The following is a 115,343-nucleotide window of genomic DNA, read 5'->3' as shown; positions in this document are numbered from 1 at the left end:
GTCACCTCCCTGGCCGCGGACACGGCGTACACCTTCGCGGTGTACGCCAAGGACGCGGCCGGCAACCGTTCCCCCCGGTCGGCCACGGTCACCGTCACGACCGAGAAGGGCACCGGCACCCCCGGCGCCGGCTGCTCCGTCCGCTACCGCGTCGCCGGCGAATGGCCCGGAGGCTTCCAGGGCGAGATCACCCTCCGCAACACCGGCACCGCCGCCGTCAACGGCTGGACCCTGGGCTTCGCCTTCCCGGCCGGCCAGACCGTCACCAACATGTGGGGCGGCACCCCTGCCCAGAGCGGCTCCGCCGTGACGGTCGCCGCCGCGCCCTACACCTCGGTGATCCCGGTCGACGGCGCCGTCACCATCGGGTTCACCGGCAGCAGGCTCGCCACCAACCCCGCACCGACGGCGTTCACCCTCAACGGCGTCACCTGCGCCGCCGCTTGACCCGACCCGACCCGCGCCGGTCCCCGCCCGGTCACTCGCCGGTCGGGGACCGGTGCCACGGCGTGCCCCGCCGGCGTCAGGGCCGGCGGGCGCCCGGGGGCCGCCCGGCCGGCTTCGGCGTCATCGCGTGCAGCGCCCACTCCAGCGGCCCCCGCCGCAGCGGCGTCGAGCGGAAGACGAACGCCCAGACGGCGCACGCCACCAGCGACACCCCGCAGAAGGCGCCCAGCGCGGGCCAGCCGTGATGGGGGTGCAGCTCGGCGCGCGCGAGGACGTGGACCGCGTACACCGACAGGCCCATCGTGCCGACGACGGCCAGCGGGCGCAGCAGGGCCTCCATGACGCGGCCCCGGCACACCGCGACCGCCAGGCCGAGCAGCAGCAGGCTCGCGCCGATGTTGGCGACCGTCTCGAACGGGGTCTGGCTGTACGGCCCGTCGACCAGCAGCCACGCCCACGACGTGCTGGGGATCGCCCCCGCCTGCCGGTTCAGGACGGCCTGCACCGGGTCGGGGGCGGTCACCGCGTACGCGTGGCCGCGCACGATCGCCCGCAGCAGCGCCTCGCGCCCGCCGCCCGGTCCGAGGGCCAGCGCCGACAGACCGTGCCCGGCGAGGGTGAGCAGCGCCCCCCACCCGAGGAGCCGGCGCGCCGCCCCGGTGCGGCGCAGGTCGGCCAGCCGCCCCAGGGCCATGCCGACGACGACGTACGGGAAGTAGGTCAGCCACGGGTACGCGCCCGAGAGCAGCAGCGTGTCCAGCGCGTCGGTGAACCCCGGCCAGCTGGTGACCGCCTCGAATCCGGGGTAGCGTCCGCGGCCGGTGACTCGGTAGCCGAAGTACGGGCCCAGCACGTACGACAGCACGGGTCCCGCGACCACCGACACCGCCGCGACCGCGGTCAGGGCGCGGGTGCCCAGCCGGGCGAGGGGTTCGGCGGCCAGGAAGTACAGCGCGAAGAACGTGAGGATCACGGCGATCCCCGACCGCAGTTCGGTCAGCGCGAGCCCGAGCGCCGCGAGCACCGCGCACCGCACGAGCGTGGCGCGCCACGCTCCGGCCGGCTGCGGACGGGGCCGGGTGCCGCCGCGGGAGAGCGTCAGCGAAAGTCCCGCGATCAGCGTGAAGATGGCGGGCGCGCGCCCGTCGAACGCCACGAGCAGGTGGCCCGCGCCCGCCGGCTCGGCGGGCGGGCCGATGTGGGCGGCGAACATGGCGAACACGGCGACCGCACGGGCCACGTCCACGCTCACCAGCCGCTGCCGCTGCCGCTGCCGCTCTGTCTGCGGCTCTGGCGGCCGGCTCCGCGGTGCGCTCCCCTCGGCGGGCGCCGGCCCGGGCGTGGTCGTCGCCCCGGTCGCCGCCGCCGTCGAGCCGCTCGCCGCCGCGCCGGCCGCCGTCGAACCGGCCGCGCCGGAGGCCGCCCCCGCGCCGGAGGCCGCCCCCGCGGCGGGGGGCGCCCCCGTGCGAGAGGGCGCCCCCGTCGATGTCTGCGCCGCCGTGGATATGTCGGTCACCGTGCTGCTCCGCCCCCGCGTTCTTCGTCCCCTTGTCGGTTCATTTGTATACGCATGGGCGGGCGTGCCTCCGGCCGGGGTGCGCGGCCGTACCTCACCAGGCCCTCAGCCGGCCGTGCCCTCCAGCCCGTGCCCCAGCCCCGGCGCGAGCGGCAGTTCCACCAGTCCGGTGCCCGGCGTCCCGGCGAACGCCGCCGGAGCCAGCGGCTCCTCCTCCACCAGCAGCGGCCCCACGAGGTCCGGCGGGACCGTGGCGTGGGGGAGCGCCGCCGACAGGTGGGCGGCGGCCAGCGTCGCCACACCCAGCTCCGGCATGGTGCCGATCTTCACCGCGAGCCCGGCCGTCTGGGCCAGCGCCGCGATCTGGCGCGCCCGGTACAGCCCGCCCACCTTCAGGATCTTGATGTTCAGCACATCGGCCGCGCCCCGCCGCACCACCTCCAGCGCGTCGTGCGCCGACTGCACCGACTCGTCCGCCATCACCCGCACCGCGCCCCGGGCCCGCAGCGCCGCCATGCCCTCCAGGTCCCAGCGGGGCAGCGGCTGCTCCACCAGGTCCAGTCCGGCGTCCGCCAGCCGGCCCACCGCGCGGGCCGCGTCGCCGGGGGCGTACCCCTCGTTGGCGTCCAGCGACAGCTCCACCGACTCGGGAACGGCCTTGCGCACGGCGGCCACCAGCTCCACGTCGAGCGCCGGGTCCTCCCCGCCCTTCAGCTTGACGTGCCGGAAGCCGGCCGCCGCGTACCGGGCCGCCTCCTCCGCCATCTCGTCGAGCGTGCCCAGCCCGACCACCCAGGTCGTCGGCACCTCGGCGGTCACCCGCCCGCCGCCCAGCAGCAGGTGGGCCGGCCACCCGGCGTCGCGCGCCGCCAGGTCGTGCAGCGCGAGGTCGAGTGCCGCCTTGGCCAGGTGCTGGCCCCGGATGGCGGCGTCCATCGCGGCATGGGCGCCCGCCAGGTCGCGCGGGTCGCGGCCGACGAGCGCGGGCGCGACGTGCTCGGTCACCGCCGCGCCGAGCCCCGCGAGGGTCTCGCCGGTGTACGCGGTCATCGGCGACGCCTCGCCGAAACCCGACGCCCCGTCGGCCGTCCGCACCTCCACGACGAGGCTCACGAGGTCGGGGCTGGTGCCGCTGCTGATGACGAACGGGCGGCGGTAGCGGGCACGGACGACACGGGTGTGGAACGAGGCGATTCTCACGCGCGAGCTCCTTGGTCTCCGCCGTGCGGCGCTTCCACCGCGGCGGCTGCGATGTCGGGATGGGGGCCCGGGCCGCGAGCGGTGGGGCCAGGGCTAGAGCAGGACCCGGTAGACGATCGGGGGGCGGCCGGTCCGCCCCTCCTCGCGGCTCCCGGTCGGTACGGCGACGCCCGCCCGCTCCAGGCGCTTGAGGATGCGGCGGGCCGTGCGCTGCTGGACGGACAGGTGCTCGGCGACACGGTGGGCGGTCACGCCCGTGTCGCCGTCGGCCGCGGCCAGTTCCCGCAGCCGGTCCAGGGTGTTCGGGTGCAGGCCGACCCGGCGGGCCAGCAGTGCCGGGTTCTCCGGCCACGGAGCGGGCGCGGACTCGCCCCCGGCGCCCGCCTCCGCGGGGGAGTCCGGCGCGATGACGATGTCCACGTCGTCCACCAGCGACACCACCCCGGCCGCCGGGCCGACCGAGCGCGCCCGGCCGACCGCCCGCCGGGCCAGCGCCTCCGCCTCCGCCGCCGTACGCCCCAGGCCGAAGCCCACGTGCGCGGAACCGTGCCGGGACGCCAGGGCGTCGAGGAACGGGATACGGGTGAACCGCTCCGTCGCCGTCTCCAGCACCCCGCGGGTGGTCACCACCAGCCGGCGCCCGTCCGGCAGCTCGGCGAGGCTGCCGCCGAGCACCCGTATGTCCTCCGGCAGCCGCGCGTCCACGCCCGTGCCCGGCGGCAGGTCGACGATGCCCAGTGCCACCTGGGCGTCACCGCTGTGCCGCCCGGCCGTGTCGAGCACCAGCGCCTGGAGGGTGGCCAGTATCGAGTGCCGGGACGGTGCCAGGCGTACCGCGTGGGTGTGCTGCTCCAGCACGTGGAACGCCGAGCCGAGACAGGTGATGGCCACCCTGGTCTTCTTCGTGTCCCGCGCGTCCAGGTGGAAGTCGACGATGTCCGCGGACGTCAGCCCCGGCCGGTACGGCAGCACCCGCACCCGGTCCGTGGGCAGCTTGGCCTCCGCCATCGTCTCCAGCACCTCCTCGCGGCGCAGCGTGTCGATCGACACCCGCGACACGTCGTGCCCGAGCCGCAGCAGCTCGACCAGCGCCCGCAGCAGCGTGGCGCCGTTGTACGGCACGTACATCGCCGGCCGGTCGAGCGCGCCCGCCGCGTCAGCCAGCGCGTGCGGTACGACGCCGGTGAACAGCAGTGCGTCCGCCCGGGACCGCGCCCCCGCCACCACCTGGGTCGTCTCGTCCTCGTGACGGTACGGCAGCGGCAGCAGCCGGGCGGATCCCGCGCGGTCGGCGACCGCGACCACCTTGTGGACCAGGTCCTCGGGACCTATCACGCCGACCGTGAGCGGCATGGTCCGGTCTCCGTTCTGCCGGGTGGACTCGCGGGTGCGACTTGCTCGGTGACGCCTGATTGACGGCCGCCGACAGGGGTTCTACTTTCGGCCCAGGCCGTAAATCGTGTGCTGCCGAGAGGATAATCCCCCGATGCCGCAACGGGAAATGCCGCTGCCCACAGTTCTGGACCCCCGGGGAAGGACGTTCGGCGAGGAGGAACGCGCGGCGGTGCTCCGGGTCCTCGACTCGGCCGTCCTGTGCGGGGCGTTCGGCCGGGAGGCCCGGGAGCTGGAGTGCGAGATGGCCCGGCTGTACGGGCGTGCCGAGGCCGTCTCCTCCAGCTCGGGAACCGCCGCCCTGCACCTCGCCGTCGCCGCCGCCGGAGTCGGCCCCGGCGACGAGGTCGTCACCACGCCGATCTCCGACTTCGGCACCGTCGCCCCGGTCCTCGCCCAGGGCGCACGGGTCGTCTTCGCCGACGTACGGGAGGACGACGGGAACCTCGACCCGGACGCCGTCGAGGCGGCGATCACCCCGCGCACCAGAGCCGTCATCGCCGTCCACCTCTTCGGCGGCGCCGCCGACACCGTACGGCTGCGCGAGATCTGCGACCGGCACGGGGTGCTGCTCATCGAGGACTGCGCGCAGGCGTGGCTCGGGGAGGACGGCGAGGGGCGGCTGCTCGGCACCATCGGCGACATCGCCTGCTTCAGCCTCCAGCAGTACAAGCACATCACGGCCGGCGACGGCGGGCTGAGCATCACCGACGACCCCGCGCTCGCCACCCGGATGCGGCTGTTCATGGACAAGGGCTGGGACCGCGCCGAGGGCCGCATCCACCGCACCATGGGCCTGAACTACCGGATGACCGAGCTGGTCGCGGCGGTCGCCCGCGTCCAGCTCACGCGGGTCGCCGGAGTCGTCGCCCGCCGCCGCGCGAGCGCCCGGCTCCTCGCCGACGCCGTCGCCGCCCTGCCCGGGGTGACGGTGCCCCGGCCGTACCCGGGACACGCCTGGTGGGTGGTCCCCCTGCTGGTCGACGACAACACCCGCTGGGCGGCGGCACTGGAGGGGCTCGGCGTCCCGGCCCTGCCCGGCTACCTGGAGCGGCCGCTGTACGCCAATCCGGCACTGTCCGGGTACCCGCCGGGCCTGTGTCCTCGCGCCGAGCGGCTCATCGACCGTACGTTGCTGGTTCTGCCGTGGAACGAGGCCTACCGCGAGGACGACGTCGAACGGATCGCGCAGGCGCTGGGGAAGGTCGCCGCATCATGACCGTGTCACCGCAACCGACGTACGAGTGGCTCAGGCCCAGCCCCGAGGAGCACATCGGCTGGGACGTCGACGTCCTGTACGGGCCGTGGCCCCGGCACCCCCGGGACACCGGCCTCGACGAGGTCCGCGCCCACCTGCGTTCCTCCCCGGTCGCGGGCGCCCTCGCGCTCTCCACCCGCGGCCCGCTCTTCGACGACGGGGCGGGCAACGCCGAGACGCTGCGCGACCTCGCCGGCTGCCCCGAACTCCTGCCCGTCGGCACCGTCGACGTCCGCGACGCCCTGACCGCCGAGGACCGGCTCGACGAACTGACCGCCGCCGGCGTCCGCTTCCTGAGGCTGTTCACCCTCGAACAGGCGGCCGAGCCCGGCTTCCCCGGCTACCGGCGCGTGGCCGGGCTGGCGATCGACCGCGGCATGGTGCTCCTCCACGACGGCGACCCCCGCCGCTTCGGACCGCCCCTCATGGACCGCGGCGCCGACGTGATCTTCCTCGACCTGCACGCCTACCTGCTCGCCGACTTTCTCCTGATGGCCCGCGACGAGCCCGGCTTCCGGGCCACCACCCGCATGCTGTCGGGACCCGACTCCATCGAACGGGTCATCGACGCCGTCGGTCCGCGCCACCTGGTCTTCGGCTCCCGCACGCCCTTCATGGACATCTCGCCGCAGACGCTGAAGCTGCGGTACGCCGACATCTCGCCCGACGACCGCGCCGCCATCGCCACCAAGAACGTCGAGGAGCTGCTCGCCTGATGCCGATCATCGATGTGCACGCCCATGTGGGCCGCTGGCAGTTCCACCTGACGACCGGCGACGCGGACACCAACCTCGCCCAGATGGACCGCTACGGCATCGACTTCCAGATCGTCTCGGCGTCCGAGGCCGTGGTGTACGACGCGGTCGCCGGGAACGCCGCGCTCCGGGAGGCCCTGGAGACCCGGCCCCGGCTGTTCGGGTACGCCGTCGTCAACCCCAACCGCGCGGAGGAGAGCGCCGCCGACCTCCGCCGCTGCCTGGACACCGGCCGGTTCGTGGGCGCCAAGATCCACACCCACTACCCCGGGCGGATGCCCGGCACCCGCGAGATGGCCGAGGCGTTCGACGTCGTCGCCGAGGCCGGCGTACCGCTCCTGCTGCACACCTGGGGGCGGGAGGTCACTCTCCTGCCGGAGCTGGTGGACGCCCGGCCCGGGCTGCGCGTGATCATGGGCCACGCGGGCGGCGACGCCTGGCGCGAGGCGGCGCACGCCGCGGCCGCCTGCGACCGCCTCTACCTGGAGCACTGCCGCACGGCCACCGACGCGGGACGGATCGCGTACGCCCGCGCGGCCGGCGTCCCCGTCGAACGGATGCTCTTCGGCACCGACGCGACACTGATCGACCCCTGCGTGTCCCTGGGCGTGGTCCGGGACGCGCGGTTCACGGAGGAAGAGCTGGAGCGAGTGCTGTGGCGCAACGCGGCGGAGCTGTTCGGCCTGAAGGTCGGCACGGCGCTGCCACCGGTCGTGTGAGGCGATCCGAACCACCGGAAACAGGAGAGGGACGCATGGAACGCAGGCGACTGCTCAACGCCGGAGCCGGGGCCACCCTGGCGGCAGTGGCGGGACAGACCATCACCCCCAGCGCGGCACACGCCGCCACGACACCAACGGCCGGCCCCGCACCGGCGGCCGGAACCGCTCCGGCGGACGGCGCGAGCACGGCCGGGCACCGCTGCTCCGGGCCCGCGGTCACCACGTACGGCATCGCGTCCCTGACGGCGGCGATCGTCGGCACCACGGTCCTGGGCGACCACGCGTACGTCGTCGCCCGCGGCCAGAACCCCACCCTCGTCGGCGAGATCGACCTGACGACCAGAAAGCTGACCAGAACCTTCCGGCTCGACCGCGGTGACGGCGGCTGGGCGGCCACCGTCTCCGGCGGCCAGGTGTACATCGGCACCTACCCCTTCCCCGACATCCACCGCATCGACCCCACCACCGGCACCGTCACCCGCATCGGCACCGTCGGCCCGGCCGGCGGCTTCGTCTGGTGCCTCACCACCGCCCCCGACGGCACCGTCTACGCCGGCACCAGCCCGCGCGGCGAGGTCTGGGAGTACAAGCCCGATACCGGCAGGCTCCGCAATCTCGGCCTCGCGATGCCCGGCGAACAGTACGTCCGGGCCATCGCCGCCGACGACGCCTACGTGTACGCCGGCACCCTGCCGCGCGGCTACATCGTCGCCTACGACCGGGCGACCGGCGTCAAACGGAACATCACCCCGACCCCGTACGGCGGCGCTTCCGCCCTCCTCGCGCGCGGTGGCCGGGTCTACGGCTCCTTCGGCAGGTCCATCGTCGACCTCGCCCCGGACGGCAGCGACGCCCACGTCATCCCCATCCCCGCCCCCGAGCGCATCGCCGACGCGCTGACGGTCACCGACGACGGCACCCTCTACTGCGTCGGCCGTCCCACCGGCACCGTCTACCGGCGCGACGGCGACACCCTCGTCAAGGTCGCCGCCCCCGCCACCGGCGACGAGCACCGCGCCCTCGTCCCCCTCCCGGACGGGAGGATGCTGGGCGCGGTGGGCAGCGGCCGGCTGTGGTGGCTCGACCTGGCCACCGGGAAGTCGGAGGTCGTCGAGCTGATCGACATCGGCCTGTCCGGCCCGGACCCCGTCCAGTCCATCGCCTACGAGTCCGGCGGCACCGTCCACGTCGGCGGGCACTACTCCCTGACGACCCACCGGCCCGCGCACGGCACCTCCGCGCGCATCAGGATCCCCGGCGAACCCAAGACGCTCCGGGCGATCGGCGGCAAGGTGTACGCGGCGATGTACCCGAGCACCGAGTTCCTGGAGATCGACCCCCGCCGCGGCAAGGTCCGTTCGATGGGCTTCATCGAGAACGACCAGCAACGACCCACGGACATGGCGTACGTCCCCGAGCAGGACCTCCTGCTGGTGACGAGCGCGCCGCCGGCCGGCGGCCTCAAGGGCGCCCTCACCTTCGTGGAGCGCTCACGCGGCAGGCTCACCGTCCACAAGGACCCCATCACCGACCAGAGCGTGATGTCCGTCGCCCTCGACGACCGGATCGGCCACCGGACCGCCTACCTCGCCGGCGACACCTGGGGCGGCGGCAGCGTCACCCCGACCCGGCCCAACGCCACCGTCGTCGCCTACGACGTGCGCCGCCGCACCGTTCTGTGGGAGGTCACGCCCGTCGAGGGCAACGCCAGCATCCAGCACATCGAGGTGCACAACGGCATCCTGTACGGCGTCTACAAGCGGCAGTCGGGCAACTGGTTCGCCATGGACATCGAGTCCCGGACCGTCCTGAGGACCGGCAAGCTCCCCAGCTACGGCGAGATCAGCGTCCACTTCGGCCAGGTCTACGCCTCCGTCTTCGGCGGCTCCGTCTACCGGCTCGGACCGCTCGAGGCCGGCGACGGCGAGGCCGAGCTCGTCCTCGGCGGGCTGGGCGACGGGTGGTACAACCCGCCGCAGCTGGCCTGGGAGCGGGCCACGTGGTACGCCTGGGGCGTCGCCACCCGCGCCCTCGCCCGGCTCCGGCTCGACCCGCTGTGCCCGTCGGGGACGCCGTCGCGGATCACCGCGCAGTACGAGGCGGTCCTGAAGGGCCTCCTCGCCAACTGACGGCCCCTCATGGTGCCCCCGGCCACCCGGCCGGGGGCACTCGGCCGGCGTTCCGCCGCCCGGTGGCGCGTGCGGGCGGGCGCCGCGCGGGGCCGCCCCGCTAGGCGCTGTCCGGGACCGGTTCCTTCGCGAGCGCCTCCAGGCACTCCTCGACCGCCCGCCGCTCACCCTCCGGCAGCCGCGGGCCGTACGGATCGTGCGCGGCCTCCTCCGGGATCAGGCCCTCCCACACCGCCGCCCACAGCATCCGCTGCACATAGCCCTCGATGGGCGCGAGGAACGTGACCGCCGCGAAACGGTCCAGCCGCGCCGACGCCCGCACGAAACCCTCGTGGTCACCCGCCCGCCAGCACGCCAGCACCGCGCTCGTCAACGCCACCCGGGCCGCCGCGATCCCCACCAGCGCCGTGTCCGCCCCCCACATCAGCGACGGCCCGAACATCCGGTCCTCGCCCGTGACGACCAGCCGGCCGCTCGGCCGGGCGGCCCCGATCGCGTCCTGACAGGCCATCGCCCGGTCCAGCGTCGCCAGCTTGATCCCCACGGCGGACGGCAGCGCCAGCAGCCGCTCCACCAGCCGGGGCGGATACGGATAACCCCCCGCCTCCCCGTGCAGGAAGAAGCCGACCACCGGCAGCCCGCTCACCGCCGCCACCCGCTCGTGCAACTCCACCGCGGCGTCCTCGTCCCCGTCCAACTGCGCCAGCGGGTACACCATCACCGCGTCCGCGCCGCCCTCCGCGGCGGCCACCGCCATCGCCACCGTCGCGTCCACCGCGTCCGCGAGACCCACCGGCCCGGCCGCGCGGGGCACCCCGACCCCCGCCACCACCGGCGCGCCGACGGCCTCCCGCCACACCGCGAGGACCCGGCGCCGGTCCCGCTCCGACAGGTACAACCCCCGCCCTGTGTGGGCCCACACCGCGACCCCGCCGACCGGTTCCGCGGCGATCCGCTCCGCGTACCCCCGCAGCGCCCCGGCGTCCACCGCGCCGGCCGCGTCCATCGGGGTCGCCACCGCCGGGACGACGGTCCCGCGCAACCGCCGTACCAGGTCCTCGCAAGCCGACATGGGTGCGCTCCCGTCTGTCGCGGCCGTCCTCGACACGCTAGCCTTTACGGTCCGGACCGTAAAGGAAGGGCCACCGACGAAAGGGACGGCGCTCTGATGCGACTCGGTCTGTACGTCAACCTCTACGCCGACCGGTCCGACCGGCCGCGCCTCGCCGACGCCGTCGAGCAGGTGCGCCTCGCCGAACAGGCCGGCTTCGCCTGGGCGGTCCTCGGCGAACGGCACCTCCACCGGCCCGGTTACCACGAGGTCCTCACCTCTTTGGCCTACCTCGCCGCCCACACCGAGCGGATCGGGCTCGCCACCGCCGGCCTCATCGCGCCCGTCCACCACCCGGTGATGCTGGCCGAGACGCTCGCCCACATCGACGTCCTGTCGCAAGGCCGTCTCACCGCCGGCTTCGTCCTGGGCTACCGCCCCGAGGAGTTCGCCCTGTACGGCACCCGCCCGCAGGAGCGCGTGTCGCGCTTCGAGGAGTGCCTGGAGCTCGTCACCCGGCTGTGGACCGAGGACGAGGTCACCCACACGGGCAGGCGGTACGCGGTCGAGGGCGCGTTCCTCTCGCCCCGGCCCGTCCAGCGCCCCCGGCCACGCATCTGGAACGGCGGCCGCGTGCCCGCCGCACTGGAGCGCACCGCCTGGACGTGCGACGGCTGGACGACCTCCTTCAACGAGACCGACGACGAACTGCCGAAGAAGATCGCCGCCTACCGCGCCTTCCCCCGTGGCCCGCGCTCCCTGGGGGCCGAGGTCATCGTCTGCCGGGAGGGGTACGCCGCGCCCACCGGCGCCCGGGCCCGCGCCGCACTGGAGGGCCCGCTGCGCGGACTGTACGACGCGTACGGCGACTGGAAGCGCACCTCCGCCGACGCCGCCCGCTACGCCCAGCCGTGGGAGGACATCGCCGCCCGGTCGGTCATCGGCTCGGCCGCCGAATGCGCGGAACGGATCGGCCGGTACGCGGAGATGGGCGCCGACGGGATCGTCCTGCGCGTCCAGCCGCCCGGCATGCCGCAGGCGGACGCGCTGCGCGCGATCGAGGCGTTCGGCGCCTTCACCTCGTAGCGGTATCCGTTCCCGGCAGGACCTCGCCCGCGGACCGAGGCGGAGGATGCCCGGCCCCGGCCGGCGGCGCCGGTACGGGCCGCACTCGTACGGCCCACAGCGCCGCGCCCGCCAGGAGGGCGAGGGCACCCGGCAGCCACGGCAGCGGACCGGCCGGCAGGAGGCCGGCGACCAGGCCGGCCAGGGCACCGGCCGACTGAAGGGCGAGGGACTGCGCGGACAGCGCTGTGGCGCGGGTCGCACTGCCCACCGCCCGGTGCAGCAGGTCGTTCTCGTTCGGACCGGCGGCACCCAGGCCCAGGTAGACGAGCGCGTAACCGCCCGCGGCGAGGACCGCCGGAGGCGTGCCGTCGAAGGCGGCCGTCACGCCGAGCAGCAGCAGACCGGCCCCGCTCACCGCGAGGCTCGCCAGGGCGGCGGGCGCGCTGCCCCCCGTCAGCCGCGCGACGAACGGCGCGCCGTGGCTCCCGGCCGCCGTGCACAGGAAACCCCCGCAGGCCAGCGCGGCGAACAGCACGGCCCCCGACTCCGGCGCACCGGTCAACCGGGCCGACCGGACCGGGGCGAGGAGCTCGATCGTGGCGAGCGCCGCACCGGCCGCCGCCGCCGTGAGCAGCACCCGGCGGACCAGGGACTGCCGCACGCCCAGCCGCAGCCCGGCCAGGATCGTCGCGGGTACGCCGCTCAGCACCGTCCGCGTCGACGCGGGCGGCCGGGGCGGCCGGGGCGGCTCCGGCAGGGCGGTCAGCACGTAGACGACGTAGCCGACGCCGACGGCCGCGCCGAGGAGCCCGGGCACCGAGAGCGGCAGGACGAGCCCGTCGGTGGCGCGGACGAGCCGGTCGCCCAGGCCGGTGCCGGTGCCGGAGCCGTTACCGGTGTCGAGCAGGAGCGGCAGGGCGCCGCCGGCGAGCGTTCCGGCGGCCAGCGCGCCGGCGCAGGCGGTACCGCCCCGGGCCAGGCCGGCGCGCAGGTCGGCGCCGTCGCCGGAGTGCGCCTGGACGGTGTCCACGTACCACGCCTCGGCGGGCCCGCTGGACAGGGCGCGGCCCAGACCCATCAGGAGCATGGCGGCGGTCAGGGCCCACAGGGTGGTGCCGAGCACCAGCAGGATGAGGGCGCAGACGTTCACCAGGCCCGCGGCGGCCAGCACGGCGCGGCGGCCGACGACGTCGGACAGGCCACCGGTGGGCAGCTCCATGACGGACACGGTCACCGAGTACACGGCGTACAGCCCGGCGACGACGGCGAGACCCAGGCCGCGCTCCGTCAGCAGCAGGACCTGGGACGGCAGGTAGAGGCCCACCGGAAGCCAGAAGAGGAAGGTGACGCGGGCGAAGCGCCGGCGAGCGGTGGCCGGGTCCAGGAGCCGTCTCACGACACGTCACCTGTCGGCGCGGACGGCGCGGGTCGTGCGGCCGGCGTGGGAGGCGCGGGCGGGGCGGCCTCCTCGCCGAGAGGGAGACCGGCGAGGAAGAGGACGACCTGCTCGGCCCGCGGGTCTCCGGCGTCGCGGGCGGACAGCTCGCCGATGGTGCGCTCGACCACCTCGAACAGCTCGGCCAGGGACTCGGGTGTCAGCCGGACCAGGAGGTCCGTCACGCCGGACGGCTCCAGCCACTCCGGTGCCACCCGCCCGGCGTCCAGGTTGCGCTGGTGGCGCGCGAGGGACCGTTCGAAGTGGTCCGCCTGCGCGCGGTGGACGGCCGCCAGGAAGGCCCGTGCCGTGTCGCCGGAGCCCGCCACGGCGGCGTTGCTCCACGTCGTGACCTCGTGCACCGCCCTCCAGCGCCGCTCGCGGCCGTCGCGGTGCTCGGCCTCGGCGATGAAGTCGTACTTGGCGAGAACCCGCAGGTGGTAACTGGTTGAGGCGGACGACTCGCCCGTCCTCACGGCCAGTTCGCTGGCGGTGGCCGGGCCGTCCTGCCGCAGCAGCCCCAGCAGGCGGATGCGCAACGGGTGGGTCAGCGCCTTGAAGGCGGCCGTGTCCTTCTGCGTATCGAGAACACGCCGGCCCGCCGCGCCGGGGAGGGCTTCGTCGGTCATGCGGGTGAGAGTAGAGCGGGCGCCCGGCTTCGCCAACAGATTTTTGCAAAATCACTTCGGCGAACGCGGGCGGACGGCGGGGTCCTCGGCCCGGGGCCCCGGCTCACCCGGCCGGGTCGGGACGCCCGCGGACCGCGAGGGCCGCACGGGCGATGTACGCCATCGCCTCGGCGTCCGCCATCAGCATCGGCTGCCGCACCCACACCACGTTCGCCTCCGCGTCCTCCGCCACCGGGCACGGCGTCCGCGCCACCACGTACGGCAGGCGGCTCAGCGAGCGGTAACCGGCGTCCAGCGGCACCCCTTCGGCGGCCATCGCGGCCAGGAACGCCTCCTTGGGGCGTCCGCCGAAGGACCGCGCGTCGTACCGCAGCATCGCCAGGTGCCAGGTGTGCCGCGACGTCCCGGACGGAGCCGGGACGAGCTCCAGCCCCGGTACGCCGTCGAGGGCCTCGGCGAGCGCGGCCGCACCGCGCGCACGCCGGTCGGTCCAGCCGTCGAGGAGTGCGAGCTGCGGGTGCAGCAGCGCCGCCTGGAACTCGGTCATCCGCAGGTTCCAGCCCAGCTCCGGATGGTCGTACCAGCCGCCCTCCGGGCTGCGCCCCACGTTGTGCAGCGACCACACCCGTTCGAACAGGTCCCGGTCGCCGGTCACCACGATGCCGCCCTCCCCGGCGGTCATCGCCTTGCCCGACTGGAAACTGAAGCACGCCACGTCCCCCAGGGAGCCCGCCGGGCGGCCGTCGCGGGCCGCGCCGTGCGCCTGCGCCGCGTCCTCCACGACGGGCAGGCCCAGCGACCGCAGCGCGTCCGTGTCCGCCGGCGCCCCGGCGAGGTGCACCGCGACGACCGCCTTCGTACGCGGCCCGGCAGCCGCGCGCACCGCCACGGGGTCGAGGTGCAGCGTCTCCTCGGTGACGTCGGCGGCCACCGGCGTGGCCCCGGCCAGCACCACCGCCGTCGCGGTGGCCACGAACGTGTACGCCGGGACGACCACCTCGTCACCCGGGCCGACGCCGAGCGCGCGCAGCGCCAGGAACAGCGCCACCGTGCCGTTGACCGTGCACACCCCGTGGGCCGCCCCGACGCGCCGGGCGAACGCGGCGGCGAACTCCTCGGTCGCGGTCCCGGACGTGGCCCCCCAGCGCCCGCTGTCCAGCACCCGCAGCAGCGCCCGGCGCTGCTCACCGGTCGCGGGCGGCGGCCAGGCGGGCCATTGCGGCCGCCCGTTCACACGACGCCCTTGAGCAGCTCGTCCATGGTGCCGTGCAGGACCCGCTCACGGTCCTCCTCCGGCAGGTCCGCGAGCAGCACCCGCCCGAGCCCGGCGCGCAGGTCCAGGAAGACGGCGTCCGACCCGAAAGCCACCCGGTGGGCCCCCACGCCCGCGACCATGCGCGTGAGATGACGTGCCGTCATCCGGGAGCCACACGTCTCCAGCACCAGGTCGGGACAGCGCGCCGCGGCCTCCATGGCGGCGCGCAGCCCCTGCGGGAACAGCCCCGCGTGGCCCATCAGCAGCGGCACGCCGGGGTGGCGGGGGGAGACGGCCGCGAAGTGGCGGGCGTCCGACCAGGCGCCGCCGTGCTGGCTGTGCGCCAGGACGAGCCGCCCGTGCTCGGCGGCGGCCTCGAACGCCGGGGTGTACGCGCGGTCGTCGAGTGCCGTCTCGTGCACCTCCGGGTGCAGCTTCACCCCGATCACGCCGGGCACGTCCAGCAGGTCCCGCAGCCGCTCGGGGCCCTGCGGGTCGTGCGGCTGGTACACGGCCCAGCCCAGCAGCCGGCCGGGGTGCGCCCCGAGGGCCTCGACCAGCAGGGCGTTCCCGGCGCGGGCGTCGGGGCCCACCGCCAGCAGGTGCGACACGCACGCGGTGGCCACGCCGCAGCGGTCCATCATCGCCACCAGGCTCCGCGCCGAGCCGTCCGTGACGGCGAACGCCCCCCACCGGCCGATGTGGCCGTGCGCGTCGATGACGTCCACGGCCGGACGTCCCGCCGTGCTCACGGCCCGCCGCCCATCAGCTCCAGCGCGTTGCCGCCCGCGATGAGCGCCGTGTCGTGGGCCGGCAGGTCCAGGGTGTCCAGCAGGTGGCGCGGACCGGCGTCGTCCGTGACCGGGGCGCCCGTCCCGAACAGCACCCGGTGGGCGCCGTAGTGCTCGGCGACCCACTCCACCTGGCGGTGGCCGCAGAGCGTCGAGGTGTCGACGTACAGCGAGGGGTGGGCGTCGAGCAGCTCGGCGAGCTGCCGCAGCGCGCGGTACCCGGTGCCGGTCAGGACGACGCGCGGGGCGGGCACGGCGGCGGCCAGCCGGTGCACCTCCCCGGTCGTCACCTCGTCAAACGGGAGCAGCACGGCGGTGCCACTCGCCGCCAGTCCGGCGAACAGCTCCCGGGCGTGCGGCCCGGTCACGGCCCAGCCGTGCCGCCGGGGGCACAGCCGCACCAACGGCGCGCCGCCCGCCCACGGTCCGGTGCCGAGCGGTCCGGGGACGAGCACCGGCACGGGCCACAACCGGGGGTCGGCGACCCGCGTCAGCTCGGCGTTGCCGTCGCGCGGGTCGCCGTGCACGGCGTACGAATGACTGACGCAGGCGGCGTCGATGCGCAGCCGGTCCAGCTCCGTGACGAGGCCGGTCTCGTCGCGGCTGGGGACGTCGTCGTGGGGGAGGGGGCCGAGGGTGCGGTTGATGTCGACGACCGCGGTCATGACTTCATGCCGCTGGTGGCGACGGAGTCGGTGAGGTACCGCTGGAGCAGGCCGAAGACGAGCAGGCAGGGGATGACGGTGATGGTGGCGCCGGCCATGATCTGGTTGATCGTCACGTTCTCGCCCTCCAGGGTGGCGAGTCCGACCGTGAGCGTACGCATGGCCTCGGACTGGCCGATGACCAGCGGCCACAGGAAGTCGTTCCAGTGCCAGAGGAAGACGAACACGCCGAGGGTGGCGAGGACCGGTCTGATCAGCGGCAGGACGACGGTCGTGAAGACCCGCCACTCCGACGCCCCGTCGATCTTCGCCGCCTCGAACAGCTCGTCGGGCAGCTGCACGATGAACTGGCGCATCAGGAAGACGGCCTGCGAGTTGGCCAGGGTCGGCACGATCAGACCCCAGTAGGTGTCCACGCCGCCCATCTCGGAGACGAGGATGTAGTACGGGATGAGGGTCGCCTGGAACGGCACCATCAGCGTCGCCAGGAACGACCAGAACAGCACCTCGCGCCCGGGGAAGCGCTTCTTCGCGAAGGCGTATCCGGCCATCGACGCGAACAGCAGGATCAGCAGCACCGACACCAGCGAGTAGACCAGCGAATTGAGCGCCCAGCGCGTGATGTCGGCGCTCTGCAGCACGTCGGTGAAGTTCCGCAGGGTCGCGCGGGTGACGTCGAAGGCGCCCGGCAGGGTCCGGCCTCCGGGCGGCGCGAACGCCACCAGCACCATGACGACGAAGGGGGTGACGGTCACGAACGCGACCAGGACCAGCAGGACCGGCAGCCTCAGCCGCGCCATCAGTCCTCCTCCCTTCCGATGAGCCGCCGCTGGATGAGCGAGAAGACCAGGACGATCAGGAACAGGACCAGGCCGACCGCGCTCGCGTAGCCGAAGTCGAAGAACTTGAAGCCCGAGTCGTAGAGGAAGTACACCAGCGAGTAGCTGGCCCGCACGGGGCCGCCGGCGGTCATGACGTACATCGCGTCGAAGACCTGGAACGCCTGGATGGCCTCGATGACGAGGACGAAGAAGAGGACGGGCCGCAGCAGGGGCAGGGTCACCCAGCGGAAGCGCTGCCAGGCGCTCGCGCCGTCGATGGTGGCCGCCTCGGCGACCTCGCGCGGGATGGACTGGAGCCCGGCGAGGAGGATCAGCATCGAGTAGCCGAAGCCCTTCCAGGCGGTGGCGGCGGCGATGGAGGGCAGCACGAGGGACTCGTCGCCCAGGAAGTCCACCGGGCCGGCGCCGAGGACGCCGAGCGCCGCGTTGAGCAGACCGTCCTCCACTTCGTAGATCCACTTCCAGATGACCGCGGCCAGCACGATGCTGGTGACGTACGGCAGGAAGAACAGGCCCCGGAAGAACCCGCGCAGCCACAGCGTGCGGTGCAGCAGCACCGCCGTGCCGAGGGCGAGCAGCACGGTCATCGGGACGTAGAGCGCGGTGTAGACGGCGGTGACCCCGAGGCTCTCCCAGAACAGGTGGTCGTCGAGGAGCCGGGTGTAGTTGGCCGCTCCGATGAAGGTCCACTCGCCGCTGAGCCGGTAGTCGGTGAGCGACAGGAACGCGGCACCGAGCGTGGGACCGAACCGGAACACCAGGAACAGCACGAGCATCGGCGCGACGAACGCCAGCCCCACCAGCGCCTCGCGCCGCCGGACGGGACGGCGCCCACCACGCCCGCGCGCCCGGCCCGGCGGCCCCGCCGGCGCGGGTCCCCCCGGCGGCCCGCCCGCCGGCGCGGCGGTGTCGCGCTTCGGGTCCGTGACGGCCGCCGAGGACGCGGCCGTCACCGTCCCGGCGGCGGCACCCGGCCCCACCGCGCCGCGCACCGGGGCACCCGGCGGGGTGCCGCCGGTGACCGCGCCGGGGCCCGGGAGCGCGCCCGCCACGGCACCCGGCGCGGACTCGGGCGAGGACCCGGCCATCGCGCCCGCCACGGCGTCCGGCGCGGCGCCCGTGAGGATCCCAGGCGCCGGCCCGGCCGCCGGGGGCGGGCCGTCCGGCGGGGCGGGGCGCCCGGCGGCGCCCTGCCCCGCGGTGGTGTCCGGCTCCGTGGGCTCCGGCTCGTCGGGGAAGGCCTCGCGCGGCTCGACCTTGCTCAACGCTGCCGCGCCAGCAGGTCGTCGCCCTCCTTGGCCGCTGCCTCCAGCGCCTGCTCAGGTGTCTTCTTGCCGGTGAGCGCGGCCTGGATCTCCGGCGTGATGAGCGCCATCAGCTGGCGCGCGGCGGGGTGCGGCTCGCCGGGGAAGGTGTGGGCCAGGGCCGCTTCGTACTCCTTGGCGAAGGCGCTCTCGTGGGGGACCGAGACGTCCGTGCGCGGCGAGAAGAACCCGCCCGCCTTGCCCATGGACGCGATCTGCGCGGGCTCGGTCATATAGGCGATGAACTTCTCCGCTCCCGCCAGGTTCTTCGTCCGGGCGTTGATCCCCAGGCCGCCCGGCATGCCGAAGCAGACCTGCTTCTTGGGCCCGGCGAGGGCGGGGCCGACGATCACATTGCCCTTGCCCCAGGTCTTCTCCGCGAGGGCCGCGTCGGAAGGCGTGTTGGTATAGCCCATCGCCACCTGCTCCTTGCCCAGCGCGTGATCGGTGAACAGATTGGCGTTGGTCAGTGCCGACCGGGGTACGGAGCCGCTCTTGTAGAGGTCGACGAGGAAGGTGAGCGCCTCGACGCCCTCGGGGCTGTTGAACGCGGTCTTCTTGCCGCTGTCGTCGAACACCCGGCCGCCCGCCTGCCACAGCAGCGGGTAGAAGCTCATGTTGAGCGACGCCTCGTTGCTCGCGGAGTAGTCGAGGGTGGCGACGCCGGCCTGCTTGAGCTTCGGCGCGGCCGCCCTCAGGGCGTCCCAGGTGGCGGGCGGCTCTTCTATCCCCGCCTTGTCCAGCAGCTTCTTGTTGTAGAGCGTGCTGGTTACCGTGTGATAGATCGGCGCCGCGTAGACCTTGCCGTCCTGCGTCATGGCGTCGAGGGCGGCGGGGCGGAAGGCGCTCCGGGACTTCTCGATGGCCCGGTCGACGGGCTGGACCGCGCCGTTCGCCTGGAACTGGGGGATCTGGTCGGGCCCGAGCAGCACCACGTCGGGGCCCTTGCCGCTGCCGAAGGCGGTGGCCAGCTTCTGGTCCCGGTTCTCCCAGGGCAGTTGCTCGATGGTGAGGTCGAGACCCTTCTGGGCCGCCTCGAAGCCCTTTTCGATGCTGTCCCAGTACGCGGCGTTGGCCTTCGGATCCATGATCACCGGATACATCCAGACGGTGACCTTGTTCGCCGCCGAGCCGCTGTCGCCGTCGGCGCAGCCGGCCGCGGTGAGCGCGGTGAGGGTGAGGAGGGCGAGAGGAACGGTGGCGCGCTTGAACCCTGTCTTCATGCTGGGCCTCCGGAAGGCCTGTCAAAACCTGGACAGTTTCGGCCTGGGCCGAAAGTAGCTGGGCAGTTTTGCACTGTCAATGCTGCGCGGCCGTGCCGTCCGTGGCCACCCGGCAGGCCACCGTGACGGTCCTGGGGACGTCCCCCCACTCGTTCGGACGACACGTCACCCCGCATACGGGGCAGACGACGGGACGAGGTGTCAGATCCGTCGGCGTGGCCTCGCCACGGCCTGCTGAAACGGCCGAGTCCGGCAGTGGACCGGAGGGCCGGTACAGGTGGCGTCGTGTCGCAGTTGGGCCGAACGGGTGAGGGAGGCGAGGATAGGCGTATGAGTAGGTACGAGAGGTACGACGTCACCGACGAACAGTGGGAGGGCCTGGCGCAGGTCGTCCCGCTGAGGGGGCGCAACGAGTGGCCGTCCCGGGTCGACCACAGCACGATCCCGCAGGACTACGAGGCCGTCGAGCAGCGCCGCATGGTCGTCCTGCGGGTGCAGGTGTTCGCCGACGCGCGTGAGGTCGCCGAGTACCTGATCGCGCAGATCCCGGTGCTGCTGGACCTGACCGCGGCCGACGCGGACGTCGCCAAGAGGATCCTGGACTTCAGTAGCGGTGTCGTCTTCGGGCTCGGCAGCGGCATGCACCGCGTCGACCGGAACGTCTTCCTGCTGGCCCCGGCCGGCACGGAGGTGGAGGGCGTCGCCGCCGCGGCGGTTCCGCATTCCTAGGCGGTTTCCCTCATTCGTAGGAAGGCTGTTCGGGCGGAACGGTTCAGCATGACCCGCCCTCATACGGTCCGAGCATGCACGCAACCAGCCCCGCGCCGCCCTCTGCGGCGCCCTCCACCCCGCCCACCCGTCCCGCCGTCACGGAACTGCGGCTGTCCGCCTTCAGGTCACACCGCGGCGCCGCCTTCCGGCTCGCGCCGGTGACGCTCTTCGCGGGGGCGAGCGGCACCGGAAAATCGAGCGCGTTACAGGCGTACGAAGCTCTCGCCCTCCTCGGCGCGGGCGCCACGCTCGGCAGCGCCTTCCCCGACCCCGTCGGCTGCGTCCCCGCCCGGGCGGAGGCCGACGCGGAGGGGAGGCGCGGCTTCCGCATCGGCTGCACGGTGGACGGCCCGGCCGGGCCGGTGCGCCTCGACCTGGCCGTCCAGGCCGAACCGGAACTGCGGGTCGTCGGTGAACGGCTGACCGGTGGCGACGGGCGGACGCTGCTCACCACGGCGCTGCGCGACCCCGGTCGCGGCACCGTCCAGGCCGAATGGCACACCGCCGGTTCGGTGCCCGTCACCCGTGCCCCGCTCCCCGGGGACCGGCTCGGGACGGCGCTGCTGCCGCTGCGGGTGGCGGGCAAGACCGAGGGGCAGCGTCATGTGCTGGCGGCCGCCGAGCAGGTGGTCGTGGCCCTTCGGTCGGTGTTCCCCTGCGACCCTCAGCCGCAGCGGATGCGGGCTCCCGTGGCGGTGGGCGAGGGACGGCTGCGCCGCGGCTGCGACAACCTGGCGGAGGTCCTCCACCGCACGCGCACCGGCTGCCCGCGCCGGCACGCCCGGCTGGCGGCCGTCGCCCGGGCGGGTTGCGCCGGACCGGTGCGGGACCTGGACGTCGAGGAGCTCGCCGACGGGACGGTCCGGGCGGTGCTGGGCCGCGGCGCGGAGGGCCGGATGCCCGTCGGGCGCCTCGGCGAGGGCGAGCTGCGCTACCTGGCCCTCGCGCTGGTGCTGCTCACCGGGCCGGGCGTGCTGGCCATGGACCCCGTCGCCGAGGTGCCGCCCGCGATGCAGACGCTCACCGTGCTCGCCGACGGGTTCGACCGCGGCCTGGACCGGCGCCAGATCCGCGAACTGGCCGGCCTGGCCGCCCAGATCTGCGCCGACGGTCACATCCGGCTGGTGGGGACGGTCGGCGAGGCGGGCGCCAGGGCCGCGCGCGGGCGCGCCGGAGTGACGGTGGTAGACCTGAACCCGTGACTGAACCGGATGTGCAGGGATTGCAGCGCAGGCTCGCCGAGTTCGCGGCCTCGCGGGAGTGGCAGCCGTACCACACGCCCAAGAACCTGGCCGCGGCGCTGAGCGTGGAGGCGGCCGAACTGCTGGAGATCTTCCAGTGGTTGACGCCCGAGGAGGCGGACCGGGTGATGGACGACCCGGAAACGGCGCACCGGGTGGCGGACGAGGTGGCCGACGTCCTGGCCTACCTGCTCCAGTTCTGCGGTGCGCTCGGCGTCGACCCGCTGGCGGCGCTGTCCGCGAAGATCGACCGGAACGAGGTGCGCTTCCCCGTCGGGCGGCCGCCGGGGAGGGCCGCCAGGACGTCGAAGGAGCCCGATCGTCACTCTACGGAGTGATCGACTTATTCGCACTGAGCTTCCTGTCCACAGATTTCCGAATTCCCCTGGCTTTTGGGTCGGTTCACCTTCACTCTGGGTAGTGAGTATATGGGCGGACAGTCGTACGAACGGGGGCGGCGTCATGGAAGCGGAGCGGCTCATCGCGACCGGTCGGCGCGCCCTGGCGGACAGCCGGGTGGCGCTGGACATCGTGGGGGAGGCATGGCAGGCGCAGATGCTCGCGCAGGCGATCGGCAATCATCTGGCGCTGACCGGCCCGCCCGAGCTGAGGGGCGAGGCACGGGAGCTCAGTGAGACGGGCAGCCGGGGCGGAGCGGGCCCGGTCCTTCCGGCGCGCGCCCTGCGGCTCACGGGGGTGGGGAACGTGCGCGGCGCGTTACTGGGCCTGCGCGCGCTGCTGGGCGAGGTGGGCATCGCCCTCGTCGGCGTCGCCTGCGCCACCGACGAGGAGGGGCTGTACTGGCAGTGCATCGAAGCGATCGACGCGGCGGACGAGGCGGGTGACCGGGTGCGCGTGATGCTCCGCCGCCTCGTCGTACGCGAACACGCCAAACCCCCCGACCCGGCCGACTCCCCGGCGAGCTCGTTCTGACGACGTCGCGACGGGACGCGGAGGGGCGCGACGGGACGCGGCGCTTGTCGGCCCCGGCCCGGAGGCGGACGGCGTGCCACGGCGGACGCTCGCGGGCGGCGTCGGGCGGCGTCGGGCGGTCCGGGGCGGCGTCGGGCGGTCCGGCTCCGCCCGAGCCACGACGTGTACGGGCCGGGATCGGCGGCGGAGACGGCCCGGGCACCGGTTCCCGGCAGGTACACCCGCCCGGGAAGGGAGCGGTCGCCGTCCGCCGGACGGTGCAGGATGGGGGTATGGATTTTCGAATCTTCACCGAGCCCCAGCAAGGGGCCGACTACGACACCCTGCTGGCCGTCGCCAAGGCCACCGAGGACCTCGGCTTCGACGCCTTCTTCCGGTCGGACCACTATCTGCGGATGGGGTCCGCCGACGGACTGCCCGGGCCGACGGACGCCTGGATCACCCTGGCCGGGCTCGCCCGGGAGACCAAGCGCATCCGGCTCGGCACGCTGATGACGGCCGGGACGTTCCGGCTGCCCGGCGTGCTGGCCATTCAGGTGGCCCAGGTCGACCGGATGTCCGGCGGCCGGGTCGAACTCGGGCTGGGCGCGGGCTGGTTCGAGGAGGAGCACAAGGCGTACGGCATCCCCTTCCCCAAGGAGAAGTTCGCCCGCCTGGAGGAGCAGCTGGCGATCGTCACGGGGCTGTGGGCCACGGAGACCGGGAGGACCTTCTCGTACGACGGGACGTACTACCAGCTCACCGACTCGCCCGCGCTGCCCAAGCCCGCCCAGGCGAAGGTGCCCGTCCTGATCGGCGGGCACGGGGCGAAGCGCACGCCCCGGCTGGCCGCGCGGTACGCGGACGAGTTCAACATCCCCTTCGCCTCGCTGGAGGACAGCGAGCGGCAGTTCGGCCGGGTCCGGGCGGCGGCGGAGGAGGCCGGGCGCAAGGCGGACGACCTCGTCTACTCCAACGCGCTGGTCGTCTGCGTGGGCAAGGACGACGCCGAGGTGGCCCGCCGGGCGGCGGCCATCGGACGGGAGGTGGAGGAGCTCAAGGCGAACGGGCTGGCGGGCTCGCCCGACGAGGTCGTCGACAAGATCGGCCGGTACGGGGCGCTCGGGTCGTCGCGGATCTACCTTCAGGTACTGGACCTGGACGACATCGATCACCTGGAGCTGATCTCCTCCCAGGTCATGTCCCAGCTGAACTGAGGCCCCCGGCCCCGGCTCCCGACCGTGCACCGAAAACCGCTGGTCGGGCGGTGGGCGCCGGACGATACTCGGACGTGTGTTCCTGACGATCAGTACGACCGGTAGCCCGCGGCGTCCCGCCACCGACCTCGGTTTCCTGCTGCACAAGCATCCCGACAAGGCGCAGGCGTTCTCCACCTCGCACGGCACGGCACACGTCTTCTACCCAGAGGCGTCCGCCGAGCGCTGCACGGCCGCGCTGCTGCTCGAGGTGGACCCCGTCGCGCTGGTCCGGCGCGGCCGGGGCAAGGGCCGGGGCGGCGCGCCCGACTCGGCGCTCGCGCAGTACGTCAACGACCGGCCGTACGCCGCCTCGTCGCTGCTGTCCGTCGCGATGAGCACGGTCTTCAAGAGCGCGCTGCGCGGCGTGTGCGCGGCCCTGCCCGAGCGGGCGGCCGAGCCGCTGCCGCTGCGGATCGAGGTCCCGGCCCTGCCCGCGCGGGGCGGCGCCGAACTGGTCCGGGCGCTCTTCGGCCCGCTGGGCTGGACGTCGGTCGAGGCGGAGCCGGTCGCGCTGGACGAACGGTTCCCGGGGTGGGGCGACTCGCGCTACGTACGGCTGGTGCTCGAAGGGGAGCTGCGGCTCTCCGACGCCCTGCGGCACCTGTACGTCCTGCTGCCCGTCCTCGACGACGCCAAGCACTACTGGGTGGCGCCCGACGAGGTCGACAAGCTGCTGCGGGCCGGCGAGGGCTGGCTGGCGGACCACCCCGAGCACCAGCTGATCGCCGGCCGCTACCTCTCCCGCCGCTGGAGCCTCACCCGTGAGGCGATGGAGCGCCTGGAGCTGGTCCGGCTCGCCGAGGCCGACGACCTCGACGTCGAGGACGTCGACAACGCGGTCGAGGACGCCGACGACACGGCCGACGGGAGCGCCCCGGTGCCCACCGGGGAAGCGGGACCGCGGAAGCCGGTGCCGCTCGCCGAGCAGCGCCGCGAGGCGATCCTCGCGGCACTCCGCGCGGCGGGGGCGAGCAGGGTGCTCGACCTCGGCTGCGGCCAGGGCCGGCTGGTGCAGGCGCTGCTGGAGGACGCCCGGTTCACCGACATCGTGGGTGTCGACGTCTCCGTACGGGCCCTGACCGTCGCCGCGCGACGGCTGCGGCTGGAGCGCATGGGGGAGCCGCAGGCCGGCCGGGTGAAGCTGACGCAGGGCTCGCTCACGTACACCGACAAGCGGCTCAAGGGCTACGACGCCGCCGTGCTCTGCGAGGTCGTCGAGCACCTCGACCTGCCGCGGCTGCCGGCCCTGGAGTACGCGGTCTTCGGCTCCGCGCGGCCGGCGACCGTGATCGTGACGACGCCCAACGTCGAGTACAACGTCCGCTGGGAGACCCTGCCCGCCGGGCACGCCCGCCACGGCGACCACCGGTTCGAGTGGACGCGCGCGGAGTTCCGCGACTGGGCGCGGCGGATCGGGGAGCGGCACGGGTACGGCGTGGAGTTCGCGCCCGTCGGCCCGGACGACCCGGAGGTCGGACCGCCCACGCAGATGGCCGTATTCACCCTGACGACCACCAAGGAGGAGAAGGCCGCATGACCGGCACCACGACCACGCCGTCCACGACCACCTCTCGCAGGCTGCCGGTCACCGACCTGTCCCTCGTCGTGCTCATCGGCGCCACCGGGTCGGGGAAATCGACCTTCGCCCGCAAGCACTTCAAGCCCACCGAAATCATCTCCTCGGACTTCTGCCGAGGGCTCGTCGCCGATGACGAGAACGACCAGAGCGCCAGCGGTGACGCCTTCGACGTCCTGCACCACATCGCCGGCAAGCGGCTCGCCGCCGGCCGGCTCACCGTCGTGGACGCGACCAACGTGCAGCAGGAGGGCCGCAGGCAGCTGGTGCGGCTGGCCCGGGAGCACGACGTCCTCCCCATCGCGATCGTGCTCGACCTGCCCGAAGAGGTGTGCGCCGCGCGCAACGCCGCCCGGCCCGAGCGCGCGCACCTGCCCCGCCACGTCGTCCAGCGGCACCGCCGCGAGCTGCGGCGCTCGCTGCGCGGCCTGGAACGCGAGGGCTTCCGCAAGGTGCACGTGCTGAAGAGCGTGGCGGAGGTGGAGTCCGCCGAGGTGGTCCTGGAGAAGCGGTTCAACGACCTGCGTCACCTCACCGGCCCCTTCGACATCATCGGTGACATCCACGGATGCAGCTCCGAGCTGGAGACCCTGCTCGCCAAGCTCGGGTACGAGGACGGCGTGCACCCGGAGGGGCGCACCGCGGTGTTCGTCGGCGACCTCGTCGACCGGGGGCCGGACAGCCCCGGCGTCCTGCGCCGCGTCATGGGCATGGTCGCCTCCGGCGACGCGCTGTGCGTACCGGGCAACCACGAGAACAAGCTCGGGCGCTGGCTCAAGGGCCGGCAGGTGCAGCGGACGCACGGCCTCGCGGAGACGATCGCCCAGCTGGAGGGCGAGAGCGAGGAGTTCCGCGAGCGGGTGAGGGAGTTCATCGACGGGCTGGTCAGCCACTACGTCCTCGACGGGGGCAGGCTGGTCGTCTGCCACGCCGGGCTGCCGGAGAAGTACCACGGGCGCACGTCGGGGCGGGTGCGGTCGCACGCGCTGTACGGCGAGACGACCGGCGAGACCGACGAGTTCGGGCTGCCGGTGCGCTACCCGTGGGCGGAGGACTACCGGGGCCGGGCCGCGGTGGTGTACGGCCACACACCCGTGCCCAGCACCTCATGGATCAACAACACCATCTGCCTGGACACCGGAGCGGTGTTCGGCGGGCGGATGACCGCGCTGCGCTGGCCGGAGCGGGAACTCGTCGACGTACCCGCCGAGAAGGTCTGGTACGAGCCGGTCAAGCCGCTCGCCGTCGAGGCGCCCGGCGGGCACCAGGGCCGGCCGCTGGACCTGGCGGACGTACACGGGCGGCGCGTGGTGGAGACCCGGTACGCCGGCAACGTCGGTGTGCGCGAGGAGAACGCGGCCGCCGCGCTGGAGGTCATGAGCCGCTTCGCGGTGGACCCGCGGCTGCTGGCGTACCTGCCGCCGACGATGGCCCCGACGGCGGCCTCCCGGGAGGAGGGTTTCCTCGAGCACCCGGCGGAGGCGTTCGCCCAGTACCGCTCCGACGGTGTGGAGCGGGTCGTGTGCGAGGAGAAGCACATGGGGTCGCGGGCGGTGGCGCTGGTGTGCCGGGACGCGGAGGCGGCGCGGACACGGTTCGGCGCGCGGGGCCCGACGGGCGCGCTGCACACCCGCACCGGGCGGCCGTTCTTCACGGAGTCGATGAGCGGCTCCGCCACGGGCGAGGCCATGACCGAGCAGGTGCTGGACCGGCTGCGCGCGGCCGTCGGCGCCGCCGGTCTGTGGGACGAGCTGGAGACGGACTGGCTGCTGCTGGACGGCGAGCTGATGCCGTGGTCGCTCAAGGCGTCCGGTCTGCTGCGCACCCAGTACGCGGCGGTCGGCGCGGCGTCGGGCGCGGTGTTCCCGGGGGCGGTGGCGGCGCTGGAGGCGGCGGCCGGCCGGGGCGTCGACGTGGCCGGCCTGCTGGGCCGGCAGCGGGAGCGGGCGGCGGACGCGGCGGCGTTCACCGAGGCGTACCGGCGCTACTGCTGGGACACGGAGGGGCTGGACGGCGTGCGGTTCGCGCCGTTCCAGATCCTCGCCGGGCAGGGCCGGTCCCTCGCGGACGTCCCGCACGACGGGCAACTGGCGTGGCTGGACCGGCTGGTGGAGCACGACCCGACCGGGCTGCTCCAGGTCACGCGCCGGCTCGTCGTCGAGACCGAGGACGAGACCTCCGTCCGGGCGGGTGCCGACTGGTGGCTGGAGCTGACCGGCGCCGGCGGCGAGGGCATGGTCGTCAAGCCGCTCCAGGCGCTGGTGCGCGACGGGAAGGGGCGGCTGGTCCAGCCGGGCATCAAGGTGCGCGGCCGGGAGTACCTGCGGATGATCTACGGTCCGGAGTACACCCGCCCGGAGAACCTGGCCCGGCTGCGCGAGCGGCACCTCGGCCACAAGCGGTCGCTCGCCCTGCGCGAGTACGCCCTCGGGCTGGAGGCCCTCGCCCGCCTCGCCGACGGCGAACCCCTGTGGCGCGTCCACGAGGCGGTGTTCGCCGTGCTGGCGCTGGAGTCGGAGCCGGTCGACCCCCGGCTCTGACGCCCCGGCGGCACGCGCCCGGCGCGTCGGGGGAGGCACACCGCCGTACCCGGGCGGCGCCCCCGCACACGCGGGCGCCGCCCGGGCGCCGCTCACGCCGCCGGGGCGGACCGGGGCGCGGCGGGGGCGGGGAAACGGGAACGGGGCGGGGAAACGGGAACGGGGCGGGGCGGGGCACGAGGGATGTCCGGTTGTCCGTGGGTGAAGTGGGGCTCGCGCGGTGAGGATGGAGACATGGGATTCCATGTCGATTCCGAGACCGGGCGGCTCCGCCGCGTCATCCTGCACCGGCCCGATCTGGAGCTGAAGCGGCTGACACCCACCAACAAGGACGCGCTGCTCTTCGACGACGTGCTGTGGGTGCGGCGGGCGCGGCAGGAGCACGACGGCTTCGCCGACGTCCTGCGCGACCGGGGCGTGGAGGTGCACCTCGTCGGAGATCTGCTGCGCGAGGCGCTGGAGGCACCGGCGGCCAGAAAGCTCGTCCTGGACCGGGTCTTCGACGAGAAGGAGTACGGGCCGCTCGCCACCGACCACATAAGGGCCGTCTTCGACGGCATGGACACCGGCTCGCTCGTCGAGGCGCTGATCGGGGGGATGACGAAACGCGACTTCCTGGCCGGTCACTCCGAGCCGACGTCCGTCCGTTTCCACGTGATGGACCTGGACGACTTCCTGCTGCCGCCGCTGCCGAACCACCTCTTCACCCGCGACACGTCGGCCTGGATCTACGACGGCGTGTCCATCAACGCCATGCGCTGGCCCGCCCGGCAGCGCGAGACCGTCCACTTCGAGGCCATCTACAAGCACCACCCCCTCTTCGCCGGCCCCGAGGCAGGTGCCTTCCACCACTGGTCGGAGGGGCAGGACGACTACCCGTCCACCATCGAGGGCGGCGACGTCCTGGTCATCGGCAACGGCGCGGTCCTGATAGGGATGAGCGAACGCACCACGCCCCAGGCCGTGGAGATGCTGGCCCGCGGGCTGTTCGCCGCCGGCTCCGCCCACACCATCGTGGCGCTGGACATGCCGAAGAGCCGGGCGTTCATGCACCTCGACACGGTCATGACGATGGTCGCCCACGACACGTTCACCCAGTACGCCGGGCTCGGCATGCTCCGCTCGTACACCATCGAGCCCGGCGACGGCCACCGCGCGCTCAAGGTCACCGACCACCCTCCCCAGCACATGCACAGCGCCATCGCCGCGGCCCTCGGGCTGCCCGCGATCCGGGTGCTGACCGCGACCCAGGACGTCCACGCCGCGGAACGCGAGCAGTGGGACGACGGGTGCAACGTCCTGGCGGTGGAGCCGGGCGTCGTCGTCGCGTACGAGCGCAACGTCACCACCAACACGCACCTGCGCCGGGAGGGCATCGAGGTGATCGAGATCCCGGGCAGCGAGCTGGGCCGCGGGCGGGGCGGGCCGCGCTGCATGAGCTGTCCGGTGGTGCGCGACGCCGACCCGGGCTAGAACCGTGGTCGGGGCCGTGCGACGCCGACCGGGGCCGGAACCGTGGTCGGGGCCGCGCCCTCGGGACCGACCCCGACCCGTATATAAATGTGGGTGCTCGTATAGACTTCCATGAGTCCCCGTATTCGAACCCAGGAGCGCCCCCATGGCCACCGACCTCACCGGCCGCCACTTCCTCAAGGAGCTGGACTTCACCGCCGAGGAGTTCCGCGGCCTGATCGACCTGGCCGCCGAGCTCAAGGCCGCCAAGCGGGCGGGCTCCGAGGTGCAGCGGCTGCGCGGCCGGAACATCGCGCTCATCTTCGAGAAGTCGTCGACCCGCACGCGCTGCGCGTTCGAGGTGGCCGCGGCCGACCAGGGGGCCTCCACCACCTACCTCGACGCCGCCGGGTCCCACATCGGCAAGAAGGAGTCGGCCAAGGACACCGCCCGGGTCCTCGGCCGGATGTTCGACGCCATCGAGTTCCGCGGGGACGCCCAGGCCACCGTGGAGGAGCTCGCGGACCACGCCGGCGTGCCCGTCTACAACGGCCTCACCGACGACTGGCACCCCACCCAGATGCTCGCCGACGTGCTCACGATGACCGAGCACACCGACAAGCCGCTGGAGGCCGTCGCGTTCGCCTACCTCGGCGACGGCCGCTACAACATGGGCAACTCCTACCTGGTCACCGGCGCGCTGCTCGGGATGGACGTACGGATCGTGGCGCCCAGGGCGTACTGGCCCGCCGACGACGTCGTCGCCCGCGCCCGCGAGCTGGCCGTGGCCAGTGGCGCGCGGGTCACGCTCACCGAGGACATCGCCGAGGGCGTCCGGGGGGCCGACTTCGTCGCCACCGACGTCTGGGTCTCGATGGGGGAGCCGGCGCACGTCTGGGACGAGCGCATCTCCGCCCTGGCCCCGTACGCCGTGACCATGGACGTGCTGCGCGCCACCGGCAACCCGCGTGTGCGGTTCCTGCACTGCCTGCCCGCCTTCCACGACCTGGGCACCGCCGTCGGCCGGGAGATCCACGAGCGCCACGGCCTGACGGAGCTGGAGGTCACCGACGAGGTCTTCGAGTCCGAGCACTCGGTCGTCTTCGACGAGGCCGAGAACCGGATGCACACCATCAAGGCGGTCATGGTGGCCACCCTCGGGTGACCGGGGACGGCAAGGCGGCCAATGGGGGGAATATGCGGTGTGGCGGTTAAAATCGGTGCACATGGTGGGGTTCGGGCTCGCACGCTCGAACCCCGCTTCGTTTGCGCCCGCCCTCTCGGCCCAGAGAAGAGAACCACCCCATGCGTCCCAGCGGACCGCCGCGCATCAAGAGCCCCGCCCAGTTGATCGCCGACTCCGGCGCGGACCTCGAGGGGCACGGCCTCAAGCGCACCATGGGCCTCTTCCAGCTCGTGTGCTTCGGAGTCGGCGCCATCGTCGGCACCGGGATCTTCGTCGGGCTGTCCGACAGTGTGGCCGAGGCCGGCCCGGCGGTCGTCGTCTCCTTCCTCCTCGCCGCGATCACCTGCATCTTCACCGCCTTCTCCTTCGCCGAGCTGGGCAGCGCGATCCCGGTGTCCGGCAGCTCGTACTCGTTCGCGTACGCCACCCTCGGCGAGCGCGTCGCCTTCCTCGTCGGCTGGTGCCTGCTGCTGGAGTACGGGGTCTCCGTCTCCGCCGTGGCGGTGGGCTGGGGCCAGTACCTCAACGAGCTCCTCGACAGCCTCGTCGGATGGCAGCTGCCCGACGCCCTGTCCAGCCCGCCCGGTGACGGCGGCGTGGTGAACATCCCCGCCGTCGTCGTCATCGGGCTCGCCGCGGTCCTCCTCGTACGCGGCATCCGGGAGAGCGCCCGCGCCACCGCCGTCATGGCCGTGGTGAAGATCGCCATCCTGGTCCTCTTCTGCGCGATCGCCTTCCGCGCCCACCAGAGCGACAACCTCACCCCCTTCGCCACCCACGGCGTCGCCGGGATCACCTCGGGCGCCTCGGTGGCCTTCTTCTCGTACATCGGCTTCGACGCGATCACCACGGCCGGCGAGGAGGTCAAGAACCCCCGCAAGAACGTCCCCCTGGCGATCATGATCTGCATCGGGATCGTCACCCTGCTCTACTGCCTCGTCGCGGTCGCCGCCATCGGCGCGCTCTCCGCCGACGAGGTCGCCGACCAGCCGGCCGCGCTGTCGCTGATCGTCGACCGGGTGACCGAGTCCGCGGTGGGCGGCGGCATCATCGCCTTCGGGGCCGTGGTCGCCATCGCGTCCGTCGTCCTCGCGGTGATGTACGGCCAGACCCGCATCCTGATGTCGATGTCCCGGGACGGACTGGTCCCGCACGTCTTCGAGAAGGTCTCGCCGAGGACGGCCACCCCCGTCGCCAACACCTGGATCGTCGCCGTCGTCTTCGCCGTCCCGGCGGCCGTCGTCCCGCTCGACGTGGTGCTGAACCTGACCACCATCGGCACGCTCGCCGTCATGGTCGTGGTCAACATCGCGGTCATCGCGCTGCGCCGCCGCTACCCGGACACCGACAGCGGCTTCCGGGTGCCGCTCTACCCGCTCAGCCCGGTCCTGGGCGTCGCCATGTGTCTGTACCTGATCTGGGGGACCGGCTGGAGGACATGGGTGCAGTTCGCCGTCTTCCTCGTCGTGGGCGCCCTGGTGTACGCGCTGTACGGGCGCCGCAACTCTCGGCTGGCCGCGGCCGGCCCGGTCAAGGGGTCTGCAACCCCGGGAGCGTGAACCAGACCGCCTTGCCCCGGTCGGTCCGCCGGTGACCGCACGTCGCGCTGAGCGTACGGATCAGCAGCAGGCCCCGCCCGTGCTCCTGGTAGGGATCGGGCGGGGTGTCGTGCTCGGGCACCAGGTCGCCGGGCGGCTCGGGGTCCCGGTCGTGGACCTCGACCCGGCAACCGCTCGGCAGGAGGCGGACCACCAGCTCGATCGGGCCCTTGCCGGCGGTGTGCTCCACCGCGTTCGCCACCAGCTCGGCCGTCAGCAGCTCGGCCGTGTCCCGGTACGCCGAGGCGTCCAGATCCGCCAGCGCCGTACGTATCAGGGCGCGGGCGATGGGCACCGCGGCCGTGGTGTGCGGCAGCGCGATGCGCCAGGAGGAGGGGCCGGATGCTTCGGGCAAGGCGGGGATCCGTTCGGTGAAGCCGGTTCCGTTCGGAGCAGGGAAGGGCGGGCGGGGACGGAGCAGCGGGGCGGAGCAGCGGAGCGAAAAGCGCGGCGGGGAAAGGGGCGGCGGGGGGCGGGCGGGAGCGCGCCGGGCGGGCGCGGGGACGCCCGGACGGCGGGGGACCGCCGGGGTGCGGCGGGGGAGTGGCCAGAGGGGTGGGGAGGGTGTGAGGGGAGGGCGAGCGGAGTGAGGAGGGGGGAGGAGAAGTGAGCGATGGGACGAGGGGGACGGCTGAGGTTTGCCTTCCACCTTACGTAGGCCCGCCCGCCGCACCAGAGGCCCCCGCCCACCCACCGGGAGACCTGTGCCACAGCTGGTACGGGACCTTCGTCGATTACGGACAGCTGTTACCCGGTCACCGCTCAGCGTATCGCGCATGCGTGACGGAAGTCACGTACAAGTGATAGCTTCGGGAGGCAGGCATCTGCGCAGGCACCGAGGGAGGCCGCACCTCATGAGCCCGTTCTCCAGCTCCGCGCCCCGCACCGAGCAGTGGCACCATGTGCGGCTCGCCGTGGACGACGACGTCGCCACCGTCACCCTCGCCCGGCCCGCCAAGCTCAACGCCCTCACCTTCGGCGCCTACGCCGACCTGCGCGACCTGCTCGCCGAGCTGTCCCGGGAGCGCGCCGTCCGCGCCCTGGTCCTCGCGGGCGAGGGACGGGGCTTCTGCTCCGGCGGCGACGTCGACGACATCATCGGGGCCACCCTGGCCATGGACACCGCCCAGCTCCTCGACTTCAACCGCATGACCGGCCTGGTCGTCCGGGCGCTGCGGGAAGCCCCCTTCCCGGTGATCGCCGCCGTCCACGGGGTCGCCGCCGGGGCAGGCGCCGTCCTCGCGCTGGCCGCCGACTTCCGGGTGGCCGACCCCACCGCCCGCTTCGCGTTCCTCTTCACCCGGGTCGGGCTCTCCGGCGGCGACATGGGCGCCGCGTACCTCCTGCCCCGCGTCGTCGGCCTCGGGCACGCCACCCGGCTGCTGATGCTCGGCGAACCGGTCCGCGCCCCCGAGGCCGAGCGCATCGGCCTCATCAGCGAGCTGACCGAGGAGGGCGCCGCCGACACCCGCGCCGCGGAGCTGGCCCGTCGGCTCGCCGACGGCCCGGCCCTCGCGTACGCACAGACCAAGGCGCTGCTGACGGCGGAGCTCGACATGCCGCTCGCCGCCTCCGTGGAGCTCGACGCCGCCACCCAGGCCCTGCTGATGAACGGTGAGGACTACGCGGAGTTCCACGCCGCGTTCACCGAGAAGCGGTCGCCCAAGTGGCAGGGGCGGTGAGCCGCCGTGCGCGTGGCCGTCATCGGGGGAGGACCCGGCGGGCTGTACGCCGCCGCCCTGCTCAAACGCCTCGACCCCACCCGTGACATCACCGTCTGGGAGCGCAACGCCCCCGACGACACCTTCGGCTTCGGCGTCGTCCTCTCCGACGAGACCCTCGGCGGCATCGAGCACGCCGACCCGGCCGTGCACGCCGCCCTCCAGCGGGAGTTCGTCCGGTGGGACGACATCGACATCGTCCACCGCGGTCGCGTCCTCACCTCCGGCGGACACGGCTTCGCCGCCCTCGGCCGCCGCCGGCTCCTCGAGATCCTCCACGCCCGCTGCGCCGGCCTGGGCGTGGACCTCCGCTTCCGCGCCGAGGCCCCGCCCGCCGCCGAGCTGGCCACCACCCACGACCTGGTCGTCGCCGCCGACGGCGTCCACAGCCGCACCCGCCAGGCGCACGCGGACGTGTTCGCGCCCCGCCTCACCACCCACCGCTGCCGCTACATCTGGCTCGCCGCCGACTTCGCCTTCGACGCCTTCCGCTTCGAGATCGCCGAAACGGAACACGGACCGATGCAGCTGCACGGCTATCCCTACGCGGCGGACGCCTCCACCGTCATCGTCGAGATGCGCGAGGAGGTCTGGCGCGCGGCGGGCTTCGACGAGCTGGACGAACAGGAGTCCGTCGCCCGCTGCGCCAAGATCTTCTCCGAGCCGCTCCGGGGCAGGCCGCTGGCCTCCAACCACTCGTCGTGGACCGCGTTCCGCACCGTCGTCACCGGCCGCTGGTCGCACGGCAACATCGTGCTCCTCGGCGACGCCGCCCACACCGCGCACTTCTCGATCGGGTCCGGCACCAAACTCGCCGTCGAGGACGCCCTGGCGCTCGCCGCCAGCGTCGGCGAACATCCCCGGCTCGACCGTGCGCTCGCCGCGTACGAGAACGAACGCCGCCCCGTCGTCGAGTCCACCCAGCGCGCCGCGGCCGCCAGCCTGCGCTGGTTCGAGGACCTGGCGGGCTACCTCGACCAGCCGCCCCGCCAGTTCGCGTTCAACCTGCTCACCCGCAGCCGCCGCGTCACCCACGACAACCTGCGGCTGCGCGACGCCCGCTTCACCGACGCCGTCGAACGCGACTTCGGCTGCCCGCCCGGCACCCCGCCGATGTTCACCCCGTTCCGGCTGCGCGGCCTGACCCTGCGCAACCGGGTCGTCGTCTCCCCCATGGACATGTACACGGCCGTGGACGGCGTCCCCGGCGACTTCCACCTCGTCCACCTCGGCGCCCGCGCGCTCGGCGGCGCCGGGCTGGTGATGACCGAGATGGTCTGCGTCAGCCCCGAGGGGCGCATCACCCCCGGCTGCGCCGGGCTGTGGACCCCCGCCCAGGCCGCCGCCTGGCGCCGCGTCACGGACTTCGTCCACCAGCGGTCGCCGGGCACCGCCATCGGCGTCCAGCTCGGGCACTCCGGCCGCAAGGGCTCGACCAAGGTCATGTGGGAGGGCATCGACCAGCCCCTCGACTCCGGCAACTGGCCCGTGGTCGCCGCCTCCCCGATCCCGTACCGCCCCGGCGTCAACCAGGTCCCGCACGAACTGCACCGGGCCGCGCTCACCGACATAAGGGAGCAGTTCGCCGCCGCCGCCCGGCGGGCCGCCCGCGCCGGGTTCGACCTGCTCGAACTGCACTGCGCCCACGGCTACCTGCTGTCCGGGTTCCTCTCGCCGCTCACCAACCGCCGCACCGACGCCTACGGCGGTTCCCTCGCCGGGCGGCTGCGGTTCCCGCTGGAGGTCTTCGACGCGGTGCGCGACGCCTGGCCGGGCGAACGGCCCATGACCGTACGCGTCTCCGCCACCGACTGGGCGCCCGGCGGCACCACCCCCGAGGAGGCCGTCGAGATCGCCCGCGCCTTCGCCGGGCACGGCGCCGACGCGATCGACGTCTCCACCGGCCAGGTCGTCCCCGAGGAACGGCCCGAGTACGGCCGCTCCTACCAGACCCCCTACGCGGACCGGATCCGCAACGCCCTCGGGATCCCCGTGATCGCGGTCGGCGCGATCTCCTCCTGGGACGACGTCAACTCGCTGCTGCTGGCCGGCCGGGCCGACCTGTGCGCGCTGGCCCGCCCCCACCTCTACGACCCGCACTGGACCCTGCACGCCGCCGCCGACCAGGGCTACGAAGGCCCCGGTGCCCCCTGGCCCGCCCCCTACCGCGCGGGCAGCCGCAAGCCCCCGACGGGCCGCACCGACGCGCCGAAACCGCGCCTCACGCCGGCCCCCCGCCCCTGACGAACCGCTCACCGGTGTCCCGCAGCAGCCCGTGGAGGCCGCCGAAGACCGCCGCCGCCCGGCCGCCGGGCCAGCCCGCCGGGAGGAGCGCGGCCGGCAGACCGGGGTCCGCGTAGGGAAGGCGCCGCCAGGAGTCCAGCGCGAGCAGGTAGTCCCGGTACGCCTCCTCGGGTGACGGCTCACCGGCCGACCAGGCGCGCAGCACCGGCTCGTGAAGGTCCAGGAACTCCTCGTACAGCTTGGCGATCGCCGCCAGGTCCCACCACCGGCCCACCGCCTCGGCGGTCGCCGCGAACCCCAGGTGCTCGCCGCGGAAGAGGTCCACGTACGGGTCGAGCTGGAGCCGCTGGAGGGTGTGCCGGGTCTCCTCGTACAGCGCCGCCGGCGCGATCCACACGCCCGGCGCCGCGGTCCCGAAGCCCAGGCGGCCCAGCCGCGAGCGCAGCAGGTGCCGCTTGTGCCGCTCGGCCTCGGGCACCGAGAAGACGGCGAGGACCCAGCCGTCCTCCTCGTGCGGCCCGCCCGCCGCGTAGATCCGCCGGTCGCCGTCGTCCAGCAGCTGCCGGGCGTCCCCCGAAAGGGCGTACCCGGCGGCCCCGTCCGCCGTGCGGCGCGGCTCCAGCAGGCCGCGCCGCTTGAGCCGGGACACCGAGGAGCGCACGGACGGCGCGTCCACGCCCAGCACCGCCAGCAGCCGGATCAGCTCGGCCACCGGCAGCGGGGCGTTGTCGGCCGTCCGCCCGTACGCGCCGTACAGGGAGACGATCAGGGAACGCGGGGTGTGCTGCTCGGCCACGTGATCACTTTACGGGCGTGTCCCCGGGCGTGTCCCGGCCGCGCAGCCGGAACCGTTGCAGCTTCCCGGTGGCCGTGCGCGGGAGCGCCTCCAGGAACACGATCCGGCGCGGGCACTTGTACGGGACGAGACGGTCCTTGACGAAGGCGCGCAGGGCCTCGGCCGTGGAGTCGTCGCGCGGCAGGCCGTCACGGAGCACCGCGTACGCCACGACGATCTGGCCGCGCACCTCGTCCGGATGGCCCACCACGGCCGCCTCCAGCACGTCGGGGTGTGCGAGCAGGGCCTCCTCGACCTGGGGGCCGGCGATGTTGTAACCGGCGGAGATGATCATGTCGTCCGCGCGGGCGACGTAGCGCAGGTAGCCGTCCGGTTCGCGGACGTAGGTGTCGCCCGTGATGTTCCAGCCGTGCCGGACGTACTCGCGCTGGCGCGGATCGGCCAGGTACCGGCAGCCCACCGGGCCGCGTACGGCCAGCAGTCCCGCCTGCCCGTCCGGGACCGGCACGCCGGAATCGTCCACCACGCGCGCGTGCCACCCGGGGACCGGCACTCCCGTGGTGCCGGGGCGGATGGCGCCGTCGGCCGCCGAGACGAAGATGTGCAGCAGCTCGGTGGCGCCGATGCCGTTGATCAGGCGCAGCCCGGTGCGCTCGAACCAGGCACGCCAGGTGGCCGCGGGCAGGTTCTCGCCGGCCGACACACAGCGGCGCAGCGAGGTGATGTCGTGGCCGTCGAGGGCGTCGAGCATCACCCGGTAGGCGGTCGGAGCGGTGAACAGCACGGTCACCCGGTGCTCGGCGACGGCGGGCAGGAGCTGCCCCGGCCCGGCCTGTTCCAGCAGCAGCGCCGACGCGCCCGCCCGCATCGGGAAGATCACCAGCCCGCCCAGTCCGAAGGTGAACCCGAGCGGTGGGCTGCCGGCGAACAGGTCGTCCGGCCCGGGCCGCAGCACGTGCGCGGAGAACGTGTCGGCGACGGCCAGCACGTCGCGGTGGAAGTGCATGCAGCCCTTGGGCCGGCCGGTCGTCCCCGAGGTGAACGCGATGAGCGCGACGTCGTCGGCCGCCGTGCGGACCGCCTCGTAGGGGCCGGTGTGGCGGGCCGCGAGGCGCAGCAGGTCGTCGGGCGCGTCGCCGCCGTACGCGGTGACCCGCAGACCGGGCACCTCCGCCTTCACCAGGTCGTCCACCGCCCGCACGTCGCACAGGGCGTGGCCCGCGCGCGCCATCTCGCACATCACGGCCAGCTCCGGGGCGCGCGCCCCGGCCAGGACGGTGACGGCGACCGCGCCCGCCTTCATCACCGCCAGCCAGCAGGCGGCCAGCCACGGCGTGGTGGGCCCGCGCAGCAGCACCCGGTTGCCGGGGACGACGCCCAGGTCACGGGTGAGCGCGTGGGCGATCCCGTCGACGCGGGTGCGCAGCTCTCCGTACGTCCAGACGTGGCCGGCGCCGTCCCGGAAGACCGGGCGGTGCGCGCCGAAACGTTCCACCGTGCGGTCCAGCAGTTCCGCCCCGCAATTGAGCCGGTCGGGGTAGCGCAGTTCCGGGAGGTCGAAGAGGAGTTCCGGCCACTGCTCGCGTGGCGGCAGATGGTCCCGGGCGAAGGTGTCACGATGCGCCGATGGCGTGAGCTCCATGGTTCGCCCCCTTGTCGTGGTGGGAACGCTCATCGAGCGTATCGTTCATGTGACGACAGTCAACGGCCCGCGATAGATGACTTTTGAGGGGGCGTGAATGCCCGTATTCTCACTCGATCCGGCTCAAACCGCCTGGTGTGCCGAGCTGCGCGCCCTGGGTTCCGAGCGTCTGCGGCCGCTCGCCGAGAAGGGCGAGCCGGGGCACGTCAACCGCCCGCTCGTCGCCGCGCTCGGCGAACTGGGCCTGATCGGCCGCCTCTTCGACGCGGGCGCCCTCGACCTGTGCCTGATGCGCGAAGCGCTCGCCCAGACCTGTACGGAGGCGGAGACGGCCCTCGCCCTCCAGGGCCTCGGCGCCCACCCGGTCGCCGCGTTCGGGACGGCCGGGCAGCGCGCCCGGTGGCTTCCGGAGGTGACGGCGGGCCGCGCGGTCGCCGCCTTCGCGCTCAGCGAGCCGGACGCGGGCTCGGACGCGGCGGCCCTCGCCCTGGAGGCGGTGCCGGAGAGCGACGGCTGGCGGCTGAGCGGCGAGAAGCGCTGGATCTCCAACGCCCCCGAGGCCGACTTCGCCACCGTGTTCGCCCGCACCACCCCCGGCGCCGGGGCGCGGGGCGTCACCGCGTTCCTGGTGCCGGCCGACCGGCCCGGCCTCACCGGCAGTCCCCTGGACATGCTGTCCCCGCACCCCATCGGCAGCCTCCTGTTCGACGGCGTCCCGGTCGGCCCGGCCGATGTGCTCGGGGAGGTGGACCGGGGCTTCCGCGTCGCCATGACGACGCTCAACCTCTTCCGGCCCAGCGTCGGCGCCTTCGCGGTCGGCATGGCCCAGGCGGCTCTGGACGCGACGCTGGCGCACACCGCCCGCCGGGCCGCGTTCGGGGGCGTGCTGAAGGACCTCCAGGCCGTCTCGCACCAGGTCGCCGAGATGGCGACGCGCACGGAGGCCGCCCGCCTCCTGGTGTACGCGGCGGCGGCGGCGTACGACGCGGGCGCCGCCGACGTGCCCAAGCGGGCCGCCATGGCCAAGCTGCTGGCCACCGAGACCGCCCAGTACGTGGTCGACGCCGCCGTCCAGCTCCACGGCGCCCGGGCGCTGCAGCGCGGGCACCTGCTGGAGCACCTCTACCGGGAGGTGCGCGCGCCGCGCATCTACGAGGGCGCGACCGAGGTCCAGCGGACCGTCATCGCGAAGGAGTTGTACGCCCGATGAGTTTGGAGCGCCACAATCCGGCCGAACTGTCCCCGCCCTCCGGCTTCTCCCACGCCGTCACCGCCACCGGCTCCCGCCTCGTCCTCCTCGCCGGGCAGACCGCCCTCGACGGGGACGGGCGGGTGGTGGGGGAGACCCTGCCGGAGCAGTTCGCGACGGCGCTCGGCAACCTGCTGGCCGCCCTCGAGGCGGCGGGCGGCACCCCCGCCGACCTCGCCCGCGTCACGGTGTACGCGACCGACGTCGGGGACTACCGGGCGCACGCCGCCGAACTGGGCCGCGTATGGCGGCGGCTGGCGGGGCGCGACTACCCGGCGATGGCGGTGATCGGCGCCACCCGCCTGTGGGACGAGCAGGCGCTGGTGGAGCTGGACGGGATCGCCGTCCTCGACTGACCGTCAGTGGCGACCGGCACCATGGGGACATGACCGAACGCCGTGCCGACCCCCGCCCTTCCGGCCGCCGTGCCGATCCTGGTCCTCCCGGCCGCCCGGCCGGGATCGCCGCCTACTGGGACGCCGCCGCGGAGTCCTTCGACGACGAGCCCGACCACGGCCTGCGCGCCGACCGGACCCGTGCCGCCTGGGCCCGGCTGCTGCGGTCGTGGTCGCCGGCCGCGCCGGCCGGCGTCCTCGACGTGGGCTGCGGCACCGGATCGCTGTCCCTGCTGCTCGCCGAGGACGGCCACCGGGTGACCGGCGTGGACCTGGCGCCGCGGATGGTCGGGCGGGCGCGCGCCAAGTTCGCCGCCGCCGGCCTCGCGGGCCGGTTCCTGACCGGCGACGCCACGCACCCGCCCACGGGAGAGGAGCGGTTCGACGTCGTGCTCTCCCGTCACCTGGTGTGGACGCTGCCCGACCCGGAGGCGGCGTTGCGCGACTGGGTGGGCCGCCTGCGGCCGGGCGGGCGGCTGGTGCTGGTCGAGGGGCGGTGGCGCCAGGCGGGCGCGGAGGGCGTGCCGTACGTGGCCGGGGCGGAGGCGCTGCCCTGGAGCGGGGGTGTCGGGGCGGACGACCTGGCCGCGGCGGTGCGGCCGCTGGTCGGCGGTCGGGTCCGGGTCGAACCGCTGAGCGGTGAGGCGGAGTTGTGGGGCGGGCCGGTGGACGACGAGCGGTACGCCCTGATCGCCGACGGGTGAGGCGGCCGGGGCGCCGCCGGGCTCCCGGCCGGGGAAGGCGGCGCTCCGGATCCCGCGAGTACTGAAGGGTTGTCAGTGCAATGTCACATTACTATGTTGCACGTCACACGGCAGTGGCATGCACCCATCAACGCGTGACCGCTCGCCGTCCACGCACCGCTGCACGGACCACTCCCCACCTCCCACCGAGGAGCCCAGGTGTCCCAGCGATCCACCGGCCATCCCCTGCGCAGAGCCCTCGCGGCGGCCGTCGTCACCGCGACGGCGCTCGGCGTGACGGGTCAGCTCTCCCCCGCGGCCCGGGCGTACACGCCGCCACCACGCCCGGCCGTCACCACCGCCGCCTCCGCCACGGCCGCCCCGCCCACCACCGGCGACCGGCACGACGAGGTCGAACGCCTCGCCAGGGCGCCCAAGCCGGCCTCGCCCGCGGCCCTCGCCCCCGGCGGGCGGACGACCACCCGCGTCCCGGGGCCGGGGACACCGGCGTCCCCGGCGGTCGCCGCCACCTCCGCCTGCGCCCTCGACGACGTCACCCGTCTCGGGCCGGAGGGGTTCGCCGACTTCCTCGCCGACCCCGCCGTCACCGCCGACGGCTGTCTGCGCGGCCTCATCTGGACCTGGGACGCGCGCCTCGCCCCCGTCATGTCCGACGCGCACGTCCAGGCCGTCTCCCGCCGCATATCCGCCCTGTCCGCCACCCACGACGGCAGGAACGGCAGCCACCTGCTGGAGATGCTCACCTACCTGCACGCGGTGGCGTACCACGACTTCTCCCGCGGCGAGATCGACGTCACCGACCCGCCCACCACCGAGGCGATGCGCCGCGCCGTCCACGCCTTCGGCACGGCACGCCGCTCCTTCGACGTGACGCGGGCCAACGCCGAGTCCCTGCGCGAGGCGCTCTACGCGGGCAGCGCCCCCGGCCTGCGCCACTCGCAGCTCGACCTCATCCGCCGGGTGCTGGCCACCATGGACCGCTACCACACCACCACGTACAAGGACCCGGCGTGGGGCGGGGCCGCCCTGGCCGCGCTCTCCGTCAACTACCTGGGCGTGTACCCGGGCAACAGGGACACCGCATTCCACACGCTCGTCGCCCGCAACGCCCCCTACCGCGACGCCTTCCGGAAGTTCTCCGCGTACACCCACCTCAAGGGCACGCCCAACGAGTGGGTGGTGCGCGACGCGCTGGCCGAGTACGGCCGCTTCGGGCAGATCGCGCCCCTGGCGTCCACGATCGTGCCGGACCTCGGGGCGCTCCTCGCTCCCGTCGCCCGGGACTTCGGACGGGGCAGCGCCCCCTGGGCGCGGCTCGCGTCCTGGCTGGACTTCTACGGGGCCTGCAAGCCCTACGCCGTCTGCAAGGACGACATCGAGCGGGAGATCTTCCCCTACGCGTACCGCTACGACAACGCGGCCATCAAGGTCCGCACCGGCCTCGGCCGCCCCACCGTCGACCAGCTCTACTACGCGAGCAAGCAGGTCAAGGCGCAGTTCCACCGGGTGCTGGGCACCCAGCAGCCGCTCGCGGGCGACAGCAACACCAGCCTGAACATCGTCCTGTACGCCTCACGCGCCGACTACGAGAACTACCACCCGCTGCTGACCGGCATGGGCACCGACAACGGCGGGGTCTACATCGAGCGCGGCGCGACCTTCTACACGTACCAGCGCCGTGTCCCCCAGGACTCCTCGCTCACCCTGGAGGAGCTGTTCCGGCACGAGTACACGCACTACCTCAACGGCCGCTTCGCCGTGCCCGGGTCCTTCGGCGAGGGGCCCTGGTACGAGCGTGACCGCACCACGGCGATGGACGAGGGCACGGCCGAGTTCTTCGACGGGGCCACCCGCGACGACGGTGTCGCCGCCCGCAGGTCGCTGGTCAGGAGCGTGATCGCCGACACCGCGAACAGCCGCCCGCGGATGACGGTGGACGAGCTGCTGCACGCCACCTACGAGGGCGACGGCTTCCGGTTCTACGCCTACGCGGGCACGTTCTTCACCTACCTGTGGGCCGAACGGCCCGCGCTGCTGCGGGAGATGTACCGGCACCTGCGCGCCGACGACCCGGAGGCGTTCGACGCCTGGCGCGACCGGCTGGGGCGCGACGCGGCGGTCCAGCGGGCCTACGACGCCTTTCTGGACGCGCGGATCGCCGAGGTGGACGAGCTGTTCGTACCGGACACCCGGTACACCCCCGTCGACGGGCTGAGGGAGACCACCGCCGAGGCGGTGGGCGCCACCTTCGCCGCAGCCACGGGGGCCGCCCCGGTCTGCGCCGGCAACGGCGACGCGGGCATGCCGCGCTTCGTCTGCACCGGCCGGATCACCGCCCGCCTCGGTGACGCCGCCGACGCGGACCGGGTCTTCCACGACATGGCCGCCACGGTCGACCGGTTCCTGCTCGACCGGGCGGCCCCCGCCTCTCCCAACCTCGCCGACATGAACTGCTCGTTCGGCGAGGTGGAGATTTGGTCCGACCGCCGGGCGGGCACCTCGGACTACGTGTGCGAGGGCCCGCTGCGGCGCTGAACGAGTGCCGACCGCACGGGAGTTGGCCCGGACCCGGTCTGTACAGCGGCAGTAACTTGTGAAATATTACTGCCGTGCCCACGAGACACGTGAGTGATGTCCCGGACGCCGTGATCGTCGGAGCCGGAGTCGTCGGAGCGGCCTGCGCGTACTACGCGAGCCGCGCCGGCCTCACCGTCACCGTCGTCGACCGCGGCTCCGTCGCGGCCGGCACCACCGGTGCCGGGGAAGGCAATCTGCTCGTCTCCGACAAGGAGGCGGGCCCCGAGCTCGACCTCGCGCTGCTGTCCACCCGACTGTGGCGCGAACTCGCCGAAACGCTCCCACCGGAGATCGAGTACGAGCGCAAGGGCGGTCTCGTCGTCGCACCCGACGGGGCCGCCCTCACCGCACTGCGCGACTTCGCCAGGGGACAGGCGGCAGCGGGCGTCGAGACGCACGAGATCCCCGCCGACCGCCTCGGCGACCTGGAACCGCACCTCGCCCCCGGCCTCGCCGGCGGGTTCCTCTACCCCCAGGACGCCCAGGTGCAACCCGCCATGGCCGCCGCCCAGCTCCTGCGCGCCGCGCGAGCGGACGTCAGGCTCGGCCAGGAGGTCACGGGCGTGCTCACCGACCGGCGCGGCGCCGTCCGCGGCGTCCGCACCCCGCGCGGCGACCTCCACGCCCCCGCCGTCGTCAACGCCACCGGAACCTGGGGCGCGGCCCTCGCCGAACTGGCCGGAGTGAAGCTGCCCGTGCGGCCCCGGCGGGGCTTCGTCCTCGTCACCGAACCGCTGCCGCCCGGCCTGGTGCGCCACAAGGTGTACGCCGCGGACTACATCGCCGACGTCGCCAGCGGCTCGGCTGACCTCCAGTCCTCCGCCGTCGTCGAGGGCACCCCCGCCGGGACGGTCCTGATCGGCGCCACCCGCGAGCGCGTCGGCTTCGACCGGACGCTGTCCACCGAGGCGCTGCGGCGGCTCGCGGCACAGGCCACCGCCCTGTTCCCGGTCCTCTCCGGCGTACGGGCGATCCGCGCGTACCACGGCTTCCGCCCCTACCTGCCCGACCACCTCCCGGCCATCGGCGCGGACCCCCGCGTGCCCGGCCTGTACCACGCGTGCGGCCACGAGGGCGCGGGCATCGGCCTCGCCCCGGCGACCGGACTGCTCGTCGCCGCCGCGCTGCGCGGCGAGCGACCGCCGCTGGACACCGGGCCGCTGCGCCCCGACCGCTTCGACGACACGGAAGGAGACGCCTGGTGAGAAGCCGCACCCCTCGCGCGACCCCGGCGCCGTTCACGTTCACCTTCGACGGGCGCCGCGTCACCGCCCTGCCGGGCCAGTCCGTCGCCGCCGCCCTGTGGTGCGCCGGCATCCTCGCCTGGCGCACCACCCGGCACGGCGGCGCGCCGCGCGGCGCGTTCTGCGCCATCGGCACGTGCTTCGACTGCCTCGCCACCGTCAACGGCCGCCCCAACCGGCGCGCCTGCCTCCTGCCCGCCCGCCCCGGCGACACGGTCACCACCCAGCAGGGCACCGGCCATGACCGCTGACCTCGCGGTCGTGGGCGCCGGCCCCGCCGGGCTGGCCGCCGCCGCGACCGCCGCCCGGCTCGGCCTGCGCGTCACGCTGCTGGACGCGGCCGAAAGGCCCGGCGGCCAGATCCACCGCCACCCGGCGGGCGGCCCCGTCCCCCGCGCGGCCCGCCGGCTGACACGGCGGCTGCCCTACGCCCCCGGCGGCCGCGCCGGCACCAGTGCCCCCGGCCGCGCCGGCGCCCCCCGGGCGTCCGCCGCCTCCCGTGACCGTGACCGCGTCACCTACCTGCCCGGGCACCATGTCTGGACCGTCGCGCGTGACGGGGACACCTGGCTCCTGCACGCCGTCGCGGGTGTCGACGAGGAACCGGCCGTCGTCCGGGCCCGCGCCGTGCTCCTCGCCACCGGCGCCCACGAACGCCAGTTGCCCTTCCCCGGCTGGACGCTTCCCGGGGTCGTCGGGGCGGGCGGCGCCCAGGCGATGCTCAAGGGCGGCCTCGCCCTCCCCGGCAGGCGCGTCGTCGTCGCGGGCAGCGGGCCCCTGCTGCTCGCCGTCGCCACCACGCTCGCCGCCGCCGGCGCCCGGGTCCCCGCCCTCGTCGAGGCGGCTGACTACACCGCGTACGCCCGCCACGCCGCCGCACTCGCGCGCAACCCGGCCAAGCTCGTCCAGGGCGCCCTGCACGGCGGCGCCCTCCTGGGCCGAGGCACCCGCCTCCTCACCCGCCACGCGGTCACCGCCGCCCACGGCACCGCGCGCGTCGAGGCCGTCACCGTCACCGGGCTCGACGCCGACTGGCGCCCCGTCCCCGGCACCGGCCGCCGCATCCCGTGCGACGCCCTCGCGGTGGGCCACGGTCTGGTGCCGCAGCTGGAGCTCGCCACCGGACTCGGCTGTGCCACCCGCCGCACCCCCGACGGCACCCCGGCCCTGGAGGTGGACGCCGGACAGCGCACCTCCGTACCGGGTGTCTGGGCGGCCGGGGAGACCTGCGGCGTCGGCGGCGCCGAACTCGCGGAGACGGAGGGGGAGATCGCGGCCCTCTCCGTGACCGGCCGCACCAGCGCCGCCCTCGCCCGCCGCCGCGCCCGCCTGCGGGCCTTCGCCGACGCGATGGCCGCCGCCCACCGGCCGGGCCCCGGCTGGACCGACTGGCTGGACGGCACCACCGAGGTGTGCCGCTGCGAGGAGGTCACCGCCGCGACGATCCGCGAAGCCGTCGACGGCCTGGGCGCCCGGGACGCCCGCAGCGTCAAACTGCTCACCCGGGCCGGAATGGGCTGGTGCCAGGGCCGCGTGTGCGGACCGGCCGTCGCCCGCCTGGCCGGTCACGACCCGGCGCCCGACCGGCGCCCCCTCTCCTGCCCCGTACCGCTCAGTCAGCTGGCACAACCACCGGGAGCCGAACGATGAACCAGCGTCCCCACCCCTGGCACGGCGTCATGGTCGCCACCGCCCTGCCGCTGCGCGACGACTTCACCATCGACTACGACGCGTATGCCGAGCACGTCGCCCGTCTCATCGCCCAGGGCTGCGACGGCGTCGTCCCCAACGGCTCGCTCGGGGAGTACCAGACGCTCACCGACGACGAGCGCGCCCGCGTCGTGCGGACCGCCGTCGAGGCGGCGGGCGACGGGGCGCGCGTCATGCCCGGCGTCGCCGCGTACGGCAGCGCCGAGGCCCGGCGGTGGGCCGAGCAGGCCGCGGAGGCGGGCTGCGGCTCCGTCCTGCTGCTGCCGCCCAACGCCTACCGCGCCGACGCCGCCGCCGTACGCGCCCACTACGCCGAGGCGGCCCGGGCCGGCCTGCCGGTCGTCGCGTACAACAACCCCTTCGACACCAAGGTCGACCTGACCCCCGAGCTGCTCGCGCAACTGCACGGCGACGGCAGCGTCGTGGCCGTCAAGGAGTTCAGCGGGGACGTGCGCCGAGGCTACGAGATCGCCGAACTGGCCCCGGACCTCGACCTGTTGATCGGCGCGGACGACGTGCTGCTGGAGCTGGCCCTGGCCGGTGCCGTCGGCTGGATCGCCGGCTACCCCAACGCCCTGCCGGCCGCCTCCGTCGCCCTCTACCGGGCCGCCGCCGCCCACGACCTGGACACCGCCCTGCCCCTCTACCGCGCCCTGCACCCGCTGCTGCGCTGGGACTCCAGGCCCGAGTTCGTCCAGGCGATCAAGCTCTCCATGGACATCGCCGGCCACCACGGCGGGCCGTGCCGCCCGCCCCGTACACCCCTCACCGGCGCGCACGCCGCCGCCGTCCGCGCCGCCACCGAGAAGGTGCTCGCGGAAGGGCTCGCCTGACCATGCGGACCCGCCACGTCCACCACGCCGTCGACTCGCACACCGAAGGCATGCCGACCCGCGTCATCACCGGCGGGATCGGCACCGTCCCGGGCGCCACCATGGCCGAACGGCGCCGGTACTTCATCGAGCACCTCGACCACGTACGCACCCTGCTGATGTGTGAACCGCGCGGCCACTCCGCCATGAGCGGCGCGATCCTGCAACCGCCGACCCGGCCGGACGCCGACTACGGCGTCCTGTTCGTCGAGGTCTCCGGGCTGCTCCCGATGTGCGGGCACGGCACCATCGGCGTGGCGACCGTCCTGGTGGAGACCGGCATGGTGCCCGTCACCGAGCCGGTCACCACCGTCCGCCTCGACACCCCCGCGGGGCTCGTCACCGTGGAGGTCCGGGTCGAGGACGGGGCCGCGCGGTCGGTCACCCTCACCAACGTCCCGGCCTTCTGCGTCGCCCTCGACCGCACGGTCCCGGTGCCGGGGTACGGCGAGGTCCCCTACGACCTGGCGTACGGCGGGAACTTCTACGCCTTCGTCGAGCTGGAGGCCCTCGGGCTGCCCTTCGACCGCGCCCGCAAGGACGACCTGCTGGCGGCCGGGCTCGCCGTCATGGACGCCGTCAACGCCGCCGGCCCGCCCGTCCACCCCGAGGACCCGTCCATCGCCGGCGTCAAGCACGTCTATCTGGCCGCCCCCGGCTCGGACGCCGCGCACTCCCGGCACGCCATGGCCATCCACCCGGGCTGGTTCGACCGCTCGCCCTGCGGCACCGGCACCTCGGCCCGCATGGCCCAGCTCCACGCGCGCGGACTGCTGCCCCTCGGCCGTGACTTCGTCAACGAGTCGTTCATCGGCACGCGCTTCACCGGGCGCCTCACCGGTACGACGACGGCCGGCGGCCTGCCCGCGGTCGTCCCCGCCATCACGGGCCGCGCCTGGATCACCGGCACCGCCCAGTACTTCCTCGACCCGGACGACCCCTTCCCCGCGGGCTTCCTCCTCTGATCCCCTACGATCCCTACGACCCCGGGAGGCGGAGCCATGGCCGGCCAGCACCTGAAGAACCTCATCACCAGTCAGGAACGCCTGCGCGACCAGGTGGCGCACGCCCTGCGCGCCGCCCTGATCGCCGGCGAGCTGGAGCCCGGCACGGTCTACTCCGCCCCGGCGCTCGCCGCCGACTTCGGCATCTCCGCCACGCCCGTGCGGGAGGCGATGCTCGACCTGGCGGGCGAGGGCCTGGTGGAACCCGTACGCAACAAGGGTTTCCGGATCACCGAGGTCAGCGAGCGGGACCTCGACCAGTACACCGAGCTGCGCGCGCTGATCGAGGTGCCGACCATCGGGGCCGTCACCGCCACGGCCGACCGCGCACGACTGGAGGAACTGAGGCCGGTCGCCGAGGAGATCGTGACCAGCGCCCGCGAGCACGACCTCATCCGGTACCTCGACGCCGACCGGCGCTTCCACCTCACCCTGCTGGCCCTCTCCGGCAACGACCGCCTGGTGGAGACGGTCGGCGACCTCCGCAAACGCGCCCGCCTCTACGGCCTGACCGCCCTCGCCGAGCGCGGGCTGCTGGTCGCCTCGGCCCAGGAGCACCACGAGCTGCTCGACCTGATGCTGGCGGGCGACGCGGCGGCGGCCGAGGCGTGCATGGCCCGGCACCTGGGCCATGTGCGCTCGCTGTGGGCCGAGAACGGCCCGCGGGTGCTCGACCGCATCCCGTGAGGGCCCGGATCGGCGAAGACGGCCCCGGAAAGTCCTTCCTGCCTTGACGGCGGGGAGGCGGGTGGGGAGCGCTGTGACGGCACGGCACGGCACGGCATGCATGGCACGGCCCCGCCGCACCGCTCAGGCGCCGCCCGGGTGGTGGGGCCGGCCGGGTCGCAGGTGCCGGGACGGGTGGACGGCCGCGCCGCTGAACCGGTGGTCGGCGCCGACGCGGGTCGGGCGTGGCGGCACGGGGGCTTCTCAGGCGGTGCCGCGGGGCAGTCAGGCGCCGGTGCGCCACTGGTGGTCGGGCAGGAAACGCACGTCGTACCGGAGAGGGACGGTCGCGAACGCCTCCGGATCGGGCACGTACGGCTCCCGGGGGAGCCCGAGATCGTCGGTCGGGGTCCCGAGGTTCTCGAAGAACCGCTCGAAGGTCCCGCCCGGCCCGGCGGCCACCCCGACGACCCGGCTGTGGTGCCGCTCGATGCGGTAGGCGTGCGGGCAGTTCTTCGGTACGAAGCCGAAGTCGCCGACGGTGAGCAGCTTCTCCTGTTGCTCGCCCTCCGCGTCCTCCACGAAGAGCCGTACGGCGCCGTCGGTGACGTAGAAGACCTCGTGGGTGTCGGAGTGGAGGTGGGCAGGGATGACCTCGCCCTTCGGGCCCTCGACGGTGAAGAAGTTGAAGCCGTTCTCGGTCTGCTCGCCGCCCGCGTAGACGGTGACGAGGTCACCGAAGAGGTGGGCCCGGTCACCCATCCCCTTCTCGATGAAGTACGGCCTGCCGGGTGCGGCCGGTATGGCGGAGCGCGAGCGGTACGGACGGGCGAACTCCATGGTCATGGAAACCTCCGGCACGGAAGCGGCACGGGAAACGACGAACGAACGTCAGGCTACCTGACATACCCGGGCCGGAGGGGCGGCCCGGGGGCTCGGCGACTTGACGACTTGACGACTCGTCGATTCGGTGGCCCGGTGGCGCGACCGCTCGGCGGCTCGGCCGTTCAGCGGTTCACGGGGAGACGGTGGAGCACAGGGCCGCCCCCAGTACCTCGTTGTCCCCCGTGCCGTAACCCGGGAAGGTGACCGTGGCGCCCGGCTCCGCGTCCCGGCAGGGGACGGTGGTGCCGTCCCGGTACTCGACGGTGACGCGCTGGGCGGAGGTGCATCCGTTGGTGACGAACGTATAGCGCCAGCTCGTCGACAACTGAACGCAGGAAGGCGCCGCCTCGGCGGCGACAGCTACCGAGCCGACGGCGATCACCTGTGTGAAGCAGGCGAGTGCCGTAGCGGACGCGGCGATGACGACGCGGTTAATTGAACGCTTAATGGGCTTCATCGGTGATCATCCCTTCACTTCTCGAACTCAACGGGCCCGAGCGTAGAAAGGGACGGCCGGCCGAACGACGGGATCGCGCCAACCGCCCGTGTACCGGCGGTGTTACGCCGGCCGGACGGAACCCCGGCACGCCTCGCGTCCGGAACCCGGCCGACCGGCGCGTCCGGCCGGACCCGGACGCTCCAGGCGCCCTCGGCGCGACCGCCGGTCGTATACGGCCCGGCGAACCCACCGCCGCACGGCAGGGCGCTCCGCCGCAGGAAGAACGGCCTCGCCGCCCCGGTACGGGACGGCGAGGGGAGAACGCTCGGAAATCGCCCCTCCGCGCGGGCCGAATCGCGTGCGCGGCAGGTCCGGTCAGGTGGGCAGATTCAACAGGAGAAGGGGCGGTGTGGTCGGCCGGGCCGACCCTTCGGCGGGTTCGAGGGTGAGGCCGACCGCAGTGGCGCCGGCGGGGTTCCCGTCGACCAGGACGGTGCCGTCCCCGTGGACGAAGCCGGCCGGGCGCATCGTGCCCTCCTGGGCCAGCCACAGTGGTACGTCCTGCCCGGCCCCGGGGCGGGCAGGACGGTGGCGGTGAAGACGGCCGTCCCCTGCCGCTCGGAGGTGACGACGCTGGTGACGGCCCCCGTTGACGGCCCGCCCGTGCACTGCGCGGGCGCGCGCTCGCTCGGGCGGGTCGTCCGGCCGTCGCGTACGGACACCCGGCCGCAAGCCGGGGGCACCCCGGCTTGCGGCCGGGAGGTGTCAGGGAACGACGAGGCCGGACGCCACCGCACGGAGGCGTGACGCCGGCAGCACGCCGTCGCGCACGAGGACCGGCGTGGTGCCGCTGAGGTCGATGATCGAGGACGAGACCGCACCGGCCGTGCGGCCGCCGTCGAGATAGACGGAGACGGAGTCCCCGAGCATGCCCCGAGCCGTGACGCAGTCCTGGGGCGAGGGCCGGTCGGTGAGGTTGGCGCTGGAGACGGCCAGGGGACCGGTGGCGGCGAGCAGGTCCAGGGCCAGGGGGTGATCGGGCATGCGTACCGCCACGGTCCCTCCCGTCTCCCCCAGGTCCCAGCCCAGGGAGGGCCGGTGCCGCACCACCAGCGTCAGCCCGCCCGGCCAGAAGGCGTCGATCAGGTCGAGCGCCTCGCCGGGCAGGTCGTCCACCAGCTCGCGCAGGGCGTCCACGGAGTCGACCAGCACGGGAGAGGGCTTGTGCCGGCCGCGGCCCTTCGCCGCGAGCAGGGCGGCGACGGCCCCCGGGTCGAACGCGTCGGCCCCCAGGCCGTAGACGGTGTCCGTCGGCAGGACGACGAGTTCGCCCCGGCGTACCGCGGAGGCCGCCTCTTCGAGCCCCGCCGATCGGGCCGCCGGATCCGAGCAGTCGAAGTACCGCGTCATGAGCCCGCCCGGTCCCCTCCCGGGACGTCGCCGCGCGAGGTCACCAGCCGGGCGTCACCCCCGGCGAGCTGGTACCCCAGGCCCACGACGGCGACCTCTCCCGCCTCGACCTGTCCCGAGAGCAGGCGGGAACGGTCGAGCAGCAGGTCGACGGTGTGCCGGATGTGCTCGTCCACGATGTCGCTGTCGGAGGTCAGGCCGGCCGTGCGGGCGGCGAGGACGCTCGGGGTGACGCGCTCGACGACGTCGCGGACGAAGCCGCCCGCGGCGAATCCCTCCTCCACCGCCGCGCGGGCGGCGGCGACGGCGCCGCACGAGTCATGTCCGAGGACCACGACCAGGCGGGCGCCGAGGACGCTGGTGGCGTACTCGACGCTGCCCAGCACCTCCGCCCCCAGGACGTGTCCGGCGGTCCGTACGACGAAGAGGTCGCCGAGGCCCTGGTCGAAGATGATCTCGGCGGCGAGCCGCGAGTCGGAGCATCCGAGGACCACGGCGAAGGGGTTCTGCCCCGGAGCGAGCTCGGCGCGGCGGGCAGCGTCCTGATTGGGGTGCTCGGGCGTACCCGCCACGAAGCGCTTGTTACCGGACATCAAGGCGTCGAAGGCGACGGCAGGCGAAGTTCTGGGCATGGAACCAGCCTATGATCCGTCCCCGCGCCGCGCGTGCCCGGGGACCGTTTTCCGGCCCGCCGGCCACCGCCCGCACCCGCGCGGCGCCGGGGGAGAGGCGGGGCGGGGCGGCGCCACGCCGGCGCACCGCCGCACCCCTGCCGGCCGGTGTTCCCCGGGGCCGGCCGGGGTACGGCGGTGCCGCGGCGCCGCTCGTCAGATGTCGCGGAAGATCTCGATCTGCGCGCCCACCGAGTTGAGGCGCTCCGCCAGGTCCTCGTAACCGCGGTTGATGACGTAGACGTTGCGCAGGACGGACGTGCCCTCGGCCGCCATCATGGCGAGGAGGACGACCACCGCGGGCCGCAGCGCCGGCGGGCACATCATCTCGGCCGCGCGCCAGCGGGTCGGGCCCTCCACCAGCACCCGGTGCGGGTCGAGGAGCTGGAGCCGGCCGCCGAGGCGGTTGAGGTCGGTGAGGTAGATGGCCCGGTTGTCGTAGACCCAGTCGTGGATCAGGGTCTGGCCCTGGGCGGAGGCGGCGATGGCCGCGAAGAACGGCACGTTGTCGATGTTCAGGCCCGGGAACGGCATCGGGTGGATCTTGTCGATGGGCGCCTCCAGCTTGGAGGGCCGGACGGTCAGGTCCACCAGCCGCGTACGGCCGTTGTCGGCGGCGTACTCCGTCGTGCGGTCGTGGTCGAGGCCCATCTCCTCCAGGACCGCGAGCTCGATCTCCAGGAACTCGATCGGTACGCGGCGGATCGTCAGCTCCGACTCGGTGACGACCGCCGCGGCCAGCAGGCTCATCGCCTCGACCGGGTCCTCGGACGGCGAGTAGTCGACGTCCACGTCGATGGAGGGGACGCCGTGCACGGTCAGCGTGGTCGTGCCGATGCCCTCCACCCGTACGCCCAGGGCCTCCAGGAAGAAGCACAGGTCCTGGACCATGTAGTTGGAGGAGGCGTTGCGGATGACGGTGACGCCGTCGTGGCGCGCGGCGGCCAGCAGCGCGTTCTCGGTCACGGTGTCACCGCGCTCGGTCAGCACGATCGGGCGGTCCGGGGTGACGTGGCGGTCCACCTCCGCGTGGTACAGCCCCTCCGTGGCCGTGATGTCCAGGCCGAAGCGGCGCAGCGCGATCATGTGCGGTTCGATCGTGCGCGTACCGAGGTCGCAGCCGCCCGCGTACGGGAGCTTGAACTGGCGCAGCCGGTGCAGCAGCGGCCCGAGGAACATGATGATGGACCGGGTGCGGCGCGCGGCGTCCGCGTCGATGGCGGCCATGTCGAGGTGCGCGGGCGGGACGATCTCCAGGTCCATCCCGTCGTTGATCCAACGCGTGCGCACCCCGATGGAGTTCAGCACCTCGAGGAGCCGGTAGACCTCCTCGATGCGGGCGACGCGCCGCAGCGTCGTACGGCCCTTGTTGAGGAGCGAGGCGCACAGCAGCGCCACGCACGCGTTCTTGCTCGTCTTGACGTCGATGGAGCCGGACAGCCGGCGCCCGCCCACTACGCGCAGATGCATGGGACCCGCGTACCCGAGTGACACGATTTCACTGTCGAGCGCCTCGCCGATTCGGGCGATCATCTCAAGGCTGATGTTCTGGTTTCCGCGCTCGATGCGGTTGACTGCGCTCTGGCTTGTGGCCAGCGCCTCGGCGAGCTGCGTCTGAGTCCAGCCGCGGTGCTGCCGGGCGTCACGGATGAGCTTGCCGATGCGTACGAGGTAGTCGTCTGCCATGGGGGAAGGCTATCTCAGATATGAGATGACCTCTCGATCGGGGTCCGCCGTCAGGGTGACGGGTCGTGAGCGGCGGCCCGACGCCGCCCGTGGAGCGGGAGTTCACCGCGCCCGAACCACCCGGCCGCCCACCGACCGCCGGCCGCCGGTCCGGCCGCCGGTCCGGCCGCCGGCGCGCCGCCGTCGTGGGCCTCCGCCCCGGGTCGCCCACCGGCCGCGAGTTCCGCGCCCGCGGTCCGCCGTCGTGTCGGGGGCTCCCGATGTCGTCGCGCGTCCGGTGGCAACTCGCGGCGCGGACCGCCGGGCGCCGGTGCCGGCGTCGTCGGTTGCCCTCGTCGCGGTGGACGGGGGCACCCTTGGTCCTGCTCCGATGCTCGGGGCCACGGCCTGCCCCCGCAACCCGGGTTCGGCCGTCCGGGTGCGAACTCGGCGGCTACGGTGAGCGGATGACCCACACCTGGAGCACCGCCGGCCCGGGGGTCCTGCGCCTCCCGTCCGGCCGCCTCGTCCGTGGCCGCGGCCTGCGCCGGCCGCCGCCGCCCGGCCCGGCGCCCGAATTCGCGGTGTACCTGCTCGGCAAGCGGCCGCCCGGCGTCCCCTGGGAGACGCGCTGGGTGCGCTGGCCGGACTTCCGGCTGCCCGCCAGTGCGGCGGACGCCCGCGCCGCCCTGCGCGAGGCGTGGGAGCGCGCGGCGGCCGAACGTGTCGAGATCGCCTGCGGCGGCGGTCGCGGCCGGACGGGCACGGCCCTGGCCTGCCTGGCCGTCCTCGACGGCGTACCGTCGGACGAAGCGGTGGAATTCGTCCGCCGGAACTACGACCGCCGTGCCGTGGAGACCCCTTGGCAGAAGCGTTTCGTCCGCCGGTTCGTGCCGGGCTGACGCCATACGAGCGTGTACCGCCAGAACAGCCGGCGCCGCAGTCGCGCGCCCGGCAGCACACGCCGGGCCGCGCGGGCGACGTCGGCGAAGGACGTGTCCGCCGGCCGGGTCGGGGCGGCCGGCGAGACCGCCGGGGGCGCCGCACGGCCCCGGTTCCGCAGCAGACCCATGGCGGCGTTCGGCGGGACCGCCACGGCGCCGAGCAGGTGTTCCACCGGGCTCCGCGGGCGGTACAGCCCGACCACCACCAGGGTCCCGCCGGGCGCGAGGTGCCGGCGGAACGCGGTGAGGGCGCCGGTGAGCGGCAGGTGGTGCAGGGTCGCGACACAGGTGATGACGTCGTAGCCGCCCGCCGGGATCCCGGCGGGTGCGCGCGCGACCGTGAAGGTCACCGGCGCCGCGCCCGCCAGGGGCGCCTGCTCCCGCGCCCGGGCGGTGATCGCCGGGTCGGCGTCGATCCCGTGCACCCGGCCGGCGCGGCCGGCGAGGAGCCGGGCCAGGTCGCCGGCGCCGGAGCCGACGTCCAGGGCGCTGCCGAAGCGCCGGGGGAGCCGGCGCAGGATCCATCGGTGGTAGTGGGCGTTGTGGTCCCAGGGGTGGGCGGCGTTGAACCGGTCGAGTGCCTCCATGAGGCGGCGCGGCGGTGTCGTCATCCCCCCAGCCCATCAGGCGCCGGCCGCCGCCGGTACCCCCCACCACCGGCCGCGCCGGCCGCCGCCGGTACCCCCGCCGCCGGCGCTTTCGCGCGGTGGCGCCGGGGCTGTGACGCGTCGGCGCCGGGCGCGCCTCGTCGCCGGGCGTGGTCATGTACTAGAGTTATCTCGACATCGAGATATCTGCCGAAAGACGCACCGCAGCCGCGCCAGCCGGTAAGGGTTACCTAACTAAGTCTTACCTTAGCGGATCGGCGAGGAGCCCACGCGGCAGGATGCGGTAAGAACGCGCACATTGATGAAGGAGACTGTCGTGTCGGCGAACAGCTTCGACGCCCGCAGCACGCTGCGCGTGGGCGACGAGTCGTACGAGATCTTCAGGCTGGACAAGGTCGAGGGCTCCGCCCGCCTCCCGTACAGCCTCAAGGTCCTCCTGGAGAACCTGCTCCGTACCGAGGACGGCGCGAACATCACCGCCGACCACATCCGGGCCCTCGGCGGCTGGGACTCGCAGGCTCAGCCGAGCCAGGAGATCCAGTTCACGCCCGCCCGCGTGATCATGCAGGACTTCACCGGTGTGCCCTGTGTCGTCGACCTCGCCACCATGCGCGAGGCCGTCAAGGAGCTCGGTGGCGACCCGGCGAAGATCAATCCGCTGGCCCCGGCCGAGCTGGTCATCGACCACTCCGTCATCGCCGACAAGTTCGGCACCGCGGAGGCCTTCGGCCAGAACGTGGAGCTGGAGTACGGCCGCAACAAGGAGCGCTACCAGTTCCTGCGCTGGGGCCAGACCGCGTTCGACGAGTTCAAGGTCGTCCCGCCCGGCACCGGCATCGTCCACCAGGTGAACATCGAGCACCTGGCCCGCACCGTCATGGTCCGGGGCGGCCAGGCGTACCCCGACACCCTCGTCGGCACCGACTCCCACACCACCATGGTCAACGGCCTCGGTGTGCTCGGCTGGGGCGTCGGCGGCATCGAGGCCGAGGCCGCCATGCTCGGCCAGCCGGTCTCCATGCTGATCCCGCGCGTCGTCGGCTTCAAGCTCACCGGCGAGCTGCCCACCGGCACCACCGCCACCGACCTGGTGCTGACCATCACCGAGATGCTGCGCAAGCACGGCGTCGTCGGCAAGTTCGTCGAGTTCTACGGTGAGGGCGTCGCCGCCACCTCCCTCGCGAACCGCGCCACCATCGGCAACATGTCGCCCGAGTTCGGCTCCACCGCCGCGATCTTCCCGATCGACGACGAGACGCTGAACTACCTCCGGCTCACCGGCCGCTCCGCTCAGCAGGTCGCGCTCGTCGAGGCGTACGCCAAGGAGCAGGGCCTCTGGCTGGACCCCGCCGCCGAGCCGGACTTCTCCGAGAAGCTGGAGCTGGACCTCTCCACGGTCGTCCCCTCCATCGCCGGCCCCAAGCGCCCGCAGGACCGCATCGTCCTCGCCGAGGCGGCCGAGCAGTTCGCCAAGGACGTCCTCAACTACGTCGAGATCCCGACCGTGGCGCCCGGCACCGCCGCCTCCCCGGTGGACGAGGCGAGCGACGAGTCCTTCCCGGCCTCCGACGCCCCGGCCTACGGCAGCCAGGAGAACGGCGCGGGCGCCCCGCAGCACGCCGAGGGCACCGGTGCCGCGGTCCCGTCGAACCCGGTCACCGTCACCGCCCCCGACGGCAGCACCTACGAGATCGACCACGGCGCCGTCACCGTCGCCGCGATCACCTCCTGCACCAACACCTCGAACCCGTACGTCATGGTCGCCGCCGCGCTGGTGGCCAAGAAGGCGGTCGAGAAGGGCCTCACCCGCAAGCCGTGGGTCAAGACCACCCTCGCCCCGGGCTCGAAGGTCGTCACCGACTACTTCGACAAGGCGGGCCTGACCCCGTACCTCGACAAGGTCGGCTTCAACCTCGTCGGCTACGGCTGCACCACCTGCATCGGCAACTCCGGCCCGCTGCCGGAGGAGGTCTCCAAGGCGGTCAACGACCACGACCTCGCGGTCACGTCGGTCCTCTCCGGCAACCGCAACTTCGAGGGCCGGATCAACCCCGATGTCAAGATGAACTACCTGGCCTCCCCGCCGCTGGTCGTCGCGTACGCCATCGCGGGCTCCATGAAGGTGGACATCACCAAGGACGCCCTGGGTGTCGACCAGGACGGCAAGCCGGTGTACCTCAAGGACATCTGGCCCTCCGAGGCCGAGGTGAACGAGGTCGTCGCGAGCGCCATCGGCGAGGACATGTTCAACAAGTCCTACCGGGACGTCTTCGCCGGCGACGCCCAGTGGCAGGCGCTGCCGATCCCGACCGGCAACACCTTCGAGTGGGACGCCGAGTCCACCTACGTCCGCAAGCCCCCCTACTTCGAGGGCATGACGATGGAGACCACCCCGGTCTCCGACATCACGGGCGCCCGCGTGCTCGCCAAGCTGGGCGACTCGGTCACCACCGACCACATCTCCCCGGCCGGCGCCATCAAGGCCGACACCCCGGCCGGCAAGTACCTCACGGAGCACGGCGTCGAGCGCCGCGACTTCAACAGCTACGGCTCCCGCCGAGGCAACCACGAGGTCATGATCCGCGGTACGTTCGCCAACATCCGCCTGCGCAACCAGATCGCGCCGGGCACCGAGGGCGGCTACACCCGCGACTTCACGAAGGAAGACGCACCCGTCTCCTTCATCTACGACGCCTCGCGCAACTACATCGAGCAGGGCATCCCGCTCGTCGTCCTCGCGGGCAAGGAGTACGGCTCCGGCTCGTCCCGCGACTGGGCGGCCAAGGGCACCGCGCTCCTGGGCGTCAAGGCCGTCATCGCCGAGTCCTACGAGCGCATCCACCGCTCCAACCTCATCGGCATGGGCGTCCTCCCGCTCCAGTTCCCCGAGGGCCGGAACGCCGAGTCCCTCGGTCTGACCGGCGAGGAGACCTTCTCCTTCACCGGCGTCGAGGAGCTGAACAACGGCACCACGCCGCGCACGGTGAAGGTGACCACCGACACCGGCGTCGAGTTCGACGCGGTCGTCCGCATCGACACCCCCGGCGAGGCGGACTACTACCGCAACGGCGGCATCATGCAGTACGTCCTGCGCAACCTGATCCGCAACTAGGGATCAGCCGCACGGCCGCGAGGGCCGCACCCCGTTCCGGACGGGGTGCGGCCCTTCCGCGTCGGGGCGCACGCCCACGGGGTCACCGGGCACCGGAGGGAAGGGGAGGTCCGGTCACGGACGGCGGCCCGGCGCACGGGAACCGTCCCGCGCCCCGGGCCGCCCGGCCCCCCGGACGACGCCGGTTCAGCGCAGCAGCTCCACCTCCGCCAGCGTCGACACCGCGTCCGGCACCAGGCGGTAGCGCTCGTACGCACCGGGCCGCGCGACCGTGAACACCCGCGTCTGGCGGTCCCACGCGAACGACTCGCCGGACCGCCGGTCCAGATCCCTCCACGCCGTGCCGTCCCGCGACCCCTGGAGCACCCAGCCCCCGGGGGCGGACCCCCGGGCCGCCGAGGTCAGGGTGTACTGCGCCGCCCGCGTACCGCCCGCCGGGACCGGCAGCTCCACGGCCTCCACCGACGCCGACGTCGCCGACGTGTCGTCGAACAGCTCGCCCGCGCCCCTCAGCACGTCCCGGCGCGGCGACGGCACCTCGTCGCCCCGGGTGAGGGACACCGGCGCCGCGCCCGGGCCGGTGCCCCATGCCGACGGCTCCGGTCCCATGGCGAACTCCAGCGTCCCGCCGCGCGCCACCAGCGCGTGCGGCAGCGCCGTCGACGTCCAGCGCCTGCCGTCCACCTTCAGGCCCTGCACGTAGACGTTGCGCGCGCTGTTCTCCGGGGCCTTGACCACCAGGGTCCGGCCGTTGTCCATGCGCACGGTCGCCTTGGTGAACAGCGGCGAGCCGATCGCGTACTCCCCGCTGCCCATCACCAGCGGGTAGAAGCCCAGCGCCGAGAACAGCCACCAGGCCGACTGCTCGCCGTTGTCCTCGTCACCGTGGTAGCCCTGCCCGATCTCGCTGCCCGTGTACAGCCGCGACAGCACCTCGCGCACCTTCTCCTGCGTCTTCCACGGCCGCCCGGCCGCGTTGTACATGTACGGCACGTGGTGCGCGACCTGGTTGGAGTGGCCGTACATGCCCATCCGCACGTCCCGCGCCTCCGTCATCTCGTGGATGACGCTGCCGTAGGAGCCGACGAACTCGGGCGACGCCGTCTCGGGCGTCGAGAAGTAGGTGTCCAGCTTCTTCGCCAGACCGGCCCGGCCGCCGTACAGGTTGGCCAGGCCCCGGCTGTCCTGCGGGGCGGTGAAGGCGTAACCCCAGCCGTTGGTCTCCGTGTAGTCGTGGCCCCACACCCGCGGGTCGTACGACGCCGACGGCACCCGCCACGCGCCCTTCGCGTCCCTCCCCTGGAAGAACCCCGCCTCCTTGTCGAAGAGGGTCACGTAGTTGCGCGCCCGGTTCAGGAAGTAGGCGGCCTCCTCCCGGTACCGGGCCTTGCCGGTCCTCTTGTGGAGCGCGCCGGCCATCCTCGCCAGCCCGTAGTCGTTGAGGTAGCCCTCCAGGGACCAGGACAGTCCTTCGTGCGTCGCGGTGGAGGCGTACCCGGCGAACGGCGACGTCTCCATGCCCTTGCGGCCCACGCCCGACGAGGGCGGCACCACCGTGGCGTTCTTCAGCGCCGCCTCGTACGCCGCCTCCGCGTCGAAGTCGACGCCCTTGACGTACGCGTCGGCGAACGCGACGTCCGAGGACGTCCCGGTCATCAGGTCCGCGTAGCCGGGGGAGGACCAGCGGGAGATCCAGCCGCCGTCCTTGTACTGCTGGACGAACCCGTCGACCAGCTCACCCGCCTTGCGGGGGGTGAGGAAGGAGTACGCGGGCCAGGTCGTGCGGTACGTGTCCCAGAAGCCGTTGTTCACGTACACCTTGCCGTCGACGATCCTCGCGCCGGTGCGGGTCGGGGTGTCCGGGCCGGTCCGCGGCGAGAAGGGGCTCGCGTACCGGTCCTCGCCGTCCACCTTCTCGAAGCCGGAGTTGGGGTAGAGGTACAGCCGGTAGAGACTGGAGTACAGCGTCACCAGCTGGTCGCGGGTCGCGCCCTCGACGGTCACCCGCCCCAGGAGGCGGTCCCAGGCGTCCTGCGCCCGCTCCCTGACCCGCTCGAAGCGGGTGCCGGAGGGGATCTCCGAGGCGAGGTTGCGCTGTGCCTGCTCCACACTGATCAGGGACGTCGCCATGCGCAGCGTCACGGTCCGGTCGGCGCCCGCGTCGAACCGCAGGTGCCCCTTGACGCCCGCCGACGCGGAACCGGTGACCGGCGCGTCGAAGACGCCGTACACGAACATACGGGTCGCGCCGGTCGACAGGCCGCTCTTGACGTCCGAGAAGCCGGTGAACGACCGGGTCGCCGGGTCGAGCGTGAGACCGCCCTCGTCGGTGACGTTGTCGAACACCACCGACGCGTCCGCGCCGGGGTAGGTGAAGCGCATCATCGCGGCGTGGTCGGTCGGTGTCATCTCCGCCGTGATGCCGTTCTCGAAGGTGACGCCGTAGTAGTGCGGCTTGGCCGTCTCCCTCTCGTGCCGGAAGGGCAGCGCGCGGCGCACCCGGTCGGTCTCCGGCGTCCCGGCGGCGGCGGAGGGCAGCAGCTGGAAGGTCTGCCGGTCACCCATCCACGGACTCGGCTCGTGGCTGGCGCTGAAGGCCTGGATCGTGGGGAGGTTGTCCGCGTTGTTGCCGCGCGCGTACTCGTACAGCCAGCTCTTGGAGGCGGCGTTGGTCACCGGCGTCCAGAAGTTGAAGCCATGGGGCACGGCCGTGGCGGGGAAGGTGTTGCCGCGCGAGAAGGAGCCGCTGGAGTGGGTGCCGCGGACGGTGGAGGCGTGGTCGGAGGGGCGGGCGTGCCGCTCCGCGGGCTCCGCGCGCCCGATCCTGATGTCGTCGATCCAGCCCTGGAACGCCGCCGGGCCGGCGGGGGAGTCGTACGCCACCAGGATCCGGTCCACCGTCCGCCCGGCCGCGACCGTCCCTATCCCGGACGTCACCTGGTTCCACTGGTTGACGTAGAGCCGCTTCGCCGCGCCCTGCCCTTGCGGCGTGAGCGCCCCGCCGTGGCTGTCCACGGCCCCCAGCGCGCTCAGGTACGTGCCGTCGGTGAACGCCAGGTCCACGGCGACGTTCGTGGCCGGGTAGGCCAGGTCCGTCTCCGGCATGGAGGGGAAGATCCGGTACGACAGCTCGGTGTCGCGCCGCACCAGCGTGTCGACGTCGAAGACCTTGTTGTACGAGTAGGCCCGGCCGCCCGGCTTGTGCGTGCCCGCGTACCGCAGCGCCCGCACCCCGGTGAACCCGGCGTTCGCCTTGGCGGTGGGGGAGCCGCCGGGCCCCCGGTGGACGTGGCTGCGCATGTCGGGCGGGGCGGGGGCGGAGGTGTCACCGTTCGAGAACTGGACGTCGGCGAGCTGGGTGATGCCCGGGGCACCGTTGTTACCGGTGATCTCCAGTCGGTAATGCGCGTACTCCGTTGAATTGTTGAAGTCGTAGGTCCGGGTTTCGAAGCGCTTTTCGAAGGTCTGACCCTCGCGGGTGTCCAGAACCGTCCATTCCGTACCGTCCGCAGATCCCTTGAGCGTCCACGTCCGCGGGTCGCGGGGCGCGTGGTCGTTCGCGGAAGTCAGCGCGTACGTGACCACCTTGACGGGCTGGTCCAGATCGAATTCCACCCAGGCGGTGGGGGCGAAGGTGAGCCATTTCGTGTTCGGCTGGAGGTCGACCAGGTTCTCCTTGGTCTCCCCGGCGCCGCCGTTCTCACCGCTGGCGCGCACCGCGGTCACCTTGTCGGTGACGTTCCCCGGTATGCCCGCCGCGTAGCCGCCGTCGACCCCGGACGCCCGCCGGCGGCCGTCGGCGCCGACCTCGACGGTGTCGCGCCAGTCCGGCGGGCGCTCGTCCGCCTCGAAGGACGACCGGAACTCCTGTTTCCCATCGCCCGGTTGGCCGGGGAGGGTGAGGGCGGCGACCGGTGGGGCCGCCGTCGCGACCAGTGAGGCGGCCAGCACGGCGGCGGCCGTACGGGGGAATCGGTGACGGGTTCTCGGTGCGGACGTGCTGGGGTGTCTGGGCTGCATCCCGCGTCCTGCCTCCTGCCGAAAGCGCGTTGGACAACGTTGTCAGGTGAGCTGCGCAGGAACCAGTAGGGAGGTAAGTGGCGGACGGTGTCAAGGGTGTTGACGGCTGCGAAAGGGCCGATTCAGCCGTTCTGCCGAACCGTGTGACCGGTGAATGCGCGCCGGTGGCCGAGGTATTTCCCCGAGGTCTCAACTCGGGAAAGACTGCTGACCAAAGTTGCTTTCGATCTTGCTCATGTGGCGCGAAGTGGACTATACCTGTCCGCGTCCGAGTGGCGTCGCGCCAGCCGGCACCGCACGATCACCCAGCACCTGCACGACCCAGCAATTGACCGCGGTGGCGGGGGCCCTTCGCCTCAGGCGAGCAGGACGGGCGACCGGTACACCGCCTGAGTCCTGGAGAAGGCGAGGACTTGAGCATGGGATCCAGCTCCGCCCGCACCAATGAGGGCCCCGGCCACGAGGGCACCGGCGACGAGGGCCTCCGCCGCCGCGATCTGATCAGGCGGTCCGCCGCGCTCGGTCTGGTCGCCGTCCCGGCCATGGGCCTGCTGTCCGCCTGCGCCACCGGCGGCGGTGGCGGCAACGACAAGGAGACCAAGGCCCCCGGCGGCCCCAAGTCCGAGAAGAACCCGCTCGGCGTGGCCAAGGGCGCCCCGCTCGAGGCGTTCATCTTCAAGGGCGGCCTGGGCGACCAGTACGCCAAGGACGCAGAGGCCGACTACAAGGCCACCTACGGCGCCGACGTCAAGCACACCGGGACCCAGCAGGTCGGCCCCAAGCTGACCCCGCGCTTCGCCGGCGGCAACCCGCCGGACGTCATCGACAACTCCGGCGCCGACCACCTCGACATGAACAAGCTGTCCACCCAGGGTCAGCTCCAGGACCTCGCCGCCCTCCTCGACGCGCCCTCCATGGACGACCCGGCGAAGAAGGTCCGCGACACGATCCACCCCAGCACCGTCGAGAAGGGCACGCACGGCGACACCTTCGACGTGCTCTACTACGCCTTCACCATCTACGGCACCTGGTACTCCCGGAAGCTGCTCGCCGACAAGGGGTGGACGTACCCCAGGACCCTCTCCGAGATGGTCACCCTGTGCGGCGAGATCAAGAAGGCCGGCATCGCCCCCTGGACGTACGCCGGCAAATTCCCGTACTACGTGCACTTCAACCTCTTCGCCCAGATCGCCAAGATCGGCGGCATGGAGAAGTGGATCGCGATCGACAACCTGGAGCCGAACGCCTGGACCTCCAACGACGCGGTCAAGGAGGTCGTCGAGCACTACGAGGAGCTCGCGGCCAAGAAGTACTTCCTCGAAGGCAGCCAGGGCCTCACCCACATCCAGTCCCAGACCGCCTGGAACAAGGGCAAAGCCGTCTTCATCCCCAACGGCTCCTGGGTGGAGAACGAAGCCGCCCCCACCACGCCCGCCGACTTCGGTATGGCCGTCGGCGCCCTTTTCGACGGCACCGGCGACAAGATGCCGCACGGCACCCTGCGCGCCGAGCCGAGTGAGCCGTACATCGTCGCGAGCAAGGGCCGGAACCCGGCGGGCGGCATGGAGCTGCTGCGCATCATGCTCTCCCGGAAGCACGCGCAGAACTTCGCGAAGAAGGTGAAGTCCCTGACCTGTGTCATGGACGCCACCGAGGGCATGACCCTCTCGCCGGGTCTCGCCTCCGCCAGCGAGGTCTTCAAGGCGGCGGGGGACAACCTGATCAGTCTTCAGCTCCAGGAGTGGTACCCGGCGCTCACCGACGAGAAGATCGGCGGTCTGACCGGCCAGCTGCTCGCCGGGGAGCTCAAGGCCGCCGACTGGATCAGGAAGACCCAGGCGGAATGCGACAAGGTGGCCAGGGACGACTCCGTCACCAAGTTCAAGCGCACCGCGTGATCGCGTGATCGCGTGACCGCGTACCGAGGAACCGCCGGAACCGCCGGAGCCGCGTGACCGGGGAACCGCCGGAACCGCCGAAGCCGCGCGGACGGGAAACCGCCGGAACCGCGCGGGGGCGTGGTCGTGTCACGCACGCCGTATCGGATCGCCTGACCTGACAGTTCGACAAACGAGGGGAAGGGCCGGGGAGCACCATGCAACACGGCAAATACCGATTCATCGTGGGCTTCCTGGCCCTGCCTCTGCTCATCTACGGCGTTTTCGTCATCTCGCCGTTCGTCCAGGCATTCCAGATCTCCATGACCGACTGGTCCGGCCTGGTGGGCACCGCGGAGTTCATCGGCCTGGACAACTTCGCCAAGCTCTGGGAGAGCGACGAATTCTGGAACGCGCTGCGCCACAACGTCTACATGCTGGCGCTCGTCCCCCTGGTCACGCTCGCGCTCGGGCTCTTCTTCGCCTTCATGCTCAATGTGGGCGGCCGTCGCCGGAAGAACGAAGTCGTCACCGGCGTGGCCGGCTCCAGGTTCTACAAGTTCGTCTTCTTCTTCCCCCAGGTCATCTCCATCACGATCATCGCCGTCATCTGGTTCAACATCTACAACCCCGACCCGGACGACGGCATGCTCAACTCCCTGCTGGGCGCGTTCGGACTGGACGCCCTGCAGAACTCGTGGCTGGGGGAGAAGAGCCTCGCCCTGTGGTGCATCAGCGCGGTCATGGTCTGGGGGCACGTCGGCTTCTACGTGGTGCTGTTCTCCGCCGCCATGGCCTCCATCCCGCGGGACATCTACGAGGCGGCCCTGCTGGACGGGGCCAGCCGCTTCCACACCTTCTTCCGGATCACCCTCCCGCTGCTGTGGGACACGGTCCAGACCGGCTGGGTGTACATGGGCATCATCGCCCTGGACGCCTTCGCGCTGGTCCAGATCATGTCGGTGAACATGGGCGGCCCGGACGGCGCCACGGACGTCATGCCGCTGCGGCTCTACCTGACGGCGTTCCGCGACAGCCAGTTCGGCTACGCCGCCGCCATGGGTGTCGCCATGCTCATCGTCACCATGACCTTCGCCGTACTCACGATGCGCTTCGCGCGCCGTGAGCGGATCGAGTACTAGGGACGGCCCGGATGACGACCGAAGAGATCGAAGCGGTGACCAAGCAGGGGCCGGCCAAGCCCGCCGGGGTCACCCGGCGGCTCGGCCCGACGACCGGCCGCACCTCCGAGGGGGGCGTGCTGAACGTCTTCTCCCACGGCATTCTCGTCGTGTGGGCGCTGATGGTGGGGGTGCCGCTGCTGTGGGTGCTGTGGAGCGCCTTCAAGGACAGCAACGGCATCCTGACCGACCCGTGGGGCCTGCCGACCGTCCTGCACTGGGAGAACTGGGCCAACGCGTGGAACGACGCCAACATGGGCCGGTACTTCGTCAACACGGCCGTCGTGGTCGGCGGGTCCGTCGTGGGCACGATGGTGCTCGGGTCGATGGCCGCGTACGTCCTGGCGCGCTTCACCTTCCCCGGCAACCGGTTCATCTACTACCTGTTCGTGGCCGGCATGTCCTTCCCGGTCTTCATGCTGGTCATTCCGCTCTTCTTCGTGCTGCGGGACTTCCCCGGCAGCTCGCTGCTGGCGACGTACCACGGGCTGATCCTGGTCTACATCGCGTACTCGCTGCCGTTCACCGTCTTCTTCATGACGGCGTTCTTCCGTACGCTGCCGACCTCGGTGGCCGAGGCGGCGATGATCGACGGCGCCTCGCACACCCGCACCTTCTTCCAGGTGATGGTCCCGATGGCGAAGCCCGGGCTGATCAGCATCGGGATCTTCAACTTCCTGGGGCAGTGGAACCAGTACCTCCTGCCGATGGTGCTCAATCAGCAGGAGGACAAATACGTCCTCACCCAGGGCCTGGCGATGATCGCGTTGCAGCAGGGTTATGAGAACGACTGGGGGGCGCTGATGGCGGGGATGATGATCGCCATGCTGCCGGTGCTGATCGTGTACTCGATCTTCCAGCGGCAGGTGCAGTCCGGTCTGACGGCCGGGGCGCTGAAGTAGTCCACGTCACGAAACGAAACGGCCCGTCGATGGAGCGCACGCTCCTGACGGGCCGTTTCCCTATGGCTGGGGGCAAATATCCGATTTCTCCGCATCTTATTCGCTCATCGGAGGCCGACAACGCTCAAGGTCTTGACGGACGCCAACCCAAAAGGCTCAGCTTAGAGTTCACATGTTGGAGAAAACGGCAGGAGTGAGTGAGTCGATGGAGACTCCGGGGTCGCAGACATCTCTGCATCGGGCCAATCTCGAGCGGGTCGTGCGCGCGGTGCGCATGGCGGGGTCGCTCACCCAGGCGGAGATCGCCAGGACCACCGGCCTGTCCGCCGCCACGGTCTCCAACATCGTCCGTGAGCTGAAGGACGGCGGCACCGTCGAGGTGACCCCCACGTCGGCCGGTGGCCGCCGGGCCCGCAGCGTCTCGCTCAGCGGCGACGCCGGCATCGTCATCGGGGTCGACTTCGGCCACACCCACCTGCGTGTCGCCGTCGGCAACCTGGCCCACCAGGTGCTCGCCGAGGAGTCGGAGCCGCTCGATGTCGACGCCTCCTCCGAGGAGGGCTTCGACCGGGCGGAATCGCTGGTCAAGCGGCTGATCGCGGCCACCGGGATCGGCCAGGACAAGGTGATCGGTGTGGGGCTCGGCGTCCCCGGCCCCATCGACGTCTCCTCCGGGACCCTCGGCTCCACCGCGATCCTGCCGGGCTGGACCGGCATCAACCCCAGCCGGGAGCTGTCCAGCCGCCTCGGCGTCCCGGTGTACGTCGACAACGACGCCAACCTCGGCGCGCTCGGCGAGCTGGTCTGGGGCGGCGGGCGCGGGGTCAAGGACCTGGCGTACATCAAGGTGGCCAGCGGTGTGGGCGCCGGGCTGGTGATCGACGGGCAGATCTACCGGGGCCCGGGCGGCACCGCCGGCGAGATCGGGCACATCACCCTCGACGAGTCCGGCCCCGTCTGCCGCTGCGGCAACCGGGGCTGCCTGGAGACGTTCACCGCCGCCCGCTACGTCCTGCCGCTGCTCCAGCCAAGCCACGGGGCGGACCTCACCATGGAGCGGGTCGTCCAGCTGGCGCGGGAGGGCGATCCCGGCTGCCGCCGGGTGATCGGGGACGTCGGCCGGCACATCGGCAGCGGCGTGGCCAACCTGTGCAATCTCCTCAACCCCAGCCGCGTCGTCCTGGGCGGCGACCTGGCGGAGGCCGGGGAGCTGGTGCTGGGGCCCATCCGCGACTCGGTCTCCCGCTACGCCATCCCCAGCGCCGCCCGCCAGCTCTCGGTCGCTCCGGGAGCCCTGGGCGGCCGTGCCGAGGTGCTCGGCGCCCTCGCGCTCGCACTGAGCGAAATGGGTGATTCGACCCTGCTTGAGAACGCGCTGGCTCCGGTCACTCCTGCGTTCACTTAGATAACGGATGGCACCGTTGTCATCTCGTTGTCAATTTACTCCTTGACGACGACGTTGCGGCCGAGTTGACTTCACGCCACCTCGGCCGCAACGTCGCGGCCTCGTCAGGGAGGCAACCCACATGAACGCAATGACGCGACGCATCGTCATAGGCACGGCGGCGGTATCGATGGCCGCTTCCCTCGCCGCTTGTGGCAAGGCGGGCGACGGTGACACCGCCGGCGGCGGAGGCGACAGCAAGACCATCGGCCTGCTGCTGCCGGAGAACAAGACGACCCGCTACGAGACGTTCGACCGCCCGATCATCGAGGCGAAGATCGAGGAACTGTGCGGCGACTGCGAGGTCAAGTACAACAACGCCGCGCAGGACACCGAGACCCAGAAGAAGCAGTTCGACGCTCTGGTCACGCAGGGCGTCAAGGTGATCATCCTGGACGCGGTCGACTACAAGGCCACCAAGTCCTGGGTGCAGCAGGCGGAGAAGAAGGGCGTCAAGGTGGTCGCGTACGACCGCCTCGCCGAGGGCCCGATCTCCGCCTACGTCAGCTACGACAACGAGAAGATCGGCCGCCTCCAGGGCGAGGGCCTGGTCAAGGCGCTGGGCGCCAAGGCCAAGGAGAGCAACGTTGTCATGATCAACGGCTCGCCGACCGACCCCAACGCCCCGCTGTTCAAGAAGGGCGCCCACAGCGTCCTGGACACCGGCGTGAAGAAGGTCGTCTACGAACAGGACATCCCGGACTGGTCGCCGGACGAGGCCAACAAGAAGATGGGTGCCGCCATCGACTCCCTGGGCAAGAACGGCTTCCAGGGCGTCTACTCCGCTAACGACGGCATGGCCGGCGGCATCATCACCGCCCTCAAGAAGCAGGGCGTCAAGGTCCCGGTCGGCGGCCAGGACGCCGAGCTCGCGGGTCTCCAGCGCATCCTGTCGGGTGAGCAGGCCTTCACGATCTACAAGCAGATCAAGCCGGAGGCCGAGACCACCGCCGAGATCGCGGTCAAGCTCCTCAAGGGCGAGGACATCGCCTCCCTGACCCCGACCAAGGTCACCAGCCTCACCGGCGAGTTCAAGGACATCCCGGCCAAGCTGTACGACGCGCAGATCGTGACCAAGGAGAACATCGCCTCCACGATCATCGCGGACAAGGTCTACAAGGCCGCGGACATCTGCACGGCCGAGTACCAGGCCGCCTGCGCCGCCGCCGGCATCAAGTAGCCGTCCGGCCCTCCCGTACCGGTCCGGCGCCCGCCCCTCCACGCCCCGCAAGCGCGGGCGGGCGCCGGACTCACCACCCGGACCCCCGGCCGGCAACGGCCGCCGCACCCGGCCCGTCCAGGGGCGCCCCGCGCCCCACGGCCCGACCCGCACGCCCGCAACCGCGCACCCCGAACCGCCCCGCCCGCCGTGCCACGGCGCACGCCGTCCACCACGGAAGTGCGGACGGGCGGACGGACGACCGGGCGGACAGGCGGACGGACGGGCGTCCGCCACGGACGTCACGGACCCGGCGGGCGGCCCGCACCGGGCCGGCCGGGCCGGTTCCCCTTCACGCTCCACGTACCACCATCCCCGCCGGACAGGCGGCGAAGGAGATGATTCACGTGTTCGCTACGCCCGTGTTGGCGTTGCGCGGAGTCTCCAAGCGGTTCGGCGCCGTCCAAGCGCTCACCGACGTAGACCTGGAGATCCACGCCGGTGAGGTCGTCGCCCTGGTCGGCGACAACGGCGCCGGCAAGTCGACGCTCGTCAAGACCATCTCGGGGGTCCACCCCATCGATGAAGGCGCCATCGAGTGGGAGGGCGACGAGGTCAAGATCCAGCGGCCGAACGACGCCCAGGACCTCGGGGTCGCGACCGTCTACCAGGACCTGGCCCTCTGCGACAACCTCGACGTCGTCGCCAACCTCTTCCTGGGCAGCGAGCTGAAGAGCCTCTCCGTCCTCGACGAGATCGCGATGGAGAAGCGCGCCAAGGAGCTGCTGGACACCCTGTCCATCCGCATCCCCAGCGTCCGCATCCCGGTCGCCGCCCTCTCCGGCGGTCAGCGCCAGGTCGTCGCCATCGCCCGTGCCCTGATCGGCGACCCCAAGGTCGTCATCCTGGACGAGCCGACCGCCGCCCTCGGCGTCGAGCAGACCGCCCAGGTGCTCGACCTGGTCGAGCGGCTGCGCGAGCGCGGCCACGGCGTCATCCTCATCAGCCACAACATGGCCGATGTCCGCGCCGTCGCCGACAAGGTCGCCGTCCTGCGCCTGGGCCGTAACAACGGTGTCTTCGACGTCAAGGACACCACCCACGAAACGATCATCGCCGCGATCACCGGCGCCACGGACAACGCCGTGACCCGCCGGCAGGCGCGTACGGCCACGAAGGAGGACGCGAAGTGAGCGACCTCACCAAGACCCCCGCCCCGGACGCGGAGCAGTCCGCGGCCCCCGTCCCGGCCGTCGACCCGCGCCTCCTGGTACGCGAGGAGGGCCTCAAGGGCTACTGGACCGAGTTCACCCGCAAGGTGCGCGGCGGTGAGCTGGGCTCCCTGCCCGTGTTCATCGGCCTGATCGTCATCGCGATCGTGTTCCAGTCGCAGAACGGCAACTTCCTCTCCGCCAGCTCCGTCGCCAACATCGCCGTCTACACCTCCGGCCTCGGCATCATGGCGGTCGGCATCGTCTTCGTGCTCATCCTCGGCGAGATCGACCTGTCGGTGGGTTCCGTCGCCGGCGTCGGCGCCGCCGTGTGGGCGGTGCTCAACGTCAGCAACGGCATGAACGACTGGCTGGCCGTCGCCATCGCCGTCCTGTCCGGCCTCGCCCTCGGCCTGCTCCACGGCTTCTTCTTCGCCAAGATCGGCGTGCCGGCCTTCGTCGTCACCCTCGCCGGCTTCCTCGGCTGGAGCGGCCTGCAGATCTGGCTCATGGGCCAGGAGGGCTCCATCAACGCGCCGACCGGCAGCGTCGTGGAGCATCTGACCGGCTACTACTTCGAGGACAAGGCCGCCGCGTACGGCCTCGCCCTGGTCGCCGTCCTCGCCTACGCCGGCTCGCTCCTGCTGGACAGCAAGCGCCGCAAGGCCGCCGCGCTCCCGGCCCGCCCGGTCAGCGAGATCGTGCTGCGCGCCGGCTTTGTCGCCGTCCTGTGCTTCGTCGTGGCGTACGTCCTCAACGAGCCCGCCGGCGCCCGCGGGCTGCCGCTCGCGCTGGTCCTCTTCCTGGCGGTCCTGGTCGTCGCCGACTTCGTCGCCCGCCGCACCACCTTCGGCCGGCAGGTCTTCGCGGTCGGCGGCAACGCCGAGGCGGCCCGCCGCGCCGGCATCAACGTCGACCGGGTCCGCATCCTGGTCTTCGGTCTCTCCGGCCTGCTCGCCGCCTTCGGCGGCCTCTTCGTGGCCAGCCTCTCCGGCGGCGCCACCAAGAGCCTGGGCGGCGGCAACACCCTGATGCTCGTCATCGCCGCGGCCGTCATCGGCGGCACCAGCCTCTTCGGCGGCCGCGGCAAGGTCTGGTCCGCGCTGCTCGGCATGATTGTGATCCAGTCGATCCAGCAGGGCCTGAACATGCTCGGCATGGCGTCCGAGATCCAGTACATGATCACCGGCGCGGTGCTCCTCGCCGCCGTCGTGATCGACTCGGTCTCCCGCCGTACGCAGAAGACCGCAGGTCGCGCGTAGTGTGAGCACATCCGTGGTCGAATGTGACCACCGCAATGCCCGGCGCCCTCAACCGGCGCCGGGCATTGCTGCGTCCGAGCCACTGGGGCGACGCGTTACGCACCGCCCGATGACCACCGCCAGGCGCGGAACACTAGACTCGACCAAATCGGCAGCTCGACCAGCTCAACACGCAAGGAGGCACGGGTGGCTCTGCTGACCCGTATCACGGGCCCGCGCGATCTCGACCGGCTCTCCCCGGAGCAGCTGGACCAGCTGGCCGCGGAGATCCGGTCCTTCCTGGTGGACGCCGTCTCCAAGACCGGCGGCCACCTCGGTCCCAACCTGGGCGTGGTCGAGCTGACCATCGCCCTGCACCGGGTCTTCGAGTCCCCCAAGGACAAGATCCTCTGGGACACCGGTCACCAGTCCTACGTCCACAAGCTGCTCACCGGCCGCCAGGACTTCTCCCGGCTGAAGATGAAGGGCGGCCTGTCCGGCTACCCGGCGCGCGCCGAGTCCGAGCACGACGTCATCGAGAACAGCCACGCCTCCACCGTCCTCGGCTGGGCCGACGGCCTCGCCAAGGCCAACGAGGTCCTCGACCGGGACGACCACGTCGTCGCCGTCATCGGTGACGGCGCCCTCACCGGCGGCATGGCCTGGGAGGCGCTCAACAACATCGCCGAGGCCAAGGACCGCCCGCTCGTCATCGTCGTCAACGACAACGAGCGCTCCTACGCCCCGACGATCGGCGGCCTCGCCAACCACCTCGCCACGCTCCGCACCACCGACGGCTACGAGCGCTTCCTGGCCCGTACGAAGGAGATCCTCGACCGCACGCCGGTCGTGGGCAGGCCGCTGTACGAGACGCTGCACGGCGCCAAGAAGGGCCTGAAGGACTTCATCGCGCCGCAGGGCATGTTCGAGGACCTCGGCCTGAAGTACGTCGGCCCCATCGACGGCCACGACATCGAGGCCCTGGAGTCCGCGCTGACCCGGGCCAAGCGGTTCGGCGGACCGGTGATCGTGCACTGCCTCACCGAGAAGGGCCGCGGCTACCAGCCCGCCCTCGCGGACGAGGCCGACCGCTTCCACGCCGTCGGCAAGATCCACCCCGACACCGGCCTGCCGATCTCCACCTCCGGTGCCGACTGGACCGGCGTCTTCGCCGACGAGATGGTCAAGCTCGGCCACGAGCGCGAGGACGTCGTCGCCATCACCGCGGCCATGCTCCAGCCGGTCGGCCTCGACAAGTTCGCCAAGGCCTTCCCCGACCGGGTGTACGACGTCGGCATCGCCGAGCAGCACGGCGCCGTCTCCGCGGCCGGCCTCGCCACCGGCGGGCTCCACCCGGTCTTCGCCGTCTACGCCACCTTCCTCAACCGCGCCTTCGACCAGGTCCTCATGGACGTCGCCCTGCACAAGTGCGGCGTGACCTTCGTCCTCGACCGGGCCGGTATCACCGGCACCGACGGCGCCTCCCACAACGGCATGTGGGACATGTCGATCCTCCAGGTCGTCCCCGGCCTGCGGATCGCCGCCCCGCGCGACGCCGACCAGGTCCGCGCCCAGCTGCGCGAGGCCGTGGAGGTCGACGACGCGCCGACCGTGGTGCGCTACTCCAAGGGCGCGGTCGGCCCCGCCGTCGAGGCCGTGGGACGGATCGGCGGCATGGACGTGCTGCGCGAGGCCGGCACCGACAGGCCGGACGTGCTGCTGGTCTCCGTCGGCGCGCTCGCGCCCATGTGCCTGGAGATCGCCGGCCTGCTCGACCAGCAGGGCATCTCCACCACCGTCGTCGACCCCCGCTGGGTCAAGCCGGTCGACGAGGCCATGGCGCCGCTCGCCGACCGCCACCGCGTCGTCGTGACCGTCGAGGACAACGGCCGCGTCGGCGGCGTCGGCTGCGCGGTCGCCCAGGCGCTGCGGGACGCCGGTGTCGACGTCCCGCTGCGCGACTTCGGCATCCCGCCGCGCTTCCTCGACCACGCCTCCCGCAAGGAGGTCATGGCCGAGATCGGGCTCACCGCCCCGGACATCGCCCGCCAGGTCACCGGCCTGGTCTCCAAGCTGGACGGCCGGTACGAGCGGGCCGAGGTCGAGGCCGCGCGCGACTGACCTGTCCGGAACGCCGCGCATTGGGCCGGTCGGAGCACCCCGAGGGGTTTCCGGCCGGTCCATTCGTGTGAAAGGGCCTCCCAGGGCGGGCGCCGTCCCGCGCCCCTCTCGATCATGGGCGGTGAAGGCCGATGGCTACGGAGGTACGCCGGTGAGTATGGGCCAGCAGTCACGCGACACCGGGATGTTCCGGACAAAGAGCGTCGAGCAATCGATCCAGGACACCGAGGAACCCGAACACGCACTGAGGAAGTCGCTGTCCGCCTGGGACCTGACGGTCTTCGGAGTCGGCGTCATCATCGGCACGGGCATCTTCGTCCTCACGGGCAAGGTGGCCAAGGAGACCGCCGGGCCGGCCACCGCGCTGGCCTTCGTCACGGCGGGCATCGTCTGCGCGCTGGCCGCCCTCTGCTACGCCGAGTTCGCCTCGACGGTGCCGGTGGCCGGGTCGGCGTACACCTTCGCGTACGCCTCCCTCGGCGAGCTGCCGGCCTGGATCATCGGCTGGGACCTCGTCCTGGAGTTCGCCCTCGGCACCGCGGTCGTCGCCGTCGGGTGGTCGGGCTACGTGCGGTCGCTGATGGACAACGTCGACTGGCACCTGCCGGCCGCGCTCCAGGGGCCGGACGTCGCGGGGGGCACCTTCGACATCCTGGCCTTCCTGCTGGTCCTGGTCCTGACCGTGATCCTGGTGCTCGGCATGAAGCTGTCCGCCAACATCACGGCGCTGGTCGTGGCCATCAAGGTCACCGTCGTCATGATCGTGATCATCGCGGGTCTGTTCTTCATCGTCGGCGACAACTACTCGCCGTTCATCCCCGACGCCGTGAACCCGCCCGCCTCGTCCGGCTGGGACGCGCCACTGGTCCAGACGATCTTCGGCTACGAGCCGACGAACTTCGGCGTCATGGGCATCTTCACCGCCGCCTCCGTCGTCTTCTTCGCCTTCATCGGCTTCGACGTGGTGGCCACGGCCGCGGAGGAGACCAAGCTGCCGCAGCGCGACATGCCGCGCGGCATCCTCGGCTCCCTCCTGATCTGCACCGTGCTCTACGTCGCCGTCTCGCTCGTCGTCACCGGCATGCAGCACTACAGCAAGCTGTCGGTGAGCGCCCCGCTGGCGGACGCCTTCAAGGCCACCGGGCACCCCTTCTACGCGGGCGTCATCAGCTTCGGCGCCGCCGTCGGCCTCACCACCGTCTGCCTGATCCTGCTGCTCGGCCAGACCCGGGTGTTCTTCGCCATGAGCCGCGACGGGCTGCTGCCGCGCTTCTTCTCCGTCACGCACCCCAAGTTCCGCACCCCGTACCGGCCGACGATCCTCCTCGGCGTCCTCATCGCGATCATCGCCGGCTTCACCAGCATCAACGAGCTGGCGACCCTGGTGAACATCGGCACCCTGTTCGCGTTCGTCGTCGTCGCCCTCGGCGTGATCATCCTGCGCCGCACCCGTCCCGACCTGCACCGCGCGTTCCGCACCCCCTGGGTGCCGGCCGTCCCGATCCTCTCGGTCGCCGCCTCGGTGTGGCTGATGCTCAACCTGCCGGGCGAGACGTGGTTCCGGTTCGCCGTCTGGATGCTGATCGGCATCGTCGTGTACTTCCTGTACGGGCGCTCCCACAGCCGCCTGGGCCGCCGCGGGCGCCCGCTGGGGACGAAGGCCCCGTAGGGCGTGGCGCGCCGCGTGGGAGGCGTACGGAGGCCACCGCGGGGCGCGCCGGCGACGGGGGGCCCGCCGAGGCGCGCCCGTCCGCCGGGGCGCGTCCCGTCCGTCCGGTCGGCGCTTCCGCCCCCGTCCGCCGTTTGGGCCGACGGGGGCGGTCACTCGTAGAATCGCCGGATGAGCTCCCCCGGCGACGCCCCCGCGGACCACGAGACCGACGACGCCCTGCGGGTGCTGGGCAAGGTCTTCGGCTACGACTCCTTCCGCGGCGAGCAGCGGGAGATCATCGACCATGTGGTGGGCGGCGGCGACGCCCTGGTCCTGATGCCGACCGGCGGCGGCAAGTCGCTGTGCTACCAGATCCCCGCCCTCGTGCGCCCGGGTGTCGGGGTCGTCGTCTCCCCGCTGATCGCCCTCATGCAGGACCAGGTCGACGCGCTGCGGGCGCTCGGGGTGCGCGCCGGGTTCCTCAACTCCACGCAGGGGCTGGACGAGAGGCGGCTGGTGGAGGCCGAGTTCGCCGCCGGTGAGCTGGACCTGCTGTACCTGGCGCCCGAGCGGCTGCGGGTCGAGTCCACGCTGCACCTGCTGCGGCGCGGCACCATCTCGCTGTTCGCCATCGACGAGGCGCACTGCGTCGCCCAGTGGGGCCACGACTTCCGGCCCGACTACCTCCAGCTGTCCACGCTGCACGAGCAGTGGCCGGACGTGCCGCGCATCGCCCTGACGGCGACCGCCACCCGCGCCACGCACGCCGAGATCGCCGGCCGGCTGAACCTCGGCGACGCCCGGCACTTCGTCGCCAGCTTCGACCGCCCCAACATCCAGTACCGCATCGCCCCCAAGAACGAGCCCAAGCGGCAACTGCTGGAGCTGATCCGTGGCGAGCACCCCGGCGACGCGGGCATCGTGTACTGCCTCTCGCGGGCGTCCGTCGAGAAGACGGCGGCGTTCCTGGTGGAGAACGGCATCGACGCCGTGCCGTACCACGCGGGCCTCGACGCGGGGACCCGCGCCCGGAACCAGTCCCGGTTCCTCCGCGAGGACGGGCTGGTCGTCGTCGCGACGATCGCCTTCGGCATGGGCATCGACAAGCCCGACGTGCGCTTCGTCGCCCACCTCGACCTGCCGAAGTCCGTGGAGGGCTACTACCAGGAGACCGGCCGCGCCGGGCGGGACGGCCTGCCGTCCACGGCGTGGCTGGCGTACGGGCTCCAGGACGTCGTCCAGCAACGCAAGATGATCGACGGCTCGGAGGGCGACGCCGAGCACCGCCGCCGCCTCGCCGCGCACCTCGACGCCATGCTCGCGCTGTGCGAGACGGTCGAGTGCCGCAGGGTGCGGCTGCTGGCGTACTTCGGGCAGGAGTCGGCCGCGTGCGGCAACTGCGACACGTGCCTGTCGCCGCCGACGTCGTGGGACGGCACGATCGCCGCGCAGAAGCTGCTGTCGACGATCGTCCGGCTGAAGCGGGAACGGAACCAGAAGTTCGGCGCGGGCCAGATCATCGACATCCTGCTCGGCCGCAAGACGGCGAAGGTCATCCAGTTCGACCACGACGCCCTGAGCGTCTTCGGGATCGGCACCGAGCTGAACGAGTCCCAGTGGCGCGGCGTCGTGCGCCAGATGCTCGCCCAGGGCCTGCTCGCGGTCGAGGGCGACTACGGCACGCTCGTGCTCACCGACACCTCCGCCGACGTCCTGGGCGGCCGGCGCGAGGTCCTGCTGCGCAGCGAACCGGAGCGCCCCGCGCGGACGGCCGGATCCGGCCGCTCCGCCAAGCGCGCCGCCGTGGTGGCCGACCTGCCCGAGGAGGCGCTGCCCCTCTTCGAGCGGCTCCGCGCCTGGCGCGCGGCGACCGCCAAGGAGCAGGGCGTCCCCGCGTACGTCATCTTCCACGACGCCACGCTCCGCGAGATCGCCGCGGCGCCGCCCGCGACCCTCGCGGAACTGGGCGGCGTGAGCGGCGTGGGCGAGAACAAGCTCGCCAAGTACGGCGAAGCCCTCCTCGCCGCCCTCGCCGAAGCCGACGCCTGACGCCCCCGGCGCCTGCGCCCCGCCCTCCGCCCTCCGGGCGGTGCCTTCGCGGCGGTTCCTCCCGGGGCGGTGACCGTTCCCGGTCCCCCCTGACGCGGGTGGGGGGCCGGGGGTACGACGGCTGGGAGCCGTTTCGGCCCCGCCCGGGCCCGGAAACGGCGGACGGGCCGCGGGGGAGGTTCCCCGCGGCCCGTCCGTCAGGCTGTTCGGCGACGCGTCACGCCGGGACGCTCGCCACGCCCTGCGCCAGGAAACGCTTGCCGTTCACGCGCTCCGACACACCCTCGCGGTCCAGGTACGGCGTGATGCCGCCCAGGTGGAAGGGCCAGCCGGCGCCCGTGATGAGGCACAGGTCGATGTCCTGGGCCTCGGCGACGACGCCCTCGTCCAGCATCAGGCCGATCTCCTGCGCCACCGCGTCCAGGACGCGGTCCCGCACCTGCTGCTCGGTCAGGACGACGTCGCCCTGCTTCAGCAGTGCCGCGACCTCGGGGTCCAGCTCGGGCTTGAACCCGTTCTCGGCGGAGTAGACGTAGAAGCCGCGCTTGCCGGCCTTGACGACGGCGGCGAGGTTCGGGGAGACCGTGAAGCGGTCGGGGAAGGCGCGGTTCAGGGTCTCGGAGACGTGCAGACCGATCGCCGGGCCGACCAGCTCCAGGAGCACCAGCGGCGACATCGGCAGACCGAGCGGCTCGATGGCCTTCTCCGCGGTCTCGACCGGGGTGCCCTCGTCGATGACGTTCTGGATCTCGCCCATGAAGCGGGTGAGGATGCGGTTCACGACGAACGCCGGGGCGTCCTTCGTCAGGACGGCCGTCTTCTTCAGCTTCTTCGCGACACCGAACGCGGTCGCCAGCGACGCGTCGTCGGTCCGCTCACCGCGGACGATCTCCAGCAGCGGGAGGATCGCGACCGGGTTGAAGAAGTGGAAACCGACGACCCGCTCCGGGTGCTGGAGCTTCGAGGCCATCTCCGACACCGAAAGCGAGGAGGTGTTGGTGGCGAGGATCGCGTGCGCCGGGGCGACCGCCTCGACCTCCGCGAACACCTTCTGCTTGACCGACATCTCCTCGAACACGGCCTCGATGATGAAGTCCGCGTCCGCGAAGCCCTCGGCCTTGTCCAGGACGCCCGAGACCAGGCCCTTGAGGCGGTTGGCCTTGTCCTGGTTGATGCGGCCCTTGCCGAGCAGCTTGTCGATCTCGCCGTGGACGTAGCCCACGCCCTTGTCGACGCGCTCCTGGTCGATGTCCGTCAGGACGACCGGCACCTCCAGGCGGCGCAGGAACAGCAGCGCCAGCTGCGAGGCCATCAGACCGGCGCCGACGACGCCCACCTTGGTGACCGGGCGGGCCAGGCTCTTGTCCGGCGCGCCGGCCGGGCGCTTGGCCCGCTTCTGCACCAGGTTGAAGGCGTAGATGCCGGAGCGCAGCTCGCCGCCCATGATGAGGTCGGCCAGCGCGGTGTCCTCGGCGTCGAAGCCCTTCTGGAGGTCGCCGTCCTTGGCCGCCTCGATGATGTCCAGGGCGCGGTACGCGGCCGGGGCCGCGCCGTGCACCTTGGAGTCCGCGACGGACCGGCCGCGGGCCACCGCCGCGTCCCAGCCCTCGCCGCGGTCGACCTCGGCGCGCTCCACCACGATCTCGCCCTTGAGGACGGACGCCGTCCACAGCAGCGACTGCTCCAGGAAGTCGGCGCCCTCGAAGATCGCGTCGGCGATCCCGAGCTCGTAGACCTGCGCGCCCTTGAGCTGCTTGTTCTGGTTGAGCGAGTTCTCGATGATCACCGAGACCGCGCGGTCGGCGCCGATCAGGTTCGGCAGGACGGTGCAACCGCCCCAGCCGGGGACCAGGCCGAGGAAGACCTCGGGCAGCGAGAACGCCGGCAGAGCCGCCGACACGGTGCGGTAGGTGCAGTGCAGACCGACCTCGACACCGCCGCCCATCGCCGCGCCGTTGTAGTACGCGAACGTCGGCACGCCCAGCGACGACAGCCGCTTGAAGACGTCGTGGCCGCCCTTGCCGATGGCGAGCGCGTCCTCGTGGCGCTTCAGCAGCTCCACGCCCTTGAGGTCGGCGCCGACGGCGAAGATGAAGGGCTTGCCGGTGATGCCGGCACCGACGATCGTGCCCTCGGCCGCCTCCTTCTCCACCTGGTCGATGGCGGTGTTGAGGTTCGCCAGCGACTGCGGCCCGAAGGTGGTCGGCTTGGTGTGGTCGAAGCCGTTGTCCAGCGTGATCAGCGCGAACCGGCCCGCCCCGAACGGCAGGTCGAAGTGCCGTACGTGGGCGGTGGTGACGACCTCGTCCGGGAACAGCTCGGCCGCACCCTTCAGAAGCTCAGCGGTGGTGCTCACTTGCCCTCCCAGTGGGGGTTTTCCCAGATGACCGTGGCGCCCATGCCGAAGCCGACGCACATGGTGGTGAGGCCGTAACGGACCTCCGGCTGCTCCTCGAACTGCCGCGCCAGCTGCGTCATCAGACGTACGCCGGAGGAGGCGAGCGGGTGGCCGAAGGCGATGGCGCCGCCGTACTGGTTGACGCGCGCGTCGTCGTCGGCGATGCCGTAGTGGTCGAGGAAGGCCAGCACCTGGACGGCGAAGGCCTCGTTGATCTCGAAGAGGTTGATGTCCTCGATCGAGAGACCGGCCTTGGCCAGGGCCTTCTCGGTCGCCGGGATCGGGCCGTAGCCCATGACCTCCGGCTCGACGCCGGCGAAGGCGTACGAGACGAGGCGCATCTTGACCGGCAGGCCGTTCTCGCGGGCGAAGTCCTCGGACGCGATGATCGACGCGGTGGCGCCGTCGTTGAGGCCCGCGGCGTTGCCGGCGGTGACGTTGCCGTGGACGCGGAACGGCGTCTTCAGGTTCGCCAGCGACTCCAGGGTCGTGCCCGGGCGCATCGGCTCGTCGGCGGTGACCAGGCCCCAGCCGGTCTCGCCGGCCTCGGCGTTGGTGCGGCGCACCGAGATCGGCACCAGGTCGGCCTGGATCTTGCCGTTGGCGTACGCCTTGGCGGCCTTCTCCTGGGAGCGCACGGCGTACTCGTCGGCGCGCTGCTTGGTGATGTGCGGGTAGCGGTCGTGCAGGTTCTCGGCGGTCATCCCCATGAACAGGGCGGACTCGTCGACCAGCTTCTCGCTGACGAACCGCGGGTTCGGGTCGACGCCCTCGCCCATGGGGTGGCGGCCCATGTGCTCGACGCCACCGGCGATGACGGCGTCGTACGCGCCGAAGGCGATGGAACCGGCGACCGAGGTGACGGCGGTCAGGGCGCCCGCGCACATGCGGTCGATGGAGTAACCGGGCACCGACTGCGGCAGGCCCGCCAGGATGCCGGCGGTGCGGCCGAGGGTCAGGCCCTGGTCACCGATCTGCGTGGTCGCGGCGATGGCGACCTCGTCGATCCGCGCCGGGTCCAGACCGGGGTTGCGGCGCAGCAGCTCCCGGATGGCCTTCACGACGAGATCGTCGGCGCGGGTCTCGTGGTAGATGCCCTTCGGGCCCGCCTTGCCGAACGGGGTGCGGACGCCGTCGACGAAGACGACGTCCCTGACGGTACGAGGCACGATGGCTCTCCTCCAGGGTGCGGGATGGCACTGCTGCGGGCACGCGGCTAAGCGCGCGCTTGCACGGCCCATGCTACTTGCGGGTAACCAGACTGCACAGTCCCCCCGCCCGGAGCGGTGAAGGTCACACCGGCGGACACGGTGCCGTGGCGCGGCGCGCGACCGTCCCTGCTGACGGCGTCGCGTCCTCGTCCGGGACGGCGGAGCCCCCGGCCGTGGACGGCCGGGGGCTTCCGGGGACGGGATCAGGCCCTCGCCGCCGTCAGCGCTCCCACCAGCACCGGCGTGACCTGCTCGATCTGCCACCGCCGTGCTCCGTGCCCGGCGAGCGCGCCCGCGACCGAATCGGCCGACACCTCGGCGGGCGGCTCCCAGCAGACCCGGCGCACCGTGTCCGGCGTGATCAGGTTCTCCGGGGGCAGGTTCAGCGACTCCGCGAGCGCCGAGACGGCCGACCGGGCGGCCGACAGGCGCGCCGCGGCGGCCGGGTCCTTGTCCGCCCAGGCGCGGGGCGGGGGCGGCCCCTGCACCGCCTGGCCCGGCTGCGGCAGCTCGGCGTCCGGCAGCGCCTTGGCCCGGTCCACCGCCGCCTGCCACTGCTCCAGCTGGCGACGGCCCATGCGGTGCCCGAACCCGGGCAGCGCGGTCAGGGCCTGCACGTCGGGCGGCAGGGCGAGGGCGGCCTCGACGATGGCGGCGTCGCTGAGCACCTTGCCGGGTGACACGTCACGCCGCTGGGCGATCCGGTCGCGGGCCGTCCACAGCTCCCGTACGACCGCCATCTGGCGGCGACGGCGGACCTTGTGCATGCCGGACGTCCGGCGCCACGGGTCCTTGCGGGGCGGGGGCGGCGGGGCGGACGCGATCGCGTCGAACTCCTGGTGCGCCCACTCCAGCTTGCCCTGCCGGTCCAGCTCCTTCTCCAGCGCGTCCCGCAGGTCCACCAGCAGCTCGACGTCCAGCGCGGCGTACCGGAGCCAGGGCTCGGGCAGCGGACGGGTGGACCAGTCCACCGCCGAGTGGCCCTTCTCCAGGGCGTACCCGAGCACCGACTCCACCATCGCGCCGAGGCCGACGCGCGGGAACCCCGCGAGGCGGCCGGCCAGCTCGGTGTCGAACAGCCGGGTGGGCACCATGCCTATTTCCCGCAGGCACGGGAGGTCCTGAGTGGCGGCGTGCAGGATCCACTCGGCACCGGCGAGCCCCTCGCCGAGTGCGGACAGGTCGGGACAGCCGACCGGGTCGATCAGCGCGCTGCCCGCGCCCTCGCGCCGCAGCTGCACGAGGTAGGCCCGCTGGCCGTAGCGGTATCCGGACGCGCGCTCGGCGTCGACGGCGACGGGGCCGGTGCCGCGCGCGAACGCGGCGATCACCTCGGCGAGGGCATGCTCGTCGGCCACCACGGGCGGGATGCCCTCGCGGGGCTCCAGCAAGGGGATCGGCGTCTCGTCGGCCACGCCGTCCGCGACGCCGTCGTCCGGAGGGGCGCCCCCGGTGGTGCGCAGTGCTGTCTCTGCTGCGGTCTCTTGGGCGTCGGTCACCTGTCAAGGGTATCTGTGAACGGCAGGCGCCCGCCGACGGAACGTTCCGTCGACGGGCGCGTGGGTGGGGTGAACCGGTCAGTGGATGATTCCCGTACGAAGGGCCACGGCGACCATCCCGGCCCGGTCGCCCGTGCCGAGCTTGCGGGCGATGCGGGCCAGGTGGCTCTTGACGGTCAGTGCGGACAGGCCCATCGACACGCCGATGGCCTTGTTGGACTGGCCTTCGGCGACCAGCCGGAGCACCTCGACCTCGCGGCCGGAGAGCTCCCGGTAGCCGCCCGGGTGGCTCGGGGCACCCGGGGGGCGGCGGTGGCCGAGCCGCGCGGCCGCGGCGCCGATGGGGGCGGCGCCGGGACGGGTCGGGTGGCCGATGTTGGTGCGGGTACCGGTGACGACGTAGCCCTTGACGCCCCCGGCGAGGGCGTTGCGTACGGCGCCGATGTCGTCGGCCGCCGAAAGGGCGAGCCCGTTGGGCCAGCCGGCGGCACGGGTCTCGGACAGCAGGGTGAGCCCGGAGCCATCGGGCAGGTGGACGTCGGCAACGCAGATGTCGCGCGGGCTGCCGACGCGGGGACGAGCCTCCGCGATGGACGACGCCTCGATGACGTCACGCACTCCGAGGGCCCACAGGTGGCGGGTGACGGTGGAGCGGACGCGCGGGTCGGCCACGACGACCATGGCCGTCGGCTTGTTCGGGCGGTAGGCGACCAGGCTTGCGGGCTGCTCGAGGAGAACGGACACCAGGCCTCCTGGGAAGGTGCGGGACACAGCCGGCTCGGGGAAGAAGCCGGGCGAACCGTGTTTGAAGGGTCACAGACCTCTTCGGCAGCCCCGGCGCCCGCCTTTAGGGGAAGATCACGATTTAGTGAGTAACAATTAGGGCAATTCGGACGGGCGATCGATCATCCTACGAGCGCCCCGTCCCGCGCGGGGCGCTCACCCGTCCGCCGGAGACGCGCCCCCGGGCGCCGAGACAACGCGAACGGCGGCCTGCCGGCGGGCGTGAAGCGTGCAGCCTACGGGACGCCGCCGGGCCCTCGGCCGCCACCGGCGGAGCGGGTGCCCGGGGCCCGCGGCGGAGGGGGCGGGGGCGCTGGTAAGCGGAGGAGCGAAGCGACGGGGGCGACACTCCGGTCACCCCCGCTCCGGCCCCCGTCACCCTCACGCCGGCCACCCCCGGCGAAAGCGGCCCCGAACGGCGCGCGAACGGGCGCGGGAAGGCCCGGCGCGGGCCACCCGTCGGGCCGGGCCCACACCGGGCGGCCCCTGGGGCGACGGGTCCTAAGGGTGCTGCGGGCCCCGCCGCTGGGGGAGGGACACCACGGCCGCCGAGCCCGCGTCCAGCGGCCCGGGGGCGGACGGCGGAAGGCCCGCGATCTGGCACAGCAGGTCGCACCACGCCGCCAGGTGCGCCGCCGTGTCGGGCACCCCGCCCCGGCCCTCGCGCGGCGTCCACGACGCCCGGATCTCGATCTGCGTCGCCGGCCGGCGGTCCGCGAGTCCACCGAAGTAGTGAGACCCCGCACGGGTGACGGTGCCCGAAGCCTCTTCGAACGGCAGGCCCCGCGCTTCCAGCGCGCCCGTCAGCCACGACCACGACACCTCGGGCAGCAGCGGGTCGGCCGCCATCTCCGGCTCCAGTTCCGCGCGCACCAGCGTCACCAGCCGGAAGGTGCCCTGCCATGCCTCGTGACCGGCCGGGTCGTGCAGCAGCACCAGGCGGCCGTCCGCCAGGTCCTCGTCGTCCTCGACGACCGCCGCCTCCAGGGCGTACGCGTACGGCGCGAGCCGCCGCGGGGGCTTGGACGGGTCGACCTCGATCTCCGGCCGCAACCGCGCCCCGCGCAACCCGTCCACCGCCAGCCGGAAGGCGGGCGGGACGGACGTACCCTCCCTGTCGGTGGTTCCCTCGGCGTCGTCGGAGTGATCGGAGAACTGTCCCTGAGCCGCAGCCATGCGGGGAAGAGTAGGCGGAAGGACCGCCCCGCGCGGGGAGAGACACCCGCACCACGCCAGCCGCTTGGCCGTACATGCGAAGATTCTGGGCGTGAGTGCCATTGACAGCCCTTCGGGCCAGCAGACGAAGACCTACGACTCCGCGTTCCTGAAGGCGTGCAGGCGCGAACCCGTGCCGCACACGCCGGTGTGGTTCATGCGGCAGGCGGGACGGTCGCTGCCCGAGTACCTGAAGGTCCGCGAGGGCATTCCCATGCTGGAGTCGTGCATGCGGCCCGAGCTGGTCACGGAGATCACCCTCCAGCCGGTGCGGCGGCACAAGGTCGACGCCGCGATCTTCTTCAGCGACATCGTCGTGCCCCTCAAGGCCATCGGCATCGACCTCGACATCAAGCCGGGCGTCGGCCCCGTCGTCGCCGAACCGATCCGCCGCCGCGCGGACCTCGACCGGCTGCGCGCCCTCACGCCCGACGACGTCCGGTACGTCACCGAGGCCATCGGGATGCTCACCGGCGAGCTCGGCGCCACTCCGCTCATCGGCTTCGCCGGCGCGCCCTTCACCCTGGCGAGCTACCTCGTCGAGGGCGGCCCGTCGCGCAACCACGAGCACACCAAGGCCCTCATGTACGGCGACCCCGAGCTGTGGGCCGAGCTGCTGGACCGCCTCGCCGACATCACCGCCGCCTTCCTGAAGGTCCAGATCGAGGCCGGCGCCTCCGCCGTCCAGCTCTTCGACTCCTGGGTCGGCGCCCTCGCCCCCGCCGACTACCGGCGCTCGGTCATGCCCGCCTCCGCGAAGGTGTTCCGCGCGGTCGAGGGGTACGGCGTGCCGCGCATCCACTTCGGCGTCGGGACCGGCGAGCTCCTCGGTCTCATGGGCGAGGCCGGCGCCGACGTCGTCGGCGTCGACTGGCGTGTCCCGCTGGACGAGGCCGCCCGCCGCGTCGGCCCCGGCAAGGCCCTCCAGGGCAACCTCGACCCGGCCGTCCTCTTCTCCACCCGTGAGGCGGTCGAGACCAAGACCCGCGAGGTCCTGGACGCCGCCGCCGGGCTGGAGGGGCACGTCTTCAACCTCGGCCACGGCGTCCTGCCGACCACCGACCCGGACGCCCTGACCCGCCTGGTCGAGTACGTCCACACGCACACCGCCCGCTGACGGCCCCGCGGCGGGGCCGGCGGTGGGCGGATCACCCGCCCACCGCCGGCCCGTACCGCTCGGTCCCGTTCGGCCGAGTTCCGCCCCGCCCGAACGCCCCCTGGCTCTCCGTCCCGTCAGGCGCCGGCCTTCCGCACCGCCGCCACGGCCTTGCGCGCGGCGACCTGCACCGGGTCCCAGACCGGGGAGAACGGCGGGGCGTACCCCAGGTCGAGGGCCGTGATCTGCTCGACCGTCATCCCGGCCGTCAGCGCCACCGCCGCGATGTCCACCCGCTTCGCCGCGCCCTCGCGGCCCACGATCTGGCAGCCCAGCAGCCGGCCCGTACGGCGCTCGGCCAGCATCTTGACCGTCATCGGCGCCGCGCCCGGGTAGTACCCGGCCCGGCTGGTCGACTCGACCGTCACCGTCACGAACCGCAGCCCCACCGCCTGTGCGTCCTTCTCCCGCAGCCCGGTACGCGCGATCTCCAGCGAGCACACCTTGCTGACCGCCGTCCCGACGACGCCCGGGAACGTGCCGTACCCGCCGGCCACGTTGGAACCGATGACCTGGCCGTGCTTGTTGGCGTGGGTGCCCAGCGGTATGTGCCGCTCACGGCCCGAGACCAGGTCCAGCACCTCGACGCAGTCGCCGCCCGCCCAGATCTCGTCCCGGCCGCGCACCCGCATCGACAGGTCGGTGAGCAGACCGCCGTACGAGCCGAGCGGCAGCCCGGCCTCCCGCGCCAGCGTCGTCTCCGGTGCCACGCCCATGCCCAGCACGACGACGTCCGCCGGGTACTCGGCGTCCTCGGTCGCCACCGCCCGTACCCGCCCGTCGTCGCCGGTAAGGAACTTGGTGACCTCCGCGCCGCCGACCGTGGTGATGCCGAGGCCGTCCATCGCCTCCCGCACCAGGCGTCCCATGTCCGGGTCCAGCGTGGACATCGGCTGCTCACCCCGGTGGAGGACGGTCACCTCGTATCCCCGGGCGAGCAGCGCCTCCGCCATCTCGACCCCGATGTACCCGGCGCCCACCACCACCGCGCGCCGCCCCGGCGTGCCGTTCAGCCCGGTCAGTGTGTCCAGCAGGGCCTGTCCGTCGTCCAGCGTCTGCACCCCGTGCACGCCCGCCGCGTCGACCCCCGGCAGCGGCGGGCGCACCGGCCGGGCGCCGGTCGCGATCACCAGCCTGTCGTAGCCCTCCCACGAGCCGGCGCCCGACTCCAGATCCCGTACGCGCACCCGGCCCCGGTCCACGTCGAGCCCGGTCACCTCCGTCCGCAGCCGCAGGTCGACGCCGCGCTCCCGGTGCTCGCGCGGGGTACGGGCGATGAGCCGGTCCGGCCCGTCGACGTCGCCGCCGACCCAGTAGGGGATCCCGCACGCCGAGTACGAGGTGAAGTTCCCCCGCTCGAACGCGACGATCTCCAGCTCGTCCGGGCCCTTCAGCCGGCGCGCCTGGGACGCGGCGGACATCCCGGCCGCGTCCCCACCGATGATCAACAGTCGTTCTCGTCCCAGCTGTCCCATGCGGAACACGCTACGACGAGGAGCCCTCCGCATCCGGCCGTTCCGCCGGTCCCGGCCGCACCGGCCGCCGCCGGACGAGCCACCGCCACCCGGCGTACCCCACCAGGAGCACCCCCGCCCACGGCGCCACCGCCAGCAGCACGATCCCGGCCCACTTCCCCGTCGTCACCAGCGCGTTCCAGCCGCCGCTCAGCGCGTCCCGGAACCCCGGGCCGTCGTCCCGTTCCCCGGCGGGCTCCTCCCGCTCGCTGAGGCGCAGCGTGATCGTCGCCATCGTCGTACGGTCCCGCAGTGCCGCCCGCTGGGCCAGCAGCGACTCCAGGTCCGCCTGCCGGCTGCTCAACTGCCCCTCCAGAGCCACCACGTCGCTCAGCTTCGTCGCCTCGTCCATCAGCTCCCGCACCCGGGCGACGCTCGCCCGCTGGGTGGCGATCCGGCTCTCCACGTCGACCACCTGGTCGGTGACGTCCTTGGCCTGCGCCTTGCGCGAGAGCAGTTTCCCGGCGCCCGCCAGCTCGCGCAGCGTCGCGTCGTACGCGGCCTGCGGCACCCGCAGCACGATCTGCGAGGTCACGTGGTCGTCGTCGACGCGCTCGGTCGTCTCGTCGGCGACATGGCCCCCCGTGGCCTCCGTGACCGCACGGGCCGTCGCCAGCGCGTCCGTGGCGTCCTCGACCTCCACGGACAGGGACGCCGTACGGATCACGTGCTGCTGCTGCCCCGTCCGGGGCGCCGCCGTGGCCCCCGGACCGGCCTTGGCGCCCGGCGCGGGCCGGTCCGGCGCGGGTCCCTCCGCCGCCGGCCCGTCCGCCGCGTACCCGGCGTCCGGCCGGCCGGCGGCGGCCCTCTCGTCCCCGCCGCCCGGGCCTTCGTCCGCCGCGCCGCACCCGGCGAGCGCGAGCGAGACGGTGAGCAGTACGGCCGCGAGCCTGTGCCGAGATGCGCGCATGTTCCCCCCGGTTCTCCATGACGATGCTGTGCTCGTTGGACGTACGGGGGAGCGGGCCGGTTGCCGGCTCCCGGCTCACGAACCGGTCACGGTCGGGACCCGGAACGGCGTTTGAGAGAGTGGGAACATGAACGCGGACCCAGGCGACACTTCCAGAAGCGGCCACGTCGTCGTCATCGGCGGCGGCATCGCGGGCCTCGCCGCCGCCCACCGGCTGGTCACCGCCGGGCGGCGCGTGACCGTGCTGGAGGCCACCACCCGGCTCGGCGGCAAGCTCCTCGCGGGCGAGATCGCGGGCGTCCCGGTGGACCTCGGCGCCGAGTCGATGCTCGCCCGCCGCCCCGAGGCGACCGACCTCGCGCGCGCCGTGGGCCTCGGCGACCGCCTCCAGCCGCCCGCCACCGCCGGCGCCGCCGTCTGGACCCGCGACGCGCTGCGCCCGATGCCCAGGGGGCACGTCATGGGCGTCCCGGGCGACGCCGCCGCCCTCACGGGCCTGTTGTCCCCCGAGGGCCTCGCCCGCATCGCGCACGAGAGGGACCTGCCGCCCGCCGACCCCGCCGCCCTCGGCGACGACATCGCCGTCGGCCGCTACGTCGCCGACCGCCTCGGCCGCGAGGTCGTCGACCGGCTCGTGGAACCCCTCCTCGGCGGGGTGTACGCGGGCGACGCCTACGCCATCTCCATGGGCGCCGCCGTACCGAAGCTCTTCGAGGCCGCCCGAGCCCACCGCACCCTCACCGGGGCCGTCCGCTCCCTCCAGCAGGCGGGCGGGCAGCAGACCGGCCCCGCGTTCATGGGCATCGCCGGCGGCATCGGCACCCTGCCGGGCGCCGTCGCCGACGCCGTCACCGCGGGGGGCGGCGAGATCCTCACCGACACGCCCGTCCACGCCCTCACCAGGGCGGCCGGGGGAGGCTGGAACGTGCGCACCGGCGAGCGCGTCCTGCGCGCCGGCGCCGTGATCGTCGCGACCCCGGCCTGGTCCGCCTCCGAGCTGCTCGCCGCCGAGTCCCCGGCCGCCGCCGCCGAACTGGCCGCCGTCGAGTACGCCTCGATGGCCCTGGTCACCCTCGCCTTCCGGCGCGGCGAGGCCGAGGGGGCCCTGCCCGCGGGCTCCGGCTTCCTCGTCCCGCCGGTCGACGGCCGCACCATCAAGGCCTCCACCTTCTCGACACGGAAGTGGAAGTGGACCGACGAGGGCGCGGGCGACCTCGTCGTGCTGCGCACCTCCGTGGGCCGGTACGGCGAGGAGGAGCACCTGCACCGCGACGACGCCGACCTCGTCTCCGCGTCCCTGAAGGATCTCGCCGACGCCACCGGGCTGTCCGCCCGGCCCGTCGCCACCGAGGTCACCCGCTGGATCGGCGGCCTGCCGCAGTATCCCGTCGGGCACCTGGCCCGGGTCGCCCGGGTCCGTGACGCCGTCGCGAAACTGCCCGGTCTGCGGGTCTGCGGAGCCGCCTACGACGGCGTGGGAATCCCCGCCACGATCGCGAGCGCGCGGCGCGCGGCCGACGAGATCATCGCCACGCCGACCCTGGCGCACGGCACCCTGAGTGACGAGCGAGAATAGCCCTATGAGTGCGCCCGAAAAGATCCCGAACGCCGGTAAGAAGGCGAAGGACCTCAACGAGGTCATCCGCTACACCCTGTGGTCCGTCTTCAAGCTGCGCGACGTCCTGCCCGAGGACCGGACCGGTTACGCCGACGAGGTCCAGGAGCTGTTCGACCAGCTCGCCGCCAAGGACGTCACCGTCCGCGGCACGTACGACGTGTCCGGTCTGCGCGCCGACGCCGACCTGATGATCTGGTGGCACGCCGAGACCTCGGACGCGCTCCAGGAGGCGTACAACCTCTTCCGCCGCACCCGGCTGGGCCGCGCGCTGGAGCCGGTGTGGTCGAACATGGCGCTGCACCGCCCCGCCGAGTTCAACCGGTCGCACATCCCGGCGTTCCTCGCCGACGAGACGCCGCGCGACTACGTCTCGGTGTACCCCTTCGTGCGCTCCTACGACTGGTACCTCCTGCCCGACGAGGACCGGCGCCGGATGCTCGCCGACCACGGCAAGATGGCCCGCGGCTTCCCGGACGTGCGCGCCAACACGGTGGCCTCGTTCTCGCTGGGCGACTACGAGTGGATCCTCGCCTTCGAGGCGGACGAGCTGTACCGGATCGTGGACCTCATGCGCCACCTGCGCGCCTCGGAGGCACGGATGCACGTACGGGAAGAGGTCCCGTTCTACACCGGCCGGCGCAAGTCGGTCGCGGATCTGGTCGCGGGTCTCGCCTGACGGCCCTGACCTGACCGACCTGGTGACGGACGGGCGCGGTGTCCTCGACGCCCGCCCGTACGTCACCCGCCGACCCGGAAGATCAGACGGCGGGCCCGCACGCCCGCCGCTCCAGCGACACCGGGTCCGGCTCCGGGTGCGGCGCGCCGTCGGCGCGCCGCACCGGCGTCCGTTCGGCGGCGCTCCACCGGCGTCCGTCAGCGCCCCCTTCGCTGCCCCGGGACGAGCGCGGCCCGCAGCGCCGGGTCGTCCAGGGCGTGGACCCCGCCGATCGCCACGGCGGTGAGCGGGTCACGCCGGCTCACCCGCGTCAGCAGGCTCTGCCCGGCGGGGGAGGCCCACCGGGTGTACGGATGGACCTCGACGCGCGCGATGACCAGGCACCCCAGCGTCAGGACGAGGGGGAGGGCGAACCACGTCATGGCCCGGGCGTCCGGCGCGTGCCCCTCCGGGAGCAGCAGCGCGGCGGACGCCGCCAGTGCCACGGTCAGAACCGTCGAGCGGCGTACGCCGCGCACCGCGGCCATGACGGAGGCCCTGGCCGTCTCGGGGACGGCGAGCCCCGCCGCGACGAGCCGGTCGGCGAGCGCCCTGACCGGGTCGGCGACCGACGTCCTGTCCCGCACCACCGCGGTCCGCGACTGCCCCTCGGGCCCTATCGCACCGAGCACCGAGCGCTCCACCTCGTCGGCGCCCCGGGGGTCCGCGTCCACGACGGTCGCCCAGCCGGTGCGCGCCAGCCACAGCCGTCGCCGGCGGTGCATCGACACCAGCGCCAGGTCCGCCACCCGCTGCGGGCCGCCGGCCAGGAACGCGGTCTCGTACAGGCTCAGTTCACGGTCACGGTCACGGTCACGGTCCGGCGCCGGGAGACCGGCCGGCTCGGCGGCACGGACGGCGGCCAGGCACAAGCGCGCACAGCTGACGGCCGCCGCGGCCCACGTGACGAGCAGGAGCGGAACCCAGAACATGCCGGAGTTCTACGCCACGCGGCGGGCGCGGCGCCACCGGGTTTCCACGATCCGGACGACGTGTGCTCCCGGCCGCCGCCGCCGCGCCGCGGCCCGGCGAGGGCGCGAGGAGCCGTCCCGCGGCGTCGTCGGCGGGCTCCCGCACCGGCCCGTCCCGCCCGGCACCGACTCCCCCCGGACACCGCCGTGTTCGCGGCCCGTTGCTCGGCCCCGTCAGTCGCCGCCCCCGCCCCCTCCGCCGCAGCCGCCCCCGCCGCCCCCGCAGCTGGAGCCGCCACCGCCACCGCCACCGCCACCCCCTCCGCCGCTTCCGCAGCCCGAGCCGCCGCTGCACGCGGAGCCGCCGCCCCCGCCGCCTCCGCACCCTCCACCGCAGCCGCCCCCGCCCGTGTCGGCGCTCGCGCACCACACGGCGACGGACGTGGTCGCGAACAGCTCGTCCTGCTGCGTACCCCCTCCGCCACCGCCCCTCCGCCCGTACATCCGCGCCGCTGCGACCAGTTGCTCCCTCAGCACCCGGTCGGGCAGGGCGCGCAGCCCGTGCAGGGCCACCAGGTCCCCCGGCTCGGTCGTATGGGCCTGGGCGCCGCGGTACGAGGCCAGAGCCCGGCGGCCCGCCCCGGTGAGCCGGCGGCCGCTGACGGCGGCGCAGACCAGGGCGGTCACCAGGCCGGCGAACAGGGCGGGCAGCACCTTGACGACGAAGGGGAACGGGATGTCCTCGCCGAGGTCCAGGGTGGTGTACTCGGCGATGGTCGCCGCGATGGAGGCGAGGAAGAGCAGGAAGCAGGACACCGCCTGGACCATGCTCCACCGGCGGGAGGCGCGTCCGCTGTCGCGCGGCACGAGCAGCCCGCGGTGGGCGAGCCGGTCACCGATCTCCTGCACGGCGGGGTGGCGCATGGCGGCCAGTCGCACCGTGTGCAGGGCGCCGCTGGGCGCGGTGGCCAGCTCGTGCAGGACGGCGCCCTCGACGGGGTCGTGGCCGACCGGGCGGACCACGTGCACGATGCCCGGCCCGCCGACGGCCACGCGGCCGTCCGCGGCGAGCGAGGCGAGGGCGGAGTCGACGACCCGTGCGGGTCCGCCGTTCAGGAACGCGGCCTCCGCCCGGTAGTGGATCGAGCCGCCCGGTCCGCGCCGCGAGGCGGTCACCTGGTGGACGAGGAGGAGCGAGGAGACGGCGACGGCGGCGTAGAGGAGCAGGGCGACGACGTTCACGCGGCCCGCCTCCCCGCGAGCGCGGCACGGGCGGCGCGCACCAGCCGGCCGGTCCGGCCCGGGGGCCGCGCCCCGGCACGCTCCCGCCACCACGTGGTGAGCCGTCGGCGGGCGACGGGATCCTCCGGCTGCCCGGCGATCAGGAGGTGCTCCGCGAAGTCCAGCGCGTCACGCCGGTGGCCGCCGCGCAGGGCGCGCGATCCGGCGTACGCGAGGAACGCGGGGCGGTAGCCGGCGCCGAGTATCTCCGGCAGCTCGGGCGCCACCTTGGCCACGATCCCGGCCCGCTTGGCCGCCAGCGCCCGGGTCTGCACCCGCAGCCGCGCCCGGTCGAACCCCTCGGGCGCCGGCGTCCCGGCCACCAGCGCCGACAGCAGCGCGGCCTGCGCGATCCCCACCCGCTGCCGTACTCCCTCGGGCACGGCCCCGGCGACGGGCCGGTCCGCCCCGGCCACGCGCGGCGCAGGAGCGTCACCGACCTCGCGGCCGGCCGGTGCCCCGGCCACGCGTGGCGCCGGGCCGCGACCGCCCGGGGCCCCCGACCCGGCCGGCCCGGCCGCCGCCCCCGCCCCGGCCAGGGCGACCGCGGGCCCCCCGGCACCGGCCACCGGCGCGGCCGGGCGTATCGCCGTCGCGGCCCGAGCCGTGGCGCCGCGTACCTCCGCGCCGCGTACCGTCGCGCGGATCGCGGCGAGTTCGGCCGCCAGGTCCTGCGCCGGCGGGAAGTCGTCGTCCCGCTCCAGCAGCACGCCCGGCGGGGTGGCCCGGGACGCGAGATCGGACAGGATGTCCAGCACCGCGGGCGGGACCGGGTGGGCGTGGCTGTCGTGCCAGACGCCGTCCCGCTCGACCCCGCCGGCCACATGCACGTAAGCGATGGCCTCGAGCGGCAGCTCCGCCAGGGCCTTCGCCGGGTCCTCGCCCCGGTTGACGTGGTTGGTGTGCAGGTTCGCCACGTCGATAAGGAGGCGGACGCCCGTACGCTCCACCAGCTCGGCCAGGAACCGCCCCTCCGTCAGCTCCTCGTCCGGCCAGGAGAACAGGGCCGCGATGTTCTCCAGTGCCAGCGGCACCGGAAGCGCGTCCTGCGCGATGCGGACGTTCTCGCACAGCACGTCCAGCGCGTCCCACGTCCGCGGTACCGGCAGGAGGTGGCCCGCCTCCAGGGCGGGCGACGCGGTGAGCGGCCCCCCGGCCCGTACGAAGGCGATGTGCTCCGTCACCAGCGGCGCCCCCAGCGCCGTGGCCTTCGCCGCCAGCTCCGCGAGCCGCCCCGCGTCAGGACGGTCCGCGCCGCCCAGGCCCAGCGACACACCGTGCGGGACGACCGTGACGCCCCGCTCGCGCAGTCGCAGCAGGGAGTCGGGGACATGGCCGACGCAGAGGTTCTCCGCGACCACCTCCACCCAGTCGACGCCGGTCAGCCCCTCCACCGCGTCCGCGATCTCCGGACGCCAGCCGATACCGGTACCCAGTTCCCTCATGTCCCCCTCCTCCTGCGTCGGTCGGAGGGGTAATGGCCCTGCGGAAGCACCCCCGAAACGGGAGATCCGCAGTTCAGAGCTTGATTTGAGGTTACGGGCGGTGCGTGTTGACGGCCGTGGGCGGACCGGGCTGCGTGGAGGGACGGGACGTGAACGACTGGTCCGTCCCCGTCGGCACGGCCGGTGACGGAGCCGGCGGCAGGTTGCCGTTGGGCGCCGGCGGCCCGGAGGGGCTCGCGGTCGCGTTGCCCGCCGCCTCGTTGGCGATCGCGTCGAAGTCGACCTTGCCCGTCGCCTCCAGCATCGTGATGTGGTCCAGCACCGTCTGGTTGGCGTCACTCGCCAGCTGCCGTATCAGGGTGTTGCGGGTGGTGTGCCGCACCTGGGCGACGAGCGCGAACACCTTGCCGTGCGCGTTGCGCAGCAGGTTCGCGAACTTGCGCTCGTACTCCTCGCCGCTGGCAGCGGACAGCTCGCGCAGCCAGCCCTGCTGCTGCTCGGACGGCTGGTTCGGCAGCTCCACCCCCAGTTTCGCCGCCACGTCCCGGGCCCGCTGGTCCAGGTCGGTGTGGCCGACGACGAGGTGGTCGCCCGCGTCCTTGATGGCCTGGCTGGGGGCGCGCTCGATGGCCTGCTGGCCGGCCGGCAGCTCCCAGAGCCCCGCCAGTCGCACCTTCACCAGGAAGTCGCGGTCCGTCGCCGACAACGGCCCCCACTGGGTCGCCACGGTCGACGCGTTGAGGTTGGCCTGGCCGGTACCGGAGCGGTCGGCGTACGACCAGACCGGGAACGCCAGCGCGCCGACCGTGACGACGAGGGCCGCGATGATGAGTGCCGAGCCGTTGATGCGTCGCAACAACAAGGTGGTGCCTCCCGAACCTGATGGCATTACTGGGAGGTACGTATACAGGGGCGCGGGCGTTCAGTCGGGCCCGGCCCGGAAAACGACGCCCCGACGCTCCGGGACCGAGGCGCCACCGACAACCTTCCCGGCAACCTCTAGCGGGCGCGGTCCGGGAAGTCGGCGACCACGGTGCACGACCCCGGAGCGATCTCCGTGAACCCGGCGTCCCGCACCAACGGCAGGCCCGAGGCGACCAGTTCGGCCCACCTGCCCGGGCCGGTCGTGCGTACCGCCAGCGGGAAACCGGCGTCCCGCCAGGTCTTGCGGTCCTCGTCCGGCATCGCCCACCACAGCAGTTGGGCGCCGTGACCGACCTGCGCCATCTCCTTGCCGGTGGACATCCGCAGCTCCGGGTTGAGCCACAGCAGTGCCTGACCGGGCCGCGGCGCGGCCGGCTCGCCGGCGTCGTCCAGCTCGGTGCCCGACACCTGGAGCTTGGCCAGCTCCCTGGGCCAGCCGTCCAGCGGGACGGGCGGGAAGACCCGTACCTCCGCCGAGGCGCCCGTGACGGTGATACCGGGCAGCTGCGCCGCCTTGCGCCACTCCGCGCCCCGCGCGCGGCGCACCACCTTGCGGATGCGGGCGTCCTCCCAGGCGCGTACCGCCCCGGCCCACTCCCCGTCGCCCAGCGAACGGTCGTCCGACAGCATCACCAGCACCGCGCGCGCGGCGGTCTCCAGGGCGTCGGTGCGAGCCGGGGGCTCCGCGCGCTCGATCCGGACGACGAGGGGGAGGACGTACTGGGGGGCGTCGTTGCTGCTCACCAGCACAGTCTGCCAGCCCGCCCGGGGGCCGTTCTTGGCGGAATGGGTAGTTCCGGGACACGATGCCCGCATGAAAAGCGATCTTTTCGCGTCCGAGAACATGGCGCAGCAGGCGGCAGTGCCCGGTATGACCCTCCAGAACGCCAAGTCGGTCAAGTACGCCGTCAACGGCGAGATGCACGCCCGGCAGGGATCGATGATCGCCTACCGGGGCAACCTCCAGTTCGAGCGCAAGGGACAGGGCCTGGGCGGCATGCTCAAGCGCGCCGTCACCGGAGAGGGCCTGCCGCTGATGGCCGTGCGCGGCCAGGGCGAGGCGTGGTTCGCGCACGAGGCGCAGAACTGCTTCATCGTCGACGTCGAGCAGGGCGACGCGCTGACCGTCAACGGCCGCAACGTCCTGTGCTTCGACGCGACCCTCTCCTACGACATCAAGACCGTGAAGGGCGCCGGCATGACCGGTGGCGGCCTCTTCAACAGCGTCTTCACCGGTTACGGCAAGCTCGCCGTGATCTGCGACGGCAACCCCGTCGTCATCCCGGTCACCACCAACCAGCCGGTGTACGTGGACACCGACGCGGTCGTCGGCTGGAGCGCCCAGCTGAACACCTCGCTGCACCGCTCGCAGTCCCTCGGCTCGATGATCCGGGGCGGCTCCGGCGAGGCCGTGCAGCTGATGCTGCAGGGCGAGGGCTTCGTGATCGTACGACCCAGCGAGCTGACCCCCGAGAAGGCCAAGCAGTCCTGAGCCCGAGGGGCGGTCGCCGCCACGGCCCGACCGGCCGGTGCGGCGGTCGCGGTGGCGGCCGTCGCGCGTCGGCGCACCTCCGTACGGGAGTGAGTACGCTCGTACGTATGGACGATTCGTACTGCGAGACGACGCCTTCCCGGGCGGCCGAGCCCGAGCCCGCGGCCGGGCCGCCGTACGCCGCGTGCGTCCAGTGCCAGGAGCCGACCGAGTACCCGGAGTCGACGAAGGGCATCACGCTCTGCCCGGTCTGCGAATGGCGGGAGGCGGAGCGCACCGCCTGCTCCGGCTAGGCGGTGTCCGCACGGGACGCGCGCCACGTGCGGCGCTCGTCGATGTCCGCGCCCCGGTCGCCGTGCACGCTGCGCCGGACGCCGGGCTCCCGGAGCAAGTCGTGCGGGAAGCCGAGCGCGCGCAGACCGGTCCGGCCGAACGGTGTGTGACGCACGGTGTGTCCCCCGTGGGTCGTGTGGTGTCCCCGGCCCACCGGACGCCAGGTTCCGGAGTGCGCTTCAGGGCAAGTCCGCCGCGGGCGCGCCGCGGCCGGCGGCGGCCATCAGGTCCGAGACCTTGACGAAGCGGTATCCGCGTCCGCGCAGCTCGGGGACGATCCGGCGGACCGCCTGCTCGGTGGCGGGCGCGGCGCTGCGGGTGCAGTGCAGCACCACCAGGGAGCCCGGCCGGACGTCCGCCAGGACCTGCTCGGCGACCGCGTCGGGGTCGGTGGCGAACGCGTCGCCGCCGACCACGTCCCACTGGACGGCCGTCACCTTCGCGGCGGTCAGCGCGCGCAGCGCGTCGTCGTCGTAGCAGCCGCCGGGGAAGCGGAAGTACGGCACGACGTTGCGCGCCCCGGCCGCGCGGAAGGCGTCGAAGGCGCGGCGGACGTCGGCCGCCATGTCCTGCCGGCCGAGGGCGGGCAGCCCGTAGCAGGGCGCCTTGAAGGCGTGGTGGCTGTAGGAGTGGTTGGCGATCTCGAAGCGGGGGTCGTTGCCGATGGCCCTGGCCTGGTCGGGGTACTCCTCGGCCCAGCGCCCGGTCATGAAGACGGTCGCGTCGACCTTCAGGCGGCGGAGTGTGGCGATGAGCGCCGGGTTGTCGAAGCGTTCGCCGCGTGCCGCCCGGGGGCCCTGGTCGGCCGTCATGTCGGCGTCGAAGGTGAGGGCGACGGTCCGGCCGGCCGCGGCGGACCCCCGCTCGAACACGGGCGTGATCCCGGCGGGGCCGGGTGCCATGGTGGGCGGCACCCCGGTGGGGGAGGGGCGCGCCGCGGCGGCCGGCTTTTCGGGCGGGACGGGGCGGGGGCGGGCGCCGGGGGCGTCACCGCAGCCGGCGAGAGCGGTGCACAGCACACCCAGAAGCGACACAGTGCGTACAAAAGTGATCACATGCCGCAAAATATATGATCATCGTGATGTGGGTGGTCGTCCCGCTTCCGTCCGGAGTAGTCCAGCGCGATGTCCGGCCCCGCCCGGGTGATCGTGGGGGAGACCTGTCGTCGGAGGGACGGACGCACGCATGACCGAGGGCACCGCGACACGGCCCATCCTGGGCCCGCCTCCCGTGCGGCACTGGCCCGCGCTGGACATCGCCGGCACGGAGTTCGACCCCGTGCTCGCCGAGCTGATGCGGGAGGGACCGGTCAGCCGCGTCCAGCTGCCCCACGGCGAGGGCTGGGCCTGGCTGGTGACCCGCTACGAGGACGTCCGGATGGTCACCAGCGACCCGCGCTTCACCCGCGCGCCCGTCGTCGACCGCGAGGTCACCCGGCTCGTGGCCCACTTCAAGCCCGAGCGCGGATCGCTGGCCTTCGCCGACCGGCCCGACCACCACAGGCTCCGGAGCGCGATGGCGCCCGCCTTCACCCCGAGCGGAGTGGAACGGCAGCGCTCACGCGCCCGGGACACCCTGCGCGAGATGGTGGACGAGCTGCTCGCCGACGGGCCGCCCGCGGACCTCGTCGAGCGGGTCCTGGAACCGTTCCCCATCGCCGCCGTCTGCGAGGTCATGGGCGTCCCCGCCGCCGACCGCGACCGGATGCGCGCCTGGACCCGGCAGATCGCCTCCCCGTCGAACGAGGCCGGCAGCGCCAGGGCGAAGGAGGGGATGTACGGCTGGTTCGCCGAGGCGATCCGCGCCCGCCGCGGCAGCACGGAGGACGACGTCATCTCCCTGCTGGGCGCGGCGGTGGGACGCGGCGACATCAGCGAGGAGGAGGCCGTCGGCCTCGCGGGCGCCCTCCAGACCGGCGGGGAGGCCGTCACCGCCGGCACCGGCCAGATGCTCTTCACCCTGCTCACCCGCCCCCCGCTCCTCGAACGGCTCCGCACCGAGCCGGCCGTCCGGCCGCGGGCCGTCGAAGAACTGCTGCGCTGGATCCCGCACCGCAGCGCCGTCGGTCTGGCCCGCATCGCCCAGGAGGACGTGGAGATCCACGGCGTGCGGATCGCCGCGGGGGACGCCGTCCACGTCTCGTACCTCGCCGCCAACCGCGACCCGGCGGTGTTCCCCGACCCCGAGCGGATCGACTTCGACCGCACGCCCGACCCGCATGTCGCGTTCGGGCACGGACCGCACCACTGCATCGGCGGGCTGCTCGCGCGGATGCAGACCGAGCTGCTGGTCGACGCGCTCGTCGACCGCCTGCCGGGGCTGCGCCTGGCCGTCCCGCCCCGAGAGGTCCCGTGGCGGCGCGGCACGCTCGTCCGCGGCCCGGAGGCCCTGCCCGTCACCTGGTGACCGCCGCCCGGTGCGGTGCGGCGGACGCGCTCCCCGCGCGCCCGCCGCCCCGCACCCGCGTCACCTCAGCGCCACGGACCGGTCACCGCGAACGTCGTGCCCGGCGTGTAGCAGTTGACGTACATCGTCCCGCCGTCCGGCGAGAACGCGACACCCGCGAACTCGCCCCACTCCGGCTCCTGCGGCGTACCGATGTTCTGCGCGCCGCGCGCCATCGGGTACACCTCGCCCCGCCTGGTGAGCCCGTAGACGTGCTGCGCGCCATTGCCGTCCTCGCACACCATCAGCCCCCCGCCGGGCGCCAGGCAGATGTTGTCGGGGGACTCGCCCGGCAGCCGGACGTCGCTGCTCGGGCCGAAGACGACGACCAGCGTGAGGCGGCGCCGGTGCGGCTCGTACCGCCACACCTGGCCGTAGTGGTCGGCGGCCGAGCCCTCGGCGGAGCGCGCGAAGCTGGAGACGAAGTAGACGCTGCGCCCGCCCCAGTAGCACCCCTCCAGCTTCTGCGCGTGCGTGATGCCCCGGGGCCCGAAGTCCTGGAGCCGGATCGGCGTTCGGCGCGCCTGGCTGTCGGGCACCGGCACCCACTCGACGCCCTCGAACGTCGTGCCCGTCTCCTGGACGGCCGACAGGTCCGGCACGTCCGGCACGCGCATGGCCTCCAGCGCGCCGCCCGCGCGCAGCGAGCCGGTGCCGCCGAGCGGCCGGTTGGGCAGGAAGCGGTAGAAGAGCCCGAAGGGTTTCTGGAAGGCGTCCTCGGTCTCGTACACGACGCCGCTGTGCGGGTCGACCGCCACGGCCTCGTGCTGGAAGCGGCCCATCGCGGTCAGCGGGACGGCGCCGGTGCGCAGCGGATCGGCCGGGTGGACCTCGAAGACGAAGCCGTGGTCCTTGGTGTAGCCGTTGGTGCCGGCCCGGTCCTCGGTCTCCTCGCAGGTGAGCCAGGTGCCCCAGGGCGTGAGCCCGCCCGAGCAGTTGACGGCGGTGCCCGCGATGGCGACGCGCTCGCCGAGGACGTTGTTGTGGCCGTCCAGTTCGAGCGCGGTGCACCCGCCCTTGGCGGCCGGGTCGTAGGTCAGGCCCCGGACTGCCGGTACGGCCAGGCGGGCCGAGGCGCGGTTCTCGTGGTTGCGGACGAGGTGCACCCGGCCGCGGCGGCCGGCGAAGGCGCCCATGCCGTCGTGGTTGCCGGGCACCGTGCCCTCGCCGGAGCGCAGGGTGTCGCCCTCGCGGGAGAGGACCTCGTAGCGGAAGCCCCGGGGGAGGTCCAGCAGTCCGGCCGGGTCGGGGACGAGGGCGCCGTAGCCGGCGTGGCCCCGGGCGGCGGCGGTACCGGTGAACAGCTCGGAGAAGGCGCCGGCGAAGGCGATGCCGGCGGCGGACGCGCCGGTACGGGCGAGGACTTGACGTCGCGTTGCGGACAGTCGTTCGGACACGAGGCAACAACTCCCTGCTCGGGGCACCCCCGGGCCCGGGGCCGAGGGGTGGGACAGGTGTGACGTGACCCGCACGTGTGTATCACGCGGTGTGGTGACACGTGAACACTGCGGGCCACGTCGCCTCGTGCGGCCGAGAGCTCAGACCAGCTTGGCGGTCAGCGTGATCGTCGTCCCGGTGAGGGCCTGGCTGACCGGGCAGTTCTTCTTGGCGTCCTCGGCCGCCGCGGCGAAGCTCTCGGCGTCCATGTCCGGCACCTCGCCCTCCACCGTGAGGTGGATGCCCGTGATGCCGGTGCCGGGCTGGAAGGTCACCTCGGCCTTGGTGTTCAGGCGGGTCGGCGGGGTGCCGGCCTTCGCGAGGGCGCCGGAGAACGCCATGTTGAAGCAGCTCGAGTGCGCGGCCGCGATCAGCTCCTCCGGGCTGGTCTTGCCGTCCGGCTGCTCGGCGCGGGCCGGCCAGGACACCGGGTACTCGCCGATGCCGGACGAATCGAAGGTCACGACACCCTTGCCCTTGAGGAGGTCGCCCTCCCAGACGGTGTGTGCCTGCCGCGTGGTGGCCATGCTGGTTCCCTTCGTACGGTGTGGACCCGACCGGCCCAACCTACTGGGCCACCAGCCCCTTCGCGTCGCGTGCCAGCGCGGTGAGCCGCGAGATCGCCCGGAAGTACTTCTTGCGGTACCCGCCGTTCAGCATCTCGTCACTGAACAGCGCGTCGAACGGCAGCCCCGAGGCGAGGACCGGCACCTCCCGGTCGTACAGCCGGTCGGCCAGCACCACCAGGCGCAGCGCCGTCGACTGGTCGGGCACGGGCATCACCCCGGTGAGGCAGACCGCCCGTACGTCGTCGGTCAGCGCGCCGTACCGGCTCGGGTGGACCCGGGCCAGGTGCTCCAGCAGACTCGGGAAGTCGTCGAGCGACGCGCCCGGCGTGGCGTACGCCGCCCTGGTGACCTGCTCGTCCGCGTACGGCGCCGGGGCCTCGGGCAGCCCGCGGTGACGGTAGTCCTCGCCGTCGATGCGCAGCGGCCGGAAGTGGGCGGACAGGCCCTGGATCTCCCGCAGGAAGTCGGCGGCGGCGAACCGGCCCTCGCCGAGCTTGCCCGGCAGCGTGTTGGAGGTGGCGGCCAGCGCCACCCCGGCGTCGACCAGCTTGCCGAGCAGCGTCGACACCAGGACGGTGTCGCCCGGGTCGTCCAGCTCGAATTCGTCGATGCACAGCAGCCGGTGCCCGCTGAGGGTCGCCACCGTCTTCTGGAAGCCGAGCGCCCCGACCAGGTTGGTCAGCTCCACGAACGTGCCGAACGCCTTGAGGGACGGCTCGGCGGGGGTGGCGTGCCACAGGGAGGCCAGCAGGTGGGTCTTGCCGACGCCGTACCCGCCGTCCAGGTACACCCCGCGCGGCCCGGTGGGCGCGGCCGGCTTCCGCTGGAACCAGCGGCGCTTCCCCGCGCCGGTGGCGTGCGCGCCGCCGAGCCCGGCCGCGAAGGAGCGCAGGACCTCGACCGCCCGGGTCTGGCTCGGCTGGTTCGCGTCCGGGATGTACGTGTCGAAGCGCACCGCGTCGAAGCGCGGCGGCGGCACCATCTCGGCGACCAGACGGTCGGCCGGGACGTGCGGCTCGCGGGCGCACAGGGACAGTGGGGCCGCTTCGGTTATGGCACTGGTCGACACAGTCCCCCACTCTAATCGCCGTGCCAGACTGCACGGCATGCGACGCCTCTTCCCTGTGACCGACCGGACAGTCCACGCCGAGGGGAGGGAGTGGTCCCTCGACGAGCTGGCCGAGGCCTACGCGTACCCCGCCGGGGGCCGGTGGCTGCGCGCCAACATGGTGTCGTCCCTGGACGGGGCGGCCCAGCACGAGGGGCGGTCCCAGCCCATCTCGTCCGCCACCGACATGCGGATCTTCGGCACCCTGCGCGGACTGGCCGACGTGGTGATCGTCGGCGCCGAGACGGTACGGCTGGAGGGCTACCGCCCGGCGCGCGCCCGCGAGGCCTTCGCGGAGCGGCGCGCCGCGGCCGGGCAGGGCCCCGCGCCGGCGATCGCGGTGGTCAGCGCCTCGCTGAACCTCGACTTCTCCGCTCCGCTGTTCACCGAGCCCCTGGTGCCGACGCTGCTGCTGACCGGAGCATCAGCCGCCCCGGACCGGGTAAGCGCGGCCCAGGAGGCCGGCGCCGAGGTGGTCGTCGCCGGGGACGGACCGGGCGTGGAGCCGGAAAGGGCGGTGCGGGCGTTGGCCGAGCGCGGGCTGACCCGCCAGCTGACGGAGGGCGGTCCGCGACTGCTCGGGCAGCTGGTGGCGGACGGGGTGCTGGACGAGCTGTGCCTGACGGTGTCGCCGCTGCTGACGGCCGGGAAGGCACAGCGGATCACGGGCGGACCGGCCCTGAAGGTGCCGGAGCGGTTCGTGCTGGCGTCCCTCCTGGAGGAGGACGGGTTCCTTTTCACCCGTTACAGCCGGGCGTGACCGATTAGCGGAATTAACCGTTCCGCTCGGCGTCCGGTGGGCAGACTTGACTCACGCAGTCCCCGTGCGGACACGGGGAAGTATGGTTTCCGCAGAAGGGCTCCCAAGTGTTCACAAGCGTTCTGATGATCGAGAAGCCGCTGTCGTCCGTGGACGTGGAGTTCGTCACGACCCTCCACGGCGACGAGGAGATGTCCTTCATCGTCCTGATGCAGCCGCGCGGCGACCAGGCCGTCGTGCTGCTGCGGGCCATCGACGACGTCGCCCTCGGCGAGCTGAGAGAGGCCGTCAAGGAGGGCGAGGAACCGGAGGGCAGGGCCGCGGAGCTGCCCGCCCAGGAAGGACTCGACCACTCCCTGCGCGTCCTGCGCGAAGCGGGCTGCGACGCCGTCGGCCAGGTCGTCGAGGACCATCCGCTGGACAAGCTGAAGGCCGTCGTGGAGGAGGCCGGCGCCGACGAGGTGATCGTGCTGACCAAGCCCCACTACGTGGAGGAGTTCTTCCACCGGGACTGGGCCTCCCGGGCCCGCCACAAGGTCGGTGTGCCGGTGCTGAAGCTCTTCGCGCACAACGACGAGCCGGACACCGAATAGGCTGGGCCCCTCACGTACGCCACACCCCGGGAGAGACACCCATGGCCCCCGCCATTCCTGCCGCCATGATTCCCGCCGCCATGGAGCGGCCGCACTTCATCGGAATCGGCGGCGCCGGGATGTCGGGCATCGCCAGGATCCTCACCCAGCGCGGGGCCGAGGTCGCCGGCAGTGACGCGCGCGAGTCCGAGACCGCCGCGTCCCTGCGGGCCCTCGGCGCGACCGTCCACATCGGGCACGCCGCGGGCAACCTCGCGGACGACGCCACCAGCGTCGTCGTCTCCAGCGCCATCCGCCCGGACAACCCCGAGCTGGCCCGCGCCGAGGAGCTGGGCATCCCGGTCGTCCACCGCTCGGACGCGCTGGCCGCCCTGATGACCGGACTCCGCGCGATCGCCGTGGCCGGGACGCACGGCAAGACGACCACCACCTCGATGCTCGCCGTCGCGCTCACCGGCCTCGGCCTCTCCCCGTCGTACGCCATCGGTGGCGACCTCGCCGGGCCCGGCACCAACGCGCTGCACGGCGACGGCGACCTCTTCGTCGCCGAGGCCGACGAGAGCGACCGCAGCTTCCAGAAGTACGACCCCGAGGTCGCCATCGTCCTCAACGTCGAGCTGGACCACCACGCCAACTACGCGTCGATGGACGAGATCTACGAGTCCTTCGAGGCGTTCGTCGCCAAGATCCGTCCCGGTGGCACCCTGGTCGTGGGCGAGCACTCCGGTGCCCGCGAGCTGGCCCGCCGGGTCGCCGGCCGCGACGACCTGACGATCGTCCGCGTCGGCGAGTCGGCCGACTCCGACGCCCGGATCCTCGCCGTCACGCCCAAGGGCATGACCAGCGAGGTCACCGTCGCCCTCGACGGCACCGAGCACACCTTCACCGTCTCGGTGCCCGGCCGCCACTACGCCCACAACGCCGCCGCCGCGCTCGCCGCCGGCGCCCGGGTCGGGATCGAGCCCGCCGCCCTGGCCCGGGCCCTGACCGCCTTCACCGGCGTCGGCCGGCGCCTCCAGCTCAAGGGCGAGGCCGCCGGCGTCCAGGTCATCGACTCCTACGCGCATCACCCCACCGAGATGACGGCCGACCTGGAGGCCATGCGCGGCGCCGCGGGCGACGCCCGCCTCCTCGTCGTCTTCCAGCCCCACCTGTTCTCGCGCACCCAGGAGCTCGGCAAGGAGATGGGCCAGGCCCTCGCCCTCGCCGACGCCTCGGCGGTCCTGGAGATCTACCCGGCCCGGGAGGACCCGATCCCCGGTGTCACCAGCGCCCTGATCATCGACGCGGCACGCGCCGCCGGCGCCGACGTCACCGCCGTGCCCGACAAGGAAACCGTCCCGGACGTCGTCGCGGGAATGGCCAAGCCCGGTGATCTCGTTCTCACCATGGGCGCCGGGGACGTCACCGACCTCGGCCCCAGGATCCTGGCCCGCCTGGCGGACCGCGACCGCACGTGACCGAGGGAGAGCAGCACATGGCGTACGACGTCGAGAAGCCGGACGAGCAGTGGCGCGCGGAGCTGTCCCCCGAGGAGTACCACGTCCTCCGTGAGGCCGGCACGGAGCGCCCCTTCACCGGTGAGTACACCGACACCAGGACCGAGGGCGTCTACTCCTGCCGCGCCTGCGGAGCGGAACTGTTCACCTCCACGACCAAGTTCGCCTCGCACTGCGGCTGGCCGTCCTTCTACGACCCGAAGGACACCGACGCGGTCGAGCTGATCCAGGACCGCTCGCACGGCATGGTCCGCACCGAGGTGCGCTGCGCCCGGTGCGGCTCCCACCTCGGCCACGTCTTCGAGGGCGAGGGCTACCCGACCCCGACGGACCAGCGCTACTGCATCAACTCGATCTCGCTGAGGCTCAGCCCGGCCGGCGGCGAGGACTGACGCCCGGACGCCCGCCCAGGTGCCGTACGAAGCGGAGACCGGGGCGGCCGTCCAGCTCGGCGCCCCCGGTGACCTGGACCCGGTGCGGGCCGGCACGCCCCGCGAGGCGGCGCTGTCCACCGTGGTGACGCCCCGCGCGGTCGTCAGGCCGTACTCCGCCGCGGCCGGCGCGCCCGTCGTGGGCCCGTCGCCGGCCCACAGTCAGGCCGGCTGGAGCAGGTCCCAGCGGTTGCCGTACAGGTCCTCGAAGACCGCCACCGTCCCGTACGGCTCGTGACGCGGCTCCTCCAGGAACCGCACCCCCGCCGCCAGCATCCGGGCCCGGTCCCGGGCGAAGTCCTCGGTGTGCAGGAAGAACCCCACCCGCCCGCCGGTCTGCGCCCCGACGCTCGCCTCCTGCTCCGCGCCGGCCGCCCGGGCCAGCAGCAGGCCGGTGCCCGACCCGGTGCCCCGGGGCCGGACGACGACCCACCGGGAGCCCTGTCCGCGGTCGGTGTCCTCGACCAGCTCGAAGCCGAGGGCACCGGTGTAGAAGGCGAGGGCCTCGTCGTAGTCACGGACGACGAGGGTGATCAGGGCGATGTGCGACATGGTCCTGACGTTATACGTATGACAACGAGCTGACCAGTGGCCCGGCGGCTGCCACACTGCTGCCATGGACTCGCAGCAGCTCGCCGGGCTCACCGCTCGCGCCCGTCGCCTCGCCGTCCCCGGCACCCGGCGCGTCCTCGGGCTGGCCGGAGCGCCGGGCGCCGGCAAGTCGACACTCGCGGCCCGCCTGACCGACCGCCTCGACGGGCTCGCCGCGCTGGTCCCGATGGACGGCTTCCACCTCGCCGGGGCCGAGCTGAGGCGCCTGGGCCGCGCCGACCGCAAGGGCGCCCCCGACACGTTCGACGCGGCCGGGTACGCCGCTCTGCTGGCCCGCCTGCGCGCCCCGGAGCCCGGCACCGTCGTCTACGCCCCCGCCTTCGACCGCGCTCTGGAGGAGCCGGTCGCGGGCAGCGTCCCGGTCGGCCCCGAGGTGCCGCTCGTGATCACCGAGGGCAACTACCTCCTGCACGACGACGGCCCCTGGGCGGCAGTCCGCCCGCTGCTCGACGAGGTCTGGTTCCTGGACCTGGACGACCACCGCAGGGTCCACCGCCTCGTGGAACGGCACGTCCGGTTCGGCAAGGACCGCCCGCACGCCGAGCGCTGGGTCAGGGAGTCCGACGAGGCCAACGCCCGGCTCGTCGCCGCCGGACGCGGCCGTGCCGATCTCGTCGTCCACATGACCTGAGCGGGCACGGGCCGGGCGGACGGCCCCCGTGAGCCGAGCGCCCGCCGCCGGGCGCGGACGGCCCGGGCGGCGGACGAGCCGAACGTCCGCCGGCCGGGCGCCGCGCGGGTGGGGACAGCCGGTCTACACGTCCGTCAGCACCACGCACGACTCCGGGGGCAGGGTCATCAGACCGTCCCCGTTCGGCATCTCCACCGGCTCCCAGGCCGCCAGCACCCGCCCCTTGCTCCCGAGCGGCACACGGGCGGGCTCCTTCGCGAAGTTGACCGCCACCCGCAGGTCTCCGCGCCGGTACGCCAGCCAGCGGGCGTCCTCGTCGAACGCCACCCGCACCGCCGCCAGATCGGGGTCGGTCAGGTCCGGCTGCGCGGCGCGCAGCGCGATCAGCTCCCGGTACCAGGCGAGCAGCCGGGCGTGCGGCTGCCGGCCGGGCTCCGCCCAGTCCAGACAGGAGCGGTCCCGGGTGGCCGGGTCCTGCGGGTCGGGCACGTCCTCGGCCGCCCAGCCGTGCTCGGCGAACTCCCGCCTCCGGCCGTCGCGGACCGCCTCCGCCAGCTGCGGGTCCGTGTGGTCGGTGAAGAACTGCCACGGGGTGCCCGCTCCCCACTCCTCGCCCATGAAGAGCATCGGCGTGGACGGACCGGTCAGCACCAGGGCCGCCGCGCACGCCAGCAGCCCGGGGGAGCAGGACGCCGAGAGCCGGTCGCCGGTCGCCCGGTTCCCCACCTGGTCATGGGTCTGGGCATAGCCCAGGAAGCGGTGCGCCGGGGTCCTCGCCCGGTCCACCGGCCGCCCGTGCGTTCGGCCGCGGAACGTCGAGTACGTACCGTCGTGGAAGAAGACGTGGCCCAGGGTCTTGGCCAGCGCGGCGAGCGGGGCGCGCGCGAAGTCGGCGTAGTAGCCCTGCGCCTCACCGGTCAGCGCGGTGTGCAGGGCGTGGTGGAAGTCGTCGTTCCACTGGGCGTGCAGGCCGAGGCCGCCCTCCGCGCGCGGCGCCGTGGTGCGCGGGTCGGCCAGGTCGGACTCGGCGATCAGGAACAGCTCCCGGCCCTGCTCGGCGGCGAGCCGGTCCACCGCCGCCGACAGCTCCTCCAGGAACGTCAGCGCGCGCGTGTCGGCCAGTGCGTGCACGGCGTCCAGCCGCAGCCCGTCGATCCGGTAGTCCCGCAGCCAGGCCAGCGCGCTGCCCAGCAGGAACGCCCGGACCTCGTCCGAACCGGGAGCGTCCAGGTTCACGGCGGCGCCCCACGGTGTGTGGTGGGTGTCGGTGAAGTACGGCCCGAAGGCCGGGAGGTAGTTGCCCGAGGGCCCCAGGTGGTTGTGGACCACGTCCAGCACCACGCCCAGACCCAGCCCGTGCGCCGTGTCGACGAAGCGCTTCAGCGCCTCGGGGCCGCCGTACGGCTCGTGCACGGCCCACAGCGACACGCCTTCGTACCCCCACCCGTGCCGGCCGGGGAAGGGGCACAGCGGCATCAGCTGAACGTGCGTGACGCCGAGTTCGACCAGGTGGTCCAGCCGGGCGGCCGCCGCGTCCAGGGTGCCCTCCGGCGTGTACGTACCGACGTGCGCCTCGTACAGCACGGCGCCGCGCAGCCCGCGCGCCGGGGGGTCGTGCCGCCAGTCGTACCCCGCGTGGTCCACGACCGCGCTCAAGCCGTCGGGCCCGTCCGGCTGGCGCCGCGACCGCGGGTCGGGCAGCACCGGCCCGCCGTCCAGCGCGTACCCGTAGCGCGCGCCGTCACCCGCCTCCACCTCGGCCACCCACCAGCCGTCCCGCTCCGGATCGCGCGCCAGCGGATGCGCGGCGCCCTGGAGTCGGAGCTCGACCCGTTCCTCTGCCTGCGGTGCCCACACCTCGAACAGCACTGGTGATCCCCTCGTCGTCGTAACGGCCCAATCCTGGCAAGACCGAGATCGGGAAGCACGGCACTTGGCCGAACGGGACCGCCGCGTCACCCCCCGTGCGAAGCCCCGCTGATCACGTACCAAGACCGTACCAACGGGGTCCGACAACGGGGTCCGTCTGGACACCCCGGCCCGCCCGGACCGACAATCACGTCTGTGACGTCCGCTTTCGAGTCCCACACGTACCCCGCCCGGCTCTCCGACGCCGAACGGGACCGTGCGCTGGGGCTGCTGAGGGAAGGCGCCGCGCAGGGCAAGCTGTCGCACGACACGTTCCTGCGGCGCATGGAACTGGCCCTGGTCGCCCGCCGCCCCGACGAACTGGCGGCGCTCACCGCGGACCTGCGCACCGAGGGGCGGTGGTCCAGGCGGCTGTTCGGCGCGGTCGAGCGGGTGTCCGGCTTCCATGTGCGGCTGCGCCGGGCCTGGCAGGCGGAGCGGCTGCCGAAGCTGCTGCTGCCCGAGCCCGGACCGTACCCCCTGCGCATAGGGCGGGACCCGGCCAACGGGCTGCGGCTCAGCCACGAGACGGTCTCCCGCCTGCACGCCGAGCTGAGCCTCCAGGACGGGCTGTGGGTGCTGCGCGACCTCGGCTCCACCAACGGCACCTCCGTCAACGGGCAGCGGGTCACCGGCCCGGTGGTCGTCCAGGCCGGTGACATGGTGGCCTTCGGCCGGATGGGCTTCCGGCTCTCGGGCCGCTGACCCACCCCCGGGCGGGCCCACCCAACCGGGCGGGCCCCACCCGGTCCGCCTCAGCCGGCCGCTTCCTCCGCCGGTACGGGGCGGCGGCTGAGCAGGGCCACCGGCCGCGCCGCGAACAGCTCGGCCAGGGGCACCGCCTCGCCGCCACGGAACTCCCGCCCCACGTCCACGGCGTCGAACCAGCGCCCCTCCGGCAGCGTCAGGGAGGTGTCGCCCCAGCCGCCGCTCTCCGCGAGCCGCAGCGACAGCCGGGTGACCGCCGTGACCGTCTCGTCGGAGCGGCCGAACGCCACGCAGTGCCCGGCGGCCGGGCCGCTCGCCGTCAGCGGCCGGTACGTCCCCGACGCGCCGAACGCCTCCGGGTGCCGCCGCCGCAACCGCAGCGCCGCGCGCGTGACGGTGGTCTTCTCGTCGGGCGGTCCCTCGCGGAACGGCCGCCGGTTGTCCGGGTCGACCAGCGCCAGATACACCCGCTCCGTCTCCTGGTACAGGTCCGGCACGCCCGGCATGGTCAGGTGCAGCAGCGCCGCGCCGAGCACGTTGGCCCGTACGTGGGGGTCCAGTTCGCGGGCGAGCAAGGAGACCGTGTAGAGACCCGGACCGGCTGGCCCCGCGTCCACGAAGTCCAGCACCGCCTGCTCGTACGCCGGGTCCGGCTCCGTCCAGCTGGTGCGGAGCCCCGCCTCCCGTACCGCCTTGAGCACCGCCGGGGCCAGCCGGTCCCCGTAGGGGTACCCGAAGCCCAGCGCCGTCTGCCACGCCGTCCACGCCACCTGACCGTCCGGCGCGGGCGTCCGGGCCACGTCGTCCAGCAGCTTCGTCCACCGCCGCGGGCACTCCGACAGGACCGCGATCCGGGCCCGCACGTCGGCGCTGCGCTTGGTGTCGTGCGTGGACAGCACCGTGCCCGTGGCCGGCCAGTCGCGGGCCAGCCGCTCGCAGTACGCGTGGAACTCCTCGGGGCCCACCGCCGGCCGGTCCGGCTCGCCGCCCACCTCGTTCGCCGACACCAGCGGCGCGTACCGGTAGAACGCCGTGTCCTCCACCGACTTGGCCCGCAGCGCCGACGAGGTCTGCGCGAACCGCGTCAGGAACGCCCGCTGCTCCGGCCCGTCCCCGAGCCGCCCCAGCGCCAGGTCCCGCACCACGTCCACGGCCGACGCCTCCTCCGGCACCACGAACGTGGCCTTCGCCTCCTCGGCCGCCTCCGGGGTCAGCACGTCCTCCGCGCCGGCCCCGTACGGGCGGTAGACCGGCACCCGGATCAGCAGCTCCCGGACCGCCGCGCGCAGCGCCCACGGCGCGTGGTCGCGCAGCGCGGGGTCGGCCGCGCAGACCGCCGCGGCCGTCCGGGTCAGGAACGCCACCTCCGAGGCCAGCTGGTGCGTCACCACCTTGTACGCGGCCCGGCGCGCCGTCGCCTCCCAGTGGCCGCCCCGGTCCCCGGCGGGGTTGGCGAACCGGCGGTAGTCGTCGGCCAGTTCCCCGGCGCCCGCCTCGTCGACGAACAGCCCGTCGACGCGCCGCAGGGCGTCGTAGCCGGTCGTCCCGTCGACCGCCCACCGCGCGGGCAGGTGCTCCTCGCCGGTGAGGATCTTCTCGACGACGATCCAGCAGTCGTCCCCCGCCGCCCGCCGCAGCCGGCCGAGGTACGCCTCGGGGTCCGCGAGCCCGTCCGGGTGGTCGATCCGCAGGCCCTCGACCACGCCGTCCCGGACCAGCTCCAGGATCTTGGCGTGGGTCGCCTCGAAGACCTCGGGTTCCTCGACCCGCACGCCGATGAGGTCCGAGATGGTGAAGAACCTCCGGTAGTTCAGCTCGGTACGGGCGAGGCGCCACCACCCCAGCCGGTACCACTGGGCGTCCAGCAGCTCCGGCAGGGCGAGCTGCTCGGTGCCGGGCCGCAGCGGGAACTCCTGCTCGCCGTAGCGCAGCGTCCCGCCCTCGACCCGCATGCCGGCCAGCTCGTCGCCGATCCGGCCGGCCAGGACCGGCAGCAGCACCTTCCCGCCGCCGCCGGCCCAGTCGATGTCGAACCAGCGGGCGTACGGTGAGGAGGGGCCCTCGCGCAGCACCTCCCACAGCGCCCGGTTGTACCGGGGGGCCGCCGCCATGTGGTTGGGCACGAGGTCCACCACCAGACCGAGGCCGTGGTCCCGCGCGGTGCGCGCGAGGGCCCGCAGGCCGGCCTCGCCGCCCAGTTCCTCGCGGATCCGGCCGTGGTCGGTGACGTCGTACCCGTGCGTGGAGCCGGGGACCGCCTCCAGGACCGGCGACAGATGCAGGTGCGAGACCCCGAGCGAGGCGAGGTACGGGACCGCTTCCCCGGCGGCCGAGAAGGGGAAGTCCGGCTGGATCTGGAGCCGATAGGTCGAGTTGGGCGTCATGCGGACGTAGGTACCCGCTTGGGCGGCTTCTGTGTCATCGGGTGATGCGATTTACGTCCGACGCCACGTTCCGTCGGCACACCGAGCACATGGAACCGGCCGCCTGGCTCAAGGCGCGGCACCGCCTCGGGCACGGCCACGCCAACGCGCCCTTGGCCCACACGCCGACCGAGGACGCCGGGCGGCGTCCGCGCGGCAGGGGCAGCCTGGCACGAGGCCGCCCGGCCTGTTGTCCGGCGCCCGCCGCGACCGGACGGCTCCCCGCCGCCCGGTCGCGGGACCGTCACGCGGGGCGTCTGAGGACCGTCAGGCTGCGGCCGATCAGGGTGAGCCGGTCGCCGGCGGCGACCTTGGCGCCCTGTCCCGGCTCGACGCCCTCGGGGACGGCGGTGTCCACCACGACCTGCCACTGGCGGCCGTGGTTGACCGGCACCACGAATTCCAGTTCCTCCGCGCTGGCGTTGAACATCAGCAGGAACGAGTCGTCCCCGATCCGCTCCCCGCGCGGGCCCGGCTCGGAGATGGCGCTGCCGTTCAGGAACACCGACAGGGCCTTGGCGTGGGCCGCCTGCCAGTCCCGCGCGGTCATCTCCTCACCCTCGGGGGTGAACCAGTTGATGTCCGACAGCTCGTCGTGCGTCCCCTCGACCGGGCGCCCGTGGAAGAAGCGCCGCCGCCGGAAGACCGGGTGGTCGCGCCGGAGCCACACCATCGAACGGGTGAACTCCAGGAGCGACCGGGCCTCGTCGGAGTCCTCGTCCGGCCAGTGCACCCAGGCGACCTCGTTGTCCTGGCAGTACGCGTTGTTGTTGCCGCCCTGCGTACGCCCGAACTCGTCGCCGTGGCTCAGCATCGGAACGCCCTGGGACAGCATCAGCGTGGCGATGAAGTTGCGCATCTGACGCAGTCGCAGCTCCGCGACCTGCTCGTCGTCCGTGTCGCCCTCGGCGCCGCAGTTCCAGGAACGGTTGTGGCTCTCGCCGTCCCGGTTGCCCTCGCCGTTGGCGTCGTTGTGCTTCTCGTTGTACGAGACGAGGTCCCGCAGGGTGAAGCCGTCGTGGCAGGTCACGAAGTTGACCGAGGCGAGCGGGCGCCGCCCGTCGTCCTGGTAGAGGTCCGACGAACCGGTCAGCCGCGAGGCGAACTCGGCGAGCGTGCGCGGCTCGCCCCGCCACAGGTCCCGCACCGTGTCGCGGTACTTGCCGTTCCACTCGGTCCACAGGGGCGGGAAGTTGCCCACCTGGTACCCGCCCTCGCCGACGTCCCACGGCTCGGCGATCAGTTTGACCTGGCTGACCACCGGGTCCTGCTGCACCAGGTCGAAGAACGACGACAGCCGGTCCACCTCGTGGAACTGGCGCGCCAGCGTCGCCGCCAGGTCGAAGCGGAACCCGTCGACGTGCATCTCCGTCACCCAGTACCGCAGCGAGTCCATGATCAGCTGGAGGACGTGCGGCGAGCGCATCAGGAGCGAGTTCCCGGTGCCGGTGGTGTCCATGTAGTACCGGGGGTTGTCCTCGACGAGCCGGTAGTACGAGGGGTTGTCCAGGCCCCGGAACGAGAGCGTCGGGCCCAGGTGGTTGCCCTCGGCCGTGTGGTTGTACACCACGTCCAGGATGACCTCGATGCCCGCCTGGTGCAGGGCGCGCACCGCCGACTTGAACTCCAGCACCTGCTGGCCCCGGTCGCCCCAGGAGGCGTAGGCGTTGTGCGGGGCGAAGAAGCCGATGGTGTTGTAGCCCCAGTAGTTGGACATCCCGGAGTCCACGAGCCGGTGGTCGTTGACGAACTGGTGCACGGGCATCAATTCGAGCGCCGTGACCCCGAGTTCGGTCAGGTGCTCGATCACCGCGGGGTGGGCGAGTCCGGCGTACGTGCCGCGCAACTCCTCCGGCAGCGCCGGGTGGAGCATCGTCAGGCCCTTCACATGCGCTTCGTAGATCACCGTCCGGTGGTAGTCGGTGCGCGGCGGCCGGTCGTCACCCCAGTCGAAGTATGGGTTGACGACCACGGACGTCATGGTGTGCGGCGCCGAGTCCAGGTCGTTGCGGGAGTCCGGCCTGCCGAAGTGGTAGCCGTACACCGCCTCTCCCCAGTCGACGGCGCCGGCGACCGCCCGCGCGTAGGGATCGAGCAGCAGTTTCGCGGAGTTGCAGCGCTGTCCCTGCTCCGGCGCGTACGGTCCGTGCACCCGGAACCCGTACCGCTGTCCCGGCATCACGCCGGGCAGGTACGCGTGCCGTACGAACGCGTCCGTCTCGCGCAGCTCCACGGCGGTCTCCGAGCCGTCGTCGTGGAGCAGACACAGCTCGATTCGGTCGGCGGCCTCGGAGAAGACCGCGAAGTTGGTTCCGGCGCCGTCGTACGTGGCGCCGAGGGGATACGCCTGTCCCGGCCAGACCTGCATAGATAAGACTCTTCCACTTCTGATCCGGCTGATGGGGGTCACTTGAGCCAGAATCCTCCCCGAAAGTGGCCCGAGCTCCTAGGACTTCGGCCGGTCCTACCGGGTGACCGGGGGGCGCACGGAGCGCACTGGCCGGAAATCGCTCCCTGGGCCTGATTCATCCGATCAGCACATCATCGGGGTGCCGGGGCGTGTCTTCCGGTTGCCCGGGTCAACTCCGCGTTCCCGGCCGTCGCCCGCGCCGGGGCGGGCGCGCCGCACCGCCGCACAGGGGCGGGCGCGGGCCGGCCGGTCGGCCGGGGCGCCCGCCCGACCATTATGAATCCGCTCACTCCGGCCCCGTGCGTGGCCGGGAACGGCCCGGAGAATCACGGCCGTTGGCGAAGGAGCCTGGGGATCGGGCTGCACCGCCTCCCGCTCCCGGAGTACCCTTCCTTGATCGTTGGAGACGGGCGTCCAGGAGCAGAAGGCGGTGCGCGGGTGAGCTCGGGAGGGCTGGAGCTGCCCCCAGGTGACTCAGGTCACGCGGGGGACTCCACTGACCCCGCGGATGTCCCGCCCGGCGCGGTCTCACTCGCCCGGCCGATGGAGATCGGTGCGGAACTGGACTGGGACGCGGAGGCGTGGAGCGAGGTACGGACCCGGGCCCAGCGCGCCGGCCGGGCCTATATCTGGCTGAATCTTGTCGAGCAGCGGCTGCGTGCCGTGGTCGCCGCCGTGCTGCGGCCCGTCTACGAACCGGTGCACGGTGACGACTGGGTGGTGGCGGCGGCCGGGCCCGCGGGCCAGGAGTGGGTGCAGCGGGCCGTCGCCGT

The 115,343-nt window shown here is 73.2% G+C and carries 97 protein-coding genes and 1 pseudogene (2 of these 98 only partly in view); 54 read left to right on the top strand and 44 right to left on the bottom strand.

Annotated elements, in window-relative coordinates; translation table 11 throughout:
* On the top strand, window positions 1–447 hold the 3' portion of the coding sequence (locus IE109_RS05455) for a cellulase family glycosylhydrolase (protein ID WP_229890577.1). The gene continues 1,230 nt to the left of window position 1, outside the view; the window shows 447 of its 1,677 coding nt (coding positions 1,231–1,677); the start codon falls outside the window, past its left edge; its stop codon occupies window positions 445–447.
* 76 nt (window positions 448–523) lie between these two features.
* On the opposite strand, the gene IE109_RS05450 is transcribed toward IE109_RS05455, so the two are convergent.
* The 3 genes from IE109_RS05450 to IE109_RS05440 all read right to left on the bottom strand — a co-directional run bounded on the left by IE109_RS05450 (window position 524) and on the right by IE109_RS05440 (window position 4,516).
* A complete protein-coding gene (locus IE109_RS05450) occupies window positions 524–1,963 on the bottom strand; it encodes a heparan-alpha-glucosaminide N-acetyltransferase domain-containing protein (RefSeq protein WP_189549561.1) in 1,440 nt (479 codons plus the stop codon).
* Window positions 1,964–2,068: 105 nt separating this feature from the next.
* Window positions 2,069–3,163 (bottom strand): mandelate racemase/muconate lactonizing enzyme family protein, encoded by a 1,095-nt coding sequence (locus tag IE109_RS05445; protein WP_189549560.1) that lies wholly within the window; start codon window positions 3,161–3,163, stop codon window positions 2,069–2,071.
* 93 nt (window positions 3,164–3,256) lie between these two features.
* Window positions 3,257–4,516 (bottom strand): hypothetical protein, encoded by a 1,260-nt coding sequence (locus tag IE109_RS05440; protein WP_189549559.1) that lies wholly within the window; start codon window positions 4,514–4,516, stop codon window positions 3,257–3,259.
* 133 nt (window positions 4,517–4,649) lie between these two features.
* On the opposite strand from IE109_RS05440, the gene IE109_RS05435 reads away from it, so the two are divergent.
* The 4 genes from IE109_RS05435 to IE109_RS05420 are packed head-to-tail and all read left to right on the top strand — an operon-like array spanning window position 4,650 to window position 9,419.
* On the top strand, window positions 4,650–5,774 hold the full coding sequence (locus IE109_RS05435; protein ID WP_229890575.1) for a DegT/DnrJ/EryC1/StrS family aminotransferase: 1,125 nt from the start codon (window positions 4,650–4,652) through the stop codon (window positions 5,772–5,774).
* Window positions 5,771–6,529 (top strand): hypothetical protein, encoded by a 759-nt coding sequence (locus IE109_RS05430; RefSeq protein ID WP_189549558.1) that lies wholly within the window; start codon window positions 5,771–5,773, stop codon window positions 6,527–6,529. Before IE109_RS05435 ends, IE109_RS05430 begins: the two co-directional genes overlap by 4 nt.
* Window positions 6,529–7,287, top strand: coding sequence for an amidohydrolase family protein (locus IE109_RS05425; RefSeq protein ID WP_189549557.1), 759 nt, complete (start codon window positions 6,529–6,531; stop codon window positions 7,285–7,287). Before IE109_RS05430 ends, IE109_RS05425 begins: the two co-directional genes overlap by 1 nt.
* Before the next feature lie 35 nt (window positions 7,288–7,322).
* A complete protein-coding gene (locus tag IE109_RS05420; protein ID WP_189549556.1) occupies window positions 7,323–9,419 on the top strand; it encodes an NHL repeat-containing protein in 2,097 nt (698 codons plus the stop codon).
* A 100-nt stretch (window positions 9,420–9,519) separates the two neighbouring features.
* On the opposite strand, the gene IE109_RS05415 is transcribed toward IE109_RS05420, so the two are convergent.
* Window positions 9,520–10,491, bottom strand: a complete 972-nt coding sequence (locus IE109_RS05415) for a dihydrodipicolinate synthase family protein (RefSeq protein WP_189549555.1) — start codon at window positions 10,489–10,491, stop codon at window positions 9,520–9,522.
* 96 nt (window positions 10,492–10,587) lie between these two features.
* On the opposite strand from IE109_RS05415, the gene IE109_RS05410 reads away from it, so the two are divergent.
* Window positions 10,588–11,556, top strand: coding sequence for an LLM class flavin-dependent oxidoreductase (locus tag IE109_RS05410; protein ID WP_189549554.1), 969 nt, complete (start codon window positions 10,588–10,590; stop codon window positions 11,554–11,556).
* Here the strand turns inward: IE109_RS05410 and IE109_RS05405 are convergent.
* The 8 genes from IE109_RS05405 to IE109_RS05370 form a co-directional block, all read right to left on the bottom strand.
* A complete protein-coding gene (locus tag IE109_RS05405; RefSeq protein ID WP_229890573.1) occupies window positions 11,546–12,934 on the bottom strand; it encodes an MFS transporter in 1,389 nt (462 codons plus the stop codon). The two genes, IE109_RS05410 and IE109_RS05405, sit on opposite strands and share 11 nt — an antisense overlap.
* The gene (locus IE109_RS05400) at window positions 12,931–13,602 is read right to left on the bottom strand and encodes an ArsR/SmtB family transcription factor (RefSeq protein WP_189549553.1); all 672 of its coding nucleotides are present in this window, start codon (window positions 13,600–13,602) and stop codon (window positions 12,931–12,933) included. Before IE109_RS05400 ends, IE109_RS05405 begins: the two co-directional genes overlap by 4 nt.
* Before the next feature lie 103 nt (window positions 13,603–13,705).
* Complete coding sequence (locus IE109_RS05395; RefSeq protein ID WP_189549552.1) at window positions 13,706–14,836, bottom strand: DegT/DnrJ/EryC1/StrS family aminotransferase; 1,131 nt, start codon at window positions 14,834–14,836, stop codon at window positions 13,706–13,708.
* Window positions 14,833–15,609 carry an amidohydrolase family protein gene (locus IE109_RS05390; protein WP_229890571.1) on the bottom strand — a complete coding sequence of 259 codons (777 nt, stop codon included), beginning with the start codon at window positions 15,607–15,609 and terminating at the stop codon, window positions 14,833–14,835. The genes IE109_RS05395 and IE109_RS05390 overlap by 4 nt, the downstream gene beginning before the upstream one ends.
* The gene (locus IE109_RS05385) at window positions 15,606–16,313 is read right to left on the bottom strand and encodes an amidohydrolase family protein (RefSeq protein WP_189549551.1); all 708 of its coding nucleotides are present in this window, start codon (window positions 16,311–16,313) and stop codon (window positions 15,606–15,608) included. Before IE109_RS05385 ends, IE109_RS05390 begins: the two co-directional genes overlap by 4 nt.
* Window positions 16,310–17,113, bottom strand: coding sequence for a carbohydrate ABC transporter permease (locus IE109_RS05380; RefSeq protein WP_189549550.1), 804 nt, complete (start codon window positions 17,111–17,113; stop codon window positions 16,310–16,312). The genes IE109_RS05385 and IE109_RS05380 overlap by 4 nt, the downstream gene beginning before the upstream one ends.
* Window positions 17,113–18,420 (bottom strand): carbohydrate ABC transporter permease, encoded by a 1,308-nt coding sequence (locus IE109_RS05375; RefSeq protein ID WP_308431330.1) that lies wholly within the window; start codon window positions 18,418–18,420, stop codon window positions 17,113–17,115. The genes IE109_RS05380 and IE109_RS05375 overlap by 1 nt, the downstream gene beginning before the upstream one ends.
* A complete protein-coding gene (locus tag IE109_RS05370) occupies window positions 18,417–19,682 on the bottom strand; it encodes an ABC transporter substrate-binding protein (RefSeq protein ID WP_189549549.1) in 1,266 nt (421 codons plus the stop codon). Before IE109_RS05370 ends, IE109_RS05375 begins: the two co-directional genes overlap by 4 nt.
* 330 nt (window positions 19,683–20,012) lie before the next feature.
* Between IE109_RS05370 and IE109_RS05365 the strand changes: the two genes are divergently transcribed.
* From IE109_RS05365 to IE109_RS05320, 10 genes are all read left to right on the top strand, one after another.
* Window positions 20,013–20,411, top strand: a complete 399-nt coding sequence (locus tag IE109_RS05365) for a cell division protein SepF (protein ID WP_189549548.1) — start codon at window positions 20,013–20,015, stop codon at window positions 20,409–20,411.
* Between the two features lie 74 nt (window positions 20,412–20,485).
* Complete coding sequence (locus tag IE109_RS05360; protein ID WP_189549547.1) at window positions 20,486–21,655, top strand: AAA family ATPase; 1,170 nt, start codon at window positions 20,486–20,488, stop codon at window positions 21,653–21,655.
* Entirely contained in the window at window positions 21,652–22,032 is a 381-nt protein-coding gene (locus IE109_RS05355; protein ID WP_189549546.1) for a nucleotide pyrophosphohydrolase, read from the top strand. Before IE109_RS05360 ends, IE109_RS05355 begins: the two co-directional genes overlap by 4 nt.
* A 124-nt stretch (window positions 22,033–22,156) precedes the next feature.
* On the top strand, window positions 22,157–22,627 hold the full coding sequence (locus tag IE109_RS05350) for a DUF6099 family protein (protein WP_189549626.1): 471 nt from the start codon (window positions 22,157–22,159) through the stop codon (window positions 22,625–22,627).
* 272 nt (window positions 22,628–22,899) lie between these two features.
* Entirely contained in the window at window positions 22,900–23,823 is a 924-nt protein-coding gene (locus tag IE109_RS05345) for an LLM class F420-dependent oxidoreductase (protein WP_189549545.1), read from the top strand.
* Window positions 23,824–23,899: 76 nt separating this feature from the next.
* The gene (locus IE109_RS05340) at window positions 23,900–25,402 is read left to right on the top strand and encodes a 3' terminal RNA ribose 2'-O-methyltransferase Hen1 (protein ID WP_189549544.1); all 1,503 of its coding nucleotides are present in this window, start codon (window positions 23,900–23,902) and stop codon (window positions 25,400–25,402) included.
* Complete coding sequence (locus IE109_RS05335) at window positions 25,399–27,981, top strand: polynucleotide kinase-phosphatase (RefSeq protein ID WP_189549543.1); 2,583 nt, start codon at window positions 25,399–25,401, stop codon at window positions 27,979–27,981. The genes IE109_RS05340 and IE109_RS05335 overlap by 4 nt, the downstream gene beginning before the upstream one ends.
* Window positions 27,982–28,215: 234 nt before the next feature.
* Window positions 28,216–29,454 (top strand): arginine deiminase, encoded by a 1,239-nt coding sequence (locus IE109_RS05330; protein ID WP_189549542.1) that lies wholly within the window; start codon window positions 28,216–28,218, stop codon window positions 29,452–29,454.
* A gap of 145 nt (window positions 29,455–29,599) precedes the next feature.
* Entirely contained in the window at window positions 29,600–30,598 is a 999-nt protein-coding gene (gene argF, locus IE109_RS05325) for an ornithine carbamoyltransferase (RefSeq protein ID WP_189549541.1), read from the top strand.
* Window positions 30,599–30,738: 140 nt separating this feature from the next.
* Window positions 30,739–32,178: an amino acid permease gene (locus IE109_RS05320; RefSeq protein ID WP_189549540.1), complete on the top strand. Its 1,440-nt coding sequence runs from the start codon at window positions 30,739–30,741 to the stop codon at window positions 32,176–32,178.
* On the opposite strand, the gene IE109_RS05315 is transcribed toward IE109_RS05320, so the two are convergent.
* The gene (locus IE109_RS05315; RefSeq protein WP_189549539.1) at window positions 32,150–32,572 is read right to left on the bottom strand and encodes an ATP-binding protein; all 423 of its coding nucleotides are present in this window, start codon (window positions 32,570–32,572) and stop codon (window positions 32,150–32,152) included. The two genes, IE109_RS05320 and IE109_RS05315, sit on opposite strands and share 29 nt — an antisense overlap.
* 499 nt (window positions 32,573–33,071) lie before the next feature.
* Between IE109_RS05315 and IE109_RS05310 the strand changes: the two genes are divergently transcribed.
* Both IE109_RS05310 and IE109_RS05305 read left to right on the top strand, forming a co-directional pair.
* Entirely contained in the window at window positions 33,072–33,899 is an 828-nt protein-coding gene (locus tag IE109_RS05310) for an enoyl-CoA hydratase family protein (RefSeq protein WP_189549538.1), read from the top strand.
* 6 nt (window positions 33,900–33,905) lie between these two features.
* A complete protein-coding gene (locus IE109_RS05305) occupies window positions 33,906–36,182 on the top strand; it encodes a bifunctional salicylyl-CoA 5-hydroxylase/oxidoreductase (RefSeq protein WP_189549537.1) in 2,277 nt (758 codons plus the stop codon).
* On the opposite strand, the gene IE109_RS05300 is transcribed toward IE109_RS05305, so the two are convergent.
* Window positions 36,160–36,978, bottom strand: a complete 819-nt coding sequence (locus IE109_RS05300) for a PaaX family transcriptional regulator (RefSeq protein ID WP_189549536.1) — start codon at window positions 36,976–36,978, stop codon at window positions 36,160–36,162. The genes IE109_RS05305 and IE109_RS05300 overlap by 23 nt on opposite strands.
* Before the next feature lie 4 nt (window positions 36,979–36,982).
* Window positions 36,983–38,620, bottom strand: a complete 1,638-nt coding sequence (locus IE109_RS05295) for an AMP-binding protein (RefSeq protein ID WP_189549535.1) — start codon at window positions 38,618–38,620, stop codon at window positions 36,983–36,985.
* Window positions 38,621–38,717: 97 nt separating this feature from the next.
* Between IE109_RS05295 and IE109_RS05290 the strand changes: the two genes are divergently transcribed.
* From IE109_RS05290 to IE109_RS05245, 10 genes are all read left to right on the top strand, one after another.
* A complete protein-coding gene (locus IE109_RS05290; protein ID WP_189549534.1) occupies window positions 38,718–39,830 on the top strand; it encodes an acyl-CoA dehydrogenase family protein in 1,113 nt (370 codons plus the stop codon).
* Window positions 39,827–40,225, top strand: a complete 399-nt coding sequence (locus tag IE109_RS05285) for a RidA family protein (protein WP_189549533.1) — start codon at window positions 39,827–39,829, stop codon at window positions 40,223–40,225. The genes IE109_RS05290 and IE109_RS05285 overlap by 4 nt, the downstream gene beginning before the upstream one ends.
* Window positions 40,226–40,254: 29 nt before the next feature.
* On the top strand, window positions 40,255–40,968 hold the full coding sequence (locus tag IE109_RS05280) for a class I SAM-dependent methyltransferase (protein ID WP_189549532.1): 714 nt from the start codon (window positions 40,255–40,257) through the stop codon (window positions 40,966–40,968).
* A gap of 198 nt (window positions 40,969–41,166) precedes the next feature.
* On the top strand, window positions 41,167–43,503 hold the full coding sequence (locus IE109_RS05275; protein WP_229890569.1) for a collagenase: 2,337 nt from the start codon (window positions 41,167–41,169) through the stop codon (window positions 43,501–43,503).
* A 74-nt stretch (window positions 43,504–43,577) separates the two neighbouring features.
* Complete coding sequence (locus IE109_RS05270) at window positions 43,578–44,750, top strand: NAD(P)/FAD-dependent oxidoreductase (protein WP_189549531.1); 1,173 nt, start codon at window positions 43,578–43,580, stop codon at window positions 44,748–44,750.
* On the top strand, window positions 44,744–45,040 hold the full coding sequence (locus IE109_RS05265) for a (2Fe-2S)-binding protein (RefSeq protein ID WP_189549624.1): 297 nt from the start codon (window positions 44,744–44,746) through the stop codon (window positions 45,038–45,040). Before IE109_RS05270 ends, IE109_RS05265 begins: the two co-directional genes overlap by 7 nt.
* The gene (locus IE109_RS05260; protein ID WP_189549529.1) at window positions 45,030–46,439 is read left to right on the top strand and encodes an NAD(P)/FAD-dependent oxidoreductase; all 1,410 of its coding nucleotides are present in this window, start codon (window positions 45,030–45,032) and stop codon (window positions 46,437–46,439) included. Before IE109_RS05265 ends, IE109_RS05260 begins: the two co-directional genes overlap by 11 nt.
* Window positions 46,436–47,332 carry a dihydrodipicolinate synthase family protein gene (locus IE109_RS05255; RefSeq protein ID WP_189549527.1) on the top strand — a complete coding sequence of 299 codons (897 nt, stop codon included), beginning with the start codon at window positions 46,436–46,438 and terminating at the stop codon, window positions 47,330–47,332. The genes IE109_RS05260 and IE109_RS05255 overlap by 4 nt, the downstream gene beginning before the upstream one ends.
* A gap of 2 nt (window positions 47,333–47,334) precedes the next feature.
* Window positions 47,335–48,336 (top strand): proline racemase family protein, encoded by a 1,002-nt coding sequence (locus tag IE109_RS05250; protein WP_189549525.1) that lies wholly within the window; start codon window positions 47,335–47,337, stop codon window positions 48,334–48,336.
* 36 nt (window positions 48,337–48,372) lie between these two features.
* Window positions 48,373–49,062 carry a GntR family transcriptional regulator gene (locus IE109_RS05245; RefSeq protein WP_189549523.1) on the top strand — a complete coding sequence of 230 codons (690 nt, stop codon included), beginning with the start codon at window positions 48,373–48,375 and terminating at the stop codon, window positions 49,060–49,062.
* A gap of 264 nt (window positions 49,063–49,326) precedes the next feature.
* Here IE109_RS05245 and IE109_RS05240 read toward each other — a convergent pair whose 3' ends face one another.
* The 6 genes from IE109_RS05240 to IE109_RS05215 form a co-directional block, all read right to left on the bottom strand.
* On the bottom strand, window positions 49,327–49,887 hold the full coding sequence (locus IE109_RS05240; protein WP_189549521.1) for a quercetin 2,3-dioxygenase: 561 nt from the start codon (window positions 49,885–49,887) through the stop codon (window positions 49,327–49,329).
* A 169-nt stretch (window positions 49,888–50,056) separates the two neighbouring features.
* Window positions 50,057–50,383 (bottom strand): alpha-amylase inhibitor, encoded by a 327-nt coding sequence (locus IE109_RS05235; RefSeq protein WP_189549519.1) that lies wholly within the window; start codon window positions 50,381–50,383, stop codon window positions 50,057–50,059.
* A gap of 357 nt (window positions 50,384–50,740) precedes the next feature.
* Complete coding sequence (locus IE109_RS33990; protein WP_373297630.1) at window positions 50,741–51,097, bottom strand: anti-sigma factor domain-containing protein; 357 nt, start codon at window positions 51,095–51,097, stop codon at window positions 50,741–50,743.
* 33 nt (window positions 51,098–51,130) lie between these two features.
* Entirely contained in the window at window positions 51,131–51,775 is a 645-nt protein-coding gene (locus IE109_RS05225; RefSeq protein WP_189549515.1) for an L-threonylcarbamoyladenylate synthase, read from the bottom strand.
* A complete protein-coding gene (locus tag IE109_RS05220; protein WP_189549513.1) occupies window positions 51,772–52,407 on the bottom strand; it encodes a carbonic anhydrase in 636 nt (211 codons plus the stop codon). The genes IE109_RS05225 and IE109_RS05220 overlap by 4 nt, the downstream gene beginning before the upstream one ends.
* A 195-nt stretch (window positions 52,408–52,602) precedes the next feature.
* Complete coding sequence (locus tag IE109_RS05215; protein WP_189549511.1) at window positions 52,603–54,132, bottom strand: helix-turn-helix domain-containing protein; 1,530 nt, start codon at window positions 54,130–54,132, stop codon at window positions 52,603–52,605.
* A 446-nt stretch (window positions 54,133–54,578) separates the two neighbouring features.
* On the opposite strand from IE109_RS05215, the gene IE109_RS05210 reads away from it, so the two are divergent.
* On the top strand, window positions 54,579–55,013 hold the full coding sequence (locus IE109_RS05210) for a phosphatase domain-containing protein (RefSeq protein ID WP_189549509.1): 435 nt from the start codon (window positions 54,579–54,581) through the stop codon (window positions 55,011–55,013).
* On the opposite strand, the gene IE109_RS05205 is transcribed toward IE109_RS05210, so the two are convergent.
* A complete protein-coding gene (locus IE109_RS05205; RefSeq protein ID WP_189549507.1) occupies window positions 54,947–55,666 on the bottom strand; it encodes a class I SAM-dependent methyltransferase in 720 nt (239 codons plus the stop codon). The two genes, IE109_RS05210 and IE109_RS05205, sit on opposite strands and share 67 nt — an antisense overlap.
* A gap of 313 nt (window positions 55,667–55,979) precedes the next feature.
* Between IE109_RS05205 and IE109_RS05200 the strand changes: the two genes are divergently transcribed.
* Window positions 55,980–58,775: an aconitate hydratase gene (locus IE109_RS05200; RefSeq protein ID WP_189549505.1), complete on the top strand. Its 2,796-nt coding sequence runs from the start codon at window positions 55,980–55,982 to the stop codon at window positions 58,773–58,775.
* A gap of 186 nt (window positions 58,776–58,961) precedes the next feature.
* On the opposite strand, the gene IE109_RS05195 is transcribed toward IE109_RS05200, so the two are convergent.
* Window positions 58,962–62,795 carry a GH92 family glycosyl hydrolase gene (locus tag IE109_RS05195; protein WP_189549503.1) on the bottom strand — a complete coding sequence of 1,278 codons (3,834 nt, stop codon included), beginning with the start codon at window positions 62,793–62,795 and terminating at the stop codon, window positions 58,962–58,964.
* 419 nt (window positions 62,796–63,214) lie between these two features.
* On the opposite strand from IE109_RS05195, the gene ngcE reads away from it, so the two are divergent.
* From ngcE to recQ, 10 genes are all read left to right on the top strand, one after another.
* On the top strand, window positions 63,215–64,693 hold the full coding sequence (ngcE, locus tag IE109_RS05190) for an N-acetylglucosamine/diacetylchitobiose ABC transporter substrate-binding protein (RefSeq protein WP_189549501.1): 1,479 nt from the start codon (window positions 63,215–63,217) through the stop codon (window positions 64,691–64,693).
* A gap of 197 nt (window positions 64,694–64,890) precedes the next feature.
* Window positions 64,891–65,814: a carbohydrate ABC transporter permease gene (locus IE109_RS05185; protein WP_189549499.1), complete on the top strand. Its 924-nt coding sequence runs from the start codon at window positions 64,891–64,893 to the stop codon at window positions 65,812–65,814.
* Window positions 65,815–65,825: 11 nt separating this feature from the next.
* Window positions 65,826–66,755, top strand: coding sequence for a carbohydrate ABC transporter permease (locus IE109_RS05180; protein ID WP_189549497.1), 930 nt, complete (start codon window positions 65,826–65,828; stop codon window positions 66,753–66,755).
* A 205-nt stretch (window positions 66,756–66,960) separates the two neighbouring features.
* Window positions 66,961–68,160, top strand: coding sequence for an ROK family transcriptional regulator (locus tag IE109_RS05175; RefSeq protein ID WP_189549495.1), 1,200 nt, complete (start codon window positions 66,961–66,963; stop codon window positions 68,158–68,160).
* Between the two features lie 121 nt (window positions 68,161–68,281).
* The gene (locus tag IE109_RS05170) at window positions 68,282–69,379 is read left to right on the top strand and encodes a substrate-binding domain-containing protein (protein WP_373297629.1); all 1,098 of its coding nucleotides are present in this window, start codon (window positions 68,282–68,284) and stop codon (window positions 69,377–69,379) included.
* 377 nt (window positions 69,380–69,756) lie between these two features.
* A complete protein-coding gene (locus IE109_RS05165; RefSeq protein ID WP_189549493.1) occupies window positions 69,757–70,551 on the top strand; it encodes an ATP-binding cassette domain-containing protein in 795 nt (264 codons plus the stop codon).
* Window positions 70,548–71,831 (top strand): sugar ABC transporter permease, encoded by a 1,284-nt coding sequence (locus IE109_RS05160; protein WP_189549491.1) that lies wholly within the window; start codon window positions 70,548–70,550, stop codon window positions 71,829–71,831. The genes IE109_RS05165 and IE109_RS05160 overlap by 4 nt, the downstream gene beginning before the upstream one ends.
* 186 nt (window positions 71,832–72,017) lie before the next feature.
* A complete protein-coding gene (gene dxs, locus IE109_RS05155; protein WP_189549489.1) occupies window positions 72,018–73,931 on the top strand; it encodes a 1-deoxy-D-xylulose-5-phosphate synthase in 1,914 nt (637 codons plus the stop codon).
* Window positions 73,932–74,115: 184 nt separating this feature from the next.
* Complete coding sequence (locus IE109_RS05150) at window positions 74,116–75,600, top strand: amino acid permease (protein ID WP_189549622.1); 1,485 nt, start codon at window positions 74,116–74,118, stop codon at window positions 75,598–75,600.
* Window positions 75,601–75,771: 171 nt separating this feature from the next.
* Window positions 75,772–77,631: a DNA helicase RecQ gene (gene recQ, locus IE109_RS05145; RefSeq protein ID WP_189549487.1), complete on the top strand. Its 1,860-nt coding sequence runs from the start codon at window positions 75,772–75,774 to the stop codon at window positions 77,629–77,631.
* A 217-nt stretch (window positions 77,632–77,848) separates the two neighbouring features.
* Here recQ and IE109_RS05140 read toward each other — a convergent pair whose 3' ends face one another.
* The 5 genes from IE109_RS05140 to IE109_RS05120 form a co-directional block, all read right to left on the bottom strand.
* The gene (locus tag IE109_RS05140; RefSeq protein WP_189549485.1) at window positions 77,849–79,987 is read right to left on the bottom strand and encodes a 3-hydroxyacyl-CoA dehydrogenase NAD-binding domain-containing protein; all 2,139 of its coding nucleotides are present in this window, start codon (window positions 79,985–79,987) and stop codon (window positions 77,849–77,851) included.
* Window positions 79,984–81,198, bottom strand: coding sequence for a thiolase family protein (locus tag IE109_RS05135; protein ID WP_189549483.1), 1,215 nt, complete (start codon window positions 81,196–81,198; stop codon window positions 79,984–79,986). The genes IE109_RS05140 and IE109_RS05135 overlap by 4 nt, the downstream gene beginning before the upstream one ends.
* A gap of 245 nt (window positions 81,199–81,443) precedes the next feature.
* Window positions 81,444–82,739 (bottom strand): HRDC domain-containing protein, encoded by a 1,296-nt coding sequence (locus IE109_RS05130; protein ID WP_189549481.1) that lies wholly within the window; start codon window positions 82,737–82,739, stop codon window positions 81,444–81,446.
* A gap of 78 nt (window positions 82,740–82,817) precedes the next feature.
* Window positions 82,818–83,483 carry a response regulator transcription factor gene (locus IE109_RS05125; protein WP_064068756.1) on the bottom strand — a complete coding sequence of 222 codons (666 nt, stop codon included), beginning with the start codon at window positions 83,481–83,483 and terminating at the stop codon, window positions 82,818–82,820.
* Between the two features lie 540 nt (window positions 83,484–84,023).
* On the bottom strand, window positions 84,024–84,698 hold the full coding sequence (locus tag IE109_RS05120; protein ID WP_189549479.1) for a DUF3000 domain-containing protein: 675 nt from the start codon (window positions 84,696–84,698) through the stop codon (window positions 84,024–84,026).
* Window positions 84,699–84,789: 91 nt separating this feature from the next.
* Here IE109_RS05120 and hemE point away from each other — a divergent pair, with 91 nt between their 5' ends.
* Window positions 84,790–85,854 (top strand): uroporphyrinogen decarboxylase, encoded by a 1,065-nt coding sequence (gene hemE, locus IE109_RS05115; protein WP_189549478.1) that lies wholly within the window; start codon window positions 84,790–84,792, stop codon window positions 85,852–85,854.
* Between the two features lie 116 nt (window positions 85,855–85,970).
* On the opposite strand, the gene IE109_RS05110 is transcribed toward hemE, so the two are convergent.
* Window positions 85,971–87,368 (bottom strand): FAD-dependent oxidoreductase, encoded by a 1,398-nt coding sequence (locus tag IE109_RS05110; RefSeq protein WP_189549476.1) that lies wholly within the window; start codon window positions 87,366–87,368, stop codon window positions 85,971–85,973.
* A 10-nt stretch (window positions 87,369–87,378) separates the two neighbouring features.
* Window positions 87,379–88,317: a DUF4349 domain-containing protein gene (locus IE109_RS05105; RefSeq protein WP_189549474.1), complete on the bottom strand. Its 939-nt coding sequence runs from the start codon at window positions 88,315–88,317 to the stop codon at window positions 87,379–87,381.
* 127 nt (window positions 88,318–88,444) lie between these two features.
* On the opposite strand from IE109_RS05105, the gene hemG reads away from it, so the two are divergent.
* The gene (gene hemG / locus IE109_RS05100; RefSeq protein WP_189549472.1) at window positions 88,445–89,893 is read left to right on the top strand and encodes a protoporphyrinogen oxidase; all 1,449 of its coding nucleotides are present in this window, start codon (window positions 88,445–88,447) and stop codon (window positions 89,891–89,893) included.
* 4 nt (window positions 89,894–89,897) lie between these two features.
* Entirely contained in the window at window positions 89,898–90,611 is a 714-nt protein-coding gene (gene hemQ, locus IE109_RS05095) for a hydrogen peroxide-dependent heme synthase (RefSeq protein ID WP_189549470.1), read from the top strand.
* Between the two features lie 197 nt (window positions 90,612–90,808).
* Here the strand turns inward: hemQ and IE109_RS05090 are convergent, their stop codons facing one another.
* From IE109_RS05090 to IE109_RS05070, 5 genes are all read right to left on the bottom strand, one after another.
* Complete coding sequence (locus IE109_RS05090; protein ID WP_189549469.1) at window positions 90,809–91,582, bottom strand: TIGR04222 domain-containing membrane protein; 774 nt, start codon at window positions 91,580–91,582, stop codon at window positions 90,809–90,811.
* A 213-nt stretch (window positions 91,583–91,795) separates the two neighbouring features.
* Window positions 91,796–92,803, bottom strand: a complete 1,008-nt coding sequence (locus tag IE109_RS05085; RefSeq protein ID WP_189549467.1) for a TIGR04222 domain-containing membrane protein — start codon at window positions 92,801–92,803, stop codon at window positions 91,796–91,798.
* Entirely contained in the window at window positions 92,800–94,287 is a 1,488-nt protein-coding gene (locus IE109_RS05080) for an MbnB/TglH/ChrH family RiPP precursor modification enzyme (protein ID WP_189549465.1), read from the bottom strand. The genes IE109_RS05085 and IE109_RS05080 overlap by 4 nt, the downstream gene beginning before the upstream one ends.
* Window positions 94,288–94,378: 91 nt before the next feature.
* Window positions 94,379–95,143, bottom strand: a complete 765-nt coding sequence (locus tag IE109_RS05075; RefSeq protein ID WP_189549463.1) for a DUF4142 domain-containing protein — start codon at window positions 95,141–95,143, stop codon at window positions 94,379–94,381.
* 143 nt (window positions 95,144–95,286) lie between these two features.
* Window positions 95,287–95,955 (bottom strand): aminoacyl-tRNA hydrolase, encoded by a 669-nt coding sequence (locus IE109_RS05070; protein ID WP_229890563.1) that lies wholly within the window; start codon window positions 95,953–95,955, stop codon window positions 95,287–95,289.
* Window positions 95,956–96,025: 70 nt separating this feature from the next.
* Here IE109_RS05070 and IE109_RS05065 point away from each other — a divergent pair, with 70 nt between their 5' ends.
* Together IE109_RS05065 and IE109_RS05060 are read left to right on the top strand one after the other, a co-directional pair.
* On the top strand, window positions 96,026–96,703 hold the full coding sequence (locus IE109_RS05065) for an AIM24 family protein (protein WP_189549462.1): 678 nt from the start codon (window positions 96,026–96,028) through the stop codon (window positions 96,701–96,703).
* 107 nt (window positions 96,704–96,810) lie between these two features.
* Window positions 96,811–96,996 carry a hypothetical protein gene (locus IE109_RS05060; protein WP_189549460.1) on the top strand — a complete coding sequence of 62 codons (186 nt, stop codon included), beginning with the start codon at window positions 96,811–96,813 and terminating at the stop codon, window positions 96,994–96,996.
* Here the strand turns inward: IE109_RS05060 and IE109_RS05055 are convergent.
* Both IE109_RS05055 and IE109_RS05050 read right to left on the bottom strand, forming a co-directional pair.
* Window positions 96,993–97,151: a hypothetical protein gene (locus IE109_RS05055; RefSeq protein WP_189549458.1), complete on the bottom strand. Its 159-nt coding sequence runs from the start codon at window positions 97,149–97,151 to the stop codon at window positions 96,993–96,995. The two genes, IE109_RS05060 and IE109_RS05055, sit on opposite strands and share 4 nt — an antisense overlap.
* Before the next feature lie 64 nt (window positions 97,152–97,215).
* On the bottom strand, window positions 97,216–98,070 hold the full coding sequence (locus tag IE109_RS05050) for a polysaccharide deacetylase family protein (RefSeq protein ID WP_189549456.1): 855 nt from the start codon (window positions 98,068–98,070) through the stop codon (window positions 97,216–97,218).
* Between the two features lie 151 nt (window positions 98,071–98,221).
* On the opposite strand from IE109_RS05050, the gene IE109_RS05045 reads away from it, so the two are divergent.
* Window positions 98,222–99,442 carry a cytochrome P450 gene (locus tag IE109_RS05045; protein ID WP_189549454.1) on the top strand — a complete coding sequence of 407 codons (1,221 nt, stop codon included), beginning with the start codon at window positions 98,222–98,224 and terminating at the stop codon, window positions 99,440–99,442.
* A 65-nt stretch (window positions 99,443–99,507) separates the two neighbouring features.
* Here the strand turns inward: IE109_RS05045 and IE109_RS05040 are convergent, their stop codons facing one another.
* The 3 genes from IE109_RS05040 to zapE all read right to left on the bottom strand — a co-directional run bounded on the left by IE109_RS05040 (window position 99,508) and on the right by zapE (window position 102,595).
* On the bottom strand, window positions 99,508–100,878 hold the full coding sequence (locus tag IE109_RS05040) for an alkaline phosphatase PhoX (protein ID WP_229890561.1): 1,371 nt from the start codon (window positions 100,876–100,878) through the stop codon (window positions 99,508–99,510).
* 141 nt (window positions 100,879–101,019) lie between these two features.
* Window positions 101,020–101,445 (bottom strand): OsmC family protein, encoded by a 426-nt coding sequence (locus IE109_RS05035; protein ID WP_189549452.1) that lies wholly within the window; start codon window positions 101,443–101,445, stop codon window positions 101,020–101,022.
* A 40-nt stretch (window positions 101,446–101,485) separates the two neighbouring features.
* Window positions 101,486–102,595, bottom strand: coding sequence for a cell division protein ZapE (gene zapE, locus IE109_RS05030; protein ID WP_229890558.1), 1,110 nt, complete (start codon window positions 102,593–102,595; stop codon window positions 101,486–101,488).
* Between zapE and IE109_RS05025 the strand changes: the two genes are divergently transcribed.
* From IE109_RS05025 to msrB, 4 genes are all read left to right on the top strand, one after another.
* On the top strand, window positions 102,594–103,355 hold the full coding sequence (locus IE109_RS05025) for a pyrimidine reductase family protein (RefSeq protein WP_189549448.1): 762 nt from the start codon (window positions 102,594–102,596) through the stop codon (window positions 103,353–103,355). The genes zapE and IE109_RS05025 overlap by 2 nt on opposite strands.
* A gap of 107 nt (window positions 103,356–103,462) precedes the next feature.
* Window positions 103,463–103,948: an indole-3-glycerol phosphate synthase gene (locus tag IE109_RS05020; RefSeq protein WP_189549446.1), complete on the top strand. Its 486-nt coding sequence runs from the start codon at window positions 103,463–103,465 to the stop codon at window positions 103,946–103,948.
* A gap of 41 nt (window positions 103,949–103,989) precedes the next feature.
* Window positions 103,990–105,408: a UDP-N-acetylmuramate--L-alanine ligase gene (gene murC, locus IE109_RS05015; RefSeq protein WP_189549444.1), complete on the top strand. Its 1,419-nt coding sequence runs from the start codon at window positions 103,990–103,992 to the stop codon at window positions 105,406–105,408.
* Between the two features lie 17 nt (window positions 105,409–105,425).
* On the top strand, window positions 105,426–105,839 hold the full coding sequence (msrB, locus tag IE109_RS05010) for a peptide-methionine (R)-S-oxide reductase MsrB (protein ID WP_189549442.1): 414 nt from the start codon (window positions 105,426–105,428) through the stop codon (window positions 105,837–105,839).
* A 201-nt stretch (window positions 105,840–106,040) separates the two neighbouring features.
* On the opposite strand, the gene IE109_RS05005 is transcribed toward msrB, so the two are convergent.
* Window positions 106,041–106,430, bottom strand: coding sequence for a VOC family protein (locus tag IE109_RS05005; protein WP_189549440.1), 390 nt, complete (start codon window positions 106,428–106,430; stop codon window positions 106,041–106,043).
* Window positions 106,431–106,494: 64 nt separating this feature from the next.
* Here IE109_RS05005 and IE109_RS05000 point away from each other — a divergent pair, with 64 nt between their 5' ends.
* Window positions 106,495–107,121 (top strand): nucleoside/nucleotide kinase family protein, encoded by a 627-nt coding sequence (locus tag IE109_RS05000; protein WP_189549438.1) that lies wholly within the window; start codon window positions 106,495–106,497, stop codon window positions 107,119–107,121.
* Window positions 107,122–107,244: 123 nt separating this feature from the next.
* Here IE109_RS05000 and treZ read toward each other — a convergent pair whose 3' ends face one another.
* Complete coding sequence (gene treZ / locus IE109_RS04995) at window positions 107,245–108,990, bottom strand: malto-oligosyltrehalose trehalohydrolase (RefSeq protein WP_189549436.1); 1,746 nt, start codon at window positions 108,988–108,990, stop codon at window positions 107,245–107,247.
* A gap of 195 nt (window positions 108,991–109,185) precedes the next feature.
* Here treZ and IE109_RS04990 point away from each other — a divergent pair, with 195 nt between their 5' ends.
* Window positions 109,186–109,734 (top strand): DUF1707 and FHA domain-containing protein, encoded by a 549-nt coding sequence (locus IE109_RS04990; RefSeq protein WP_189549435.1) that lies wholly within the window; start codon window positions 109,186–109,188, stop codon window positions 109,732–109,734.
* A 50-nt stretch (window positions 109,735–109,784) separates the two neighbouring features.
* On the opposite strand, the gene treY is transcribed toward IE109_RS04990, so the two are convergent.
* Window positions 109,785–112,121, bottom strand: a complete 2,337-nt coding sequence (treY, locus tag IE109_RS04985) for a malto-oligosyltrehalose synthase (protein ID WP_189549433.1) — start codon at window positions 112,119–112,121, stop codon at window positions 109,785–109,787.
* A gap of 44 nt (window positions 112,122–112,165) precedes the next feature.
* Here treY and IE109_RS33985 point away from each other — a divergent pair.
* Window positions 112,166–112,264: pseudogene (locus tag IE109_RS33985) on the top strand (DUF4287 domain-containing protein); the annotation flags it as partial.
* A gap of 140 nt (window positions 112,265–112,404) precedes the next feature.
* Here IE109_RS33985 and glgX read toward each other — a convergent pair.
* Window positions 112,405–114,528 carry a glycogen debranching protein GlgX gene (glgX, locus tag IE109_RS04975; RefSeq protein WP_189549431.1) on the bottom strand — a complete coding sequence of 708 codons (2,124 nt, stop codon included), beginning with the start codon at window positions 114,526–114,528 and terminating at the stop codon, window positions 112,405–112,407.
* 480 nt (window positions 114,529–115,008) lie between these two features.
* Between glgX and IE109_RS04970 the strand changes: the two genes are divergently transcribed.
* Window positions 115,009–115,343, top strand: partial view of a DUF5919 domain-containing protein gene (locus IE109_RS04970; protein ID WP_189549429.1) — the 5' portion only. It continues 907 nt past the right edge of the window; the window shows 335 of its 1,242 coding nt (coding positions 1–335); its start codon is at window positions 115,009–115,011; the stop codon falls past the right edge of the window.

Source organism: Streptomyces lavendofoliae (assembly GCF_014649735.1).
GTDB classification, from domain to species: Bacteria; Actinomycetota; Actinomycetes; order Streptomycetales; family Streptomycetaceae; genus Streptomyces; species Streptomyces lavendofoliae.
This window is presented reverse-complemented; position numbering and strand designations above follow the sequence as displayed.

Bases quoted from the DNA above. Each gene is read 5' to 3' on its own strand.
- IE109_RS05440 (WP_189549559.1), bottom strand. From the start codon at position 4,516: ATGCCGCTCACGGTCGGCGTGATAGGTCCCGAGGACCTGGTCCACAAG.
- IE109_RS05435 (WP_229890575.1), top strand. From the start codon at position 4,650: ATGCCGCAACGGGAAATGCCGCTGCCCACAGTTCTGGACCCCCGGGGA.
- IE109_RS05430 (WP_189549558.1), top strand. From the start codon at position 5,771: ATGACCGTGTCACCGCAACCGACGTACGAGTGGCTCAGGCCCAGCCCC.
- IE109_RS05425 (WP_189549557.1), top strand. From the start codon at position 6,529: ATGCCGATCATCGATGTGCACGCCCATGTGGGCCGCTGGCAGTTCCAC.
- IE109_RS05420 (WP_189549556.1), top strand. From the start codon at position 7,323: ATGGAACGCAGGCGACTGCTCAACGCCGGAGCCGGGGCCACCCTGGCG.
- IE109_RS05415 (WP_189549555.1), bottom strand. From the start codon at position 10,491: ATGTCGGCTTGCGAGGACCTGGTACGGCGGTTGCGCGGGACCGTCGTC.
- IE109_RS05410 (WP_189549554.1), top strand. From the start codon at position 10,588: ATGCGACTCGGTCTGTACGTCAACCTCTACGCCGACCGGTCCGACCGG.
- IE109_RS05400 (WP_189549553.1), bottom strand. From the start codon at position 13,602: ATGACCGACGAAGCCCTCCCCGGCGCGGCGGGCCGGCGTGTTCTCGAT.
- IE109_RS05385 (WP_189549551.1), bottom strand. From the start codon at position 16,313: ATGACCGCGGTCGTCGACATCAACCGCACCCTCGGCCCCCTCCCCCAC.
- IE109_RS05380 (WP_189549550.1), bottom strand. From the start codon at position 17,113: ATGGCGCGGCTGAGGCTGCCGGTCCTGCTGGTCCTGGTCGCGTTCGTG.
- IE109_RS05370 (WP_189549549.1), bottom strand. From the start codon at position 19,682: ATGAAGACAGGGTTCAAGCGCGCCACCGTTCCTCTCGCCCTCCTCACC.
- IE109_RS05365 (WP_189549548.1), top strand. From the start codon at position 20,013: ATGAGTAGGTACGAGAGGTACGACGTCACCGACGAACAGTGGGAGGGC.
- IE109_RS05360 (WP_189549547.1), top strand. From the start codon at position 20,486: ATGCACGCAACCAGCCCCGCGCCGCCCTCTGCGGCGCCCTCCACCCCG.
- IE109_RS05350 (WP_189549626.1), top strand. From the start codon at position 22,157: ATGGAAGCGGAGCGGCTCATCGCGACCGGTCGGCGCGCCCTGGCGGAC.
- IE109_RS05345 (WP_189549545.1), top strand. From the start codon at position 22,900: ATGGATTTTCGAATCTTCACCGAGCCCCAGCAAGGGGCCGACTACGAC.
- IE109_RS05335 (WP_189549543.1), top strand. From the start codon at position 25,399: ATGACCGGCACCACGACCACGCCGTCCACGACCACCTCTCGCAGGCTG.
- IE109_RS05330 (WP_189549542.1), top strand. From the start codon at position 28,216: ATGGGATTCCATGTCGATTCCGAGACCGGGCGGCTCCGCCGCGTCATC.
- argF (WP_189549541.1), top strand. From the start codon at position 29,600: ATGGCCACCGACCTCACCGGCCGCCACTTCCTCAAGGAGCTGGACTTC.
- IE109_RS05320 (WP_189549540.1), top strand. From the start codon at position 30,739: ATGCGTCCCAGCGGACCGCCGCGCATCAAGAGCCCCGCCCAGTTGATC.
- IE109_RS05310 (WP_189549538.1), top strand. From the start codon at position 33,072: ATGAGCCCGTTCTCCAGCTCCGCGCCCCGCACCGAGCAGTGGCACCAT.
- IE109_RS05295 (WP_189549535.1), bottom strand. From the start codon at position 38,620: ATGGAGCTCACGCCATCGGCGCATCGTGACACCTTCGCCCGGGACCAT.
- IE109_RS05290 (WP_189549534.1), top strand. From the start codon at position 38,718: ATGCCCGTATTCTCACTCGATCCGGCTCAAACCGCCTGGTGTGCCGAG.
- IE109_RS05285 (WP_189549533.1), top strand. From the start codon at position 39,827: ATGAGTTTGGAGCGCCACAATCCGGCCGAACTGTCCCCGCCCTCCGGC.
- IE109_RS05280 (WP_189549532.1), top strand. From the start codon at position 40,255: ATGACCGAACGCCGTGCCGACCCCCGCCCTTCCGGCCGCCGTGCCGAT.
- IE109_RS05260 (WP_189549529.1), top strand. From the start codon at position 45,030: ATGACCGCTGACCTCGCGGTCGTGGGCGCCGGCCCCGCCGGGCTGGCC.
- IE109_RS05255 (WP_189549527.1), top strand. From the start codon at position 46,436: ATGAACCAGCGTCCCCACCCCTGGCACGGCGTCATGGTCGCCACCGCC.
- IE109_RS05250 (WP_189549525.1), top strand. From the start codon at position 47,335: ATGCGGACCCGCCACGTCCACCACGCCGTCGACTCGCACACCGAAGGC.
- IE109_RS05245 (WP_189549523.1), top strand. From the start codon at position 48,373: ATGGCCGGCCAGCACCTGAAGAACCTCATCACCAGTCAGGAACGCCTG.
- IE109_RS05240 (WP_189549521.1), bottom strand. From the start codon at position 49,887: ATGACCATGGAGTTCGCCCGTCCGTACCGCTCGCGCTCCGCCATACCG.
- IE109_RS05235 (WP_189549519.1), bottom strand. From the start codon at position 50,383: ATGAAGCCCATTAAGCGTTCAATTAACCGCGTCGTCATCGCCGCGTCC.
- IE109_RS05225 (WP_189549515.1), bottom strand. From the start codon at position 51,775: ATGACGCGGTACTTCGACTGCTCGGATCCGGCGGCCCGATCGGCGGGG.
- IE109_RS05220 (WP_189549513.1), bottom strand. From the start codon at position 52,407: ATGCCCAGAACTTCGCCTGCCGTCGCCTTCGACGCCTTGATGTCCGGT.
- IE109_RS05215 (WP_189549511.1), bottom strand. From the start codon at position 54,132: ATGGCAGACGACTACCTCGTACGCATCGGCAAGCTCATCCGTGACGCC.
- IE109_RS05210 (WP_189549509.1), top strand. From the start codon at position 54,579: ATGACCCACACCTGGAGCACCGCCGGCCCGGGGGTCCTGCGCCTCCCG.
- IE109_RS05205 (WP_189549507.1), bottom strand. From the start codon at position 55,666: ATGACGACACCGCCGCGCCGCCTCATGGAGGCACTCGACCGGTTCAAC.
- IE109_RS05195 (WP_189549503.1), bottom strand. From the start codon at position 62,795: ATGCAGCCCAGACACCCCAGCACGTCCGCACCGAGAACCCGTCACCGA.
- ngcE (WP_189549501.1), top strand. From the start codon at position 63,215: ATGGGATCCAGCTCCGCCCGCACCAATGAGGGCCCCGGCCACGAGGGC.
- IE109_RS05185 (WP_189549499.1), top strand. From the start codon at position 64,891: ATGCAACACGGCAAATACCGATTCATCGTGGGCTTCCTGGCCCTGCCT.
- IE109_RS05180 (WP_189549497.1), top strand. From the start codon at position 65,826: ATGACGACCGAAGAGATCGAAGCGGTGACCAAGCAGGGGCCGGCCAAG.
- IE109_RS05175 (WP_189549495.1), top strand. From the start codon at position 66,961: ATGGAGACTCCGGGGTCGCAGACATCTCTGCATCGGGCCAATCTCGAG.
- IE109_RS05170 (WP_373297629.1), top strand. From the start codon at position 68,282: ATGAACGCAATGACGCGACGCATCGTCATAGGCACGGCGGCGGTATCG.
- IE109_RS05165 (WP_189549493.1), top strand. From the start codon at position 69,757: ATGATTCACGTGTTCGCTACGCCCGTGTTGGCGTTGCGCGGAGTCTCC.
- IE109_RS05150 (WP_189549622.1), top strand. From the start codon at position 74,116: ATGTTCCGGACAAAGAGCGTCGAGCAATCGATCCAGGACACCGAGGAA.
- recQ (WP_189549487.1), top strand. From the start codon at position 75,772: ATGAGCTCCCCCGGCGACGCCCCCGCGGACCACGAGACCGACGACGCC.
- IE109_RS05120 (WP_189549479.1), bottom strand. From the start codon at position 84,698: ATGGCTGCGGCTCAGGGACAGTTCTCCGATCACTCCGACGACGCCGAG.
- IE109_RS05110 (WP_189549476.1), bottom strand. From the start codon at position 87,368: ATGGGACAGCTGGGACGAGAACGACTGTTGATCATCGGTGGGGACGCG.
- IE109_RS05105 (WP_189549474.1), bottom strand. From the start codon at position 88,317: ATGCGCGCATCTCGGCACAGGCTCGCGGCCGTACTGCTCACCGTCTCG.
- hemG (WP_189549472.1), top strand. From the start codon at position 88,445: ATGAACGCGGACCCAGGCGACACTTCCAGAAGCGGCCACGTCGTCGTC.
- hemQ (WP_189549470.1), top strand. From the start codon at position 89,898: ATGAGTGCGCCCGAAAAGATCCCGAACGCCGGTAAGAAGGCGAAGGAC.
- IE109_RS05090 (WP_189549469.1), bottom strand. From the start codon at position 91,582: ATGTTCTGGGTTCCGCTCCTGCTCGTCACGTGGGCCGCGGCGGCCGTC.
- IE109_RS05080 (WP_189549465.1), bottom strand. From the start codon at position 94,287: ATGAGGGAACTGGGTACCGGTATCGGCTGGCGTCCGGAGATCGCGGAC.
- IE109_RS05065 (WP_189549462.1), top strand. From the start codon at position 96,026: ATGAAAAGCGATCTTTTCGCGTCCGAGAACATGGCGCAGCAGGCGGCA.
- IE109_RS05060 (WP_189549460.1), top strand. From the start codon at position 96,811: ATGGACGATTCGTACTGCGAGACGACGCCTTCCCGGGCGGCCGAGCCC.
- IE109_RS05045 (WP_189549454.1), top strand. From the start codon at position 98,222: ATGACCGAGGGCACCGCGACACGGCCCATCCTGGGCCCGCCTCCCGTG.
- IE109_RS05035 (WP_189549452.1), bottom strand. From the start codon at position 101,445: ATGGCCACCACGCGGCAGGCACACACCGTCTGGGAGGGCGACCTCCTC.
- IE109_RS05025 (WP_189549448.1), top strand. From the start codon at position 102,594: ATGCGACGCCTCTTCCCTGTGACCGACCGGACAGTCCACGCCGAGGGG.
- zapE (WP_229890558.1), bottom strand. From the start codon at position 102,595: ATGCCGTGCAGTCTGGCACGGCGATTAGAGTGGGGGACTGTGTCGACC.
- murC (WP_189549444.1), top strand. From the start codon at position 103,990: ATGGCCCCCGCCATTCCTGCCGCCATGATTCCCGCCGCCATGGAGCGG.
- msrB (WP_189549442.1), top strand. From the start codon at position 105,426: ATGGCGTACGACGTCGAGAAGCCGGACGAGCAGTGGCGCGCGGAGCTG.
- IE109_RS05005 (WP_189549440.1), bottom strand. From the start codon at position 106,430: ATGTCGCACATCGCCCTGATCACCCTCGTCGTCCGTGACTACGACGAG.
- IE109_RS05000 (WP_189549438.1), top strand. From the start codon at position 106,495: ATGGACTCGCAGCAGCTCGCCGGGCTCACCGCTCGCGCCCGTCGCCTC.
- treY (WP_189549433.1), bottom strand. From the start codon at position 112,121: ATGACGCCCAACTCGACCTATCGGCTCCAGATCCAGCCGGACTTCCCC.
- glgX (WP_189549431.1), bottom strand. From the start codon at position 114,528: ATGCAGGTCTGGCCGGGACAGGCGTATCCCCTCGGCGCCACGTACGAC.